At 71.1% G+C, this 98,112-nt stretch carries 81 protein-coding genes and 4 pseudogenes (1 of these 85 only partly in view); 45 read left to right on the top strand and 40 right to left on the bottom strand.

Annotated features, from left to right (window positions below):
• Positions 1-109: 109 nt before the first annotated feature.
• Both AC0T5L_RS10205 and AC0T5L_RS10200 read right to left on the bottom strand, forming a co-directional pair.
• Positions 110-1,393, bottom strand: coding sequence for an ArgE/DapE family deacylase (locus tag AC0T5L_RS10205; RefSeq protein ID WP_476165158.1), 1,284 nt, complete (start codon positions 1,391-1,393; stop codon positions 110-112).
• Positions 1,394-1,437: 44 nt separating this feature from the next.
• Entirely contained in the window at positions 1,438-2,778 is a 1,341-nt protein-coding gene (locus AC0T5L_RS10200; protein WP_476165157.1) for an MFS transporter, read from the bottom strand.
• Between the two features lie 130 nt (positions 2,779-2,908).
• Between AC0T5L_RS10200 and AC0T5L_RS10195 the strand changes: the two genes are divergently transcribed.
• The 5 genes and pseudogenes from AC0T5L_RS10195 to AC0T5L_RS10175 all read left to right on the top strand — a co-directional run bounded on the left by AC0T5L_RS10195 (position 2,909) and on the right by AC0T5L_RS10175 (position 7,345).
• Complete coding sequence (locus AC0T5L_RS10195; protein WP_476165156.1) at positions 2,909-4,039, top strand: PucR family transcriptional regulator; 1,131 nt, start codon at positions 2,909-2,911, stop codon at positions 4,037-4,039.
• A gap of 387 nt (positions 4,040-4,426) precedes the next feature.
• A complete protein-coding gene (locus AC0T5L_RS10190; RefSeq protein WP_476165155.1) occupies positions 4,427-4,780 on the top strand; it encodes an ATP-binding protein in 354 nt (117 codons plus the stop codon).
• Positions 4,773-5,413, top strand: a pseudogene (locus AC0T5L_RS10185) (response regulator). Before AC0T5L_RS10190 ends, AC0T5L_RS10185 begins: the two are co-directional and overlap by 8 nt.
• Before the next feature lie 343 nt (positions 5,414-5,756).
• Positions 5,757-6,320 (top strand): DUF3887 domain-containing protein, encoded by a 564-nt coding sequence (locus AC0T5L_RS10180; RefSeq protein ID WP_476165169.1) that lies wholly within the window; start codon positions 5,757-5,759, stop codon positions 6,318-6,320.
• Between the two features lie 53 nt (positions 6,321-6,373).
• Complete coding sequence (locus AC0T5L_RS10175) at positions 6,374-7,345, top strand: lysostaphin resistance A-like protein (RefSeq protein WP_476165154.1); 972 nt, start codon at positions 6,374-6,376, stop codon at positions 7,343-7,345.
• A 60-nt stretch (positions 7,346-7,405) separates the two neighbouring features.
• On the opposite strand, the gene AC0T5L_RS10170 is transcribed toward AC0T5L_RS10175, so the two are convergent.
• Positions 7,406-7,675 (bottom strand): hypothetical protein, encoded by a 270-nt coding sequence (locus AC0T5L_RS10170; RefSeq protein WP_476165153.1) that lies wholly within the window; start codon positions 7,673-7,675, stop codon positions 7,406-7,408.
• A 137-nt stretch (positions 7,676-7,812) separates the two neighbouring features.
• On the opposite strand from AC0T5L_RS10170, the gene AC0T5L_RS10165 reads away from it, so the two are divergent.
• Together AC0T5L_RS10165 and AC0T5L_RS10160 are read left to right on the top strand one after the other, a co-directional pair.
• Positions 7,813-8,322 (top strand): hypothetical protein, encoded by a 510-nt coding sequence (locus AC0T5L_RS10165; RefSeq protein WP_476165152.1) that lies wholly within the window; start codon positions 7,813-7,815, stop codon positions 8,320-8,322.
• A 216-nt stretch (positions 8,323-8,538) separates the two neighbouring features.
• Positions 8,539-8,979 carry a hypothetical protein gene (locus AC0T5L_RS10160; protein WP_476165151.1) on the top strand — a complete coding sequence of 147 codons (441 nt, stop codon included), beginning with the start codon at positions 8,539-8,541 and terminating at the stop codon, positions 8,977-8,979.
• Positions 8,980-9,335: 356 nt separating this feature from the next.
• Here AC0T5L_RS10160 and AC0T5L_RS10155 read toward each other — a convergent pair whose 3' ends face one another.
• The 4 genes from AC0T5L_RS10155 to AC0T5L_RS10140 all read right to left on the bottom strand — a co-directional run bounded on the left by AC0T5L_RS10155 (position 9,336) and on the right by AC0T5L_RS10140 (position 12,622).
• Positions 9,336-9,479, bottom strand: coding sequence for a hypothetical protein (locus AC0T5L_RS10155; RefSeq protein WP_476165150.1), 144 nt, complete (start codon positions 9,477-9,479; stop codon positions 9,336-9,338).
• A 143-nt stretch (positions 9,480-9,622) separates the two neighbouring features.
• Entirely contained in the window at positions 9,623-10,636 is a 1,014-nt protein-coding gene (locus AC0T5L_RS10150; protein WP_476165149.1) for an aldo/keto reductase, read from the bottom strand.
• 241 nt (positions 10,637-10,877) lie between these two features.
• Entirely contained in the window at positions 10,878-11,672 is a 795-nt protein-coding gene (locus AC0T5L_RS10145) for an SDR family NAD(P)-dependent oxidoreductase (RefSeq protein WP_476165148.1), read from the bottom strand.
• Between the two features lie 134 nt (positions 11,673-11,806).
• Positions 11,807-12,622, bottom strand: a complete 816-nt coding sequence (locus AC0T5L_RS10140) for an aldo/keto reductase (RefSeq protein WP_476165168.1) — start codon at positions 12,620-12,622, stop codon at positions 11,807-11,809.
• Here AC0T5L_RS10140 and AC0T5L_RS10135 point away from each other — a divergent pair.
• Both AC0T5L_RS10135 and AC0T5L_RS10130 read left to right on the top strand, forming a co-directional pair.
• Positions 12,603-12,884, top strand: coding sequence for a hypothetical protein (locus tag AC0T5L_RS10135; protein WP_476165170.1), 282 nt, complete (start codon positions 12,603-12,605; stop codon positions 12,882-12,884). The genes AC0T5L_RS10140 and AC0T5L_RS10135 overlap by 20 nt on opposite strands.
• Positions 12,885-12,948: 64 nt before the next feature.
• Complete coding sequence (locus AC0T5L_RS10130; protein WP_476165147.1) at positions 12,949-13,416, top strand: MarR family winged helix-turn-helix transcriptional regulator; 468 nt, start codon at positions 12,949-12,951, stop codon at positions 13,414-13,416.
• Positions 13,417-13,431: 15 nt separating this feature from the next.
• On the opposite strand, the gene AC0T5L_RS10125 is transcribed toward AC0T5L_RS10130, so the two are convergent.
• Positions 13,432-13,920 (bottom strand): VOC family protein, encoded by a 489-nt coding sequence (locus tag AC0T5L_RS10125; protein ID WP_476165146.1) that lies wholly within the window; start codon positions 13,918-13,920, stop codon positions 13,432-13,434.
• 474 nt (positions 13,921-14,394) lie between these two features.
• Between AC0T5L_RS10125 and AC0T5L_RS10120 the strand changes: the two genes are divergently transcribed.
• Positions 14,395-14,781, top strand: coding sequence for a hypothetical protein (locus AC0T5L_RS10120; RefSeq protein ID WP_476165145.1), 387 nt, complete (start codon positions 14,395-14,397; stop codon positions 14,779-14,781).
• A 246-nt stretch (positions 14,782-15,027) separates the two neighbouring features.
• Here the strand turns inward: AC0T5L_RS10120 and AC0T5L_RS10115 are convergent, their stop codons facing one another.
• From AC0T5L_RS10115 to AC0T5L_RS10080, 8 genes are all read right to left on the bottom strand, one after another.
• Positions 15,028-15,351, bottom strand: coding sequence for an STAS domain-containing protein (locus tag AC0T5L_RS10115; RefSeq protein WP_476165144.1), 324 nt, complete (start codon positions 15,349-15,351; stop codon positions 15,028-15,030).
• Positions 15,348-16,661: a PP2C family protein-serine/threonine phosphatase gene (locus tag AC0T5L_RS10110; protein ID WP_476165143.1), complete on the bottom strand. Its 1,314-nt coding sequence runs from the start codon at positions 16,659-16,661 to the stop codon at positions 15,348-15,350. The genes AC0T5L_RS10115 and AC0T5L_RS10110 overlap by 4 nt, the downstream gene beginning before the upstream one ends.
• On the bottom strand, positions 16,658-17,470 hold the full coding sequence (locus AC0T5L_RS10105; protein ID WP_476165167.1) for an alpha/beta fold hydrolase: 813 nt from the start codon (positions 17,468-17,470) through the stop codon (positions 16,658-16,660). Before AC0T5L_RS10105 ends, AC0T5L_RS10110 begins: the two co-directional genes overlap by 4 nt.
• A 441-nt stretch (positions 17,471-17,911) precedes the next feature.
• Positions 17,912-20,308, bottom strand: coding sequence for an ATP-binding protein (locus AC0T5L_RS10100; protein ID WP_476165142.1), 2,397 nt, complete (start codon positions 20,306-20,308; stop codon positions 17,912-17,914).
• Entirely contained in the window at positions 20,301-20,909 is a 609-nt protein-coding gene (locus AC0T5L_RS10095; protein ID WP_476165141.1) for a DUF6879 family protein, read from the bottom strand. The genes AC0T5L_RS10100 and AC0T5L_RS10095 overlap by 8 nt, the downstream gene beginning before the upstream one ends.
• On the bottom strand, positions 20,902-21,171 hold the full coding sequence (locus AC0T5L_RS10090; RefSeq protein ID WP_476165140.1) for a hypothetical protein: 270 nt from the start codon (positions 21,169-21,171) through the stop codon (positions 20,902-20,904). The genes AC0T5L_RS10095 and AC0T5L_RS10090 overlap by 8 nt, the downstream gene beginning before the upstream one ends.
• Positions 21,172-21,887: 716 nt before the next feature.
• The gene (locus AC0T5L_RS10085; RefSeq protein WP_476165139.1) at positions 21,888-22,070 is read right to left on the bottom strand and encodes a hypothetical protein; all 183 of its coding nucleotides are present in this window, start codon (positions 22,068-22,070) and stop codon (positions 21,888-21,890) included.
• Between the two features lie 120 nt (positions 22,071-22,190).
• Positions 22,191-23,390, bottom strand: a complete 1,200-nt coding sequence (locus AC0T5L_RS10080) for an AI-2E family transporter (RefSeq protein WP_476165166.1) — start codon at positions 23,388-23,390, stop codon at positions 22,191-22,193.
• Between the two features lie 365 nt (positions 23,391-23,755).
• On the opposite strand from AC0T5L_RS10080, the gene AC0T5L_RS10075 reads away from it, so the two are divergent.
• Positions 23,756-24,091, top strand: coding sequence for a class I SAM-dependent methyltransferase (locus tag AC0T5L_RS10075; RefSeq protein WP_476165165.1), 336 nt, complete (start codon positions 23,756-23,758; stop codon positions 24,089-24,091).
• Positions 24,075-24,368: a hypothetical protein gene (locus AC0T5L_RS10070; RefSeq protein ID WP_476165138.1), complete on the top strand. Its 294-nt coding sequence runs from the start codon at positions 24,075-24,077 to the stop codon at positions 24,366-24,368. Before AC0T5L_RS10075 ends, AC0T5L_RS10070 begins: the two co-directional genes overlap by 17 nt.
• A gap of 164 nt (positions 24,369-24,532) precedes the next feature.
• Here the strand turns inward: AC0T5L_RS10070 and AC0T5L_RS10065 are convergent, their stop codons facing one another.
• Entirely contained in the window at positions 24,533-25,462 is a 930-nt protein-coding gene (locus tag AC0T5L_RS10065; protein ID WP_476165137.1) for an isocitrate lyase/PEP mutase family protein, read from the bottom strand.
• Positions 25,463-26,319: 857 nt separating this feature from the next.
• On the opposite strand from AC0T5L_RS10065, the gene idi reads away from it, so the two are divergent.
• Both idi and AC0T5L_RS10055 read left to right on the top strand, forming a co-directional pair.
• Positions 26,320-26,919 carry an isopentenyl-diphosphate Delta-isomerase gene (gene idi, locus AC0T5L_RS10060; RefSeq protein WP_476165136.1) on the top strand — a complete coding sequence of 200 codons (600 nt, stop codon included), beginning with the start codon at positions 26,320-26,322 and terminating at the stop codon, positions 26,917-26,919.
• Positions 26,920-27,111: 192 nt separating this feature from the next.
• Positions 27,112-27,558, top strand: a complete 447-nt coding sequence (locus AC0T5L_RS10055; protein WP_476165135.1) for a carboxymuconolactone decarboxylase family protein — start codon at positions 27,112-27,114, stop codon at positions 27,556-27,558.
• A gap of 50 nt (positions 27,559-27,608) precedes the next feature.
• Here AC0T5L_RS10055 and AC0T5L_RS10050 read toward each other — a convergent pair whose 3' ends face one another.
• From AC0T5L_RS10050 to AC0T5L_RS10035, 4 genes are read right to left on the bottom strand one after another with little or no spacing between them, the layout of a single operon-like run.
• The gene (locus tag AC0T5L_RS10050; RefSeq protein WP_476165134.1) at positions 27,609-28,748 is read right to left on the bottom strand and encodes an FAD-dependent oxidoreductase; all 1,140 of its coding nucleotides are present in this window, start codon (positions 28,746-28,748) and stop codon (positions 27,609-27,611) included.
• Positions 28,745-29,245 carry a chorismate--pyruvate lyase family protein gene (locus AC0T5L_RS10045; protein ID WP_476165133.1) on the bottom strand — a complete coding sequence of 167 codons (501 nt, stop codon included), beginning with the start codon at positions 29,243-29,245 and terminating at the stop codon, positions 28,745-28,747. Before AC0T5L_RS10045 ends, AC0T5L_RS10050 begins: the two co-directional genes overlap by 4 nt.
• Complete coding sequence (locus AC0T5L_RS10040; protein WP_476165132.1) at positions 29,242-30,015, bottom strand: isocitrate lyase/PEP mutase family protein; 774 nt, start codon at positions 30,013-30,015, stop codon at positions 29,242-29,244. The genes AC0T5L_RS10045 and AC0T5L_RS10040 overlap by 4 nt, the downstream gene beginning before the upstream one ends.
• A gap of 59 nt (positions 30,016-30,074) precedes the next feature.
• Positions 30,075-31,361: a helix-turn-helix transcriptional regulator gene (locus AC0T5L_RS10035; RefSeq protein ID WP_476165131.1), complete on the bottom strand. Its 1,287-nt coding sequence runs from the start codon at positions 31,359-31,361 to the stop codon at positions 30,075-30,077.
• A 1,135-nt stretch (positions 31,362-32,496) separates the two neighbouring features.
• On the opposite strand from AC0T5L_RS10035, the gene AC0T5L_RS10030 reads away from it, so the two are divergent.
• The 11 genes from AC0T5L_RS10030 to AC0T5L_RS09980 all read left to right on the top strand — a co-directional run bounded on the left by AC0T5L_RS10030 (position 32,497) and on the right by AC0T5L_RS09980 (position 48,935).
• The gene (locus AC0T5L_RS10030) at positions 32,497-34,032 is read left to right on the top strand and encodes an FAD-binding oxidoreductase (RefSeq protein ID WP_476165130.1); all 1,536 of its coding nucleotides are present in this window, start codon (positions 32,497-32,499) and stop codon (positions 34,030-34,032) included.
• A gap of 26 nt (positions 34,033-34,058) precedes the next feature.
• The gene (locus AC0T5L_RS10025; RefSeq protein ID WP_476165129.1) at positions 34,059-35,144 is read left to right on the top strand and encodes an AMP-binding protein; all 1,086 of its coding nucleotides are present in this window, start codon (positions 34,059-34,061) and stop codon (positions 35,142-35,144) included.
• Complete coding sequence (locus AC0T5L_RS10020) at positions 35,144-36,517, top strand: aldehyde dehydrogenase family protein (RefSeq protein ID WP_476165128.1); 1,374 nt, start codon at positions 35,144-35,146, stop codon at positions 36,515-36,517. The genes AC0T5L_RS10025 and AC0T5L_RS10020 overlap by 1 nt, the downstream gene beginning before the upstream one ends.
• Before the next feature lie 110 nt (positions 36,518-36,627).
• Positions 36,628-38,031, top strand: coding sequence for a 3-deoxy-7-phosphoheptulonate synthase (locus tag AC0T5L_RS10015; protein ID WP_476165127.1), 1,404 nt, complete (start codon positions 36,628-36,630; stop codon positions 38,029-38,031).
• Positions 38,032-38,098: 67 nt separating this feature from the next.
• Positions 38,099-40,162, top strand: a complete 2,064-nt coding sequence (gene pabB, locus AC0T5L_RS10010) for an aminodeoxychorismate synthase component I (RefSeq protein ID WP_476165164.1) — start codon at positions 38,099-38,101, stop codon at positions 40,160-40,162.
• Positions 40,159-41,619 carry an AMP-binding protein gene (locus tag AC0T5L_RS10005; protein WP_476165126.1) on the top strand — a complete coding sequence of 487 codons (1,461 nt, stop codon included), beginning with the start codon at positions 40,159-40,161 and terminating at the stop codon, positions 41,617-41,619. Before pabB ends, AC0T5L_RS10005 begins: the two co-directional genes overlap by 4 nt.
• Positions 41,620-41,689: 70 nt before the next feature.
• Positions 41,690-43,279, top strand: coding sequence for a class I adenylate-forming enzyme family protein (locus AC0T5L_RS10000; RefSeq protein WP_476165125.1), 1,590 nt, complete (start codon positions 41,690-41,692; stop codon positions 43,277-43,279).
• A 79-nt stretch (positions 43,280-43,358) separates the two neighbouring features.
• Entirely contained in the window at positions 43,359-44,585 is a 1,227-nt protein-coding gene (locus AC0T5L_RS09995; protein WP_476165124.1) for an FAD-dependent monooxygenase, read from the top strand.
• A gap of 62 nt (positions 44,586-44,647) precedes the next feature.
• Complete coding sequence (locus AC0T5L_RS09990) at positions 44,648-45,406, top strand: aminotransferase class IV (RefSeq protein ID WP_476165123.1); 759 nt, start codon at positions 44,648-44,650, stop codon at positions 45,404-45,406.
• Positions 45,407-45,486: 80 nt separating this feature from the next.
• Positions 45,487-47,511 (top strand): FAD/NAD(P)-binding protein, encoded by a 2,025-nt coding sequence (locus AC0T5L_RS09985; RefSeq protein ID WP_476165122.1) that lies wholly within the window; start codon positions 45,487-45,489, stop codon positions 47,509-47,511.
• Positions 47,508-48,935 carry a nitrosuccinate lyase gene (locus tag AC0T5L_RS09980; RefSeq protein WP_476165121.1) on the top strand — a complete coding sequence of 476 codons (1,428 nt, stop codon included), beginning with the start codon at positions 47,508-47,510 and terminating at the stop codon, positions 48,933-48,935. Before AC0T5L_RS09985 ends, AC0T5L_RS09980 begins: the two co-directional genes overlap by 4 nt.
• A gap of 82 nt (positions 48,936-49,017) precedes the next feature.
• Here AC0T5L_RS09980 and AC0T5L_RS09975 read toward each other — a convergent pair whose 3' ends face one another.
• Entirely contained in the window at positions 49,018-49,326 is a 309-nt protein-coding gene (locus tag AC0T5L_RS09975) for a lactococcin 972 family bacteriocin (protein ID WP_476165120.1), read from the bottom strand.
• A 1,668-nt stretch (positions 49,327-50,994) separates the two neighbouring features.
• A complete protein-coding gene (locus AC0T5L_RS09970) occupies positions 50,995-51,813 on the bottom strand; it encodes a metallophosphoesterase family protein (RefSeq protein WP_476165119.1) in 819 nt (272 codons plus the stop codon).
• Between the two features lie 570 nt (positions 51,814-52,383).
• On the opposite strand from AC0T5L_RS09970, the gene AC0T5L_RS09965 reads away from it, so the two are divergent.
• From AC0T5L_RS09965 to AC0T5L_RS09950, 4 genes are all read left to right on the top strand, one after another.
• Complete coding sequence (locus tag AC0T5L_RS09965) at positions 52,384-53,865, top strand: sodium/glutamate symporter (RefSeq protein ID WP_476165118.1); 1,482 nt, start codon at positions 52,384-52,386, stop codon at positions 53,863-53,865.
• A gap of 374 nt (positions 53,866-54,239) precedes the next feature.
• Entirely contained in the window at positions 54,240-55,769 is a 1,530-nt protein-coding gene (locus tag AC0T5L_RS09960) for a TIGR02677 family protein (protein WP_476165117.1), read from the top strand.
• Positions 55,769-57,217 carry a DUF2398 family protein gene (locus AC0T5L_RS09955; protein ID WP_476165116.1) on the top strand — a complete coding sequence of 483 codons (1,449 nt, stop codon included), beginning with the start codon at positions 55,769-55,771 and terminating at the stop codon, positions 57,215-57,217. Before AC0T5L_RS09960 ends, AC0T5L_RS09955 begins: the two co-directional genes overlap by 1 nt.
• The gene (locus tag AC0T5L_RS09950; RefSeq protein ID WP_476165115.1) at positions 57,217-61,530 is read left to right on the top strand and encodes a TIGR02680 family protein; all 4,314 of its coding nucleotides are present in this window, start codon (positions 57,217-57,219) and stop codon (positions 61,528-61,530) included. Before AC0T5L_RS09955 ends, AC0T5L_RS09950 begins: the two co-directional genes overlap by 1 nt.
• Positions 61,531-61,549: 19 nt before the next feature.
• Here AC0T5L_RS09950 and AC0T5L_RS09945 read toward each other — a convergent pair whose 3' ends face one another.
• On the bottom strand, positions 61,550-62,623 hold the full coding sequence (locus tag AC0T5L_RS09945; protein ID WP_476165114.1) for a sensor histidine kinase: 1,074 nt from the start codon (positions 62,621-62,623) through the stop codon (positions 61,550-61,552).
• Between the two features lie 89 nt (positions 62,624-62,712).
• Entirely contained in the window at positions 62,713-63,387 is a 675-nt protein-coding gene (locus AC0T5L_RS09940) for a response regulator transcription factor (protein ID WP_476165113.1), read from the bottom strand.
• A 243-nt stretch (positions 63,388-63,630) separates the two neighbouring features.
• On the opposite strand from AC0T5L_RS09940, the gene AC0T5L_RS09935 reads away from it, so the two are divergent.
• Complete coding sequence (locus AC0T5L_RS09935; protein WP_476165112.1) at positions 63,631-64,302, top strand: M15 family metallopeptidase; 672 nt, start codon at positions 63,631-63,633, stop codon at positions 64,300-64,302.
• Positions 64,303-64,405: 103 nt separating this feature from the next.
• Here the strand turns inward: AC0T5L_RS09935 and AC0T5L_RS09930 are convergent, their stop codons facing one another.
• Both AC0T5L_RS09930 and AC0T5L_RS09925 read right to left on the bottom strand, forming a co-directional pair.
• On the bottom strand, positions 64,406-65,143 hold the full coding sequence (locus AC0T5L_RS09930) for an SDR family NAD(P)-dependent oxidoreductase (RefSeq protein ID WP_476165111.1): 738 nt from the start codon (positions 65,141-65,143) through the stop codon (positions 64,406-64,408).
• A 66-nt stretch (positions 65,144-65,209) separates the two neighbouring features.
• On the bottom strand, positions 65,210-66,442 hold the full coding sequence (locus AC0T5L_RS09925) for a hypothetical protein (RefSeq protein WP_476165110.1): 1,233 nt from the start codon (positions 66,440-66,442) through the stop codon (positions 65,210-65,212).
• Between the two features lie 155 nt (positions 66,443-66,597).
• On the opposite strand from AC0T5L_RS09925, the gene AC0T5L_RS09920 reads away from it, so the two are divergent.
• Positions 66,598-67,203, top strand: a complete 606-nt coding sequence (locus tag AC0T5L_RS09920) for a histidine phosphatase family protein (protein WP_476165109.1) — start codon at positions 66,598-66,600, stop codon at positions 67,201-67,203.
• Between the two features lie 78 nt (positions 67,204-67,281).
• Here the strand turns inward: AC0T5L_RS09920 and AC0T5L_RS09915 are convergent, their stop codons facing one another.
• Positions 67,282-68,970, bottom strand: a complete 1,689-nt coding sequence (locus tag AC0T5L_RS09915) for a PD-(D/E)XK nuclease family protein (protein ID WP_476165108.1) — start codon at positions 68,968-68,970, stop codon at positions 67,282-67,284.
• 345 nt (positions 68,971-69,315) lie between these two features.
• Here AC0T5L_RS09915 and AC0T5L_RS09910 point away from each other — a divergent pair, with 345 nt between their 5' ends.
• Positions 69,316-69,771, top strand: coding sequence for a GNAT family N-acetyltransferase (locus tag AC0T5L_RS09910; protein ID WP_476165163.1), 456 nt, complete (start codon positions 69,316-69,318; stop codon positions 69,769-69,771).
• On the opposite strand, the gene AC0T5L_RS09905 is transcribed toward AC0T5L_RS09910, so the two are convergent.
• The 3 genes and pseudogenes from AC0T5L_RS09905 to AC0T5L_RS09895 all read right to left on the bottom strand — a co-directional run.
• Complete coding sequence (locus AC0T5L_RS09905) at positions 69,747-71,156, bottom strand: hypothetical protein (RefSeq protein WP_476165107.1); 1,410 nt, start codon at positions 71,154-71,156, stop codon at positions 69,747-69,749. The two genes, AC0T5L_RS09910 and AC0T5L_RS09905, sit on opposite strands and share 25 nt — an antisense overlap.
• Before the next feature lie 107 nt (positions 71,157-71,263).
• Positions 71,264-72,330 (bottom strand): annotated as a pseudogene (locus tag AC0T5L_RS09900) (AAA family ATPase); the annotation flags it as partial.
• Between the two features lie 44 nt (positions 72,331-72,374).
• Positions 72,375-72,458 (bottom strand): annotated as a pseudogene (locus AC0T5L_RS09895) (IS5/IS1182 family transposase); the annotation flags it as partial.
• Between the two features lie 880 nt (positions 72,459-73,338).
• On the opposite strand from AC0T5L_RS09895, the gene AC0T5L_RS09890 reads away from it, so the two are divergent.
• Both AC0T5L_RS09890 and AC0T5L_RS09885 read left to right on the top strand, forming a co-directional pair.
• The gene (locus tag AC0T5L_RS09890) at positions 73,339-75,135 is read left to right on the top strand and encodes an ABC transporter ATP-binding protein (RefSeq protein ID WP_476165106.1); all 1,797 of its coding nucleotides are present in this window, start codon (positions 73,339-73,341) and stop codon (positions 75,133-75,135) included.
• Positions 75,125-76,924 carry an ABC transporter ATP-binding protein gene (locus tag AC0T5L_RS09885; protein ID WP_476165105.1) on the top strand — a complete coding sequence of 600 codons (1,800 nt, stop codon included), beginning with the start codon at positions 75,125-75,127 and terminating at the stop codon, positions 76,922-76,924. The genes AC0T5L_RS09890 and AC0T5L_RS09885 overlap by 11 nt, the downstream gene beginning before the upstream one ends.
• A gap of 346 nt (positions 76,925-77,270) precedes the next feature.
• Here the strand turns inward: AC0T5L_RS09885 and AC0T5L_RS09880 are convergent, their stop codons facing one another.
• Positions 77,271-78,116 carry a hypothetical protein gene (locus tag AC0T5L_RS09880; protein ID WP_476165104.1) on the bottom strand — a complete coding sequence of 282 codons (846 nt, stop codon included), beginning with the start codon at positions 78,114-78,116 and terminating at the stop codon, positions 77,271-77,273.
• Positions 78,117-78,139: 23 nt separating this feature from the next.
• On the opposite strand from AC0T5L_RS09880, the gene AC0T5L_RS09875 reads away from it, so the two are divergent.
• Positions 78,140-78,478: a hypothetical protein gene (locus AC0T5L_RS09875; protein WP_476165103.1), complete on the top strand. Its 339-nt coding sequence runs from the start codon at positions 78,140-78,142 to the stop codon at positions 78,476-78,478.
• Between the two features lie 309 nt (positions 78,479-78,787).
• Here the strand turns inward: AC0T5L_RS09875 and AC0T5L_RS09870 are convergent, their stop codons facing one another.
• Complete coding sequence (locus tag AC0T5L_RS09870; RefSeq protein ID WP_476165102.1) at positions 78,788-79,006, bottom strand: hypothetical protein; 219 nt, start codon at positions 79,004-79,006, stop codon at positions 78,788-78,790.
• 56 nt (positions 79,007-79,062) lie between these two features.
• On the opposite strand from AC0T5L_RS09870, the gene AC0T5L_RS09865 reads away from it, so the two are divergent.
• Positions 79,063-79,386 carry a hypothetical protein gene (locus AC0T5L_RS09865; protein ID WP_476165101.1) on the top strand — a complete coding sequence of 108 codons (324 nt, stop codon included), beginning with the start codon at positions 79,063-79,065 and terminating at the stop codon, positions 79,384-79,386.
• 174 nt (positions 79,387-79,560) lie between these two features.
• Positions 79,561-79,866: pseudogene (locus AC0T5L_RS09860) on the top strand (transposase); the annotation flags it as partial.
• Positions 79,867-79,957: 91 nt separating this feature from the next.
• On the opposite strand, the gene AC0T5L_RS09855 reads toward AC0T5L_RS09860, so the two are convergent.
• Positions 79,958-81,295 (bottom strand): DUF2786 domain-containing protein, encoded by a 1,338-nt coding sequence (locus AC0T5L_RS09855; RefSeq protein ID WP_476165100.1) that lies wholly within the window; start codon positions 81,293-81,295, stop codon positions 79,958-79,960.
• A gap of 255 nt (positions 81,296-81,550) precedes the next feature.
• Between AC0T5L_RS09855 and AC0T5L_RS09850 the strand changes: the two genes are divergently transcribed.
• Complete coding sequence (locus AC0T5L_RS09850; RefSeq protein ID WP_476165099.1) at positions 81,551-83,074, top strand: cytochrome P450 family protein; 1,524 nt, start codon at positions 81,551-81,553, stop codon at positions 83,072-83,074.
• A 22-nt stretch (positions 83,075-83,096) separates the two neighbouring features.
• Here the strand turns inward: AC0T5L_RS09850 and AC0T5L_RS09845 are convergent, their stop codons facing one another.
• From AC0T5L_RS09845 to AC0T5L_RS09825, 5 genes are all read right to left on the bottom strand, one after another.
• Positions 83,097-84,173 (bottom strand): potassium channel family protein, encoded by a 1,077-nt coding sequence (locus AC0T5L_RS09845; protein WP_476165098.1) that lies wholly within the window; start codon positions 84,171-84,173, stop codon positions 83,097-83,099.
• A gap of 159 nt (positions 84,174-84,332) precedes the next feature.
• Positions 84,333-85,541, bottom strand: a complete 1,209-nt coding sequence (locus tag AC0T5L_RS09840) for an alpha/beta hydrolase family protein (protein WP_476165097.1) — start codon at positions 85,539-85,541, stop codon at positions 84,333-84,335.
• A 151-nt stretch (positions 85,542-85,692) separates the two neighbouring features.
• The gene (locus AC0T5L_RS09835; protein ID WP_476165096.1) at positions 85,693-86,334 is read right to left on the bottom strand and encodes a LutC/YkgG family protein; all 642 of its coding nucleotides are present in this window, start codon (positions 86,332-86,334) and stop codon (positions 85,693-85,695) included.
• Positions 86,331-87,758 (bottom strand): lactate utilization protein B, encoded by a 1,428-nt coding sequence (locus tag AC0T5L_RS09830; protein WP_476165095.1) that lies wholly within the window; start codon positions 87,756-87,758, stop codon positions 86,331-86,333. The genes AC0T5L_RS09835 and AC0T5L_RS09830 overlap by 4 nt, the downstream gene beginning before the upstream one ends.
• Entirely contained in the window at positions 87,755-88,507 is a 753-nt protein-coding gene (locus tag AC0T5L_RS09825; RefSeq protein WP_476165094.1) for a (Fe-S)-binding protein, read from the bottom strand. Before AC0T5L_RS09825 ends, AC0T5L_RS09830 begins: the two co-directional genes overlap by 4 nt.
• 280 nt (positions 88,508-88,787) lie before the next feature.
• Here AC0T5L_RS09825 and AC0T5L_RS09820 point away from each other — a divergent pair, with 280 nt between their 5' ends.
• From AC0T5L_RS09820 to AC0T5L_RS09810, 3 genes are all read left to right on the top strand, one after another.
• Positions 88,788-89,498, top strand: coding sequence for a FadR/GntR family transcriptional regulator (locus tag AC0T5L_RS09820; RefSeq protein ID WP_476165093.1), 711 nt, complete (start codon positions 88,788-88,790; stop codon positions 89,496-89,498).
• Positions 89,499-89,671: 173 nt separating this feature from the next.
• Entirely contained in the window at positions 89,672-91,375 is a 1,704-nt protein-coding gene (gene pgi / locus AC0T5L_RS09815; protein WP_476165092.1) for a glucose-6-phosphate isomerase, read from the top strand.
• A gap of 318 nt (positions 91,376-91,693) precedes the next feature.
• Positions 91,694-93,379 carry an ABC-F family ATP-binding cassette domain-containing protein gene (locus AC0T5L_RS09810; RefSeq protein ID WP_476165091.1) on the top strand — a complete coding sequence of 562 codons (1,686 nt, stop codon included), beginning with the start codon at positions 91,694-91,696 and terminating at the stop codon, positions 93,377-93,379.
• A gap of 208 nt (positions 93,380-93,587) precedes the next feature.
• On the opposite strand, the gene AC0T5L_RS09805 is transcribed toward AC0T5L_RS09810, so the two are convergent.
• Complete coding sequence (locus AC0T5L_RS09805; RefSeq protein ID WP_476165090.1) at positions 93,588-93,998, bottom strand: RidA family protein; 411 nt, start codon at positions 93,996-93,998, stop codon at positions 93,588-93,590.
• A gap of 80 nt (positions 93,999-94,078) precedes the next feature.
• Between AC0T5L_RS09805 and AC0T5L_RS09800 the strand changes: the two genes are divergently transcribed.
• From AC0T5L_RS09800 to AC0T5L_RS09785, 4 genes are all read left to right on the top strand, one after another.
• Positions 94,079-94,450 carry a winged helix-turn-helix transcriptional regulator gene (locus AC0T5L_RS09800; protein WP_476165089.1) on the top strand — a complete coding sequence of 124 codons (372 nt, stop codon included), beginning with the start codon at positions 94,079-94,081 and terminating at the stop codon, positions 94,448-94,450.
• A 260-nt stretch (positions 94,451-94,710) separates the two neighbouring features.
• Positions 94,711-95,736 carry an ABC transporter permease gene (locus AC0T5L_RS09795; protein WP_476165088.1) on the top strand — a complete coding sequence of 342 codons (1,026 nt, stop codon included), beginning with the start codon at positions 94,711-94,713 and terminating at the stop codon, positions 95,734-95,736.
• A gap of 83 nt (positions 95,737-95,819) precedes the next feature.
• Complete coding sequence (locus AC0T5L_RS09790; RefSeq protein ID WP_476165087.1) at positions 95,820-97,634, top strand: ABC transporter substrate-binding protein; 1,815 nt, start codon at positions 95,820-95,822, stop codon at positions 97,632-97,634.
• 189 nt (positions 97,635-97,823) lie between these two features.
• Positions 97,824-98,112, top strand: partial view of an ABC transporter permease gene (locus tag AC0T5L_RS09785; RefSeq protein WP_476165086.1) — the 5' portion only. The gene runs 725 nt beyond the window's last position; only the first 289 of its 1,014 coding nucleotides appear in the window; it begins with the start codon at positions 97,824-97,826; its stop codon lies off the right edge, out of view.

Raw genomic sequence — 98,112 nt, 5'->3', positions numbered from 1 at the left:
GCGGTGTCGCCCGCGCACGTGCGCGGGCGACACCGCCCCTGTCCGCCTCTGCCCGCGCCTCGTGCGGGTCACGGGTGCCCGGTGTGCCGTCCCCCGGTCGGGCCCGCTGTCAGGCGGCCTCCTCCAGACCGCACCACCGCGCGATGAACAGGGCGATGGACTTGGTGATCCGCCGCACGGACTCGACGTCGACGCGCTCGTCGTACCCGTGGATGGCCTCCGAGACCGGCCCGTAGACCAGCGCGGGGATCCCCTGGTACAGGGCGTAGACGCGGCCGTCGAGGTAGCCGGGGGTGGTGAAGGTCCGCAGCTCGTCCTTGAAGACGGTCCGGTGGGCCTCGCGCAGCACGTTCTCGGCGTCCGTGCCCTCGGACAGGACATAGCCTTCGGCGTAGAAGCCGGTCCGCTCGCCCACGGCCTCGATGGGGTTGCCCGCGTCATCGGTGGTGGTGCCCCGCAGCACCTCCTGGATCTGCTCCCAGGCGTCGTCGGCGCTCACCCCCGGATAGATCGCCGCCCGGACCTGGAGCTCGCACCAGGCGGGGACGCTCGACGGCCAGTCGCCGCCGCTGATCCCGCCGAGGTTGAAGTTGATGGGGTGGTCCAGGTCCTCGAAGTGGGGGTGGCTCCCCTTCTCGTCGTTCCAGCGCTGTTCGAGGACGCGCAGCCGCCCCATCACGTGGTGCGCCGCGTCGATCGCGTTGAACCCCGACGCCATCTCCCTAGGGTGCGTGGGGTGTCCCGCGACCCGCACGGTGAACCAGATGACGCCGACGTTGGCGCGGACCAGCATGTCCTCCTCGGGCTCGGGAATCAGGACGGCGTCGGCGGTGTACCCGCGCTGGATCGTCGCCAGCGCGCCGTTGCCGGTGCACTCCTCCTCCGCCACGGACTGGAAGTGGATGCGCCCGGCGGGGGCGAACCCGGCCGTGCGCACGGCGTCGTAGGCGAACAGGTTGGCCGCCAGCCCCGCCTTCATGTCACCGCTGCCCCGGCCGTGGAGCCAGCCGTCGATGACGGGGGCGTCCCACGGGGAGCGGGGCCACTCCCCGACGGGGCCCTCGGGGACCACGTCGATGTGGCCGTTGAGGATCAGCGAGCGGCCTCTGCCCCGGGCGGGGGTGTAGGTGCCCACCACGTTCTCGACGCCCTCGTAGGAGACCGTGATCTTTCCGGCGCCGGGGTGGGCCGAGATCTCCTCCGGGTCGAGTTCCCACCGGTCCATGGCCAGCCCCCGCCGCTCCATGGCCTCGTGCATCAGGTCCTGCGCCGAGGACTCCCGGGTGCGCAGGGAGGGGCGGCGCACCAGTTCCTGGGTGAAGGCCAGCTGGGCGTCGAAGGCGTCGTCGACCGCCGCTTCGATGCGCGCGACGACGTCGGGTGCGAGGTTCATGTTGTCCTCCTGTGCTGAGGCTGTGGTCGGTGCGGGCGGGCGGTTCACGCCGTGGCCCGGGTGTCCGCGGCGGCGCGGGTGTCCGCGACCCTGATCCGCTCGCCGGCCAGGCCGCCGAGCGCGGTGACGGCGCAGATACCGATGAGGACCAGCACCGCCGGCCAGGACGCGCCGTCGTCCACGGCCAGGAGCGCGGTGGCGATGAGCGGGAGGAACCCGCTGAGGGTTCCGGCGAGGTTGTAGCCCAGGGACACGCCGCTGTAGCGCAGCCGGGGCGGGAAGAGGTCGGCCAGCAGGGCGCCGGTGACGGCGTAGGCCAGGGTGATGAGGCAGATGCCGATGGTCACCGCGGCGGTGATCGCCCACGGGTCGGCGGTGTCGATGAGCCAGAACAGGGGGAACGCGGCCGCGGCGGTGGCCAGGGCACCGATCACCGTCATCCGGCCGGGGCCGAAGCGCTCGGCCGCGCGCCCGGCGACCAGGGTCGTGGCGATCTGGAAGACGGCGGCGACGAGCGTCGCGTTCACGACCGTCTGGCGGTCGACCTCCAGGACGGTGGAGGCGTAGGAGACCACGAAGGTCGTCATCACGTAGAAGCCGCCGACCCCCAGCAGCGCCGCGGCCACCGCCACGAGCAGGCGGCCCCAGGCCTCGCGGAACAGGGCCACGGCGGGCACCTTGGCGCGGTCCTCCATCTGCACCAGCTCCTGGAAGACGGGTGACTCCTCCACCTTGAAGCGGATGTAGAGGGCGATGCCCAGCAGCGGGAACGCGGCGAGGAACGGCAGGCGCCACCCCCAGGCGTCGAAGTCGGCCGCGGGCAGCGTCAGTACCGCGGCGAAGGCGGCCGAGGAGATGAGCGTGCCGACCGGGGAACCGATCTGGACCAGGGCGGCGTACCGGGCGCGCTGGCGCTCGGGGGCGTGCTCGATGGCGATGGTGATGGCGCCGCCCCATTCGCCGCCCACGGCCAGCCCCTGCAGGAGCCGCAGGACCGCGAGCAGGATCGGCGCGGCGATCCCGATCGCCAGGTAGTCGGGGATCACGCCGATGAGCCCGGTCGTGCAGCCGATCATGACGATGGTCACCAGCAGCGCGGGGCGCCGGCCGTAGCGGTCCCCGATGGAGCCGAAGATCAGGGACCCGATGGGCCTGGCGGCGAAGCCCACGCCGAAGGTCGCCAGCGCCGCCATGAGGCCCGCGCTCGGGTCGAGGTCGGTGAAGAACAGGCGGTTGAAGACCAGCGCGGCGGCCGTGCCGAACAGGAAGTAGTCGTACCACTCCAGGGCTGTTCCGACGAAGGCGGCGAAGGCGATGCGCCTCGCGTCGGCCGCTTCGACCTTGGGTCCTCTCGCTCCGGCCGGGGCCGGGTCGGGCTGTGGCATGTGATCCTCCGGGAGATGTGCACCGGTCGGACGGGACGTGAACGACCAGGCGTGATGCCGATCATCGTCTTGGAAAAAACGCACTTCCACAAGCGCACAACCCAACGAGAACACCGCCTAGAATGTGCACATGCACAAAACAGCGCCGTCAGACGTCATCCCCCGCGCCGCGCAGGCGTGCCTGGAGGAGCTGGAGTCCATCGCCTGGACCTACGTCCGCAGGGTCCGAGAGCTGACCGGATACGCCGAGACCGTCATCGACGACGCCGAGCTGTACGGCACGGCCCGGGCCACGCTCGAACTCCTCCTGGAACTCCTGCGGGGACAGGAGCGCCACGGTGAGCTGCGCGCCCACTCGATCGGGGTCGGGCGCTCCCGCGCCCGCCGCGGCATCCCCCTGGAGTCGCTGCTGCGCGCCGTGCGCATGGACTTCCGCTTCCTCTGGGAGGCGATGCGCGCCCACGTCACCGAAGCCGATTTCCGCGACTTCTCCGAGGAGGTCATCTCGATCTGGGAGGCGGTGGAGGTGCACACCACGCACGTGCAGACCGGCTACACCGACGAGATCGCGCGGATGCGCGCGGAACTGGAGCTGGAGCACGCGTTCCTCCTCCGGCGCTTGTTGAGCGGCTCCGGCGAGGACACGCGCCTGCACGCGCAGGCGGCGCAGGCCCTGGGCCTGCGCCCCGACGGAGTCCACCTCGTCCTGGTGGCCAACGGCAACCACGCGCGCGACTTCCGGGGCTGGGTCGGCGAGGCGCTTCCCGGGGCGGTCCTGCTCCGCCTGGACGGGGTGGAGTTCGCCATCGTCCCCGTAGGGGACGCCGCGTGCGCCGCCCGGGAGGCGCTGCTGAAGGAACCCGTCGGGATCTCTCCGAGCGCCCACGGCATCGGGGAGATCGCCCCGATGTGGCGGCTCGCCCGCGAGCTGGCGGAGTGGGCGCGGCCCGGCGCGGCGGCCACGGTCGAGAACCACTGGACCCGGCTGGCGGGCGCGCGCCTGGGCCCGGCCGCCGAGGCCTTCGCCCGGGACGTCCGGGAGGCGCTCGGGGGGTTCACCGAACGCGAGGTCGACCTGCAGATCGAAACGGTCGAGACCTACTACCGGACCGGTTCGGTGACCAAGGTCGCGCAGGCGATGTTCTGCCACCGCAACACGGTGATCAACCGCCTGCGCCGCTTCGCCGAGGCCACCGGGCTCGACGTCACCAGACCGGTCGACGCGTCCGCGGCCCAGCTCGCCCTGACCACCCTCCGTTAGGCTTTCGGCCGCTCACCCTCACCCGGCGCCCCCAGGACCACCCCGGGGCCCGTCCGGCGGTCCTCGTGTCCCAGGTCTCACAGGCCGTACCCGGAACCCAACGCACACACCACCGTTCCACTGCGCTTAGGGCCTTGGGCGACGTCCGCCCACAACAGAGTTCGGGCCTGCGGCCATCGGATGAGGACTCCTAACGAAACTGTTCTTGTCGCACGGTGGGAGTAGGTGACTTACCCCTAGCGAGGGAGGTTGCTTGATGGCCAGGCGACGGCCCTGGGAGGTCGACGACGAGCTGTAGGACCTGATCGAACCCTTGCTGCCCCGGCGTGAGTCTGCCGCCGGAGCGGGGTGGCCGGCCTCACGGCCGAGTGATCCCGGCTCAACGGGGTGCGCGCCGACTTCACCGCGACCGGGCCGGTCCGTCCCCTGCACGGGGAGGGCGAGGCGGCCCTGCTCCGCACCGTCCAGGAGTCGCTGTCCAACGTGGCCAGGCACGCGAGGGCCGCCCGGGTCGGGGTGACCCTGTCGTACATGGAGGACCTCGTCGTCCTGGACGTGCGCGATGACGGTGTGGGCTTCGGGGCCGGCGAAGGCGGTACGAACGGCGGATTCGGCCTGACGTCGATGCGGCAGCGGGTGGTCCGTCTGGCGGGCACCCTGGAGATCGAGTTCGAACCCGGTGCCGGAACGGCGGTCTCCGTCACCGTTCCGGCCGTTCCGAGGGAGACCCCCGGTGAGTGAGGCCCCCGTCCGTGTTCTGATCGCCGACGACCACCCCGTCGTCCGGGAGGGCATCCGGGGCATGTTCGCCCGTGAACCGGGGTTCGAGGTCGTCGGAGAGGCCGCTGACGGCGCTCGTGCCGTCGAGCTCGCGCGGTCCCTGGAGCCCGACGTGGTCCTCATGGACCTGCGCATGCCGGGGGCGGGCGGTGTGGAGGCCATCCGTGAGCTGGCCGACTGGGACTTCCGACCCGCGTCCTGGTCCTGACCACCTACGCGACCGACAGCGACGTCGGTCCCGCCATCGAAGCCGGGGCCACCGGCTACCTCCTCAAGGACGCCCTGCCCGAGGAGCTGGCGCGCGCCGTCCGGCTGGCCGCGCGCGGTGAGACCGTGCTCTCCCCCGTGGTGGCGATCCGGCTGGTCGGCAGGGTCCGCGAGCCCGCCGTGTCCCTGAGCGCCCGGGAGCTGGAGATCCTCCGGCTCATCGCCGCCGGCTCCACCAACCGGGAGGCGGCGACCCGCCTGTTCATCAGCGAGGCCACGGTCAAGACCCACGTCCTGCACATCTACGGCAAGCTCGGTGTCAACGACCGGGCCGCCGCGGTCGCGGCGGGTTTCCGGCGCGGTCCGCTGGACCTGGGCGACGGGTGATCCCGGCGGCTCCAGTGATCCCCATGGCCTCGGCGCTCCCCGGATAATCCGGGTCCGGTCAGCGCCACCCTCACCCCCCGGCGTTCGGAAAACGTGTTCAGAAACCACAGCATCCCGTCGGCGACGGGTGTGGTGCGGCATCCGACGCGTACCGTGCCGCCGGATTCGCGCCGGAGGAGAGGGCGCGAGTCGGCGGATGAGCCCTCACGGCGGGCGGACGCACCCGGGTGGGTAGCGTCGACCACCGTTGTACGCGCCCTCCTGGCGCACAGCCCGACTGTAAAGATATGGTTTACAAGTGCAAGAGAAGTTGACAGATGCGCTGCGGGCCTTGAAGGCGCACATGGAGGTGTTCCTCGCCTCGCGCGTCCTGACGAGGGATGACGACTGGGCCGACTCGATAGGGCGCGCCGTGAGCATGCAGGCGGCCGCCGACGACGTCGTGCGTGCTGTCGTGCAGCAGGCGCGCCAGAACGGCGCCACGTGGCAGGTCATCGGTGACGCGCTCGGCGTGAGCCGGCAGGCGGCGTTTCAGCGCTATGGCAAGCCGATCGACCCCAGAACAGGAGAGCCCATGAACACCACGCCACTTCCCGGCGTCGTCGAACTGGCCGCCTCGGTGATCGAGGACCTCGCGTCCGGGCGATGGACGCGTGTCACCGAGCAGTTCGATCCGACCATGCGCGATGGCCTGTCGGAGGACGCGCTCGCGGCCGCGTGGGCGCAGATCATCGGTCTGGCGGGAGCTTTCGAGGGGCGTGGAGAGCCGGAGGCCACCCGGGCCGGCGACGTGACGATCACGAACACGCAGCTCTCGTTTGAGGCGGGCGACTACACGGCACGGATCGCGTTCCGCGACGACCGCACCATCGCCGGTCTGCACATCCTCGAAGGGCAGACGTCGTGAACATCGAATCTCCGGGCGAACCGAAGACGACCACGACCCGAGGCGGACCCCGCATGAGCAGCCGCGATCTGCGGTCCATCGGCGTGTTCACCGCCCTGGCGTTCGCACTCGCCTGGCTCGTCGCGCTCCCGCTCTGGTTCGGCGACGGGCTCGCCAGCCCCTGGTTCCCGCTCGTGGCCACCGCCATGATGATGACCCCCGCCATCGCCGCCCTCGTCGTCGTGTTCTTCGTGGAGCGGCCGCGGCAGAAGGCGTGGACGCTCGGACTGTGGCCGTTGAGACCGGTCCGGAGACTGCTCGGCTACGCGGCGCTGGGGATCATCGTGCCCATCGCGCTCGTCCTGGTGGCGCTCCCGATCGGCGCGCTGCTGGGGGTCTATCCGGCCGACTTCGCGAACTTCTCCGCGTTCCAGCAGGTCCTCGACGAGCAAGCGAGCTCCGCGGGAGCAACCGGGCTCCCGATACCGATCGGCGCGCTCATCGCCATCCAGCTCGCCACACTCCCCGTGGCAGCGTTCGTCAACCTCATCCCGGCACTGGGCGAGGAACTCGGGTGGCGAGGGTGGCTGCTCCCGAAGCTGATGCCGCTCGGTACGCTCCCGGCTCTCCTGGTCATGGGTGTCATCTGGGGGACCTGGCACGCTCCGCTCGTCCTCCTCGGGTACAACTACCCCGATGCGCCGGGCTGGCTCGGCGTAACCGCGATGGTCGGCATGTGCGTTCTGGTCGGCGCGGTCTTCGGCTGGCTGCGCCTTCGATCGGGGTCCGTGTGGCCCGCGGCCCTCGCGCACGCCGCGTTCAACGGGGCGGGCGGGACCTATCTCCTCTTCGCGAAGGCAGGCGAGCACGTCGACACCACGCAGGCGACGATCCTCGGCTGGAGCGGGTGGATCGTGCCGCTGGTGCTCGTCGTGGTCCTCATCGCCACAGGACGGTTCGCTTCCGCGAAGCTCCCCTCCACCCCACCGTCAAGGACGGGGCGTACCCCCGAACGCCCGGCGACGGGACAAGCAACCAGTGAGTAGCCACAGTGGATCCTGCGGCCTCGGTGTCCCTGATCCCGTCCGCCTGGGCCAGGTGCGCGGTCAGGCGGCGGGGGCGCGGCCGGTCCGCAGCGAGGTGGGCTGAACCACGTAGGTGGTCGGATCGGCACCGACCCGGTGGGACTGGTCGGATCGAGCAGGGCTTCCGTACGTACGAGATCCGGAGTCCGTCATGCCTGCGGCCCGCCCGTCGGAGGCCGCGGCGCGGCGCGTCTCGGGCCAGACGAGCTGTCCCAGGTAAGCCCATGCCGTGGGATCAGCGGTGACCGGGGAGGCGGCCAGCGTCCTGCCGACGGCACGGCATCGTCGCAAGGCGTGAGCCGAGGGTCCGACGGTGGTCCGTGGGCGCCCCCTCGGCCGTCGCGCAGTGGAGTACGGCATGGTGGCAGAGGCGCTGTAATCTACGGGCATGAAACTGAAAATCATTATCAGAACCGTGGGGGGTCGCCATGATCGCCGCCATGGCATGGGTGCGAGTGAATGTGCCCGCCGGCGACCTGATCGAGGGCGAAAACAACAGTGCGTACCCCAGTTACGTCGACACGCACCGGACACCTTTGCAGGTGCCTCTGTTCGTGGTCCTGGTGTGGATGATGGCGAAGTTCTCCTTCCAGTTGAAGAGTCCGCTGGCGGCGCGACTCGACCAGGACGGAACCAAGCTGTTCGCCGACACCAATTTCGGGTTGCGCATGAAGGTCGGAGCGCCGAAGGCCGAGGCTCCTTGGGACGCGATCAAGCGGGTGGTGCCGCGGCGTCGCCGTTCGAAACTGCTGAGGATCATTCCGGTTTGGAAGACCATGGTGTCCTTCGAGAGATCCAGCGGCAGGAGCTACGGCCAAAGTGCGAGTTTGTCACCTTGGTCCGTGAGGAAGGTGGCTGCCGGAATCTCGCGGTTCGCCCCGCATGTCGAAGGCGTCGACGAGCGCTGTCCAGGGAAGCGCCGCATGGCCAAGCTGTAGAGCGACCGGCGAATGGTCGAGGTTTGATTGTCCTCTTCGAGACTCATGCCGGGCTCCAGCTCCGCACTCGATAACCAAACATCAATGAGTTGTCGCCTTGTCAGCGACAGGTGAGGGGTTCACGTCCCCTCGCTGGCTCCCACATGGTCTGACCCGGGTGAATTCGTGAAGCGCGGACAGCCGCACGCGGCTGGAGAGCTTGACGAGGTATCGCCTATGGCTACCGGCCGTATTCGCCGAAGCCCGCGCAACCTGGCCGCGGGACCCCTGAGGGCCCACGTCGGCTCCTTCGTGCTCCACCTGCGCTCCGAGGGAAAGAGTGACAACACCGTCACGATGTACGCCGACGCCGTGCGCTGGTTCGCCGCCGAGCACCTGCGGACCGGCGGTCAGCCCACCGGCATCGACACCGACGCCTACGTCAACAACCAGTACCGGTGTCTACAGCAGTTCTTCACGTGGCTGGCGGACGAGGAGGACGTCCCCAACCCCATGCGCAAGACGAAGCCGCCCAAGGTCACCCCGCAACCGGTTCCCGTCTTCGAGGAGGACGAGACCGGCAGGACCCTCAAGGACCGCGGAGGGCGCGGGTTTCCTCACACACCGCGACCTGGCCCTCGTGCGGCTGCTGGCGGGCACGGGTGTGCGCCTCCATGAGCTGACGAACTTCAAGGTCGAGGACGTGGACCTGGACAGGTGCGGGGCGCGGGCCACCGGCAAGGGCGACAAGACCTGGTGGGCGCGTTTCACCAAGCGGGCCGCGATAGTGACTGAACGGGCGGGACCCGCGGCAGACGCTGCGCCACTACAACCGGTCGGCCGCGGCTTCGCGCGCGCAGCGTCACTACGACCAGGTCATGGAGCGCCGCGCCTGAGCGCAGGCGTGCGGAGGGCGTCAGCACTTGACGCAGGCGGAACAGCGAGAGGCCCGGCCGGTCAGGCGACCAGCTGGGCCTCTCGCCGCGGGGCCTGCTGCGGTGTCCGGTCCAGGCCATCGGCCATCAGGGCCTCGGTCATCGCGGTACGAGCGCCGTGGCCACGGCCTCCAGTCCGTCCCGGTAGATGCCGGTGAAGAGGGTCCCGGTCTCCTCGTCAGTCACGCCCTCGGGGGCGAAGCGTCCGCTCCACTGGATCTCGGCGGTCTCCCTGCCGGGCACGGAGAAGACGCGGAGGTCGACCGACGGGCCCGACCGCCCTGTTCGGAGACGGCCCTGGGGATGCGGGCAGCCAGTCGGGCAGGGAGTGGAAACCGCCGATCAGCTCCCAGACCTGCTCGGGGGGGAGGCCTGGGCGACGCGGGTCAGGCACCGGCCGGGAGCGGGGCCGCCGGGTCGAGCAGACCGACAGCGCGCAGGTCGTGCCAGAAGGCGGCGGGGATCTCCTCGCGCAGGGCACCAAGGTCCTCGGCTGTCCGGGAGGGGCGGGTGGCGCCGGGGATCGCGGCGGCGGTGGCCGGGTGGGCGAGCGCGAACTGGAGCGCGGCGGCCTTGATGGACACCCCGTACCGGTCGGTCAGCTCCCGGATGCGCCGGACGGTCTCCAGGATGTACGCCGGGGCCTCCTGGTACTCGAAGTGGGTGCCGCCGGCCAGGACGCCGGAGCTGTAGGGGCCGCCGACGACCATGTCGACGCCCTGCTCCTGCGCCGCGGGCAGCAGCCGCTGGAGCGCCTGCCGGTGGTCCAGCAGGGTGTAGCGGCCGGCCAGCAGGAAGCCGTCGGGGCGCGGCTCGTCCAGGGCGAGGGTGAGCTCGACGGGCTCGACCCGGTTGACACCCAGGCCCCAGGCCTTGATCACGCCCTGGTCGCGCAGCTCGTCCAGGACCCGGAAGGCACCAGTGCGGGCCGTCTCGAATTGGGCGAGCCAGCGGTCACCGTGGAAGTCCTGGGCGATGTCATGCACCCAGACGATGTCCAGTCGGTCGGTGCGCAGCCGCTTGAGGCTGTCCTCGATGGAGCGCTTGGTCGCGTCGGCGGTGTAGTCGTCGACCATCTTGTTGGGGCGACCGTGCTCGAACAGGCCGCCCTTCTCGCCGAGTTCGCGGGTGGCCGGGTCCTCTTCCTCGTCGAGGATGACGCGGCCGACCTTTGTCGAGAGGACGTAGGAGTCCCGGGGCTGCTGGGCCAGCATCTCGCCGAGCCGGATCTCGGCCAGGCCCGCGCCGTAGAACGGTGCGGTGTCGTAGTAGCGGATGCCCTGGTCCCAGGCGGCCTGGAGGGTGGCCTGCGCCTCGTCCTCGGGGATGGCGCGGAACATGTTGCCCATGGGGGCGGTACCGAAGCCCAGCGATTCGGGCAGCAGGTGGGTGAGGCTCATCAGGAGAGCTCCCTTTCGTGCGTGGTGGCGAGCCGCTTGGCGCCTTTCCCGTGGGCCCTGCGCAGCCTTGCTTGCATACAAAAATACTTGCAGGCGCTGGTAAATGCAAGCGCGCATTAAAGGCGTGTGGATGTTAGTGCCGTGTGCTGGGGAAACGGCCTGTGGCCGGGGCGTCCTCGGTGCGGTCGAAGGACACCCCGGCCACCGACGGGGAACGGGGAACCGGCGGTTGCCGGGCTACTCAGGGCAGGATCGAGTCGACGTAGCCGCCGTCGACGCGTAGGGCGCCGCCGGTGGTCGCGGACGCGTAGGGCGAGGAGAGATAGACGACCAGGTGGGCGATCTCCTCAGGCTCGATGAGGCGCTGGATCAGGGACTGCGGGCGATGCTTGGTCATGAACTCGCGCTGTGCCTCGTCCCAGGGCAGCTCGTCGCCGACCAGTTCACGGACGAAGTCCTCGACGCCGCCGGTGTGCGTCGGGCCGGCGATGACGGAGTTGACGGTCACGCCCGTGCCGGCCGCCTCCTTGGCGAAGCCGCGGCTGACGGCGAGCAGCGAGGTCTTGGTCATGCCGTAGTGGATCATCTCGGCGGGGATGACCACGGCCGAGTCGCTGGCGAGATTGAGGACGCGGCCCCAGCCCCGTTCCGCCATGCCGGGCAGATAGGCGCGGATGAGCCGGACAGCGGAGAGGACGTTCACCTCGAAGTAGCGGCGCCACTCGGCGTCGTCGATCTCCAGTGGGGCGGCGGAGCCGAAGATGCCCAGGTTGTTGACCAGGATGTCGACCGTGGGGGCGGCCTCCAGTACGGCCGCGGCGCCCTCCTCGGACGCCAGGTCGCCCACGGCGGCGATGACGTCGTCGTTGCCGGAGTCGACACGCACCTGGTCCACCGCGTCCATGACGCGCTCCGCGCCCCGGCCGTTGACGGCGACCCGGGCTCCGGCGCGGGCGAGGCCGACGGCGATGGCGTATCCGATGCCCTGGGTGGAGCCGGTGACCAGGGCGGTGCGGCCGGAAAGGTCGATCTGCACGATGGTTCCTCCTCGTCGAGGGTGTGCGGCTGTACATCGATACCGATGTAGGTCGGTGCCGGTGCACGACAGGCGCCCCGAGCGCCCGTCCCCGTGCCACGAAGGACAGGCGCTCGGGGCGTTCGGGGCGGTGGTCAGTTGATGGTGTCGGGGTTCGGGCCGGTGCGCAGCCCGCGGTCCAGTCCCGCGATGGCGGACATGTCGGCGTCGCTCAGCTCGAAGCCGAAGACGTCGAGGTTCTGCCGGATGCGCTCGGGGGTGACGGACTTGGGGATCACGATGTTGCCGCTCTGTAGGTGCCAGCGCAGCACCACCTGCGCCGGGGACACGCCGTGCGACCCGGCGATCTTCACGATCGGCTCGTCCTTGAGGACCGCACCCTGGGCCAGTGGGCTCCACGCCTCGGTGGCGATGCCGTGCTCGGCATGGAAGGCGCGCAGCTCGTCCTGCTGGAACGCGGGGTGCAGCTCGATCTGGTTGACGGCCGGGGTGACGCCGGTGTTCTCCTGGAGCCGCTGCAGGTCGGAGACGCGGAAGTTCGAGACGCCGATGGCGCGGGTGCGCTCGCTCGCCAGGATCTCCTCCAGCACCTTGTAGGTCTCCACGTACAGATCACGGGCCGGGGTGGGCCAGTGGATCAGGTAGAGGTCGACGTAGTCGAGGCCGAGCTTGTCCAGGGAGGCGTCGAACGCGGCCAGGGGCTTGTCCTTGCCCTGGTCGTCGTTCCACAGCTTGGTGGTGATGAAGAGGTCCTCGCGGGGGAGGCCGGAGGCGTTGAGGGCCTTGCCGACGCCGCGCTCGTTGCCGTAGACCGCGGCGGTGTCGATGCTGCGGTAACCGGCCTCAAGGGCGTTGGCGACGGCGGCGGTGGTCTCCTCGTCGGGGACCTGGAAGACGCCGAAGCCGAGCTGCGGCATGGCCACACCATTGTTGAGCGTCACGTTCGGGATGGCAGTCATGAAGGGCCTTTCGGTGGTGTTTTCGGTGCTTTTTGTACTGGTCAGTGCTGGTCTCGCCGGAGATGAGCACGGCGCGCTCATCGCGGCGGAGGGCCAGCAGATGTCCGCCGGCGTCGAGAACGGTGATGCTGGCGGGGACTCCCGCCTCGCCGGCGGCGCGGTGCCCCCGGGGCAGAAGATGCGTCTGCGTCTTACGGGCGCCCACAATAATTGCACACGCCGTATAATTGCAAGCGCGGATATAGTGAACTAAACGCCCGGCAGTCCCCTGTCGGCGCGGCACCACCGTTCGCAAGACCCGACCGAGGGAGCTGCTCATGACCGCCACCGACCCGGGGATGACCGCACTGGCGCACAGTTGGTCGGCCCTCTCTCTGCTGCACGGTCGCATCGAGGGCCGCGTCGAACGCGCACTCCAGGCGGGGCACAAGCTGAGTGCGCGCGAGTACTCGCTGCTGGATGTGCTCAGCCGACAGCACGACGGCGAGGGTGGTCACCTGCAGATGCGCCAGGTCGCCGACTCCGTCGTGCTCAGCCAGAGCGCCACCACACGGCTGGTGACCCGGTTGGAACAGCGCGGGCTGCTCTCGCGCTACCTGTGCCCCACCGACCGTCGCGGCATCTACACGGATGTGACCGAGGCCGGCGTGCGCCTGCTGAACGAGGCCCGTCCCACCCACAACACCGCTCTGAGCGAGGCCCTGGACGAGGCGGCCGAGGACCCCGCGCTCGCCCCCCTCGTCAAGGCCGTCCATGAGCTGCCGGGCGCCATCCAGCCGACGTGAGCTGGCGCCCGGGCGTTAGCGGGCGAATCCGCCCTGGGGTTGGATGATCTCCAGGTTCGTGCCGTCCGGGTCGTTGAAGTACGCGACCTTGGTGCCGAGCGCTTCCTCAGGGGTGACCTCGCCCGCGAGGAACGTGTAGTCATCGCCCAGGAAGTCGTACCCGGCCTCCTTCATGCGCCGGTAGACCGCGTCGAAGTCGTCGACCTGGAAGCACAGGTGCATGGAGCCGGGGCGGTTTGCCTTGCCGTTCGTGCGCTCGCCCACCGGGTCCTGGAACTGGATGAGGTCGATGCCGAGACTGTCCATGTTGATCGTGGCGTACCGCAACTTCGCGTTCGGCAGCCCTTGGGAGTTGCCGAACGCAACGCTGTTCATGGTCCCCTGCGCGGCGGGTCCCCGTCCGGTCAGGGCTTGGTAGAACGCGATCGAGGCGTCCAGATCCGAGACCGAGATCCCGACGTGGGCGGCCTGGGTGAGATTCATCGAGGTGCTGGCGACAGCCATGATCTTCCCTTTCGCTTGCGGCCTACAGCCTGCGGACGCGGGCCACTGTGCAGGCCGGGTGCTGTGTGGCCCCTGGTTCCTTTGGGGATCATGTTTCCGATTGCGCGGAGAGTAGGCGTCTGATCTTGCTTCGGTGGACAGGTGTCCGCTTTCGGAAAACGCTGGCACCTTCCGTACCCGCGGGAGTCGGTGTCGTGCGAGTTGAGGACCCCACGTGGCTGGGCCGGTCCGTGCTCGCGATCACTCCGCACCACACCACCGAACTCCGCGAGCTGGTCACCGGTGCGCTCCGCGAGGCGGCCTCCGCCAGCCGAACCTGCCGTCGGGAACCCGGGCGGTGCTCTCCGTGGACCTTCCATGGGCATGGCGGTCGGACTCGCCGCAGGGAATGCGCTTTCCCGAAGATGCTGCGCTGACCGGCGGATCGGCCCCAAAACGGTGCGACGCCCCTGCCGGAGAGGAAGCGTGGTGACCATGGGAGCAGCCGGACGGTATCGGGGACCAGGGGTGGCCGTCGGTCTGGGCCTCGTGCTCAGCGGATGCGCCCCCGGAGCACCGGGGCCCGCCCCCTGCCTCGACCCGACGGGCCGCCTCATCGCCCACGTGAACGACGACGAGTACCCCGACGCCGTCACCGGCACCGGGGGCATCGGCGACGAGCTGCGCATCGCCTTCGGGGAGGAATCCGGGTTCGGGGAACCGCGCCCCCGCGACCTGGTCGGCTTCATGCACCGGGACGAGGACCACATCCGCGCGGCGGTGGCCGACTTCGACGGCGACGACCGCCCCGACCTGGCGTTCTGCCAGTACGACGGGGCCGGGAACCACCTGGTGCAAGGGGCATCGGGGCGGGCGGGGTGAGGGGTTGTCCCCTCAGATCGAGCACTATCACTTGGACGTAGTGGGCTCAGAGCCGGAGGGCCACCTCTCACCGCCACTCGACATGGACGGCTTCTACCCGGCGTGCGGTGCGTAAGCCCCTCCGCGCCAGACACCGAGTAGGCAGCAGGGCATGGCGCACGGGGGCCGGGGCCCACCGTCGCAGGGCTGCCCCGTTCAAGCGGATCCGGTCTCCTCCCGTGACGCCCGCCGCCCGTGCCTCCCGGGTCAGGCGGTACCGGGGTAGAGGGTGAAGACCTTGTTCAGGCCGACCATGGTCATGATGCGCATGGTGTTGGCGGGGACGGAGACCAGGACCATGTCGGCTCCGGCGGCCAGGACGTGCTGACGGACGGCGAGGAGAGCGCTGATACCGCTGGAGTCACAGAACTCCAGGCCGGACAGGTCGATGACCAGGCACTGGTCCGGGCGCAGGGAGAGGATCTCGGCCTCGTGGCGCAGGGCCGCGGCGTGGCCGTAGTCCAGCGCGCCGGTCACGTCGAGGACGGGGCCGGCCGCGGTGTCTCGGCGGGTGACGTTCAGAGCGCTCATCGTGGAGGGCTCGTTCCCGGACGAAGGTGCGGAGGGGAGGCGGGGACGCCGATCGCGAGGAGGGCGGTGTCGTCGTCGAGGCCGTCGCCGAAACCCCTCAGCAGCCCGGCCAGGGCGTTGACCATGTCGCGGGGTGAGGAGGGGGCGTGCTCGGTGGCGAAGGAGCGCAGGTCGTCCTCGCCGTACATGGTGTCGCGTCCGGACCCCGTGCGGGCCTCGGTCAGGCCGTCGGTGTAGAGCACGAGGGTGTCGCCGGGGGCGAGGGTGGTCTCGGCGGTGGCGAAGTGGGCGTCGGGCAGCACGCCGACGAGCATCCCGCCCGGCGTGGGCAGGAAGTCGGCCCGTCCGCCGGAGCGCAGGACCAGGGGTGCGGGGTGGCCGCCGGAGGCGAGGCGGACACGGGTGCGGCCCCCGTCGCCGAGGGGTTCGAGGACGCCGAACACGGCGGTGCAGTAGCGGGGGTCGCCGTTGTCGGCGTGGCGCTCCAGGAGGACGGTGTTCAGCGTGGTCAGGGTATCGGCGGGCTCAGGGGAGTAGAGAGCGGCCGTGCGAAGGGTGTAACGGGCCTGGGAGGTCAGAGTCGCGGCCTCGGGGCCCTTGCCGGACACGTCGCCGAGGAAGAAGGCCCAGCGTGTGCCGTCGAGGGGGAACAGGTCGTAGAAGTCTCCGCCCAGCTGGTCGGGGGAGGCGGTGTGGTAGTAGGCGGACGCTTCCATGCCCGGCACGTCGGGCAGGATGTCGGGCAGGAGGGCCTTCTGTAGTACGTCGAACACGTCCGTCAGGCGGGTCCGGCCGAGGTCGGCCTGCTGACGCGCCCGTTCCGCCTCGGCGCGGGCCTGCTCGGCCTCCTTGCGGCGGCGCAGCAGCTCCTCCTCGTAGGCGCGGCGGTCGGCGGCGTCGAAGACGGTGGTGCGGATCAGTAGCGGCTCGCCTCCGTCGCCGTGCTTGATGACGGAGGAGACCAGTACCGGGAGGCGGCCGCCGTCGGATGCCCGCATCTCCAGGGCGATGCCGCTGATCTCGCCCCGCATACGCAGCAGAGGCGCGAAGTGCGTCTCGTGGTAGAGCCTGCCGCCCACGGTGAGCAGGTCGGTGAAACACATACGGCCCACCACGGCGTCGCGCTCCAGGCCGAGCCACTCCAGCAGCGTGGCGTTGATCCTGGCGATCGTGCCGTCCATGAGCGTCGACAGATACCCGCAGGGCGCGGACTCGTAGAGTTCCTCGGCGCTGCCCTCCAACAGCGTGGTGAGGGCCGCGTCGGTCTCGGCCCCGCCACCGGCCCCGGACGGCTCCGGTCCTTCGTTCATCCGGCACGCCCCAGGGTCTCCAGGAAGTCCAGCACCGCCGCCGCGGTGGCCTGCGGCGCGCTCAGCTGCGGACAGTGGCCGGTGGCGTCCAGGGTGACCAGCAGGGAGGAGGGGATCGCGGCGTGGACGAAGGCGCCGACCTCGCGCGGGGCGATGAGGTCCTGGGCGGACTCCAGGATCAGCGTCGGGACCTCCACGTCCTTCAGATCCGCGCGGTTGTCGGACAGGAAGGTGGTGCGGGCGAAGACCCGGGCCATGTCGGGGTCGGTGGCGCAGAAGCTGTTGGTCAGTTCCTGCTCCAGCTCGGGCCGCTCGGGGGTGCCCATGATCATTGGCGCCATGGCCGATGACCAGCCCAGGTAGTTCGACTCCAGAGAGGACAGCAGCTCGTCGATGTCCCCCGCGGTGAAGCCGCCGCGGTAGCCCTCGTCGTCGATGTAGCGGGGCGAGGGGGTCACCATCACCAGAGCCCGGATCCGCTCCGGTACCGCCCGCGAGGCCAGGGCGCCGACGATGGCGCTGACCGAGTGCCCCACGAACACCGCCCGCTCAAGGCCCAGCTCCCGGCAGACCTCCACCACGTCCTGGGCGTAGCCCTCCAGGGAGGAGTACCTCTCCTCGCTCCAGGCGGACGGGTCCGACCCTCCGGAACCGACGTAGTCGAACAGCACCACCCGGTGCCGCTCGGCCAGGGACGGGACGACCAGGCGCCACATGTTCTGGTCACAGCCGAATCCGTGGGCCAGTACGACAGTCGGCCCGTCGGCGGCCCCCGTGACCGTGACGTTGTTCCTACGCAGGACGTCCATACTGGTCATCCTTTCCCCCGCCTCAGGCTGCCCAAAAGGGCAGATGATCACATAGCACCACTTCCGGTGCCGGATCTGGTGAATCCGGAATCCGTCGGGTGGTGCGGGTCCGGGTGGCCCGGCGTCCTCGTCCGGGCCCTGGTGCGAACACACAACGGGAACACCCGGGACCAGTGGTTCGAGTGCTTCGCCGCTGGTGACGTTGGTCACGTAACGAGGCGGGAGGAGTGCGCCGCCGGGGCGCGTTTCCGCGCTCCGGCACCCTGCCCCGGAGCGTGCCCCCGCCCGAGCGCGTACCCGCCTCAGGGTCGCCCCGCTGCGGCCTCCGTCTCCTCTTCCGAGGAGGTCCTGACCGAGGGAGCCGGGGCCGAACTGGAGTTCGCGCGGTCGTGGGACCCGAACCCCTGATCGAGGTGGATCCGTCCCCCGTCCCTCCTCGTTTCAGAGCTCTGCTCTGACCGCCTCCGCCAGGGCCGTCGCGGCCGGGTCGTCGAACTCCGCCAACAGCTCCAGGACCTCGGCCCGGTGCTCCCGGGACCGCCCGTCCCCGCCCAGCTCGCCCAGGACGGCGGCCAGGCGGTGCAGGCACACCGCCAGGCGCCAGCGGTCGCCGCACCTGCGGTACCCGGCCGCGGCCTGCTGGAGGAAGCGCGCCGACTCCTCCCGCAGGCCCAGGGACCGGTACACCTCGCCCACGCCCTCGAAGGACTCGGCCTCGCGGCGCAGGTCGGCGACCCGACGGTGCAGGGCCGCGGCGTGGTGGTAGGAGGCCAGGGCCTCGTCGTGGTCGGCGAGCCCGGCCTGGACGTGGCCCAGTTGCAGCAGGGCGTAGGCCTCCTGGACGAGGTTGCCCGGGTTCCTGGCAACCTCCAGCGACTCCCGGATACTGCTCAGGGCCCGCTCCCGGTCGTCCAGCTCCCGCCAGGCCATGCCCAGGCAGGCCAGGGTGGCGAACTCGGTGATCCGGTCGTCGGTCTCACGGTGGATCGCCACCGCCCACTCGGACAGGGCGACCGCCTCCCGGGGGTCGCCCAGTCGCAGCGTCACCGCGGCCAGGTTGCCGAGGGCGATCCCCTCCCACCGGCGCTCGCCGAGCTCCCGGGTCAGACGCAGGCACTCCTCGAAGAGCTCCCGTGCCCGGTCCAGCCGGTGGGCGCGCAGGTGAACCAGCCCCAGGGCGTTCAGGGACATCGCCACGCCGAAGGTGTCGTCCAGTCCGCGGCGCAGGGCCAGGGCCCGCTCGTGGTGGTCGAGTCCCTCCTCGGTCCGGTTCGCCTGTACGTGGGCCATCCCCAGGCTCTCCAGCAGCTCCGCCTCGGCCCCCGGCCGGGCCTCGCTGCGGGCCGCGGCGAGCCCGGCCCGCCCGGTGGGCTCCCATGTGGTCATCGGGGCGTGGAAGAGGTGGAAGTGGCGCAGCACGGCGGCCAGCCGCCAGGCGGTCCCGGCCATTCCGGCGGAGGCCGCGGCCTCGACACAGGCCATGAGGTTGGCGTGTTCGCGCTCGAACCAGTGCAGCGCCCGGGCGCCGTCCCCGAAGCCCGGGGCCGTGGAGTCCGGAAGGTCCGCCGGGTCCAGCTGGCGCAGGTGTGAGCCGAAGGCCCGGGCGGCCGCGTCGGCGGTGTGCAGGTACCACCGCAGCAGCCTGTGGAGGGCCTCCTCCCGGTCCCGCTGCGCCTCCTCCTGCCGCAGCCGGGCCTGGGCGTAGGAGCGCAGCAGGTCGTGGAACCGGAACCGGTCGGAGCCGGTCTGCTCCACCAGGTGGGCCCCGACCAGCATGTCCAGGGTCTGGCGGGCCTCCCGTGTCGGGACGTCGGCCAGCACCGCCGCCGCTCCCGCGTCGAAGTCCGCTCCCGGGTGCAGGCCCAGCAGCCGGAACAGGCGCGCGGCCCGGTGGTGGAGCACCCGGTAGGACCAGGCGAAGACCGAGCGGACCGCGTGGGCCTCCTCCTCGTCGTCGGTCGCGAGGGCGTCCCAGAGCACGGACTCGTCCCGCAGGTCCTGGATGAGCTCGTGCAGGGGCATGTGCGGGCGGCTCGCGGCCCGTTCCGCGGCGATGCGCAGGGCCAGGGGCAGCCGTCCGCACAGACGGGCGAGCTCGGTGACCTCGTGCGGGGTGTCGCCGTCGCGGTGGCCGCTGGTCGCGTGCGTGAGCAGGTCCACGGCCTGCGCGGAGCTGAGGGTGCGCACCGTCAGGCGCTGGGCGCCCTGGCGCGCGACCAGCCCTGACAGGCGGTCCCGGCTGGTCACCAGGACCACCGAGTCCGAGGAGCCCGGCAGCAGGGGACGCACCTGGGCGGCGGAGGCCGCGTTGTCGAGCACGACGAGCACTCTGCGGTCGGCGAGCAGCGACCGGTACAGGGCCGCCCTGCTGTCCGTGTCGGGCGGCACCGCGTCGGCGGGTACGCCGAGGGCGCGTAGGAAGCGGTCCAGGACCTGGTCGGAGGCGACCGGCGGCCCGGAACCGTATCCCCTCAGGTCCACGTGGAGCTGACCGCCGGGGAACCGCGAGCGGACCCGGTGCGCCCAGTGCAGCGCCAGGGCGGTCTTGCCGACCCCGGCGGTGCCGGTGACGAGGTGGAGCGCGACCTCGCGGTCGCGGTCCTCGGCCCCCTCGCCGCGCAGCCGGGAGCTGAGTATCTCGAGTTCGCCCACGCGGTTGACGAAACCGTGCACGTCGGCGGGCAGCTGTCGGGGCACCGGGCCGGACGCCGGCTCCGCTCCGTGGAAGTGCACCCCGCCGTGCACCCGTCCAGCCTGGACGGCGCGTCCGGACACCTCGGTGATCCACGACGGGCGCCCGTCCCGGTCGCCGGGCCCGGGGGCGTCGTGGTCAGGCACGGGGAGCCTCCGAGGGGGCGACCTCGCGGGGGAAGTAGGACTCCAGGGGTTCGGCGCCCCGGTACAGGGCGGCGATCCGCTCGCGGCAGCGCGCCGTGACCCCCGGGTCGGTGTGGCGCACGCTCCCGGCCAGTACACCGTGCTCGTCGTAGCGGATGCGGTAGGTCACCTCCTCCCCGAGGGTCAGCACCTCGGGGAGCACTCCCCGCCCCTCCAGGTGCGCGACGGCCTCGGGGCCGACCACCCGGATGTGCTCGCCGCACTGGGCCCGGATGTGCAGCGAGTGCAGTTCCCAGTGCAGGTAGGGGGTCAGCGGCCACTCCACGACCCGCACCCTCAGAACGCGGGAACCCTTCCGCTCCAGGTCGGCGAACGCCTCCACCAGCCCGGCCCGGTCCTCCTCCAACATGCGGAGGGACTCGTGGACCCCTCCGTCCAGGTACCTCATCCAGCTGGGGTTCTCGGGCTGGTGGAAGTCCTGGAGCCGTTCCAGCTTCCAGGCGTCCGCTCCGCGCAGCGCCCCGAAGCGACGTGCGAAGTCCTCGTTGTAGGCGTCCAGGTCCAGAGGGTCGCCCTGGAGGTCGGTGAGGACGTCAAGCATCGGGGATGTCCGCCTTCGCCGAGATGAGCGCGTTGCGCGGGATGACGACGAGTCGCTCGTCGTCGTCGATGGCGGCCTCCTCGGGAAGCCGGGCGGCGTAGTGGTCGGTCAGGTCGCGGCCGATGACGGCGATGTCACCGTTCTCCAGTTCCCAGATGTCGGGGCAGCCCTGGACGTTGTTCGTGTTGCCGAGCTCCTCGGGTGACCGGCCCAGGCGGCGGGCCATCCGTGCGTCGGGGTCTGCTTCCCACGGACGTACCATTGCTGTCCTTTCCGCGCACACCGAATCGGGGGGAGGGTGTGCTGAAGTTAAAATAACATGACGGCGAATAATGTCCGGTAACTATTCTGTGTCTGTTGGAGGAGGTTGTGTGCGCGGTGGGAGGTGTGTTCATGGAGTTCAGGATTCCGCGCGAAAAGCTCCGTTGGTGCGTGTTGTGCATGGTCTGACCTGCTGTGACGTGATGGAGTGAAGTTGTCATGAATGATGTGTGCGGAATATGCGAAAGAGCGTTCCAATGCACGTGTATGTGCACATGAATAGGCGGTGCCGATTCGTGGAGCCGGCGGTTCCGAACCATGGGGGAAGCACCTTCGTCCGAGGGTCTTCGGGTCTCGGATCGCCGGTGCGGGAAAAGGGCTGGCCGGAGGGGAGGGGCCGGCCGCGGCAGGCCCCCACGGCGCCACCGTTCCCATGGCACCACCGCGCGTATCCGGGACACCGGGGCCTGGCGGCAGGAGCAGCGCCTGGACGTCCGGGGCGCGTCCCCGGGTCGGGCGGAGCGCGACTACGGACCCGTGCGCCGGCATGGACGTCAGCCGTATCCCGGACGCGGTCAGCCCAGGACGGGAGCCGTACGCGTCCGCGAGTGGGCGGGCCGGGCCGTGTGCGGGAGGTGGCGGACGAAGGCGCAGGTGAACGGTCGTGGCGGCACGGGCGGAGGATGTTGACGGGGGCGCTCACGGGCACCCCCCTCCTCAGGTGTGGCAGCTCTGGCAGCGGCGCGTGGCGATCCGCTCGGTGTCGCCGTGCGTGGCACGGGCCGGGGAGCCCTCGCCGAGACGCCGCCACAGCTGCGGGCCGGGGCCGGGAATCCAGCCCCACAGCGGTGCCTGGATCTCGGAGACGGACTGGTGCGGGCAGCCCGGGCGGTGGGCCACGCCCCTCGGTGAGATGAGGACGGTGCCGCCGGGGAAGCGCGCGTCTCCCAGGGCGGGGCCACCGCCCTGCCCGCGGGTGCTTCGGTCCTCACCCCCACGGCCGGGACGCCCTACGGCCGGTCACGGTTCCTCCCGTCCGCCCGGCTCCCGCGGACCGGGAGGGGAACCAGGCCCGGCCTCCGCTCCGGTCCCCGTCCCGGGCCCGGCCTCCTCCTCGAAACCGCCGCCGTCCCGGTCGGGGGCCGCCGCGGGTTTCTCCTCGTCCTCGGTGGCGGAGAGCAGGTGGTGCTCCTCGACCTCGTACCGCCGGATGTAGAAGCTGAGGAACGCCTGCATGCTCGCACCCATCGGTAGCGCGAGCAGCGCGCCGGGCGCGCCCAGGATCGCCACGCCCGCCAGGACCGAGCCGAACGCCACCGCGGGGTGCATGTCCAGGGTCTTGGCCGTGATGCGGGGCTGGAGCAGGTAGTTCTCGAACTGCTGGTAGACGATGACGAACACGAGCACCCACACGGCGGGCCAGGCCCCCTCCAACAGGGCCACGAGCACGGGGACGGCGCCGCCGATGTAGGTGCCGATGGTGGGGATGAACTGCGACAGCACACCCACCCACAGCGCCAGGGCGAAGGCAAAGGGAATGTCCAGCACCGCCAGCACCACGTAGTGCGCGCCCGCGGAGACCAGGGCCAGCAGCGCCCGGGAGTAGAGGTAGCCGCCCGTCTTGGCGATCGCGATCTCCCAGGCCCGCAGCACCTCGCGCTGGGTGCGCGGCGGCAGGACCGAGCAGATCACGCGGCGAAAGCGCGGGCCGTCGGCGCACAGGTAGAAGGTGAAGAGCGCGACCGTCAGCGTGTTGAAGAGCAGCATCAGGACGGTCGTCCCGGCGCCCCAGACGTTGTCGGCGATCCTGGAGGCGTACTGTTCGACCACCCCGCTGGCGCTGGAGACCTCGTCGAGCAGGGTGGTGGGGGAGTAGGAGGTCTCGAACGTGGTGTTGACCCAGTTCAGCGCGGCGCGGACCATCGCGGGCACCTCGGAGGCGAAGGCCAGGACCTGACCGATCAGCATGGACCCGAGCATGCTGAAGAACACCACGGCCAGGGCCAGGACCAGGAGCATCACCGTTCCGGTGGCGGGTCCGCGCGGCCAGCGGCGCCGGTGGAGCCAGTTGACCGCGGGTTCCAGCGCCAGCGCGAGGAACAGCGAGATCAGCAGCAGCATGATGAGGCTCTGTAGCTGGAGGAACAGCCACAGGGCGACGCCGAACGCCGTGACGATCCACAGGGCCAGCATCATGGCGCGGGGGAGCCAGGGCGGCATGCCGCCTCCGCGGTCGGGGCGCTGGACCCCGGGCGGTGTGGTGCTCGTGCGCAATCCGGTTCTTCCTCACTGTGTGCGGCGCGCGACGGGACTCTCGCCGCTCGCCGGGACTGTTCGCCGCCCACCGGACGATAGCCCCTCCCCGAGGCCGGGGGCCGGAAGACGGGTTTTCGGCGGTCACGCGGGCCCCACGTCCGTGGGGAGACCAGCCCGCCGGCGCCGGCGCCCTCCTCCGTAACGTCTCTGACATGGGACGGACACGGTAGGACGGTCGGCGCGGACGTCCCCCACGGCGGAGGCCGTGCGGATCACTCCGGAGAGGGGCGACAGCCGCCGCCGGAAGGGAGAGAGCATGTCGACCACGACTGACAACGGCATCGACGTCGGTCCCCTCGCTCATCGAGGCCGCCCGCCGTCGTGCCGAGGCGGAGGGCGTTCCCGTGGACTTCCGGGAGGCCGACGCCGAGAGGCTGCCGTTCGCCGACGGCACCTTCGACTACGTGCTGTCCGCGCTCGGCGTGATGTTCACCGCCGGCCGCCAGCGCGCGGCCGACGAACTGGTACGGGTCTGCGTCCCCGGAGGACGGATCGGCCTCGTGAACTGGACGCCGGCCGGTTTCGTCGGCGAACTGCTCAGGACCCTCAGCCGGCACGCCGCGCCTTCCGCCCGGCGCCCGGTCGCCGATGCGCTGGGGCGTTGAGGACACGCTCCGGGAGCTGTTCGGGGAGGGGAGCTCGGATCTGGAGTGCGGCACGCGCACGATCACCGAGCGCTTCGTCTCGCCGGAGCAGTTCACCGACTTCTTCGTCACCCACTACGGGCCCACGTACAAGGTGGTGCAGCGACTGGACGACGCGGGCGGGCAGGCCTTCCACCATGACCTGGCCACCTTCGCGGCGTCGGCGAGCCGTGCGGATGACGGCACGGTGGTGTGCGACTGGGAGTACCTCGTCGCCGTAGCCGCCAAGGCGGGCTGAGGCGAAGGACACCGCGGATGTGGTCGGTGGGCACGGATCCTCCTGAAGCCGGGAACCCACAGTGTTCTCCGCCCGGCGCTCGCGTGCCACCTGTTCTCCGGCTTCGAACGCGAACGCACACGCGCCGAACGGGGCTGACGCGGCGGGCGCAGGAGTCCGGGCACCTACGCGCCGGCTTCGCCCGGACCGGCCTGACCCTTGCCCTGATGGCCGAACCGCTCCGCGAGGGCTTGGGCCTCGTCGTAGCTCGGCACCCCTTCGGGGAGGGGGCGGCCCGACGCCACCGCCTCGGCCGCCGCGAGAACCCCGTGCAGCGCGGCGCGAAAGAGCAGCGAACCGCAGCTCACGCGGCGCACACCCAGCTCGGCGAGTACGCGCAGGGGCGGGCCCGCGGGGGAGTGGAGGATGTTGAGCGGAACGCGCAGGGCACCGGCCAGGGCGGCGATCTCCTCCTCGCCGTGCAGACCGGGCACGAACACCCCGTCGGCCCCGGCGTCCTCGTAGGCGGCGGCCCGGTCGGCCGTCTGCTCGACGTGCCCGGGCAGCCACCAGGTGTCGGTGCGGGCGTTGAGGAACAGCGACGGAGCCTCCTCCTTCACCGCGCGGATGACCGCCCGCTGCCGCTCGGCGTCGGCCAGCCCGCCGTCCGGAAGGCCGTCCTCCAGGTTGATCCCCGCGATCCCCGTCCGCTCCAACCCGGCGGCCAGCGCGGCGACCTGCGCGGGCGACGCGCCGAAGCCGCCCTCGACGTCCACGCTGACCGGTACCTCCAGCCGGGACAGGCCGCGGGCCAGCCGCAGCGTCTCCTCACGTGCGTCCCCCCGGGCGTCGGGCAGCCCGGCCGCCGCGGCCACGCCCAGGCTGGTGGTCCCCACGGCGCGGAACCCCGCCGCGGCCAGCGCGGCCGCCGAGGCGTGGTCCCAGGCGTTGGGGAGCAACAGGGGCTCGTCTTCCAGGTGCAGGGCACGGAAACGCTCACCAGGGCTCACCGCCTCCGTGGAGGCGTCGGAGCGACCTAGCCGGAAGCGGTCGGGGCCGCCTGGGGCGGCACGGACGTCGGTGTGCCCGGTGGCGGACACTGCTCGTGAGGTCATGGGGTGACGTTAGGGCCTCGTCGTTTCGGCCTCCGCCGAAGTGAGGCGGCCCGTCGCGGTCGACCGGCGCGCTCGCCCGGTCCCGCCGGTACGGGGCGGGCGGAATCCTGCTTGGCATCGGTCGACCGTAATTACTTCCCTGTGTGACCGTGAAACGGTTTCCCGGGGCGTCTCTCATGAATAATTCACATTACGATATGTCCCGATTTAATGAATTTTTTATGTAGTGTATTTCTGGGTCCGGTGTGACCGCTGTAAGCGGTTTATGAGCAAGTTTTCGCTGTTCATGGTCCTTGTTGTGGCCGGAGGGGCTCCTGGGTCGGCGGGGCGCGTGCGTTCCGGTGTTCGATGAGGACCGGCGTGGGTATGGGACATATTTTTCCCTGCGAGTACCGAGAGGGACCATGATTGCCTTGCGTAACTCGAATGGACAATCCTAGGGTTATCAGCGGTTTACGGAACGCTGCCCCGTGCCTCAACGGCCCCCGGTCAGCACACGTATCCGAGTAGACGCGACCCCTTTCCCTCCAGACCCGCTCCGCGGGGCCCAGGTCCCGCGGAGCGAGCGCACGACGACACAGGAGAGACACGGCGGATGTCGATCGATTCAGTACCCGAGGTACGGACCGAGAAGCAACAGAGCCCGGGGGCCGCCGCGCGCAGCCTGGCGACCACATCCCCCGCGAACTCGGCGAGCCGGCCCTGCTGCGCGGCTTCGACGTCCTGGACGTGCTGACGACCCTGGCCGACCGCTACCCGCCCATCGCGGCCGACCGCGTCTGACCCCCGCGCGGCGGCGCGGACCCCGCGCCGCCGCGCCCCCGCATCCGCCGCCGACCCGAACGCGAAGGACTTCCATGCCCGCCGGTTCAGCCACCGACCACCGCTCCACCGCACCCCCGGCCGACCCCGACGCCGCACCGGTCATGCTCGAACTGGTCGACGAGGACGGGACGACGACCGGTACCGCGGAGAAGGTCTCCGCTCACCTGCCTCCCGGGCGACTGCACCGGGCCTTCTCGGTCTTCCTCCTCGACGACCGGGGCCGCCTGCTGCTCCAGCGCCGCGCCCTGGGCAAGTACCACTCTCCCGGGGTGTGGTCCAACACCTGCTGCGGCCACCCCCACCCGGGGGAGCCGCCCTTCGTGGCCGCCGCCCGGCGCACCTGCGAGGAGCTGGGCACGGCCCCCGCGCTCATGCGCGAGGCCGGGACGGTGCGCTACAACCATCCGGACCCCGCCTCCGGGCTGGTGGAGCAGGAGTACAACCACCTGTTCGTGGGACTGGTGCGCGACCGGCTCCGCGCCGATCCGGACGAGGTCGCCGAGACCGCGTTCGCCGACTCCGCGGAACTGGAGCGCATGCGCGGGAGCCTGCCGTTCTCGGCGTGGTTCCCCACGGTGTTCGACGCCGTGCTGCCCGCGGTACGCGAACTGGCCGCGAACCCCCGCTGGTGACCCCGTCCGTACGGGTGGCGCGACCCGTACGGGGGAGCTGCCGGCCCCGGCCGCCGTCTCCTCGGATGCGGCAAGAAATTGCCATGGCCCGGCGTTCGTGTGGCCGCTAGCCTCACGTTCGGACCATCCGTGCTCGTATGTGGACGAGCGGTGACGGAATGGACATCGTGAGAACCGAAAGGACCGTATTCCATGGGCAGCAACCGGGTGCAGGCCGCCAAGCAGCTTCCTGACGCCTACGCCAGTCTCGCCGCGATCGGTGAGACCGTGAACTCGGTCATCGATCCCCGGCTGCACGAGCTGGTGAAGCTTCGCGCCTCCTTTCTCAACGGGTGCGCCTTCTGCGTGGACATGCACTCCAATGAGGCCCTCAAGGCCGGGGAGTCCCAGCAGCGGCTCCTTCTCGTCAGCGCGTGGCGGGAGTCGGGCTCTCTGTTCACCGGTGCCGAGCGTGCCGCCCTGGCGCTCGTCGACGAGGTCACCAGGCTCGGAGAGCACGGAGTCTCCGATGAGGTGTACGGGGCCGTCGCCGAGCACTTCTCCGAGAAGGAGATCGCCGGTCTGCTCATGGCGATCGGCCTGATCAACTTCTACAACCGGTTGGGTGTCTCCACCGAGATGAAGCCGCCCAAGCGCTGACTCCGACGGGGACGGCCCGGATGGCCCCCGAACGACCGTCCGGGCCGCGCTCAGTAGCGCACCCGCGCCAGGGGAGGACCGAAGGGGGCCGAGTCCAGCCAGCGGCCGGCGCGCCGGGACACCGGTGCCGCCAGTGCCGCGCTCCGCTGTAGGAAGCGGTCGCTCCATGCACGGGCGGTGAGGTGTCCGCACGCCGCAGCGGCCGCCTCGCGGTTGGCCAGCGCGGCCCGACGGCGCGTTCGGGCGTATCCGGGAACGTCCCCCGCCGCGACCGCTCCGACCGCCGCCACCGCGTCGGCGATCCCGGAGTTCATGCCCCTGGCGCCGAAGGGAGGGAACAGGTGCGCGGCCTCTCCTGCGAGGAGCACCCTGCCGTGCTCGTCCGCGAACTCCTCCGCGACCCGCTGCTGGAAGCGGTACCGGGACACCCAGGTGACCTCGTGCCCCTCCAACACCGAACCCACCCACGACCCGGTGTCGGCGGTGAACCGCTCGGACTCCTCCCCGGTGCGGCACTGGAGGTCGATCCTCCAGCCGCCGCGGAAGGGGACCAACAGCACGTTGCGCCCGCCCACGCCCGGGTGACGGTAGTGGAACACACGCTCGGGCTCGGGGGAACGGTCGTCGCCGGCCACGTCCACCACCACGAAGTCGCCGCCTGAGGACGTCCCGTCGAGCCGGATCCCCAACTCCGCCCGCACCGTCGACCTCGGACCGTCCGCCGCGATCACGCGGTCGGCGGGCATCGGCGTGCCCCGCGTGTCCACGACCACGGCTCCGGCGGGCGAGGTCTCGACCCCGGCTACGCGGGTGCCCCACTCGATGTGGACGTTCGCCGCCTGACAGGCACGGAACAGGTGCTCCTCGACCAGGCTCTGAGGCAGGCTGGAGAACGGTGGGAGCCCGGTGCCCTGGACCTCGTAGGTGCGCTGGTAGACCGTGCGTCCGGCCCACAGCGTCCTCTTCGCGGGCCAGACGAGCCCGTCCGCGGCCAGAGCCGAGCCCAGACCCGGGCTTATCCGCTCGAACGCCTCCAGGGACGCCCGGTGGACGAAGACGGCCCGGCTCCCCGGACGGACGCGTCCCGGGTTCCCGGCCTCCAGCACGGTCACGTCCATGTTCCTGCGCGCGGCCTCCAGCGCGGCCGTCAACCCCACCGGTCCCGCACCGACGACGAGGACCCGGGTCATGGTGCGCCGACCAGATCCGGGTTGAAGCGTTCGGCCACGTAGATGTCGGGAGCTCCGGACAGACGGATCAGGTATTCGCGCCAGGGCGCTCTTCCGCTGTCCGCGTCCCCGTCATCCCAGGGGGCACGGCCGAAGGAGACGATCCTGCGCTGGCCCTCCCCGGCGACCGCCAGGGCATGGCCCAGCGGCGTGCCGGGGTCCGACAGGGCCCCCACCACGTGCGGGGGAGCGCAGGCGTCGCTGACGACGAGGTTGCGTGAGACCGGCGTACCGTCCGGGGCCAGCAGTTCGGACCCGCGCACGATGGCCAGCGCACTGCCGGCCAACTCCAGCAGGCGCGCCACACGGACCTGGAGCCGGGACGCCGCGTAGGTGTTCCGTTCCAGCAGCCTGACCCCCAAGGGGCCGCCCACGGCCTCCTCCAGGAGGAGCGTGGTGGACCCGGAGTGCAGCAGCAGCTCCTCAGGGTCCAGTCTGCGTACGGGCGGACTGCTCACCACCGGGGCTCCCCTCCCTCGCGGACCGACGCCAGGAAGTTGCCGAGCCGTTCCTCGACGCCGGCGAGCAACAAGTCCCCGAAGGACACACGTGCCGCTCCGGCCTCGGCCAGCGCGGCGGGTGAGGGGCCGCCGGGCAGCCACAGCAGGTTCACCGGACCGGGAATCAGCTGGAGGAGACGGTGTACGGCCTCCTCCGGGCCGGCGAGGATGGGGAACACGCAGTCGGCGCCCGCCGCCAGGTAGGCGCGGGCCCTGCGGACCGTCTCCTCCACGAGCTCCTCCCAGGGGGCGTGCGCGCCCTCGATCCGGTCCCGCAGGAAGACGTCCACGCGGGCGTTGACCACGAGCGGGACGGGGCCGGCCGCGGCCCTGATCCGGGAGATGAGGTCGCTCTGGGCCGAGGTGCCGGCCAGCACCCCCTCGTCGTGCAGGCTGTCCTCGACGTTGCACCCCGCCGCGCCGGTCTCGACCAGCCAGCGGGAGATGTCCTCGGGAGCCATTCCGTAGCCGCGTTCGAGGTCGACCGTGACGGGTACGGACACCGAACGGACCAGTCGGGAGGCGGCGGAGAGCATCTCCTCGCGCGGCGCGGTCTCCCTGCCGCGGTACCCCATGGTCCGGGCGACCCCGTCGCTCGTCGTCCCCAGGGCGGGGAAACCGGACGCCTCGATGGCACGGGCGCTCAACGGGTCCCAGGCGTTCGGCAGGATCAGCGTGGGCGATCCGGGTTCGTGCAGCTCCGAGAAGATCCGCGCGTTGGTGTGCATGGCTGTGCCGGTCCTCCTAGACGGGAAGTGGTGGGAGACGGTGGAAGGACGCGTCGGGGTCATGTGGAACCGAGGGATGAGGCCGCCAGGGGAGCGGAGGCGACGGTGAGCTGGTCCTGATCGCCCGACAGGTTGGCCACGGCCCACTTGGCGACGTGGACGCGCGAGGAGCACCCCAGTCTTCGCATGACCTCGCGGACGTGGTTGATGGCGGTCCACTCGGAGATGACGAGGTGCTTGGAGATCTCCCGGTTGGTCAGGCCGCCCGCTATCAGCCGTGCGACCTCGCTCTGACGGGGGGTCAGGGGGGAAGCCTCCTTCCACACCCCGACGCCCTTCTCGCCGGGCAGGGGGGACACCCTCCGGACGCCCTCCTCCTCCGCGACTTCCCGGGCGAACATGCGGGTGGTGTTGAACAGTGTGAATCGGGGGCCTGCGCAGCACTCCTGCTCCACCTGGACGAGGTTCCTCTCGACGAGCAGCCGTAGTGAGTGCTCCGAGGGCGGGGCCGCCCCCGGGGCGTCCACAGGCCGCTTCCCGAAGTCGCCCTCCTCGTCGCTCAGCCTGAGGAGTAGTTCACGCGCCTTCCCGGGAAGGGTGTCATAGGTCTTGCGGATCGCGTCGGACATACTGTCGTGGCGCATGGAGACGGAGCCGTCGTGTGCGCTGAGAATGCCGATTCCGGACCGGAGCCTGCTCCGGAGCGCGTGGAGGCCGAGGATCCTCAGCCACGGCGCGGCGAACTCGATGGCCAGCGGAAGGCCGTCGAGGGCTCGGGACACCTCGATGAGCGTCGCGTGGTCGGTGCGTTCGAGGGAGAACGTCGGCTCTCGGCTCCCCGCCCTGTCGACCAGGAGCCGGACGGAGGGTGATTCCAGCACGTCCTCCGCCCGCGCCCCCTGCGGCAGGGGCAACGGGCACAGCAGGAAGAGCCGTTCGCCGTAGAACCCCATGGCCTGTCGTCCGGTCGCGAGCACGTTGAGTCGCGGGCGTCGTGAGAGAAGGTCTCGCAGGTCGCTCTGAAGGCACGCCCGTGCCGAGTCGTAGTTGTCGATGATCAGCAGTTCGGGACCGGAGTCGTCGAGGTCCGGGGGGAGAGCCGACATGAGGCCCTCCCGGCGTCGGTCCGCGGGGCCGGTACAGACCGGGCATGAGGCGCAGTCCATGATGTGCACGCCCTTGGCGAACTCCTGGCACCACGTCTTGGCGAATTCGATGGCGAGCCGGCTCTTACCCGCGCCGGCAGGTCCGGAAAGGGCGATGAGGCGATGTCCCGCGGCGAGCAGACCTGAAAGTTCCTCCAGCTCGCCGGTACGGCCGAACAACGGCGGGAGGGAGTTGGCCATGGCGAGTAGTTCATCAGCCCGGAGTCGTTTAGTACAGGAATGTTCAGACATGCTCTATTGACACTCCAAATCGATTTCTGTCGACTCGCAGACAGCGGCCCCCCGACAAGGTGTCCTTCGGGGGACCGCGTTCGAAAAGGTGGGAGGGCCCTCTTTGGTTCCCGGGAAGCATACACGGTTTCGCTCGCCATAGATGTTCATGGAATATGTGGGCGCTCGAGGTTCGTATACGTCTGTCACATTCAGTGGCGCTGACGCTGGTTTCTCTCTCCTGTGGTGAAACAAGGATGTCTGTATGTGTGCATATGCGAACTTTGTCTGTTTGCGATGTTGGCCGGATTCGGTCGCCCGGGTTTGGTTCGCGCGAAATGTGGAACGCGGGCGGGCCCGCCGCCCAGGGGTGCTCGGGCCCCGGCGGATCCGGCCGTGCGGCGCTGGGCCCGACCTGGTTCCGTGCGTCCGTGGCCATGCGGACCGCTGTATGCCATAGGTCCCGAAACGCCTATGGGGGAGGGAGTGTCGAGCGTCGCCAAGGTCACTCCCCCCGTGGCCGCTGAGGGCGTGGGCCGACTCCGGGGTGATCCAGTCGCTTCCTTGTGCGCGGGAGCCCCCCGAATCGAACTATCGCCCTGAGTGATTATCTTACTTCTCAGAGTGCTAGTTTTTAGCGCTCCTCGGTCGTGGCGTACGGAGCTCCGGCTCGTGTGCGTCCCGCTGGCGCGTACCCGTGCGGAGGGCGGGGCCCATGAGGGTGTGCGGTGAAAAGCGCTTGGCGCCCCGGGCGACGTTTCCTGTTCACGAGTGCGTGCACTGCTGTTTTCGTTCCTTCGGTGCCCGATTGCCATCCCGGTGTCGGCCCCGCTCTCCGCGGCCTCAGAATTGAATCATTCCATTTGGCATCCAGTGCCAGGTTCGTGCCCGAAGCTCCCGTCGGTACTGTATGGCAAATTCTTGCCATGTCCAGATTGGCAAGAATTGGCCATATGATTGTTATTTGTCTCAAGATGCCCCGTGGTTAGTATTTTTCTGGCCGAAGTGCATTGTTCGGATGTGCGGCTTGCGGGTGCCCCGAGTGAAATTCGGAGAACCCCGCGTTCCGTGCAAGGTTAAAATTCCTTATCTGAAAAGGATCTTTGTGACTGTTGACAGAAGGGGATTTCTTCGTGCGGGGGTCGTCGCGGCGACGGCCGCCGCCGTGTCCTCGACCATGGCGGCGTCCGCTTCCATGGCCGGGTCGACGGGAGGGGTCGCGAGCAGAGACTGGGGTTCGCTGCGCCGCGGTTTCCAGGGCGACGTGGTCCTTCCCGGGGACTCCGGCTACGGCCGGGCCATCCAGTTGCAGGTCGCCGAGTACGACAAGGTGAGGCCGGCGGCGGTCCTGTACTGCGAGAGCGAACAGGACGTGAGCACCGGCCTGCTCTTCGCCCAGGACCACGATCTGCGACTCGTGCCCAGAAGCGGCGGCCACAACAACGCGGGATACTCCACCTGTGAAGGGCTCGTCCTCGACGTCTCCCGGATGAACGGCGTCTCCGTCGGTGCCACGGCCACCCAGATCGGAGCCGGCCTGCAAGCCGTGGACGCGCTCCCCGCCCTCGCCCCCCACGGTGTGGCCCTGCCCAACGGCACCTGCCCCACCGTCTCCGTGGCGGGGTTCGTCACCGGAGGCGGTACGGGCCCCTTCACCCGCCAGTACGGCGTGGCTCCCGACAACCTCCGGTCGGCCCGTGTGGTCCTCGCCGACGGAAGGACGGTGACCTGCGGCCCCGACCAGCACCCCGAACTGTTCTGGGCCGTCCGCGGCGGAGGCGGCGGCAACTTCGGGGTCATCACCGAGTACACCCTGGACCACGTTCCCGTGTCGAGGATGGGGCGGTTCCGCCTGGTCTGGCCGTGGGACGCCGCCGTCGACGTGGCCCTCGGACTCCAGGAGTGGATTCCGGACCTTCCCCGCGAGATCGCGGCGGACCTGCTGGCCGTCCTGCCCGACGCGGCCCCCGGGACCCCACCGCTCCTGCAACTCGCCGGAACCTCCCTCGGGTCCCCCGAGGCGCTCGGCGCCGAGCTCGACCGCCTCGTCGCCCTGGTGGGCACGCCGCCCTCGGAGAGGACCGCTGTCGACCTCCCCTACGGGGAAGCGATGATGAGCGTCTGGGGCTGCGCGGACAAGACCACCGAGCAGTGCCACCGAGTCGGCTCCGCTCCCGGGGGACAACTGCCGCGCGACGCGTTCCGCATCGCCCGTGGAAGGCTCGTCGACGGCCCGATCGGGGAGTCCGGTGTCACCGACCTCGTCGAGGCGTTCGAGGCCGACCGCGCCCCGGGCCAGGTCCGGATCATGTCGTGGCGGATCATGGGCGGCCGGGTCAACGAGACCAGCCCCACCAGCACGGCCTTCTACCACCGCACCGCCGCCTTCAACGTCTCCTTCGTCTTCGGCCTGACCGGGGCCGAGTACGAGCAGGAGGAGAAGGACGTGGTGCTGGCGTCCCTGCACGACGCCTTCGAGGTCCTGAACCCCCACTCCAACGGGCACTCGCTCCAGAACTTCACCGACCCCTACCTCTCCGACTGGCGCTACGCGTACTACGGCCGTAACCAGGCCCGCCTCGTCAGGGCCAAGAGGACCTACGACCGACACCGCTTCTTCCGCTTCGAACAGGCGATCTAGTCGGGTATCCGATCAGGGAGACGAACGTGAACACCCCGTTGAACGAGACGACCGCGGCCGGGACCGCCGCGGACCCCGAGACCCACCTGCGCGAGGTGCTCGAATGGCACTTCTCCCCCGAGACCGGCTCCCCCTTCTGGCTGGAGAGGGCCTCACGGCTGGACTTCGACCCGCTGCGTGACGTCAAGGGGCTGGCCGACCTCGACCTCTTCCCCGACTTCAGCGAGGACCTGCGCACGGTCCCCGTGGAGAGCCTGATTCCGACCGGATCCGCGGAAGCCCGATTCGAGGTGTTCGAGTCGGGCGGCACCACCGGAGCCCCCAAACGCGTGGTCGACGCGGTCTCGCGCGGCCGCAACGTGGAATGGGTGAGCGGTGTGCTCCGGGACCACGGCTTTCCCGAGCGGGGCCACTGGCTGCACGTGGGCCCGAGCGGACCGCACGTGGTCGGCCGGACGGTCCGGCACCTGGCGGCCGAGCGGGGCGCCCTGTGCTTCACCCTCGACCTCGACCCGCGCTGGGTCAAGCGGCTCATCGCCGATGGACGCACCGATCTCGCGAACGAGTACCGCGAGTACCTGCTCGACCAGATCGAGCTGATCGTGCAGTCCCAGGACATCAGGGCCATGTTCGTCACGCCCCCGGTCCTGGAGGCACTGTGCGCTCGGGAAAGCCTCTACGAGACCGTCTCGCGGAAGGTGCGCGGACTCCTGTGGGCCGGCACCAGCATCAGCCCGGAGACCCTGTCGCAGATCGAGAACACCTTCTTCCCGGACGCCGCGGTGGCGGCCATCTACGGCAACACCCTGATGGGCATCGCCCCCCAGCGTCCCAGGGCGGAGGGCGATCCGTCCCCGTGTGTGTTCACCCCCTACTTCCCGCAGTCCGTGGTGCGGGTCGTGGACGCCGATACGCGGACCACGGTCGAGTACGGCGAGCGCGGCCGAGTGCTCATCCACCTGCTGAGCGAGGACATGTTCCTGCCCAACGTCCTGGAACGAGACACCGCCCTGCGCGTAATGCCCGCCTCCGGCAGTGAACTGGACGGACTCGCCGATATCAGGCCCTTCCAGGACCCCAGGGAAAACAGGCTCATCGAGGGGGTCTACTGATGTCTCGCACCGTGACACCCGTCGGGATCGGACCGGTCATCTGCGGGGAGGACGCCTCCAGCCTGGACAAGGCAGACCTGAACGCCCTGGACGGGACCCCCCTGGCCAGGGTCGCCACCGCGCCCAGGCTGCTGGCCCTGGGCGCTGTCAAGATGATGCGCTCGGCGGATCCGGGGCCGGTGCCCGGCGCCGAGGTCTTCGCGGAGGCGGGGCGCCTCTTCGCCGAGGCGGAGCTGGAGGGCGACTCCCCCCGCGAGTACCGGTACCGGGTCAGCGCCGCCACCGGGACCCCGATCGGGGCCGTGGAGCGCGCCGGCGACGGTATCCGCGCCAGCCTGGAGCGGATCGAGTTGCTGAACCGTTCCGAACTCCCCGCCCCCTTCTCCGAGGACGGCTTCCAGACGCGCTGGGTCCCGCGCGGGACCCTGCTCGCCGCCATCGTGCCCAACAACCATCCCGAACCCAACGTCTCATGGGTCCGGGCGCTCTCCCTCGGATACGGGGTGCTGGTCCGCCCCGGCAGCCGAGATCCGTTCACTCCCCGCAGGCTCGTCGCCGCACTGGTCGCGGCCGGCCTGCCCGGACACAGGATCAGCTTCCTCCCCGGCGACCACGACCTGGGCGAATACCTGTTGCAACTGGCCGACCTGGGGCTGGTCTACGGAGGGCCCGCCGCGGTGGAGCGCTGGCGCACACGGAGCGACGTCCTCGTACGCGGCCCGGGAGGGAGCAAGGCCCTGGTCGACGTTCCCGTCACCGGCGAACTCCTGGACGACCTGGTCACCTGGATCGCCGACGACGGCGGCGTACGCTGTAACAACGTCTCGGCCGTCCTGGTGCGCGGCGACCACGCCGCGCTCGCCGAGCGCCTCGCCGAGCGCCTGGCGGCCCTTCCCGTGCTGCCCACCGTCGACCCGGCCGCCACGCTCCCCGCCATCGCGGCGGAGAGCGCCGAGCCCATGCGCGACTACCTGCGGGAGGTGGGGGAGAAAGCCGTCGACCACTCCAGCCACCGCTATCCGGAGGGTCCCGTGACGGCGACGGACGACGGGGTCCTCATGCGCCCCCTGGTGGTCTCCACGACGGACCCCTCCGACCCCCTCGTGGGTACCGAGCTGGGTTTTCCCTTCGTGGTCGTGGCGCCGTGGGACGACGTCCACGGGACCGCCCCGCTGCGGGAGTCGCTGGTGGTGAGCGTCCTGGGGGACCGGGAGGACCTGGTCGAGCGCCTGCTGCGCGAGCCCACCGTACGCAAGGTCGTGGCCGGAAGGGCACTTCCGTGGGAGTCCCGCCCCCAGCTGCCGCACGACGGCAGCCTCGCGGGGTTCCTCATGGAACCGAAGGCGTTCGTGAGCGGCCACGGCCACCCGTGAGGCGACGGTGTCGCGTGAGCATGCCGGGCACGCTCCCACCGCTCGCGCCTCCCACATCCGTGGTCCGGAAAAGCCCGGCGGATCCCCTCTCCCGATGAGGAGTAACAGCGATGAACACCGCGACGAACACCGCGACACATCCACGAGACGGGGGCCTTCGTTCCCTCGAACGGGTCGGCCCCGGAGCCTGGCGGTACGACGGCTGGCGCGGGCTTCCCATCAGACAGCAGCCCACCTGGCCGGACCTCGGCGCGCTCCGCTCCGTCCAGGAACGCCTGGCGGCCCTTCCCCCGCTGACGACCGCCTCCGACATCCGACGGCTGGAGGCGGCGATGGCCAGGGTCGCGGCGGGGCAGGCCTTCCTGGTCCAGGCCGGGGACTGCGCCGAGCCCATGGGGGCCGCGGCCGTCACGGCCCTGCGTGGCAAGCACCGGCTCATCGGAGGACTGGCCGAGAGCGTGAGCGAGGGGGCCGGTCTGCCCACGGTCACCCTCGGCCGTGTCGCCGGGCAGTTCGCCAAGCCCCGTTCCCGACCCACCGAGACGGTCGACGGCGTCGAGATGCAGGCCTTCCGCGGCGAGGCGGTCAACGCCTCCGCGGCCGATCCGGACCTGCGCGTACCGGACCCGCGTCGGCTGACGGGCGCCTACCGCACCTCTCGGGCCGTGCTCAACGAGATGTACATCCTCGCGAGGGAGGCGGTCTCCCCTCCGTGGGACGGGGGACTCTCCGGGCACGCGGACGACGAGGGGGCCCCGACCGGTCAGGACAGGACCTGGGACGGTTCCCTGCGCTCGATCGTGGAGGGCTACGGCCAGACGAGGCGCCGCGGTGACGGCGGCTGGTCCCACACGGGGTTGTGGGCCAGCCACGAGAGCCTCCTCCTGGACTACGAGGAACCGTTCGTCCGGCGGGACCCGCTGACCGGCGAGTGGTTCCTGACGTCCACCCATCTGCCGTGGATCGGAGAGCGCACCAACCGGGTGGACGAGGCACACGTGTCCTTCCACGCCCGGATAGCGAACCCGGTCGGCTGCAAGGTGGGCCCCTCCACCAGCCCCGACGACCTCGTTCGGCTGTGCCGGGCCCTGGACCCGAACCGGCGGCCGGGCAGGCTCACCCTGATCTGCCGGATGGGGGCCGGCAAGGTGCGGGAGTTCCTTCCCGCGCTCGTGCGGGCCGTCCGCGGAGCGGGCCATCACGTCGTGTGGGTGTGCGATCCCATGCACGGCAACACCGAGCAGCTGCCGGGCGGGCGCAAGACCCGCCGGACCGAGCTGGTCGCCTCCGAGATCGAGGGCTTCTTCGACGTACTGCGCCGTCAGGGCGCCTGGCCGGGCGGAGTGCACCTGGAGGCCACCGACGGCGAGGTCACCGAGTGCATCGGCGAGGGCGGGCCGCTGAACGAGGCCGGTCTCGAGGAACGCTACCTGACCCTGTGCGATCCCCGGCTGAACGAGAAGCAGACCCTCGCGCTCGCCGATGTCGTGAGCCGGCTGGTCGCCCGGGGATGAGCCGGGACGGGCGAGACCGGACGCGGGAGACGGCACGGACCCAGCATCGGAAGAAGAGAGCCGGATGATGAGAACGCTCCTGATAGACAACCACGACTCCTACACCTACAACCTCTTCCAGCTGATCGCCGAGGTCAACGGAGCCGAACCCGTGGTCGTCACCAACGACGCCCCCGGGGCCGACCGGCTGGACCTCACGGGGTTCGACAACATCGTCATCTCTCCGGGACCGGGACATCCGGCCCGGCCCAGGGACTTCGGGGCCTCGGCACGTGTCCTGGACAACGCGTCGGTCCCCGTGCTGGGGGTGTGCCTGGGGCACCAGGGGATCGCGCTGGGGGAAGGGGCGCAGGTGGTTCCCGCCAAGTCCGCCCGCCACGGTTACCTGGAATCGGTGCGGCACGACGGGCGGGACCTCTTCGAGGGGGTGCCCCAGGGCTTCACGGCCGTGCGGTACCACTCCCTCGCCGTTCCCGAACCGCTTCCCGAGTCCCTGGAGGCCGCGGCCTGGGCCGATGACGGGACGCTCATGGCGCTGCGCCACCGGACCAGGCCCCTGTGGGGCGTGCAGTTCCATCCGGAGTCGATCGAGACGAGCCACGGCCGTCTCCTGCTGGCCAACTTCCGCGACCTCACCGCCGCTCCGAGGCGTCCGGTGGTCCGGGGGGCCGCCTCTGCCGGCTCCGGTACGCGCAACCGGCTGCACCTGAGGGTGATCGAGGCGGCGGCGGACGGACAGGAGGTCTTCGACCGCCTCTACGCCGACTCCGGTGCCTCCGCGTTCTGGCTGGACAGCGCGCGTGTCGAGGCGGGACTCTCCCGGTTCTCCTTCCTCGGCGACGCCTCGGGGCCGCTCTCGGAGACGGTCCGCTACCGGGTCGACGAGGACGGGGTGCGCGTACGGCGCACCGGCGGAGAGCCCTTCAGCGTGCCCGGGAGCGTCTTCGACTACCTCAAGCACCGCCTGGCCGAGCGCCGTGTCGACCTGCCCGACCTTCCCTTCGACTTCACCTGCGGCTACGTGGGCTACTTCGGCTACGAGATGAAGGCCGACTGCGGTTCCCCCAACAAGCACCGGTCGCCCACCGATGACGCCGGCTGGCTCTTCGCGGACCGCTTCGTGGCGATCGACCACCTGGAGGACACCACCTACCTGGTCGCCATGAGCGATGGTTCCCCCGACCTGGTGGCGGGCGCCTCCGCGTGGCTGGACGAGACCGCGGCCGCCGTCCAGTCCATGGCGGGACACGTGCCCGGCCACGGGCCCGCCGACACCGCGGAACAGGTGGACATCGCCGAGCACCTGACGGTCGGCGGACCGGAGTACACGGCCGACGTCCGGGCGTGCCAGGACAAGCTCCTGGAGGGGGAGAGCTACGAGATCTGCCTGACCAACTCGGTGTGGCTCCCGGTGACCGAGGAGGGGCACCGCTTCTACTCGCGTCTGCGCGCCGTCAACCCCGCGCCCTACGGGGCCTACCTGCGTCTGGGGGAGGACACCGAGGTGGCGTGCTCCTCACCGGAGCGCTTCTTGACCATCACCCGTGACGGCGGGGTGGAGAGCAAACCCATCAAGGGCACCGTTCGCCGGGGCACCACCCCGGAGGAGGACGTCCAGCTCCGTGACTCGCTCGCGGCCAGCCCCAAGACCCGTGCCGAGAACCTCATGATCGTCGACCTGCTCCGCAACGACCTGGGCCGGGTGTGCCAGGTGGGAAGCGTCCACGTGCCCCGGCTGATGACCGCGGAATCCTACGCCACCGTGCACCAGCTGGTCTCCACCATCCGCGGGGACCTCAAACCGGGCACCGACGCCGTCGACGTGGTCCGGGCCTGCTTTCCCGGCGGTTCGATGACGGGCGCCCCCAAACTCCGGACGATGGAGATCATCGACGAGCTGGAGACCGAGGCCCGCGGTGTCTACTCCGGTTCGGTGGGCTACCTGTCCTGCAACGGTGCGGCCAACCTCAACATCGTCATCCGCACGGCGGTCAGGTCCGGTGACCACTGGAGGATCGGTGCCGGCGGGGCCATCGTCCTCGACTCCGACCCGGAGGAGGAGTTCGAGGAGATGGTGCTCAAGGCCGCCGCGCCCCTGGGTGCCTACCGCGTCCCCGAGGGGGTCCGGTGAACATAGCGTCCGACCTGTCGGACCGGTCCCGCGAGTGGTCCGCGCGGCCCGCCCTGTACGAGGGCGACACCGTCTGGAGCCACGGGCGGCTGCACGAGGCCGCGGCCCGTGCGGCCTCCGTCCTGGCCCTGCACGGGGTCCGCCCCGGCACCCGTGTGCTGATCGCCCTTCCCGACGGCGTCGCCTGGGTGACGGCCTTCCTCGCGGCCGCCCGTCTGGGTGCCGTCGCGGTGCTCACCAACCCGGCGCTGCCGAGCCGGGACCACGAGTTCGTCGTGGCGGACGCGGACGTGGGCCTCGTCGTCTGCGGGGACGAGCTCGCTGACCGGTTCCGCGGTATCGGCACCCTGAACGGTGACAGGATGCTCAAGGAGGCGGAGGAGAGCGCTCCGGCGTCGGCGGCGGACGTGTCCGGGGACGCCCCCCTGTACGTCCAGTACACGTCGGGGACCACGGGAAGGCCCAAGGGCGTGGTGCACCGCCACGGAGCCCCCCAGCACTACCATGCCTCCTTCGGCGCGGCACGGTTGCGCCTCGGGCCCCGTGACGTCACCTTCTCCGTCTCGCGGCTCTTCTTCGCCTACGGGTTCGGCAACAGCCTGGTCCTTCCCCTGTACTCGGGAGGGGCGGCCGTCCTGACACCCGGGCGTCCGGGGCCGGAGCAGGTGGCCGAGACCGTGGAGCGGTATCGGGCCAGTGTCCTGTACGCGGTGCCCTCGGTCTACGCCAACCTGGTCGGCGGCACCGACTCCTCGGCCTTCACGAGCCTCAGAGCGGCGGTGTCGGCGGGGGAGAGGCTCATCCCGGCCCACGGCGAACGGTATTCGCGCTTCCTCGGCGTCCCCCTGCTGAACCAACTCGGTTCCACCGAGGCCGGGCACGCCATGTGCGCCAACGGTGTGGACGACAACACGCCCGGGACGGTCGGCGCGCCTGTGCCGGGGTTCGAGTTCCAGGTCCGCACCAGGTCCGGGACGGAGGTCCGTGACGGCGGAGAGGGCGAGCTGTGGGTGCGCGGGCCGAGCGTGATGGCACGCTACCTCAACCGGCCCGAGGACACGGCGGCCACGCTCGTGGACGGGTGGCTGGCCACCCGGGACCGAGTCAGGCGCAACCCGGACGGCACCTACACCCATCTCGGCCGCACCGACGACATGGAGATGGTCGGCGGGATCACCGTCTCGCCCCTGGAGGTCGAGCAACTCCTGGGAGAGCACTCCGGTGTCCGGGACGTGGCGGTCGCGTGCGTCCTCGACGAAGCGGGGGCCAGCAGGCTCCGCGCGTTCGTCGTGCCCTCCGCGCAGGCCCCCGAACGGCTCACCGACGAACTGGAGGCCCTGGCGCGCGAGCGCCTGGCGGCCTTCAAGGTCCCGCGCAGTATCCAGACGGTCCCCTCGCTGCCGCGTACCCAGACCGGAAAACTCCAGCGCTTCCTGGTCCGGCAGGGCGCCTGGTGACCGGCCCCTCCCGCAGGCCGCGACGAAACCACTCCCGCAGGACGGGACGAACCCACATACGAGGACTGACATGCTGAAGAGGATTCTCCCCGAGCAGGCCTTCTACCTCGGCCTGTTGTTCGAGAAGGCGGCGGCCAAGCACGGGGGCGCACCCGTGACCCTGGACCAACCCCTCGACACCTTCCCCGAGCACGGCCTGGACCTGGACTACACCCAGCTCGCGGACGTGGTGGACGACCTGGCGGCGCGGCTCTGGGCGTGCGGAGTGCGCCCCACGGAACGGGTCGCCGTCTACAAGTCGCACAACTTCGACATCGCCCTCATCGCCTGTGCCGCCGCCCGGATCGGCGCGGTTCCCGTCACCCTGTCGCCCGCGCTGCACGGCGGGATCATCTCCGAGCTTCTGCGTCGCCTCGACAACCCCTGGCTGGTCAGCGACGCCGCCAAACTCGACGGTGACCTGGCGGAGCTGGACCTGTCCGCCATGACCCGGTCGGTGCTGGTGGCCGGAGTCCGGGAGCACGGGGCCGGCCGCTCCCTGACGGACCTGGCCGGCGCCCCCCGGCGAGAACCGGTCCGGTTGCACCCGACCCAGCCCGCCCTGATCACCCACACCTCGGGTACGACCGGGGTGTCGAAGCTGATGGTGCACACGGCGGGTGCCCTCTTCCACCGTCTCCTGTCCCAGCAGATCATCGCCTGGCCCGTCCGGGGCCGGGAGCGGATCGCCCTGTGCATGTCGTTCGTCCACTCCCGGTTCTTCCACTCCCTCGGCGTGTTCCTCAACTACGGCAACCCGCTCAGCGTGCTGGTCGACCCCGACCCGGAGGTGATCGGTCCGCTCTTCACCCGCCTGCGTCCCGGACTGGTCGAGACCCATCCGAACAACTTCATCCAGTGGGAGTCCCTGGCCGACGCGCCCGGCTCCCCCCTGGCCAGCGTGCGCTACTACAGCACGACCTTCGACGCCATCCACCCCCGCACCATCCAGAGACTGCTCGGGGCCTCCCAGAGAACCCGCCCCCTGATGGTGCAGCTGTACGGCCAGAGCGAGACCGGGCCGATCTCGGGCTGGTGGTACACGCCCAAGAGCGCCGAGAGCACCGACGGCCGCTGCGTCGGACTCCCGCTCCCGGGGTTCATCAAGGTCCGCGTGGTCGGCGAGGACGGCAAACCCGTGGGAAGGGGAAAGCACGGCCAGCTGGAGGTCCGCAGCCGCGGCCGGGTCCTGACCTATCTGGGCGAGGACGACCGCTACCGCCGACAGCTGGACGGCTCCTGGTGGCGGCTGGGGGACATGGGTTATCTGAACCGGCTCGGGCTGCTCTTCCTCATCGACCGGGACATCGACCAGATCGACAGCATCGACAGCAACCTCGAACTGGAGGACATCCTCATGTCCCGGCTCGAGGAGCTGCTGGAGGTCGTCATCGTCGCGGGTCGGGACGACAGCCCCGTGCCCCTCGTGTGCACCCGGAGGGACGAGCCCCTGGACAGCCGGCGCTGGAAGGAGGCGGTCAAGGACCTGCCCGCCCTCCCCGACCCCCTGCACGTGCCCTTCGCGGACCTGCCCCGCACCTCCACCTGGAAGGTCCAGCGTGTGCAGGTCCGCCGGATGCTCAGCGAGGGGAACCTCCGCACCGTCGCCCCGGTCGGATGACGTCCACGGAACGCGCGGGGCGGAAGGCCCCGCGCCACACCAGAACGTGTCCGCCGGCTACGAGAGGAAGGCCGAGAAGATGAGTAACGGGTCGGATGGCCTCCGCCACCCGGTACTGGTGGTCGGGGCCGGCCCCGTCGGGCTCACCGCGGCGCTGGCCCTGCGCAGCGAGCAGATCCCCGTCACCGTCCTGGAAGCCGAGTCCGAGGGGCGGATCCGCCCCGGCAGCAGGGCTCTGTTCCTGCACCGGGAGTCACTCGCCCTCCTGGAGCGGATCGCCCCCGGAATGCGTGGAACCCTCACCGGCCACGGCACGGTCTGGTCCACGAAGCGAACCCTGTACCGAGGACGCGAGGTCTTCAGCAAGACCTATCCGAACGGGGCCGTGGGCGAGTCGGCGCCCTTCACCAGCCTGCGCCAGGTGGAGACCGAGCACCACCTGATGCGTGCCTGCGTGGACGCGGGCGTGACGTTCGAGTGGGACGCCGAGATCGTCGGTGCCGACACCGGACCGGAGGACGTCGGTGTGCGCGGCCGGGACGGGAGGCGGTGGAGAGCGGAGTACGTGGTGGCCGCTGACGGCGCCCGCTCCGGAGTGCGCAGGGCCCTGGACATCCCGTTGGAGGGCGACCGCTCCGACGCCTTCCACGTGGTGGTCGACATCGAGGAGGACCCCGCGGCCCCCATGCCCCTGGAACGTGTCTTCCACTACGAGCACCCCGCCCTGGAGGGCCGCAGCGTCATGCGGGTCCCCTTCGCCGGAGGCTTCCAGCTCGACTTGCAGTGCAGGGACGGCGACGACCCGGACGAGTACGCGACCGAGGACGCGGCCAGGAAGTGGGTGGCGCGAGTCGTCCCCGACAAGTACGCGGACCGGCTGCTGTGGGTGTCTCGCTACCGGTTCCTGCGGGTCGTCGCCCGCGACTTCACCGACACCCACCGCAGGGTTCTGCTGGTGGGCGAGTCCTCCCACCTGTTCCCTCCCTTCGGGGCGCGCGGGCTCAACAGCGGAATCGCGGACTCGGTCGCGGCGGCCACCGCGATCGCCCGGGCACGCAGTGAACCGGGCACACGTGTCCAGGCGGTCGAACTGTTCGCCGGCCTGCGCCGGGACGCGGCGCTGTACAACAGCCAGGCCGCCGGAACGGCCCTCGCCCACCTGCGTCCGAGCACACGGCTGCTACGGCTGCGGCAGCGTTTCGCGGCCGGCCTCTCACCGTTGGTCCCCGCGTTCGGGGCCTGGCTGGAGAACGCGCCCTACGGTCCTCGTGAGGGCGCGGTCCCCGACTCGGGCGGGCGGTACTGACCATGTCGGTACGGACAGCGGACGCGTCCGTGCTCCCGTTCCGGCTCCGATGGGACGGGGGTATGAGGGAGGAGGCCACACCACCGGGCCGACTCCTGGTCGCGGACTCCTGGCTCGTGGAGGAGGGCTCCGTGCGCGGCGCGGGCCGCCACTTCGAAAGGTTCGCCCGCGCCTGCTCCCGGTCAGCCGGTGTCCGGGAGCACGCCGTCGCTGAGTTCTGGTCGCGTGCCCTGCGAGAGATCCCGGCCACGGGAGCCTGGTTCCCCAGGGTCGAACTGCGTCGTGCCGGGGGACCGGTGTTCTGTCTGCTCGTGCGTCCCGCACCCGAGCGGGGGGACCGCATGTCGGTCCTGCCCTGGGAGGGCGCGGACCCCCGGCGGCGTCCCCGGACCAAGGGCCCGGACCTGGAGCGGTTGGCGCGGCTCAGGGAGCGAGCCAACGATGAGGGTGCGGACGACGCCCTGATCCTCACCTCCTCGGGGCTGGTCGTCGAGTCCACCACCAGCGCGTTGCTGTGGTGGGAGGGGCGGCGTCTGTGCCTTCCCTCACCACGGCTCAGGGCGATGCCCAGCGTCACCTCGTCGCTGGTCGTGGACCTCGCCCGTCAGGAGGGTACGGAGGTCCGTCACCGTCGTGCCCGCCTCGAGGACCTCCACGGACGCGAGGCGTGGTTGGTCAACGCCCTCCACGGAATCCGGGTGGTGCGGTCCTGGACGGGCTCGCCCGTCACCGCGGGGCCGGGTGACCGTGCCGCGGCCTGGCGTACCCGTCTGGACGGTCTGCGGCGGCCGCTGGACACCACCGGGCTCCCCCGCCCCTGAGGCCCGCCCCGTCCCGTCCCACAAGATGCCGTCAGCCGCCTCCGTCCTGGTGCGCGGCCGGTTGACATGGAGATCCGACGTTGCCCACAGTCAACGACACACCCAAAGCAAACCTCGACATCGCGATCGTCGGAGCGGGCCCCCGGGGCCTTTCCGTGCTTGAGCGCATCATGGCCAACGAACGGGGGTCCGCCTACAGGGACCTGGTGACCGTCCACCTCGTGGACCCCTACGCGCCTGGACCCGGGCGCGTCTGGCGCACGGACCAGTCCCCCCGACTGCTGATGAACACCGTCACCTCCCAGGTGACCGCCTACACCGACCCCACCGTGGAGATGGAGGGCCCCGTGGAACCGGGGCCGAGCCTGTGGGACTGGATCCGGCGGCTACAGGGGATGAGCCGGCGGGAGGTCGTGGACTCCGGGTACGGGGACCTCCTGGAGGAGGTGCGCGGCCTCGGACCCGACTCCTACCCGTCCAGGGCGCTCTACGGACGCTACCTGGAGTACGTGTTCGTCCGGCTGGTCTCCGGCGCGCCCCCGCACGTACGGGTCCGGGTGCACCGCTCGCTCGCGGTCTCCCTGGACGACGAGTACGGAAACCCTCGCGGCGCGCAGACACTCCTGCTCGACACCGGTGAGAGGATCAAGCGGCTGGACGCCGTGGTGCTCTGCCTGGGGCACGTGGGGTCCGAGCCCACGGAGGCCGAGGCCCGGCTGAGGAGGCAGGCGCGTGAGCACGGTCTGCTCCTGGTGCCCCCGGGCAACCCCGCCGACCGCGACCTGTCCGGCATCGAGCCCGGGCGGGTTCTGCTGTTGCGAGGGCTGGGCCTGAACTTCTTCGACTACATGGCCCTTCTGACAGTCGGGCGCGGAGGGGTCTTCGAACGTCACGGGAAACGCCTGTCCTACGTTCCCTCCGGTCGTGAACCGCTCATGGTCGCCGGATCGCGCAGGGGCGTCCCCCACCACGGGAGGGGTGAGAACGAGAAGGGGCCCTATCTCCGCCACACGCCCCGGGCACTGACACCGGACACGATCGGGGCGTTGCGCCGACGCATCCGAGAGGGGGACTGGGTCAGGTTCTCCGGGGAGCTGTGGCCCCTGATCGCCAGGGAGGTGGAGAGCACCTACTACGCGGCGCTCCTGACACAGCGGGGACGGGGGGAAGAGTCCGCGGAACTGGTCGCGGACTACCTGGCCGCGCCCACCCCGGAGGCTGTGGCCCTCCTGCTGGACAGGACGGGGATCGCCCCCCGCGACCGGTGGGACTGGACGCGGATCGCCGCCCCGCAGGGGGACAGGACCTTCACCGACCAGGACGGGTACCGGTCCTGGCTCCTCGGCCACCTGCGCGAGGACCTGCGGCGTTCCCGGGCGGGAAACGTCACGGACCCCGTCAAGGCCGCCCTGGACGTCCTTCGTGACCTGCGCAACGAGGTGCGCCTCGCGGTGGACCACAGGGGTCTGGAGGGCAACTCCCACCGCGACGAGCTCCAGGGCTGGTACACACCGCTGAACGCCTTCCTGTCCATCGGCCCGCCCGCTTCCCGCGTGGAGGAGATGATCGCCCTCATCGAGGCCGGAGTCCTGGACGTCCTGGGGCCGGGTATGTCGGTCGGCGTGGACACCTCCCGAGGAGTGTTCACGGCGGCCTCGCGGAGCGTGGGCTCCGCTCCTGTGACGGCCACCGCCCTGATCGAGGCGCGCCTGCCGGAACCGAACCTGGAGAGGACCACCGATCCCCTTCTGCGCCACCTGCGGTCCACAGGCCAGTGCGCCGCCTACGTCATCCCGGGAGAGTGCGGTACCGAGTATGAGAGTGGCGGTCTCGCCGTCACCGAGCGGCCCTACCATTTGCTGGACGGATGGGGGCGGGCACATCCCAGGCGCTTCGCCTACGGTGTCCCTACCGAGTCGGTCCACTGGGTGACCGCTGCCGGTATCCGGCCGGGAGTCAGCTCGGTGATCCTCACGGACTCCGACGCCATCGCGCGCACGGCCCTGTCCCTGGGACCGGTGCTTGGGGAACCCGGGGCCGAGGAGGCCCGGCCCGTGCCGGTGGGCTCGGCCGGGGGGAGAGACAGTGAGAGGGAGACCGCGTGAACCGACAGGACCTGTCCGACACCGACACCGACACCGACACCGACAGCGGACTCCTCTCGCCCGTCCGCGCGGGGGTACCCGTCGAGGCCCGGGTGAGCGACACCGCCTGGCTCCAGGCGATGCTCGACGCCGAGGCCGCCCTGGCGCGGGCCCAGGCCCGGCTGGGCACCCTTCCCGGCCACGCGGCTGAGGCGATCACCAGGGCCGCACGTGCTGAGCGAATGGATCTGCGGGGGCTTGCGGTGGCGTCCCGGGAGACCGCCAACCCCGTCGTCGGACTGGTCAGGGAGCTCACCGCCGTGGTGGCGCGGGAGGCTCCTGAGGCCGCCGAATACGTGCACCGGGGATCCACCAGCCAGGACATCTTCGATACGGGGGCGATGCTGGTCTGCCGAAGCGCCCTCGGGGTGATCCTGGCGGACCTGAACCGGATCGGCGAGGCGCTGGCCTCCCTGGCCGCGGACCACCGGGACACGGTCGCCGCCTCCCGCACGCTCACACTGCACGCGGTACCCACCACCTTCGGCCTCAGGGCCGCCGGCTGGCGGCGGCTGGTCCTGGACGCCGCCCAGCGGATCCGCCGTGTCCTGGAGGAGGGGCTGCCGGTCGCCCTGGGAGGAGCCGCGGGGACCCTGGCCGGATACCTCGAGTACGCGCGCGGGAACCGGGACTGGACCGAGGAGGAGGCGAGGGCCTACCCCGACCGGCTGGTGGAGGCCTTCGCGGAGGAGACGGGGCTGACGGGGGCCGTGTTGCCCTGGCACGCGCTGCGTACCCCGGTCGCCGACACCGCCTCGGCCCTCTCCTTCGCGTCGGTGGCCCTCGGGAAGATGGCGGCGGACGTACAGGTCCTCACGCGCACGGAGGTCGGCGAGGTCGCCGAGCCGGAGGTCAGCGGGCGGGGCGGCTCCTCAGCCATGCCGCACAAGCGCAATCCGGTGCTGGCGACGCTGATCCGCAGCGCGGCCCAGCAGGTGCCGCTCTTCGCGACGGTACTCGTCCAGGCGGTCACGAGCGAGGACGAGCGCTCGGCGGGCGGATGGCACGCCGAGTGGATGCCCCTCCGGGAGTGCCTGCGCCTGGTCGGAGGCGCTTCCCACACGGCTGTGGAGCTCTCGGAGGGGCTCGTCGTCCGCCCCGGGACGATGCTCCGCAACCTGGGGCTGACCGGGGGACAGGTGGTGACGGAGCGGCTGGCAGCGGTACTGGCCCCGCTCATGGGCAGGTCCGAGGCCAAGCAGCTGCTCAACAGGCTCTCCTTGGAGGCCGACACGGAGGGGCTTTCGCTGCACGAGGTCATCGCGCGAACGCCCGAACTACTCGAAAGGCTCAGCGTCGAGGAGGTCGACCTCCTTCTCGACCCGGCCGGCTACACCGGTGCCGCCGGGTGCCTGGTCGATCGGGCCGTGGGCGAGGACCGCTGAGGGAATGCCCGGCCCGCCGGCCTCCCCGGCGGGCCGGGCCGGCCTCTCCGGCGGTGGAGGTCAGCGGGCCTGTGGGGCGCTGCTATCCGCAGTGCCTCCAGTAGGTCTCGTTGTTGCTGTAGGCACGGGGAGCGCTCGCCTCGGACGTGTAGCCAGGCAGCATCGACGCGGACTTGATGGTGTAGATGCCGACCGCGGTCGATCCGTGGCAGCGCGTGGAGTGGAAGTAGTCGGAGTACACGAACCCGGATCCGGGGACGCCCGTGAGCCCGTGGTACCACGTGCCGCCGCCGACATAGCTGATGGCGGCAGCGGCGACACCGGCGGTTCCGAGGGTGATCCCGGCGGCGACCAGCAGAGTCGCCACCGCCCGCTTCAGAGCGTTGGTCATGGGTTTTCCCTTCGCGGTCTCTGGTGTGTTCTTCGGATAAGGCCGCACATCCGGTGCCGGCATGACGTGTGCTTTGTTTCAGGAGTCGGTTCCTGGGGTTTCCGGATGTGCTTGGTGTGGGGTAGGGGAATTTCGTGGGAGGGTTCTGTGGCTGGGAAATGCGTGGGGTCGTCTGTTTTTCTGCTGTCCTGGCGCGTGGCCCGGAGGTAAATTACAGTATTTATTTCCAGAATGGAATGCTGGGGCCGATTCCGGACAGGGGGCCGGATTCGCGCGGCTTCCACCTGGCCCGTTTTCGCTGGGGCCGGGCACCGGGCCGGGGGCTGTGGAAACGGCGACGCACGGCCCTTGTGCCTTGGGGGCCGTTCATGTAGCCGCGGCGTTATGGCCGGCGGAAGAACAGGAGGCAGCAGAACCGGGCGGGCCTTCCGGATGCGGGGGAGGCCGCCTTCCGTGCGGCTCCGTCGCCCGGGAGGCGCGCGGAGCCGCACGGGCCCGGGCCCGTGCACGGGGAAGCGGGGCTCTCAGGAGGCCGCGTGGAGGGGGCGGGCGCGCACGGTCGGCGAAGGCGCGGCCCGGGCGCGGTGTGGCGCCGTCCTTTGGTATGCCGCGGGAAGCATAGAGGATATGCTGGCGGGAAACAGGGTTCTCTTTGTGCGCCCTTGTCGGTCCTTCGCGCCAGGGACGAAAGGGCGAACGGGATTTCCTTGGCGGGTTCCTGGAGCGCGGAACGGTTCTGACCGCCATGGGCCGGTCGTGGCGCCACGGGCGGGGCCCGAGAAATCTGGGACCGTCGCTGGATCCCGTGGGGCGAAAGCTCCATGGCCAGGCGACCGGCGGTGATCTCCCGCCCTCGGGGATCGACGGGTACGTTCTCCCTCTGGTCGCGCCCGTCGCCACGGCCGCCCCGTTCCACGACCAGAACCGCATGCGGTATGCGGAGGTGACCGCATGCGATACGCGGAGGCGGCTGTGCCACTGGCGGGACGAGGGCCCACGCCTGAGCCGGGTAGGCGGTTCCGAGTGCTGGGTCCACCGAGTCCACCGGCCTCGCGGGCCATCCGGGCCACGGAGCCGGTCCGGCGTCCCGCCCGACGGAGCGGCCGTGTCCGATCAGGTAGTCGGTGGCCGCGGTGCGCTTACATCGGTCATCCGGAAACTCCCCGACTCCGCCCCCAGGCCTTGCTGCCCAAGCCATTTTCCCCAGGGAATGCACATCACAACATGTCCTGACTTAATGAGGATCGCCGTGGTGGGCGCTCGGAGTCCCGCGGGGGTTCCTGGTGCGGGTTCTTACTGGTCAAAGCCTTATGCGGGCGTTTGGGGGCCGGCGGGGGATTGTATGCGCCGTTGCCGCCTTGGATAGGTCCCTGGGTAGGTATTGGGCATCCTTTTCTCGCTTCGTGTGGGAAAAATTCTGGAATCTCTTGCACCTTTCGAATGTTCGACACTAAGGTGGTTATTAGTTTACGAAGAGGCACCCGCCACCAGCGGGATCGCTCGATTCGTGCGGGCAATCCCCTCCCCCTCCCCGGTCCGCCCCGTGAGGTCCCCTCAACCTTGCGGGGCGGACACACGAACGGGGCGGGGACGTACCCGGCCGGTGTCGGCCGACGCGGCTCCCGACCGACGGAGCGGCGGGCGGCGGAGCCTGGACCCGGTTCGTCCCTACGGCAGGACGCGGCGCGGTCCCTCGGGCGGAAACGGGCGCGCTTCCCACTCCCGGGGGTAGCCGAGGGAGACCTCGATGTGGGGAACGTCGTCGACCACGATCGTGCGGGGGATGTGCAGGTGCCCGTAGACCACCGCGCGGGCCCGGTAGCGCGTGTGCCAGTCGGCGGTGGCCTCGGTGCCGCACCACTGGGCGAACTCGGGATAGCGCAGGATCCGGGTGGGTTCACGCACCAGCGGGAAGTGGTTGACCAGCACGGTGGGCAGGTCGGGGTCCAGCGACTCCAACCGTGCGCGCGTGTACTCCAGCCGGGCACGGCACCAGGCGTCGCGCCCGGGATGGGGATCCGGGTGGAGCAGGTACTCGTCGGTGCACACCACTCCCGCCTCGTAGGCGACGGCCAGCGCCTCCTCCTTGGTGCGGGCGCCGGCCGGGCGGAAGGTGTGGTCGTAGAGCACGAACAGCGGGGCGATGACGACCGGGCCGTCGGGGCCGGGCCAGACCGGGTAGGGGTCCTCGGGGGTGTGCACGCCCAGGCCGCGCAGAGCCTCGACCAGGTACGCATAGCGCTCCTGCCCGCGCAGCTGGACGGGGTCGGAGGGCACGGTCCACAGGTCGTGGTTGCCGGGGACCCAGACCACGGTATCGAACCGTTCGGCCAGCAGTTCCATCGCCCAGAGGACGTCATCGGTGGTCTCGGCGACGTCCCCGGCCACCAGGAGCCAGTCATCGTCGGAGTCAGGCCGAAGAGCCTCGGTGAAGGCTCGGTTGCCGCCGTGCCGGACGTGCAGGTCGCTAATGGCCAGAAGGCTCATCCCACCGTCTTCCCGTGTTGGCTCCGGTCCGCGGCCACCCTACACAGGCCCCAAGCGGGCGGATACGGGCGGCCTGGATCCCCCGGCACGCACGCCCCGACCCCGTCGGGTCGGCCACCGCGCGCGGGGAAGCCCCCGGCACGCACAGGATCCGGGAACAGGCCCGCGCGTGATCCTTCCCATCCCGGCGCCGGAGGGCCGGGGCGCCCGGCTCGGGTAGGGGCCGCCCGTGCACGGATGCGCACGTTTCGCCCCGTGAACCTCCGACAAGACGTCCGCACCGCCGCAGGGAGGGCCTTTTTCCTGGTGGCGGTAATCGCACCCGGGGCCGGAGCGGCTCGTGCACCGTGTCGGGACCCGGTGCACGCCGCCCGTGGCCGTCACCCTCTGTCTGTGTTCGGCACCACTACGGCGTATGTAGGATGCCGCAGGTGATCGTCGCGCCACGGTCACCTGCGGCCCGTGGTGTCCTACCTCCCCGCCACGGTCCGAGCTGAGGCGGCACCCCGTCCGACGCTCCCGCGTCCGGATGTGCGCGTCTCCTCCACCGGATGACCACGAGAGGTAGAGATGACACCTGAGACCGTCGGCCTCGCACTCCTGCTGCTGGGGGTGCTGCTGCTGATATCGAAGCTGGTACGGGTCAAGTGGAAGCTGACCCAGAAGCTGTACCTGCCCGGTTCGATCATCGGCGGAGGTATCGCGCTGCTTCTGGGCCCCGACGTCTTCGGGCGCCTCATGGGCTGGCTGGCCGACCGGGGCCTCGGCGGGGGCTTCACCGAGCGCGCGGCCGAGGGCGGGCTCTTCGGAGTCGACGTGATGTCGGTCTGGTCCGCGTTGCCCGGCCTGCTCATCTCGGTGGTCTTCGCCAGCCTCTTCCTGGGCAAGCCCCTGCCCCGGTTCCGCGAGGCCGCGAGCCTGGCGGGCCCCAACCTCGCCTTCGGGATCACCATGGCCAGCGGCCAGTACGTGATCGGCCTGGTCCTCGCGCTGCTGGTGCTCGTCCCCCTGTTCAACGTGCCCGTCTTCTCCGGTGCGCTGATCGAGATCGGTTTCCTGGGCGGGCACGGTACCGCGGCCGGCCTGGGAAGCACCTTCGAGCAGGCGGGCTGGGCCCAGGGCCAGGACCTGGCCCTGGGTATGGCCACCGTGGGACTGCTGTCCGGGATCGTCGTCGGCATCATCCTCATCAACTGGGGCGTGCGCCGCGGCAAGTCGAACGTGATCAGATCCGACGCCAGGGGCAGCGACAACGAGCAGGCCGGACTGGTCGAGCGTGACAAGCGCCCGTCGGGCGCGATCATGACCGTCCACCCCTCCTCCATGGACCCGCTGACACTGCACTTCGGCCTGGTCGCCCTCGCCGTGCTGTTCGGGCAGCTCATCCTCATGGGGCTCCAGTGGCTGGAGCGGGCGCTGTGGGCCGACACCATCGAGATCATGGCCTATGTGCCGCTGTTCCCGCTGGCCATGATCGGCGGCATCGTCCTACAGGTGTTCATCGACCGTTTCGACCGCAACGACATCGTGGACCAGAAGACGGTCGAGCGGGTCCAGGGCCTGTCGCTGGACGTGCTGATCATCGCCGCGATGGCCACCCTGTCGTTGCAGGCCATCGCCGACAACTTCGCCGCCTTCGCGACCCTGGCCGTCGCGGGCGTCCTGTGGTCGTTGTGCGCCTTCCTGTTCCTGGCGCCCCGGATGATGCCCAGCCACTGGTTCGAGCGGGGCATCGGTGAGTTCGGCCAGTCGCTCGGCGTCACCGCCACCGGCCTGGTGCTGATGCGCGTCGTGGACCCGGAGATGAAGTCGCCCGCCTACCCGGCGTTCGGCTACAAGCAGCTGCTCTTCGAGCCGTTCTTCGGCGGCGGCCTGGTCACCGCGGCCGCCATCCCGCTGATCATCAGCCCCCAGGTGGGTCCGGTGGCCTTCCTGGCGATCATGGCCGTCGTGCTGGCGGGCAGCCTTTCCATGGGCCTGTTCGTGCTCGGGCGCAGGCGCCGGCGCACGGACGGCGCCGTTCCCGAACCGGAGGCGGAGAAGGTCTCCTGACCAGGCCTGGGCGGGCACCCGGACGCGACATGCGCCCGGGTGCCCGCCCTGTGCGTTGACAGGGTGGCCGTACCGCCGGGCGACCGTGTGCACACGTGTCCGGCCCCGCCGCGCCGGCCGGCCGGCGCGAGGCCGCCTGTGACGGAGGCCAGAAGGCCGGGCGCGGGGTCTTCGACGGGTCCCGAGCACCGTGGCGGAGCCGACGCCCCTTCCGGAGACGTTCCGTCCAACGTGGTGGTCTCCACGTGTTCTTCGGTGAATCGGCCCTGTGGAAAACGGGTGTACCGTCTCTTCGGTCACGTAGCGTCATTGATGTGAGGGGTGTCAGCGGGACGCCCGAGCAAGCACACGCACACCAGCCGAAGGGGTGGCCCATGGTCGAACGCAGAGCCCTCGACATGGACTCCCTGGCGGTCAGCGACCGGTTCCGCCTGTTCAACTTCACCCGGCGCGACGACCACGTCACCTACCTGTGGATCCTGCGGGCCATGGACCGCCTGCGCGAGGTCCACCAAGTCCAGGTGGCCCCCGACGACGTCGCCGCCGCCCTGCGCGAACTCGCCGCGTCCCACGGCCAGGTGCCCGTCGCCGACCGGAGCCTGCGCGACCGCCTGGACGAACTCCACGCCGACCGTGTCGTGCACCGCTTCGACGACGCCTCCCGCGCCGGAAACCTCGCGCGCTACCGCAACCGCCAGTCGGTCTACCAGTTCAGCGAACTCGGCTACTGGGCCTACCAGGCGGTCGAGAACCTGCTGGGCGCACGCATCGAGGACGTCAACCTGTCCCGGCTGGTCTTCTCCGAGGTCCTGGAGGACCTGCGCTCCCTGTCCGAGGCCAACCGCACCGGACGGGGCGAACAGGTCTACCGCAGGCTCTCGCGCCTGGACTCGGTCATGGAGGACATGGGGCGCCGCTCCGCCCAGTTCCACGTCACCCTCGGTGAGATCCTGCGCTCCACCGACGCCTCCCCGGACATGTTCCTGCGGCACAAGAACGCCCTGCTGGTGCACATGAGCGACTTCATGACCGAACTCGACCGCTACCTGCCCCGCCTGGACCAGGCCGTGCGCGAGGTGGAGGAGACCGGGCTGGCCACGTTGTTGTCCCGCGCCGCCGAGCGCGACGAGCGCCTGTTCATGGAGCGCGACGAACGCCTGGCGGACTGGCGGCGCCGCTGGCAGGCCCTGCGCGCCTGGTTCGCCTCCGACGACGCCATCCCCGCGCGCGCCGCCGAACTGCACTCGGCCACCCGTTCGGCGGTCTCGGGCGTCATCGCCCTGCTGCGCCAGATCACCGAGGCACAGCGCGGCGGCGTCAACCGCTCCACCCAGCTGCGGCACCTGGCCGAGTGGGTGTTCAACACCCCCGACGACGGTGCCGCGCACGCCCTGATGGGCGCTGCCTTCAACGCCCGCTCCGCCCGCCACCTGGGCGCGGCCCACGATGACGACGAACAGATCTCACCCAACCTGACCTGGTGGGACGCACCCGGGGTGGAGGTGTCGGTGACCCTGTTCCGCAGCGGTACCGCGCCCACCACGGGCGTGCCCAAGCCGGTACGGCGCAACCCCGGCGCGCAGGCGCGCCTGCGCGGACAGCAGGCCGCGGACCGGGCCGCCGAACGCGGGGCCGCCGCCCACCTGATCGAGCAGGGCGCCCACGACCGCGTCCTGGGCGAAACCGACACCCGCGTCCTGCTGCGCCTGGTCACCCGGGCCCTGGAAGGGCGCACGGTCGTGGCCGGACGCCTGTCATCGGCCACCGGTACGGGCGACGGCACCATGGTCCGCCTGGCCCCCGACCCGGTGGGCAGCACGGTCCGCACCGGCCAGGGCCGACTCCACCTGCCGGGCCTGCGCCTGGAGGTCACCAGCCACCGGATCCGAACGAAGAACGTGTAATGCCCCGACTCTTCGCCCGCACGGTCGCCCCCGCCGACCTGGGCTCCTATCAGCAGGCCATGCGCCGTGTCCTGACATGCGACCTCATCACCGCGGCGCGTCCGCGCCCCGGAGTCCTGGACCAGGTACTGCGCTGGGCCGACGAACTGGCCGCCGACCTGGAGCGGCTCTTCGGCTACACCCTGGTCGCCACCACCGGCCACGTGCGCCTGGTCCGCGAGCTCGACTCCCTGGACCCCACCCAGCGCCAGACGTTCTCCCGTAAGGGCAAGCCCTTCGACCGGCGCAGGCTCGCCTACCTGTGCCTGCTGCTGGCCGCCTTCCAGCGCTCGCAGATCGAGATCAGCCTCGCCGACCTGGTCAGCCGTCTGACCCCCACCGCCAACGCCGTCGAGGGGCTGGGCTACGACCCCACCGACGGCGCGCACAAGGCCGCGCTGGTCGACGTCGCCCACTGGCTGGTGGACCGGGGCGCCCTGCACCTGTCCGACGGGTCCTTGGAGGCGTGGGCGGCGGGCGGCGAGCAGGGTGACGCCCTCTTCGACATCGACCACGAGGTGTGCGAAGTGCTGTTCCGTCCGGCGCGCCCGGTCCAGCACCTGCACAGCGCCGCCGGCCTGCTCGCCGAACCGCTCACCGACAGCTCGCCTCGCGAACACGCGGCCCGCCGGGCCCGACGGCTGCTGATGGAGCAGCCGGTCGTGTACTACGCCGACGTCGAACCCGCGGTCGCCGCCGTCCTGCGTGGCCGGGGCGTGGCCGAGGACCTGGCCCGCGCCACCGGGCTCAGGGTCGAGCGCCGGACCGAGGGCGTCCTGCTGGCCGACCCCGCGGGCACCTTCACCGACCGGCCCTTCCCCGGCAGGGGCGGGGCGGTCAACCGCACCGCCGGACTGCTGCTGGCCAAGGTGGCCGACCTGTTGGAGACCTCCCTGGCCGCGCTGGTCCGGTTGCCCGTGCCCCCGCACGCCGCCGACCAGGCCGAGCTCGTCCGGCTCGTGGACGCGGGTCTGCCCCGCGACGGCGTCGTGGACGAACTCGCCTGGACCGTGGACCCCTCCTCGGAGGCACAGGAGGAGGAGGCGGCCGCACGGCTGGAGGTGCCCCTGGTCGAGCGCGGTCGGTGGGAGAGCATGATCCACGAGCTCTTCGCGGAGTTCGGCGCCTCCTCCTTCGGCGGTGCCTGGCAGCAGGACCCCTACGGTCTGCTGGACGCAGCCCTGGCCCTGCTCGCCGAGCTCTCCCTGGTCCGGCCGGTCCCCGGCGGCGCCCTGGTGCTCCCGGCGGCCTCCCGCTACCGCAACCTCCAGGGCGCGCTGCCCGAGCGCGCCGACGAGGGGCAGCTGCCCCTGGGCCTGTCCGATCCCCGGACCGACACCGCGACGCAGCCCTCCGCCGGGCCGTCGACCGACCCCGCCCCCGAGCACATCTCCGCGGAAGGAAACTGATGTCCCCCAGGAGCGACCGATTCCGGCCCAGCCGCGCCGGTGTGATCAACGTCTGGGACTACGTCGACGAGGAGTTCGTGTTCGCCGACGGGCGCCTCATCCTGCGCGGACACAACGGCTCGGGCAAGACCAAGGCATTGGAGGTGCTCTTCCCGTTCATCCTGGACGGGTACACCGACGCCCGCCGCCTCGACCCGTTCAGCGGCCAGAACCGCACCATGAAGTCCAACCTGCTCTACCGCGGCCAGGACGCCGAGTACGGGTACGTGTGGATGGAGTTCGCCCGCCCGTCCCCCGCGCCCGCCCCGGGTCCGGGGGACGCGGGCGCCGAGACGGTCACCCTGGTCATCGGGCTGCGCGCGCACAGGCACCGCGACGGCGTCATCCCCTCCTTCTTCGTCACCGACCAGCGCCTGGGGGCGGACTTCGGCCTGCTCGCCTCCGACGGGCGCCCGCTCACCGAGAAGCAGCTCAAAGCGGCCCTGGGCGAGACCGCCTTCCAGTCCACCGCCGCCGACTACCGCAGGGCCGTGGACGCCCGTCTGTTCGGTCTCGGTGAGCGCTACATCCAGCTGCTGGACCTGCTCCTGGCGCTGCGCCGGCCCCTGCTGGCCAAGGACCTGGACCCCGAGAAGGTCTCCGAGACCCTCACCAGCGGGCTGAGCCCCCTGGAGGAGGAGCTCGTCGACCAGGCCGCCCGCGACTTCACCAACCTGGCCGCGGTGCAGCGCCGCTTCGACCAGGCCACCACCGCGCACGCCGCGACCACCGCCTTCGTGCAGGAGTACGCCTCCTACCTCACCACCCACGCCCGCCACCGTCTGGCCCGTGTGCGCACCGCCACCGCGCAGACCGCCGAGCAGGCCCGCGCCATCACCGAGGCCCGCGACACCCGCGAGCAGGCCACCCTCGCGCACGCGACCGCCACCAAACTGGCCGAGGAGCACGACGCCGACATCCGCCGGTTCGCGGCGCGCAGGAGCGGACTGGAGGCGCACGAGGCGTTCCGCAGCCACGCCGCGCTGGAGATCGAGCGCACGCACAGCGCCGAGACCGCCCGCGACCTGGAGGAACAACGGGGCGGGTTGGCGGACCAGGCCGGTGAGGTCGCCGCCCTACAGCGGGAGGCCGACCAGGTCGCCAGCAGCCTCGAACACGGACGGGCCCGCACCCGTGAACTGGCCGCGGAGCTGGCTGAGACCGCCGCGCGGGCCGGACTCACCCACGACGGCGAGGGCCCCGTCGACGCCGGCGACGACCTGCCCGACACCGCCCAGGCGCGCGCGACCGCCCGCCGCGCCGACGTGGCGGCGGTACGCGAGCGCCTCAGCGGCCTCGCCCGGGCCGAGGACGCGCGCACCGCCGCCGAGCGGGCCGGCGCCCAGGCCGACGACAGGCTCCGCCGACGCGAGGAGGAGTGCGAGCGGGCGACCGGGGAGCTGACCGAGAACCGCCGCGCCACCGCCGAGGCGCTCGCCGCGTGGACACAACACTGGGCCGGCGGGCCGTCCCCGCTCACCGACGACGCCTGCGTGGCGGCCCTGACCGAGGCGCTGGAGGACTTCGGTGAGCCCGGGACCCCCACCCTGGCGGAGGTCTACGGAGAGCACACCGACCAGCAGCGCCTGGACGCCGCCGCGCACGTGCGCACCCTGGAGACACGCCGCGACCAGATCGACGCCGAGACCGACCGCCTCGCCCGCGAACGCGAGGACATCGCCGCCGAACGCGACGACGCCCCGCCAGCCGACGACCTGCGCACCGCCCCGCGAGAGGGCCGCCCCGGCGCCCCGCTGTGGCAGCTGGTCCGCTTCGCGGACGGTGTCGCCGACAACGACGCCGCCGCGATCGAGGGCGCCCTCTACGGCGCGGGACTGCTCACCGCATGGGTGCACCCCGACGCCGGCGCCACCCGCGCCGCCCTCGCCGAGGGCGGGGCCGACGCCTACCTGGTTCCCGGCGCCGCCGTGCGCGAGGGCCCCACCCTGGCCGACGTGCTGGTGCCCGAAGAGCAGGACCTGGTTCCCGGGCACGTCATCGCCCGCGTCCTGGAGTCGGTACGCCTCACCGACACCGACCTCACCGGCCCCGACGGTTCGGCCGCCTCCGCCGGTGGCGGCGACCGGGCCGCGGAGACCGTCGGACCCGCCGGTGCCGGGGCGAGTGCCGCGCACACGGTCAGCACCCGGGCGCGGTTCGCCCAGGGCGTCCTCGTGGGCGCGCGTCCCAAGACCGCCCCCGAGTTCATCGGATCCACCAACCGCGCCCACCGCCGCCGCGAGCGCCTGGCCGACTGCGACGCGCGCATCGCCGGGCTCGCGGAACGGCGCGCGCGGACCACCGACCAGCTCGACCGGGCGGGTGACCTGCTCGGGGCCTTCGCCCGGGCGCGCACGGCCCTGCCCGACACCGCCTCCATCGACCGGTGTGTGCGCAGGCTCGCGGAGCAGTCCGCCCTCCTGGCCTCGGCACGCGCCGAGAGCGGGGAACGACGACGCGAACTCGACGCCGCGGTCGCCGAGGTGGACGCCCACCGCCACCAGGTGCGCGCGGTGGCCGCCGAACGCGCCATGCCCGTCCACCCCGAGTCCGTGGACGCCGTCGCCCGGGCGGTGGACGACTTCCTGGAGACCGCCCGTGTCCTGCACGCGGCACGTACCGAGGTCGCCCGGCACACCGCCGACCTGGACGGCCGCAGGGAGACCGTCACCCGGCTGCGGGGACGGCTGGAGCAGGACCGCGAGCGCCACGAGGAGCGGGTGCGCGAGCACGAGCGCGCCGTCGCCGAGCTGGCCGCGAAACAGGACAGCATCAGCGCCCCCGTCCAGGAACTCATGGCCGAGCTGGATCAGGTCAAGGAGAGCCTGCGCAGGGCCCGCGAGGCCCACCAGCACGCGGCCAGGGAGGCCGCGGCCTCCCATGAGGCGATGATCCGGGCCGACGAGAAGCTGGAGGGCGGACAGAGGTCCCTCACCGAGGCGCTCGCCGCCCTGTTCGAGCAGGCCGACGCCTTCGCCGCCCTCACCCACCCCGATCTGCGCGCCACCCTGGGCGTGCACACCGCCCCCGCCTGGCCTGACCGGGACTTCTGGCCCACCGCCGAGCGGGCCGCCGAACAGATCCTGGAGTCGGTGTCCGCCGCCCCCGAGGCGGTCGTGCGCGCCGTGCTGCCCGGCCAGGCCGCGGAGCTGCTCGACGCGTTCGACGCCGCCGTCAGCTCCGGGCCGGCCGTCACCGACGGCGAACTCAAGACCGCCTCCACCCGGGTCTCCAACGCCCTGCGCGTCTTCCAGGACACCCTGGGCGGCGACGCCGAGGGCTACCGGGTCGACCACGACCTCGGTGCCAGCGGCGTCATCACGGTGTTCGTCAACGACGAGACCGGCCGCAACCCCGTCTCCGCCTTCGCCCGCGTCATCGCCGAACGCGTCGAGGAGCAGGGCGCGCTGCTGCGCGACGAGGAACGCGGCGTCCTGGAGGACGAGCTGCTCACCGGGATCGCCCAGCAGATCCACGAGCGGGTGCGCGTCGCCCGCGACCTGGTCGCCAGTATGGACCGTGACACCAGGTCGCGCCGCATGTCCTCGGGAACCCAGATCGGAATCCGCTGGAGCCGCTCGGACCGCGTCACCGAGCACCAGGCCACCGCCGCGCGCCTGGTCAGGCGCGACGCCACCGGACTGGGCGCCTCGGGGCTGACCCAGCTGCGCGAGGTCCTGCGGGAGATGATCAGCGAACACCACGCCGCCCACCCGCGCGCAACGTACAAGCAGGTCCTGTCGGCGGTGCTGGACTACCGCACCTGGTACCGGTTCGAGTTGCGCATGGCCGTTCCCGGGCAGGAGGAGGTCAAGCTCACCAAGAACAAGCACGAGCAGATGTCGGGCGGTGAGAAGTCCGCCGCGATCCACCTGCCGCTGTTCGCCGCCGCCAACGCCCTGTACACCTCCGCCTCGGCCACCTGTCCCCGGATGGTGGCCCTGGACGAGGCCTTCGCCGGGATCGACGACCGCTACAAGCCCGAGCTCATGGGACTGACGGTCACCTTCGACCTGGACATGTTCATGACCGGGCACGATCTGTGGGTGCACTACGACACCGTGCCCATGGCCGCCCACTACGACATGCACCATGACAAGGGCGCGCACACCGTCTCGGCGATGCTCATGCTCTGGGACGGCACGCAGACCATCGACGCCGACGCCGGGTTCTCCGGCAACGAGGAGCTGGCCGCCGAGCTGTTGGGCATCACCCCCAGCCGGTTCGCCCCGCTGTCATCGGCCGGAACACTGCTGGAGGAGACCGGTGAGTGAGGCTGTCGGCCTCCGTGGGTCACCCGCGAGCCGGAAGCCGGACTCGTGCGGTGAGCCCTCCCCCGGAGTTGGCGCTCAGGTCCAGCTCACCCCCGTGGGCCTCGGCGATGCTCGCGACGATGGGCAGGCCCAGGCCGTGCCCCGCGCGCGCGGACGCGCGGCCGGCCACCCGGCCGCCGCCACGGAGGAAGGGCTCGGTGAGGTTGCGGACCGGTTCTGTCAGGTGCGGCCCGGTGTTGCTGACGGTCAGCACCGCGCGGTCGCGGCCCCGGGGGTCGGACGTGGTGGCCACCACCACGGTGCCGTCGGCGGGCAGGTTGTGCCGCAGGGCGTTCTGTAGGAGGTTGACCGCGAGCTGGCGCAACATCACCCCGTCGCCGCTGACCGGTGCCGGCCGGCACCGGACCGAGACCGTGACGCCGAGGTCGGCGGCCTCGGCCCCGGTGATCTCGACGGCCTCGCGGGCCGTGTCCGCCAGATCGACCGGCGCCATGTCGGGCGGGGTGTGCCCGAGCGAGGAGAGCTGCAACATGGCGTCGACGATCTCTATGCCGCGCTGGTTGGTCTCGTGCAGACGGGAGATGAGGCGGGGATGGTCCTGGCCGTGGGGGTCGGCTCTGGCCACGTCCAGCATGGTCCGGTTGATGGCCAGCGGAGTACGCAGCTCGTGGGAGGCGTTGGCGGCGAAGCGCTGCTGGGCCTCGAAGGAGCGCTGGAGGCGGTCGAGCATGTGGTCGAAGGTGTCGGACAGGTCGGTGAACTCGTCCCGTCGGCCACGCAGCCCGATCCGGTGCTCCAGGGAACCGTCGGCGGCCCGCCTGGCGGCCCGGGTGACCTCCTGCAACGGCCGCAGCACACGGCCCGCGACCACCCAGCCTCCCCACAGGCCGATGACCGCCAGAAGCAGGAGCGCGAGCCCCGAGGCGCCCAGCAGGGCCTCCAGGATCTCCTGGCGGGAGGCGACGTGCGACACCGACGGGTCCGTCGTGTGTAGCGGGTAGCTGGGTACGTAGCGCATCGCCAGGTACACGACCGCCATCGTGGCGGCCCCGGCGACGTTGAGGAAGAGCGCGTAGCTCAGGGTCAGTCGCATCCGCGCGGTCAACCGGTACGGGCGCCGCGCCAGTGCCGGGGCGCGCCCGGTCGGCGCCGCCGTCCCACCGTGGGCCGCCGCTTCGCCGCTCACCGGTCCCCGCCGCTCTCTTCGAGGCGGTAGCCGACCCCGGGCACCGTGCGTATGGCCGACGGTTCACCGAGCCGCTTGCGCAGTGTGGAGATGGTGATCCGCACGGCGTTGGTGAAGGGGTCGGCGTTCTCGTCCCAGGCCCGTTCCAGCAGCGTCTCCGCGCTGACGACCCCGCCCCTGGCGGCCATGAGCACCTCCAGGACGGCGAACTGCTTTCGGGTCAGGTGTACGTGGGCCCCCGAGCAGTGGACCTCGCGCCGGAACGGGTCGAGCCGGATCCCCGCGTACTCCAGGACCGGGGGCGCGCCCCGGCTCGGGCGGCGGGCCAGGGACCGCAGGCGCACCACGAGCTCCTCCAGGGCGAACGGCTTGGTCAGGTAGTCGTCGGCCCCCAGCCCGAAACCGGCGACCTTCTCCCGGAGGCGGCTCGCGGCCGTGAGCATGAGCACACGGCACCCGAGCCGCCGTTCGACGATGCTCTGGCACACGTCGTCGCCGTGGGTGCCGGGGATGTCCCGGTCGAGGACGACCACGTCGTAGTCGTTCACGTCCAGCCGTTCCAGGGCCGAGTCGCCGTCCTGCGCGATGTCGGAGGCGATCGCCTCAAGCCGTAGCCCCGCCTGCACGGCCTCGGCGAGGTAGAGCTCGTCCTCGACGATCAGAACACGCATCCGGCCGTCCCCCTTTCGTTGCCCGGTGGGCACCGCGCCGGACGCCGTCGTCGCGGGCCGCGGTCGGCGGGCCCGAGTGGGCGGTCCGCTCCCGTGGCGGTGCCTGGTACCGCGCCCCATTGAACACGACGGCGTGTATCGGAAACGTATGGAAAAACCGATACGCCCGTGCAACACCGCTCGTACTTCACTTGTGGCGCCGAGAGACCGACGCATCGCACACGCAGTGCACGAAAGGCGAAGATGAGTGAGGCAGCGAAGAAGGAAGCGGTGTGGCACACCCCCGCCGGAGGGCCGGGGCGGCGCCTCGGCGGGGCCGTCGGCCACGGGTGGCGGCCCTGGTGCTGGCTGGTCGCGGCACTGTGCGTCACGGCGGTCATCGTGCTGATGGCCCGGTCGATGATCGTGTCGGCGTCGGAGGCGGTGACGCACGGTTCCTCCGCCAACGAGCTCTTCGCGCGGGGGGACTCGGCCGTTTCCAGCGAGGACGGCAGGATCCCGGACGACCAGCCGATCACCCCCTTCGACACCGAGCATCCGGCGCTCGACCGTCTGGACGAGACACTGCTGGAGGCAGTGCAGGAGGCGGCCCGTGACGCGGAGGGGGAGGGGACCGCACTCCGCGTCACGTCGGGCTGGCGCAGCGAGGCCTACCAGCGGCAGCTGATCGAGGAGGGCATCGCCAGGTACGGCTCCCCGGAGGAGGCCCGAAGGTTCGTCAGCACTCCGGAGGAGTCAAAGCACGTGACGGGGGAGGCGATCGACATCGGCCCGACCGACGCCGCCGACTGGCTCATCCGCCGCGGCTCGGCCTACGGGTTGTGCCAGGTGTACGCCAACGAGATGTGGCACTTCGAGCTCCTCACCGAGCCGGGCGGCGACTGCCCGGCCCCTCTGTCCGACGCCGCGAACTAGGCATTTGCCCGACTCCGTCGTCGGCGGCACGTCCGGCGCCTTTGTCGGCCCCGCCGACGCCCGGACGGCGCCTCCCCGCGGCTGGGCGGACACCGCTCGGAGATCAGCGCAGATGGGAGGCCCCGTTGACGTCCAGGACGGCGCCGGAGGACCAGACCGCCTCGGGTGAGGCCAGGTAGCACACGGCCGCGGCCACATCCCCGGGTGAGGCCACCCTGCCGAAGGGGCTCTGCGCGCGGACCTCGTCGGTGAGCCGGTCGGACACGCGCTCGGTCTCCACGAACCCCGGCGCCACCGAGGCGACCGTGATGCCGTGCGGGGCCAGCGCGACCGCCAGTGACTGGCCCAGGGAGTGCAGGGCGGCCTTGCTCGCACCGTAGGCGGGATGGTCGGGCTCGCCCTTGAAAGCGCCTCGGGAGCCGACGTTGACGATGTGCCCCCGGGTGCCCCGGTCGATCATGTGCCGGGCCGCGAGGTAGCTGACGTCGGCGGCGCCGAACACGTTCACGTCGAGGGTGTCGCGCCAGGCCCGCCGCCACTGTTCGAGAGAGGTCTGCGCGAGCGGATGGGCGATGTTGACCGCGGCGTTGTTGACCACCACGTCGATCCCGCCCAGGCGCTCGACCGCGTCCGCCACCAGGCCGGTCACGGCGTCGGGATCACTCAGATCGGCCTGTAGCAGGACGTGTCCTTCGCCCGGCAGCCGTTCGAGGGTCCGCCGCGCCTCCTGCGGGCGGGACCCGCAGTGGACGGCGACCCGGTCGCCCCGCTCGGCGAAGGCCGTGGCCACCGCCCTGCCGATACCCCGGGACGCGCCCGTGACCAGTACGTTCCTGCTCATGGGCACGTCCTTCCAGCGAGGGCCGGGGCGGCGGTGGTCGTCCGACGATCTGACATGCGCGGCATCCTAGTGCGTCCGGACCCGTGCCCGCGCCCCGTCAGGCCGTGCCCGGGGCCCCTTCCCCGAGCGCAGGCCGAAGGGCAAGCCGAAACCGGTCAGCCAGCCGCCCTCGGCCAGGAGGTGGAACACTTCGTGGGTGACCTCGTGGTCCGGTGCCTGGCGCGGCGGCCAGGCGAATGCCTCGGCGACCGCCGACCAGCTGGGGCCGTGCCCGTGTGCGGTGCGGTAGTCGTCCACCCAGCGTGCCACCCGCTCCTCCCTGCCCTCGACCAGGTCTCGGGCACGGCCGGTCACGGGCACGTCCAGCGGGGTGGAGGCCGGTGCGGTGCGCGGCGGGGTCGCCGGTGGGAGGGGCTGGTAGGCCAGGGGCAGGGTGACCTCGGTGAGGGTGGCGTCCATGACGCCGTCATCAGCGGTCAGGCCCTCGATCCAGGAGATCTCCGTCAGCCAGGTGAGCAGCTCCGCCAGTTCTCCGGGGCCGGACAGCGCGCAGGCGTCCACGGCCTCCTCGGCCCGAACGCGGATCCGGCCCCCGGGCTCGGTGTGCAGGACCAGGTAGGCGGCCACGAGCCGGAGCCGGTTGGGCTTCTTGCGCATCTTCTTGTGCGCGAGGGTGCGCGTGAACCACCCCGAGGCCCGCGACCGGACTCCGTTGCCGATCTTCCAGGGGCTGCCGGCCAGGCTGGGCAGGTCGCACAGGGCCGGGTTGGTGGCGTCGGCCTCGACCACCGCCTCCGGTGTGGTGTCCAGCCATCCTGGTGAGACCAGGTCGCTCAGCGCCGCGTGGGCGTCCTCCAGGCGCAGCATGCGCAGGTCCTGGCCGGTGAAGTTCGCCTGCCCCCGCAGTGCGCCCCGCAGAGCGAAGGTGAGTGCGAGCAGGCGGCTGTCCGGGAAGGTACCCGCCCTCTCCGAGGCCAGGCGTGCCCACAGGCCGCGGAAGAACTCCGCGTGGTGCGGGCCCATCCGCGGCACGCGCTTGCGGTCGACCGGAACCTTCACCTGGGGCTTGGCCCGTGCCTCGGCCTGGGCGCGCTTCTTCTCCTTCTTGGCCCTCTTGGCCTCGGCGTTGGTCAGCCTCCTGGGCGCGCCGCCCGGCGGGACGCTGATGCCCTGCTCCTTGCAGCGCACACACTCCATGGCCGCGGCCAGGTCCTCGTTGGGCCGGTGGAAGCGGGGCTGGGAGGTCTCGGAGGGGAGGAGGGGATCCCCCACGTCGCTGGTTGCGGTGTGCTGCGTCATGGTGAGGAGGGTAGCGACGAAAACGCTCCGGTGTCCGGCATCCGACGGATTCTCGTCTTCTCGTCCGGGCCGAGGACGCCCTGGCACCGCCGGTGCGACCGGTGCCCGGCCGGGTGGGGGAGTCCGCAGCCGGCTCTCGGGGCAGGAACAGTGCCATGGGCGAACTGGTACTGATCAGGCACGGGCAGACCGAGTGGAGCCGGACGCGGCGGCACACGGGGTGGACCGATCTACCCCTGACCGAGGAGGGAGAGCGCCAGGCCGGGGCGCTGCGTCCCCTGCTGGCCGCGCGCGACGTCGGGCGGGCGGTGGTCAGCCCGCTGCTGCGGGCCGTGCGTACCGCCGAGCTGGCCGGACTGGACGCGGCCGTGACCGACCCGGACCTGGTCGAGTGGGACTACGGCGGTTACGAGGGGATCACCACCGCCGACATCCAGCGCCAGCGCCCAGGGTGGTACCTGTGGCGGGACGGGATCGTCCCGGGCGGGCCCGAGCACCCGGGGGAGAGCGTGGAACGGGTCGGGGAGCGGGCCGACCGGGTCCTGGAACGGCTGGTGCCCCTGCTCGGGGAGGCCGAGCCCGACGTGGTGCTGGTGGCGCACAACCACGTCCTACGGGTGCTCACCGCGCGCTGGCTGGGCCTGCCGCCCGACGCGGGGGCGCTGTTCCCCCTGGGTACGGCCACACTGAGCACGCTGGGCCGCGAGCACGGGCAGCCCGCTCTCACCTCTTGGAACGTGCCCTCTTCCTCTGCGCCCTGACCCGTGGCCGCACGGCCCCGCTCCGGGGGCTCCGGCCACCGGGCGCGCACGGGCCGCCGTCCACCGGGGCGGAGGGCTTCACCCCACGGCCGGGCACCAGCGATGGTAGGGGCAGTCATGGCAGGCCTCACCGGGGTTTGGCGGATGGGACGGGTCGCGGTGCCAGGGCTCGGCGAGCGCGTGGACCACCCGCCGGGCCTCGGCTCGGACCAGGTCCGAAGCCGGATCGAGTGAGAGCACCCGAGCGCTGTCGGGGGAGAGGAGCTCCAACTCGACCGCGGAGTCCGCTCCCGGGGGCAGGGCTCCGCAGGAGAAGAGCAGCACGGCCAGGGCCAGCCGGGGGTCCCGGGCCAGCAGGCGGGGTACGTCCGTACGGGGCGCACCGGTGCCGACGGCCCGGTAGATCCAGGACCCGCCCCGGTGGTGGAGCAGGTCGGCCCTGGCCAGGACCAGGACGTTGGCCCGGGTGTCGTCGGCGGCCAGCGTGTGGTTGGTCCGGACGTGGCTTCCCGAGGGCAGGCCGTGCAGCGGGCAGACCCCGGTGTGGGCGGCGATCATCGCCGCGCCCCGGCGGGCCTGGCCGCCCTCCAGCCGCTGCCCTCCGGCGGACCAGGACCCGTGGTCCGCCGGCAGGTCCTCGGGCGTGCAGGGGCGCCGGGGCAGGCGAGTGTGCAGCCGCTCCAGCCACGCACGCACGGCGCGGTCGAGCCGGAGCCCGGCCGGTTCGCGGTCGCCGTCGGCAGGAAGGCGCAGGGAGTGGAAGTGCGCCTTGGCGGGGCAGGCCCGGTGGCGTCGCCCGAGGGCGGTGGTCCAGGACCGCCGGGGCCGCGAACGGTCGTGGACACCAAGGAGCCCGGGTGCCCGGGGCAGTCGTCCACACCCCGGCCGTACCCCGCAGGACAGGCAGTCCTCGCCGGGGGAGCGGGCACCACCCACCAGAGCCGATCGCAGCCCCTCCCGGCCCGTGGAAGCGAAGGACTCCTCCGCCTCGGCGGCGGAGCCGTCGTAGAGCACGGCGGTGGAGGAGTCGAGGCAGGACACCTGGACCACCCGCACCCGGTCCGGCGGCCCGGACGCGTCGTCGCGGCGGGCCCGCATGGGATAGGGGGCGCCGCCCAGGTAGCGCCAGGGCCTGGCCGCGTAGGCGTCCCGGTCGACCCGTGTGCCGGTGGCGAGTACGTAGGCGGCGACCGCCACCTCCGCCCCGGGGCGCTCTCGGCCTCGCGCCGTGTCCATGACCGGGATGCGCAGCTCTCGCACCCGGGCCGAGCCCGCCAGGTAGGCGTATCCGCGGCCCCGGGCACATACCTCGTAGGGGCGGGAGTTGGGGGTTCCGTGGTCGGGCATGTACTGGCGGACCCAGAAGTCGAAGACCGGATCGCGCCGGAGGCCGTCGCGCTCGCGGTCCCGGGCCAGGGCGCCCAGGTAGGACCGCGCGGCGTGCCAGATCCAGGCCAGCAGGCCCGCGTGCGGGGGAGCGATCCGCTCCCCCAGGACGTCGCGGCCCCGCTCGCCGGGTACGGGCAGGTGCGCGCAAGCGTCCCCGACCGACCAGCCCTTGTGCTCCACCAGGTCCAGGACGGCGCCGAGGGCGGTGAAGGGAGTGTCACGCGGCGACGGGTGCTCGCCGGGGCCGCTCCCGCCGCTGGAGCGGCCGGCTCTGACCCGGCGGTACTCCGGACAGCCTCCCCGGACAGGGGCCGCCGCATCGCTGAAGAGGCGGACGGCGGGTACGGGTTCGTGGTCGTCGGTCGTATGGTCGAACACGTGGCCTCCCCTGAAAGAAGGGTGGCACGATCGGGGATCCGGCGCGCAGGGCCTGTGGACAACCTCCTTGGACACGGAACCGGCCGGATCCGCCGCTACCGTTCCGGGAGCGGGACCGGAGGAGGTACATGAGGGGCAGCGCCCGGCTGGGACACGTGCTCCGGACGGGCGCGCGGCACCCGTCGTCCACGCCGCCAAGACGAAGTGGCGAGGGGATAAACCTCCGTAAAAAGTCACTCACGGTGATGTTTTCGACCCTTTGGGTGGTGCGGCGATCTGACGCTAGGCACCCCCTCATCATGTTGAATGACGTGCATGATCGTGCGTCGAGTACTTCCCGATGAGATGAACGCCGTCAGCGAACTGCGCGTGATGGCCTACACGGCCGACGGCCTGTTGGATGCACACCCGGCCTACGTCGAGCCACTGCGGCTTCTGGGAGCGGACGGTCGCGGTGAGGTCCTGGTCGCTGCCGACGAGGGCCGCCTTCTGGGGACGATCATGTTCGAACCCTGGTCGACGGAGAGCGAGATCGCCCGCAACGCCGACGAGGCCGAGGTCCGCGCCTTCGCCGTCTCCCCCGAGGCCCGGGGGCGCGGTGTGGGCCGGGACCTGGTCAACGCCCTCGTCGAACGGGCCCGTGAGGAGGGGGTCACCAGGCTCTTGTTGTCCACACTGCCCGAGATGGTCTCGGCCCAGTACGTCTACCGTGCCCGCGGCTTCGTGCGGGTGCCCGAGCGCGACTGGACCCCGATGCCCGACGTCACCCTCCTGGTCTACGAAATGGTGGTCAAGGACTGATCCGGGAGGCCGTTCTTCCCACCCCGGGCCGGGGTGGGGGAGGGGTCCTCGGGAGGCAACCCGGGCGGGGCGCACGTGCCTTGCAGCCATCGCGCCCAATCGCCCAGGACGGGATGGTGCACGTACGGCCGCAGGGCCGTGCCCAGGTGCTCGTCCAGGGTGACGAGCACCCGGACCACCCGCCGCCGGCGGCGCCGGGCCCCGGGGGCGTCGGCGGCCTCGAACAGCCCGTGCACCGCGCTCTCGGTGCCGCGGGCGGCCACCCACCGCTCCAACAGGCCCTCGGTGTCCACCGGGCGGCCCTCCTCCAGCAGGTCGAGCACCCGTGCGGCGTCCATCTCGGCCACGGGCGGAACAACCGTGAGGTCGGCCCCCGACCGGCGCAGCTTCCGCACCATGAAGTGGTCGCCTAGCCGGGTGATGAGGAAGCGGCCGTCGGCGAGCCGGTCGACCGCGCCGAGGTCGGTCAGTGCCTCCAGCACCCGGCGGACGTGCTCGCCGGGTTTGCCGTCTCCGAGGGCGATCCAGGACTCGTACACCTTCAAGAGTTGGTCGGGCGTTCGTGCCCGACCGTGCACGAACAGGTCTGTGAGCAGTAGGAACGCCGTCACCCCGCGCGGCTCGATCATGGTCAGCAGGGCGTCGGCCCAGGCGTCGGCGGCCGCACCCGGGTTCCCGTCCAGCCATGCCCGTGCCGCCCGGCCGGGCAGTACACGGGTGTAGGTGGTGCGCAGCAGACCGGAGTCGCGGGCCACGGCGAACAGCGCGGGCACCTGCCCGGGGAGGAGGCCCAGGGCGGCGGCCGCGTCAGCGGTGTCGTCCTCCAGGAACATGTCGGTCCCGGTGCCGCCGGAGTCCAGGGGCCTGCCCGCGCCCGCCCACTCCGCCAGCCGTGCGGCGTCGGCCAGGGGGCGGCACCGGCGCGCCGCCGCGTCCAGTTTCACCGGGTCGGCCGGGACGACCGGGGGAACAGCCCCCGGCTTGCCGTCCTCTCCGACGCCGAGCCGGTCCAGGACCGGCAGCGCGGCCCCCTCCGCCCGCTCCTCGGGTGGTGGAGGCCCTCCGGGGGTGAGGTCCACCGCAGCGATGGCGGCGCGCAGTCCGCGCGGGCTCTCCGAGGACAGCAGCCGCCCCTGGCTGACCAGGAAGTCGCACCAGGTCAGCCAGGTGTCCCGGAGCCCCCCGGGTATCCGGTCCCAGGAACGCACGGTGCGGGCGATGCCGTGGACGTCCGCGGCGGACCAGTCCCCGGGGCCGGACGCGCCGGCGTCCATGTGGGCGGTCAGCAGGAAGAGCAGGCTGTCGGGGTCGAGGACGGGCCGGGGTTCGAGCGTCCGGGCCCAGCCCAGACACGTGTGCACGGCAGAGTAAATACCCTCAGTCATTGACCTATCACCGACCGTGTTCTAGTCACCAAAACGGCATCAGGCTAACCGCGTCGCGCACGCCCGCGCGGGAAAACACCGAAACTCGCTCCCACCAGTTCCGATGACTAGACGGTGACCCGCCGGGTCAGCAGGTGCGCCTCGGTCGGGTCCGGGCACTCCCAGCGCCGGACCAGGCGTTCCACGGCTGACGCCGGGACCGGCGACCGCCGTCGGTCCAGGCGGGCCCGCAGCACCCGGGGAGGGGCCTCGACGGAGACGGTCTCCACGCGTGCCCGGTAGGCGGCCGCCAGACCCACGCACTGGTCGCGCAGCGACCGCGAGACGTTGGCGGCGTTCCACACGAACGACCGTCCCGCGCGCAGGTGTTCGCGGGCGCGCTCGTGGGCGGCCTCCGCCACCGGTCGCTGGCCGGCGGTCGGACGCACCCCCAGCTCGGTGCGCAGCGCGTCCAGGTCCACCACCGGCATGTCCGGGCGGTTGCGCTCGATCCAGGTGTTCTTGCCCGCTCCAGGCAGCCCCGACATGACGGTCACCGTCAGCCGGGTGTCGTCGTGGGCGGCGTAGTCCGGATCCCGGTCCGTCTTGCGGAAGAACCAGAACCGGGCGTGGTCGGAGGGGGAGCCACGGGGCCGATCCAGGCACCGCTGCTCGGCGCAGCACTCGCCGTACAGCCCGATGTTGTCCAGTACCTCGGAGGTGTCGCCGCAGCGGCGGCCGAGGATGTCGGCGGTGGCCAGGAGTACCAGGTCGTCGTTGCGTGCCAGCAGGCTCACCCGAAACGCGATCCGGCGCAGGTCGGGCCGCTCCAGCGCCCAGAAGGGCACCTGGTGGTGGCGGACCAGCGCCGTCACGTGCTCACGCCACTCCACCGCGGCCAGGGAGGACTCCTCCGGCCGGGGACCGGCCGTATCGGACGACTCCCAGAGCAGGCGCCGCGCCACCAGGTCGCCCCGCCGCGAATGGCCGTACGCTGTGACCCGCCCGCGTCCCGGCGGGTGCACAACGGTTTGGCGACGTCGTGCAGCAGCACGGCGGCGAACAACCTCACCCGCTCGGCGACCGGTCGGGCGCGCCAGTCGGGCAGCCCGGTCAGCGCCTCACACGCCATCCGGGTGTGCGTCTCCACGTCCCCCTCGGCGTGGTGCACCGGGTCCTGCTCCACACCGGCCAGCCAGGTCACATGGTGCGCTCAGCCTGCCACTGGTGCCGTCCCAAGTTCAGCTTGGCCCAGACCCGGGCGCGGGTCTGCTCGGTGAAGCGGCGGTGCGCGGTGGGCCCGGAAGGGCCGAACACCGCTGGAATGCCTCTCTCCGTCGATCCTGCTCCGTGCCCGCTGTCCAAAGGGGATGGGTGATAACTTCCAAGCCGACCCGAAGGGGAGCCACCTCCTGGTCGCTTCATAAGACGGGTGGAATTTCCAACGCAGGACGTCGTCGCCATCCGAAACCCCCGAGGGGCGCCTTCTCGGAAATTACAAGTACGCGGGCGGGCGCTCGATCAACACCACTGCGAGCCGCAGCGGAAGAAAGTGTTCAATGCCTATGAATGGATGCCAAGCCTTGAAGAACCCTTCACCGCCAAGACGGCGCCGCCACAGCCTCAGGCGCGGGACCGCGTAGCAGCCGGAACTCCGACATCCCACAGTCCTTCTTCGAACGGAAAGCCCCAGTTCACAGACGGAAATAGTGAGCGAACGATTCACGCCGGACGACAAGGACCCACATGTCCAGGCCGCACGAGTCGACCTCTGGCCATGTCCAGAGTCGGCCCACAGGCTTACCGACGATGGACACGGGGAACACGTACTCGATACCCCTGGTTGCCGCGCTGGGCAAGGGAGGGTGGCCACGTTCGGCTCGGTCGGCGGGGCCGAGAGCCGCCTACGCCAGTCGTACTACTCGTGCGCAGGGTTGTGAAAAAGTGTTAAAAACGTTTAAGTGCCTGATGGTGGTGCTCCTGGTGTTGTCTGTCCTGACAATACAACTTGACGTCCCAGTAGCCTCAGGGTAGGTTCCACTTCGCCAATTATTCGGCGCGAAGGTTCTCCGCAACTGTTCCCTTGGCACCCGCGCTCGTGCGGAGTCATGAATTCGCGGCCAGGCTCTCACGCAAAGAAAGGCTGGTGTGCAGGGTGTCCACGCCTGTCCCCGAAGAAGTGACACGTCCTCACAAGGGTGGATTGCTGTCACCGGTCACGTCGCGGAGGGAATGGATTTTCTTCGCCACCCTGTGGAAGTCCCATCCGGGGCTGACCGCGGTGTGGTGGGCGCTGATCCTGTTCCGGGGAATCCTTCCCGCCGGTTTCGTCGTGGCGGTCGGCATGGTCGTCGGTGCCGTCGCCGACGGCACCCCGCTGCGGACACCGCTGATCCTCATCGGGGCGATCTTCGTCCTCATGCAGGTCCTCACACCGCTGCAGAACCAGATCGGTTCCCTCCTGGGCGAGTACGTCTCCGACCGTCTGCACGATCGCCTGCTGGCCGCCGCCAACGCCCCCGAAGGTGTCGCGCACCTGGAAAACCGCGAACACATGGACGGACTCACCGCCGCCCGGGACTTCGACCTCGGCATGACCGGCCCGCCGCTGCACCTGTCCATGGGCATCATCGCGGGTGGCCTGGTGGAGGCGGTCGCGGGCCTGGCGCAGGCCGTGGTCCTGGCCGCCTACGCGTGGTGGGCACCGCTCCTGGTGGGGGGCGCCTGGCTCTCTACCCACTGGCTGCTGCGCGAGAGCACCCAGTGGGACCGCAACACCGGCGAGGTCATGGACGCCCAGCGCCGCGCCGAGTATTCCTACCGGCTGGCGGTGGACTCCCCCGCCGCCAAGGAGATCCGCCTCTTCGGCCTCGCGAGCTGGATGACCGACCGCTTCGCCTCGGACCGGCGCTCCCTCATCGACCTGCGGTGGCACGCCACCCGGCTGCGGCAGAAGCCGATGCGCTGGGCAGTGGCGGTCCTGATGGTCTCGGGAGGGCTGTTCTTCTGGTCCCTGGGACGCGACGCCGCCTCGGGCGCCATCGGTCTGGGCCAGGTGAGCACCTTCGCCTACGCGGCCGTCGGCGCCAGCGCCCTGGCCTTCGGCGGCCTGAACTGGGCCCTGTCCCTGGCCGCCGACGGCGTGATGTCGGTACTGCGCGTGGAGAAGACGATGTCCTCCAGTGCCGCGGCCCGCGCCGTGGTCTCCGGACGGACACCGGCGGAGGGGATGCCCGCGGCGCAGATCAGGTTCCGCGGCGTGACCTTCTCCTACCCGGGCATGTCCGCACCGGTCCTGGACGGTCTCGACCTCACCGTTCCGGCCGGCGGTTCGCTGGCCGTGGTCGGTGTCAACGGGACGGGCAAGTCGACCCTGGTGAAGCTGCTGTGCCGCCTCTACGATCCGGTCTCGGGAACGATCGAGGTCGACGGCACGGACCTGAAGGACCTGGACGTGGAATCCTGGCGTAGCCGGATCAGCGCGATCTTCCAGGACTTCATCCGCTACGAGCTTCCGCTCAGGGACAACGTCGCCCCCCTGGGCGCCACCCCCGATGAGGTCCTCCACGCCCTGGACACCGCCGGCGCCACGGATCTGCGCGACCCGGACACGGTGCTCTCCCCGGGGTACGAGAACGGCACCGACCTGTCCGGAGGGCAATGGCAGCGGGTCGCCCTCGCCCGGGTCCTGTGCGCCGTGCGCCAGGGTGCGGGCGTGGTCATCCTGGACGAACCCACGGCCCAATTGGACGTGCGCGGCGAGGCCGAGGTCTTCGACCGCGTACTGGAGGCCACACGAGGCCGCACGACCATCCTGATCTCCCACCGCTTCTCCACGGTCCGGCGCGCCGACCGGATCTGCGTCGTGGACCAGGGCCGGGTCATCGAGACAGGCAGCCACGACGAACTCATGGCCCTCGGGGGCACCTACGCGCGGCTCTTCGATCTCCAGGCCGCGCGGTTCAACGAAGAACAGGACGGAGCCGACGGTGCCGAGTGAGGACCACCCCCTGCCCTCGTCCTGGCGAGCGCTGGCCCGCACGTTGCGGTTGGGCTGGGCGGCGTCACCGGGACTCATCGCCGTCGCGTTCGCCACCACGGTGGGCGCCGCCCTGCCCGACGTCCTGATCGCCGCCGTCCTGGCGATGCTCGCCGAGGCGGTGGTCTCCGGCGGCCAGGCCGACATGATCACCGCTTCCGTGCTCCTGGGGGCGCTGGCCGCCCTGAGCTGGCTGTTGCGCGTGGTGAGTGAAAGGGCCAACCGCCGTTTCGCCGACCGTGCCGCGGTGTTCATGGAAGCGTACGTGGTCCGGCTCCAGAGCGGCATCCCCTCCCTGGAGCACCACGAACGCCCCGCCTACGTCAACCGCGTCCAGCTGCTGCGCGACCACGCGGACACGCTCAGCGAGGTGTACCAGTACCTGTTCCAGGCGATCGGCGCCCTCCTGCGCCTGGGCCTGACCATGGCACTGCTGATGACGATCCACCCCCTGCTGGGCCTGCTGTGCCTGTTCGCGGTGCCCACCGCCCTGGTCTCCCACTGGCGGGGCGGGGTGGAGCACGCGCTGGAGGAGGGGGTCGGACACCACGAGCGCCTGGCGCGGCACTTCTTCCTGCTGGGCACGAACGCCTCACTCGGACGTGAACTCCGCGTCACCCGTACCAGGGAGCGAGTCCGTCAAGGGCGCCACCAGGCGTGGGCCGTGCGCCACCGGGCCATGTCCCGGGCCCGGTGGGCAACCACGGTGTGGCAGGCGGTGGCGCTCACGGTCTTCAGCTGCGCGTTCACGGGCTCGGTCGTCTGGGTGGCGCTGGGCACCGGTTCGGCGGCCCAGGTCGTCCTCCTGCTCACCGCCGGGAGCCGTCTGGCCCAGTACATCGGCCAGACGCTCAGCCAGGTCCACTTCCTGCGCATGATCTGGTTGGAGGGAGGGCGCCGCCTGCTGTGGCTGGAGGAGCTGTCCTCCGCCTCCGCCGAGAGAAGCGTCGCGGCCGCTCCGGAGCGGATGCGCTCCGGCATCACCCTGGAAGGGGTCTCGTTCAGCTACCCCGGGACGGACCGGCGGATCCTGGACGAGGTCACGCTCCACCTGCCGGCGGGGGCGGTGGTGGCCGTCGTCGGCGAGAACGGGGCGGGAAAATCCACGCTGGTCAAGCTCCTGACGAAGATGTACGAACCCGACTCCGGGAGGATCCTCGTCGACGACGTCGCCCTGGCCGACATGCCGGCCGACGCGTGGCGCACACGGCTCTCGGGCGCCTTCCAGGACTTCGCGCGCTTCGAGTACCCGCTGCGCCTGTCCATCGGCCTCGGTGACCTGCCCAGGGCCAGGGACGAGGAGGCCGTCGAACAGGCCGTCGAGCGAGCGGACGCGCGTGCCATCGTCGAACGGCTCGACCGGGGGCTGGACACCCAGCTCGGCAACACCTGGGCCGAGGGAGCCGAACTGTCCGAGGGGCAGTGGCAGAAGGTCGCGCTCGCTCGCGGTTACATGCGGGATCACCCTCTGCTCCTGCTTCTGGACGAGCCCGCCTCCGCCCTGGACGCCGAGACGGAGCACCTGCTGTTCGAGCAGTACGCCGAGCGTGCCCGAGACCTCAGGAATCAAGACCACATCACACTCCTGGTCTCGCACCGCTACTCCACCGTGCGCATGGCCGATCTCATCGTCGTCATGGACGGGGCGAGGGTGATCGAGCAGGGCACCCACGCAGAGCTCATCGCGCTCGGCGGGCGCTACGCCGAACTGTACGGAATCCAGGCCCGCGCCTACCGCGTCGAGAGGTGACCACCGTGACCCCCCAGTACCCCCTGCGGGAACTCCTAGGACGGCCGAGCGGCTCCGGGGCTCCCGAACGCACGGCCGCACACGCCCAGGGGACCCGCGTCCCCTTCACCGACGGCCGGTGGCGCCTTCGCGCGACCAGCGAACCGTGGAACGCCAACCTGAGCCACGGGAGCCGGCGCATCGCTGAACGGCTGAGATGTTCGGAGTGCCGAACAGCCGGAGGGCGGTCTTCATGGACCGTGCCCACAGGCTCCAGGCCATCCCGGCGGCCTCGGCTTGGCGGCGGGTGACCGGAGCCCCGTGGCCGGATCCGCGCTCCGGCCACGGGTGGGGAGGAGAGCGCCTGTCAGGGGAGGTTCGTCAGCCTGTGCACTCCCCGGCCCCGGGAGGTGACGAGACCTCCCAGCCCTGTGATGAGGACGAGCACGCCGATGCTCCAGGCCGCGGCGTCGTCCGGAGCGGCCAGCAGCCACGGGCCGGACTCAGGGAAGGTCTGGACGTCCCACAGAGCGATGTCGGCCGTCAGCAGCGCGAGAGGAGCCAGTGCTGAGAGATCCGTCCGCATGACCAGCCTGGCCACCAGATATCCTCCCAGACCGGTCACGGTGGCACGCGCCATGACCGGGCCCTCGGGGTTCCCCGCGAGACCGGCGGTGAGCCCCACCCCGATCGAGACCAGGGCGGCCACCGCCACCCAGGCGGCGTCCCACCTCCATACGGGGCGGGTGGCGGTGGACTCCACCGGCGTGCGGGAGCGGTCCAGGCCGTGGTTGAGCAGGAGCAGTCCCACTGTCACCGCCAGGAGTGAGACGGGCACGAGTACGCGGGTCCCGAACACGGTTGGGAACGGGAAGAACCGTTCCTCGGACGCCAGTCCCACGGCCCACGCCACGGCCAGGAGCGCGAGGCCGGGCAGGACCAGTCGTGCTCGCATCCACCACCTCACGGTGGCCCCGGCGTCGAGGTTGCGGGGGTCGAGAGGGTCCGGGGCGGCAGAGCAGGTCTCCATGACCGGCCGGTTGGCCAGGTGCCACTCTCCCTGGGGCCGCGGCGGGAGTTCGAGTACCTCGTCCAGGTAACGGGCCGATTCCGCCGGGATCGACGTGCGGTACTCCTCGTGGTCGTCGGTCTCGGCCACGGTACGCAACCAGGCGAGGACGGTCACCACGGTGTTCTCAGGGGAACTCCTCACAGGAGTCGGGAAGAGCGGCGGGCATGAACGCCTCCACGAAACCGGTGGCCACACTCGAACATGGCCCGGCCGGGGCGATCGCGGCGCAGGCCGAGGTAGCCGTCGTCGAGCAGGACCTCCACGTTCGGGAAGTGCTGGAAACAGGCACCGATGCCCTCGAGGCGCACTGCGGTGGCATCGTGCCTCCGCTCAGGCCGCAGGGAATCGGTCCACAGCGTGCGCCCGTGGTGGCCGTCGACGCAGGCGGCAACAGGCTGCTCTCACGCAAGGTGCACAACGACGAAGCCGAGATCCTCACCGGCAGCAGGTCGATCACCCGGCGGTCGGGACCGCGGAGCTTGACCATGAAGGCGTCGTCGTAGATGGCCCCGGTCAGCAACGATCTGGAAGGACAGCTGGTATCGGTTGAGCTTTCCTACGCGGGAGCGGGGCCCGCAGCAGCCTCGTGAGCGGGTGGTCCTTGAGGCGGGCCCGCTCGGTGTCGGACCGGCGTTCGTAGGCATGCAGGGCCAGGAAGCTGACGACGGTCTGGATCTCTGGACCTGCGGTTGGGTCTCGAAGATCTGCCCGTACTCGACACAGGTGTTGCCGAGCGGGAGCGCGGGCGGCAGCGTGTACCCGCCGTGGTCGCGGACCTGTTCGAGCTGGCCGCCGAAGACGATCGTGGCCATCTACGGCACCTGCCAGAGCAGGATCGCGGAGTGTTCGAGGATGACCGCGCTGTCGCACGGGGCCGGGTTGTGGCCGGGCTCCAGGCGTTCGGCGTTGCGCAGCTCCACGAGCTGTCCGGCCTTGCGGTAGAGAACCTCACGGAAACCGGTGCCGTCGTGAAGGTCGACGATGACCTCGCGGCGAGGGAGCAGTCGGAACCAGGCGAATATGCAGGCCACCTCCTTTCTTGCTTGAAGAGGGTGCGTTCACGCCAGTGATACGCCAGACTTTGAGCATGGGTGAATGGATGTATCAAAATGGTTTGGTATTCGCAGGTGTACTCTTCGCAGTCCTTGCGATCCCTAATTCTGTCTTTGCTTTGCGCATGCGGGGAAACCGGAGGGGGAAGATGGTAACCAGCGCGAAACACGTACCCCTGAACCCCATAAAATTCTCGGGAAAACTGTCGCCGCAAGAGACATTTCGTAAACACGAAAAAGTGAATCCGAATCTGCTGGATCTAGAAGTTTCTGATGCTGGCCCAGCGGGCGTCGCCAGTGGGCAGTTCGATTCCGAAACTCCAGCCCAGGTTAGAGTCGCAAGCGAATTGTTGGCTTGATTGGAACAATTAATTTTCACTCACCAACAACCAAGGGGAACCTTGCAGACGAGGATGGTCCTACAATCGGACTTCCGCCAAGGCCAATGAAGCCCGCGGTCCTCGTAAGAGCGTGTTTGAGAAGGGGTAACGGTCCGGGCACTTCGCCCGTACCATGCTCGCCAGGCCGTGAGCATGGCCACCATGGCGCGACGTCCGACCTACCCCTGTGACCTGACCGATGACCAGTGGGCCCTGATCGAGCCCCTGCTCCCACCGACCAACACCGGCGGCCGACCGGAGAAACACCCCCGCCGCGACGTGGTCGACGCGGTCCTCTACGTCGTGCGCACCGGCTGCTCCTGGCGGCACCTGCCCGTGGACTTCCCGCCCTGGCAGACCGTGTACTGCTACTTCTCCCGCTGGGAGGAAGCCAAGGTCACCGAGCAGGTCATGGCCGTGTTGCGCCGCCGGGTGCGCACCGCTCACGGGCCTGGGAGCGAGCCCTCGGCGGGGATCATCGACTCGCAGAGCGTCAAGGGCGCCGACACCGTCGGTCAGGGCACCCGAGGCTAGGACGCGGGCAAGAAGGTCAACGGCCGTGGACGGGAGGGCGCGGCCCCAGGGACGCGGTGTCGGCCGCCGCACGGCCCTCGTACCAGCCGTCCGCGCTGGAGGGCCCGCGCACCCGTGAGTAGGTCAGCTCCCCGAACGCCTCGGCCACGGCCTCCTCCACCTCGCGCTCGCGCGCGGCGAACACCGGCACCAGGTCCGTCCCGGTCTCGGCCGCGGCGGCCTGCTCCGCGGCGCGGGCCGACTCCACCAGGCGCTCACCCACACGTACCGCGAACGCGGACATGAACGACGCGCGAAAGGCCCGGCTCGCCGCTCTGCCGGACCGGTCCCGCACCGACCCCCTGGCACGCATCGCCGTCTCGGCCTGGACCAGCAGGGAGGTGAACATCAGGTCCACCGCGTCCACGTCCCCCGGGAAACCCATCACCGTGCACAGTCCCAGCTCCTGGTGCCATACGGCCCGGCAGTGGTTGGCCTCGGCGACCTCGTGCAGCAGTACCGCCTTGTGCTCGTCGTAGGGCGCGTCCACCGGGAGACGCCGCCCCGCCGTGGCCTCCGACGCCTGCCCGGGCTCCTCGGCCAGCAGCGCCCGGTCGATGCTGTGCCGGGCCATCAGCTCCTGCGCGCGTGCGCTCAGCGCCTCCGCCTCCCGGGGGAACTCCGTGGACTCGGCCTTGGCCAGCAGCGCGCGCACCCGGGCCAGCTTGGACTGGTCCACTGACTCCCGCGCCTCGCGCGGCACGCCCTCCCGGCCCGGGCGGAACGTTCCCGGCGGCGGACACAGGTGGCGCATCGGCGGCAGTACGCGCAGTGCTGCCAGCAGTCGCAGCGCCGTCTCCACCGCTTCGAACCTCAGCAGTCCGTGCTCGCCACCCACATGCGCCAGATACCCCTCAACCCCGCTCCAGGAGGCCGCAACACCCATCTCGCGCACCTGAGAGGCCCACCGGGGATCCACCGTGTCAGGGGAGTGGCGGGCCAGGTCGGCCGTCACCGCGTCCGCGCACACCGCCGCCGCCACCGGTCCGAGCGCCCGGCCCGCCTGGCGTACGGTCTCCGCGGGCTGCCATCCGCGCGTCCACGCCGAGGCGACCGCGTTAAGCAGGGCGTCGAAGACCGCGCGGCCCGCGGCGTCGGCCCACACGGGGTCCTCGGCGTCGGCCAACCGGGCCGCGGCCAGGTCCACGCCGACGCCGTCCCGGTCGAGTACCAGCGCGTCGACGGCCCCGGACACGACCTCGGCGGGGGAGTCCCCGGGCGCCGGGCCGGCCCAGGCCTCCGCGTCCCTGCCGGAGGCCCCCGCGGCCGCCCGGCCACCGTCCCGCCGCTGTCGGCCGCGACCCTTCCTGCCCACAGTGGCCCTCCTCGATCGAGTGGTGATGGAGCCAGCGGGCCATCCTATCGGCCGGTGCGCCGCCGCCACGCGGCGCGCGAAACGTCACCGGTGCGGTGACAACGCCGCTACCGGGCGCCGTGACGGGTAAACCCGCATCGCCCCCTCATGGCATCCGGTGCCTGGTACGGAAAGACGCAGCTTTCCTCCTCGAAGCAACACGGAAACACGCGGCACGTACCGTCGCCTCGCACCCGCAGCCACTGAGGAGTCTCCATGCGCCAGGGAATCGGGGCCGACGGCCGAGACGGCACCCCGCCCGCCGATGCGGACGCCGCCCGCTGCCCCTACGGCGGGAGCTCGGCCCTCGCCCTCCACGGAACCACCGGCGTCGACATGCCCTGGTCCCAGCTGCGCGATCGCCACGGCGGCCTGGTCGCGGTCGAGATCAGCCCGGGCGTGCCCGGCTGGCTCCTGCTCGGCTACAAGGAGAACCTCCAGGTGCTGCGTGACCAGACCCATTTCTCCGCCGACCCTCGCCCGTGGAGCCCGAGTGGTACCGCTCCCGCCCGCAGCGCAGCCCTGACCCGTGACGGCGAGGAACACCAGCGGCTGCGCGCGGCCATCGCCGACACCCTGGCCAGGGTGGGCACACCCCAGCTGGTCCCGGTCGTCGAGCGCGTCGCCCTGCATCTGCTCGACCGGGTCGCCGCGAAGGGCTTCGCCGACCTCATCGGCCAGTTCGCCGCCCCGCTGCCCGCCCTCGTCCTCAACGAGCTCTTCGGCCTGCCCGACGCCTACGGCCGCCTGCTGGCCGACCTCACCCTGCGGCTGTGGAGCGGCGAACCGGACCGTGCCGAGCCCGCGGCCCTGGCGATCCGCTCGTACTTCGAGGGCCTGGTGGCCCGCAAGCGCGCCGCCCCCGGCGAGGACGTCACCAGCTGGCTGCTGGCCCACCCGAACGGGCTCACCGACGGCGAGGCCGTGGAGGCGCTGTCGCTGTTGTGGGAGACCGGGCACGAACCCACCACCCACCTCATCGGCAACGCCCTGTTCAGGCTCCTGGACGACCCGAAAGTGTGGACCGCCTATCTGGGCGGCACCCTCACCCCGGAGGACTTCGTCGACTACCTCATGTGGACCGACCCTCCGGTCCGGGTGCTCGCCGGGCGCTACTCCACCATGGACATCAGCTTCGCCGGGGCCCGTATCCGCAGGGGCGAGCCGCTGTTGTTCGGGTTCGCCTCAGCGCACGCCGATCCTTCCGTGTCCCGCGGCGGAGAAGACACGATGGCTCTGGCGGGCAACCGCTCCCACCTGTCATGGGGCGCGGGTGCCCACCGCTGTCCCGCCACCGGTTTCGCCCGGGAGCTGGTGCGCACCGCCATCGACACCGCGGTGGACCGGCTGCGCGGCATGGTCCTGGCCGTCGAACCCGACGACCTGCGCTGGCGTACGTCGCTGACCGTGCACGGGCTGGTGGAGCTGCCGGTGTGGTTCACCGCCACCGGGGAGCAGGCCGAGCCGGCCGAGCAGCAGGAACGCGCCGAGGCGCCGGTGCGCCGCTGGATCCGCAGGAAGCGCAAGCCCGCACCGCGCGGGGCCCGCTACCAGGCGCCGCTGGCCCGAGGCGGGGGCGGGGAGGAGAGGGGCGCCGCCGAGCCCGTGCCCGCGCCGGCCGCTTCGCCCCGCCGCGCGCCGCGGGGTGCCGGCGCCCGTTACCAGGCACCGTTCGCGCGGGAGGAGGCCGGCCCCGACCCTCTGGAGGAGCTGCTGTCCACCTGGAGCCCGCTGAGGTGACCCGCCGGAGGGCGGTACCGGTTCAACGGTCCTGCCACCACTCCTGGGGCGGCGCCTCGGTGTGCGCCCACTCGTGCAGCTCCTCCAGGAAGACACGGGATCGGCAGACCGCCTCGACCGCCCTGTCGTGCTCCTCTCCGCGACCGTGGTCAACCACCGGGTCGTCGAGGCGGGCCGTGAGCATACGGTCGACCGTGCGCACCGCCTGCCGGTCGTCATCGGTGGGCCGCGGGCCGGCGAGCCTGCGGTAGATGTTCCTTCCGAGGTAGGTGTCGGCGATCGTCCTCTGTAGGCGGGTCAGCGCCATGTACAGTGCCTCGGCCGACGCGCGCAGGGAGGGTTCGCGTCCGCTCGCCACGAGCGCGGCCACCGTCGCCTCGGCGACACGGCGCAGCGCGGGCTCGGGGTCGTACTCGTCGCGGCTCGACCGGTAGGTGAACGCCACCAGTGGGTACCGGTGCACCGTCTCCTCGACCTCGCGCAGGCTCTCCGCCCAGCTCTGGCAGTGCGAGCGGGCCTCGTCGACGCCGTCGTGGGCCAGGTACTCGGCGAACATGGTGACGCCGCCCCGGCCGCGCGCGTCGTCGTGGACCGAGAGCGTGAACCGGTTGCGTTTGGACACACCGCTGGTGACCTGGATGGTGTAGGTGGCCATCCCGGTGAACAGGGAGAAGCCGACCGCCGCGCCGAACAGCGAGACCAGCTGGCCCCCGGTCGACAGCGGGGCGATGTCACCGTAGCCCAGGACCGGGACGGTGCCGCCCGCGAAGTAGAGGGCGTCCAGGAAGCCGACGGGGCCGAGGCCGGGCTGGGCGCTGAAGTCGTCCTCCAGCATCGGCCACACGACCAGTGCCAGCCCGAGGGTGAACAGTACGATCCAGACGACGAACGTCACTATGAGGATCGCCGGTCCGGCCAGGCTGAGCACCCGTCTCTCGACACGGGGCAGGCGTGTGCCCGTCAGCACCGCCGAGCGCCACACCGCCTTGCGGGTCCGTCCGGCCAACAGCCCCTCCGAATCCGGATGGAGCACGGTGGTGACGGCGTCGCAGACGACCAGCACGGCGAGCAGCAGTCCGAGCACCGATACGAGGGTCATGCCGCACGCCTACCCTGTCGCCGGGAACCGATACTCCGTGTAGCCGGTGTTTCCCGGGGAGGCCGGGACCAGCGGCGGTGCCGGGGTGTCCGTGCCGCGCGACGGGACCCGCTCGGCCGTGCGCGCGGGCGCACGGCCGGGCGGACGGGGCCGCGAGACCTACCCCTGGTCGGGGTCCACCACGACCAGTTCGGGGTGGAAGCTCTCGGGGTCATCCAGCAGGGGCTGGTCGCCGCCGCGCAGGTGGTGGTCGAAGAACGCCACGCTGTAGGTGCGCACCAGGCCGAGGCCGTGCTCCGCGGGCAGGTCGCCGAACTGGGCCCGCCACTGCTCGGGGGTGAGCAGGTCGGTCAGACCGAACTGCTCCATCAGCACACCCCGGTCGATGCCGTTGGAGTGCCCGGAACCCTCGAGCCTGATCCACTGCCGCCATCCCTCCAGGCGCGGCCACACCTCCTCGACACCGTGCCAGGTGTGTCCCTGGTCGTTCTCGATCAGTGCCAGCGGCTTGTCCACGCCCTCCTCCAGCACGGGCGGGTAGTAGGGGCCGTCCAGGTTGATTCCGGCGTCCACACGCTCCTCGGCGCGCAGCGTCTCGGCGGTGGCCGTACCTCCCCAGGAGTGCCCGGCCATCCCGACCCGGGAGGCGTCGATCACGTGTGACCACCGCCAGGCCGGGACCGGTCCGGTGAGCCGGTCCAGGAGGAAGGAGACGTCCTCGGCCCGGTTGACCGAGCCCAGCGCCCAGTCCTCGGTCAGGCACCCGGCGCACTCGGTGACCAGCCCGCCGGGGAACTCCACCGGGGCGGCCTCGTGGGCGTGGTCCACACCCGCCACCACGAAGCCGTGGCTGGCCAGGTCCTCCGCGAGCGAGGACAGCTCGGTCCGGTTCAGGCCCGCGCCGGGGGAGAGCACGACCAGCGGGAAGCCCTCACCGGTGCGCGCGGGCGGCATGTTCAGACGGGAGTTCGTGCGCACCCCGTCGTGCAGGACGTCGTCGGGCAGGTCCAGCCCGAGTTCGGCGACCATGGCCGCGGACTCGGCCTCGGTCATGTACGGCGCGGGCCGTCCCGCGTCCACGCGCGCCGGGTACCACAGGGTCACCATCAGCTCGCGGGGTCCGCCCACCCACACGTCCTCGCGGCCTTGGTCCACCAGGTGCAGGTCGGTGGTGCCGACAGGATGGTCGCCGGTGGGTGCGGGCAGGAAAGCCCGGGGCGCGTCGGCCGGGGCCGTCTCGGCCGACGCCGCGGCGGGCGCCGCCAGGGAGGCGGGCAGGGCCAGGGCCGCGGCCGCCGCGAACGTGGTGGCGGCCCGGACAGGGCGGACGCGGGCGGTGCGGCGATCGCTTCGTCGTACGTTGGGCATGTGCTTCCCGTCGCTCGGTGCCGTGCGGTCACCGACAACGCTAGGAAGCCCGGTGCGGCGGCGCCATCGGGACGGCCCCCCCTCCTCCTCGGGGGCGTACCGGAGGTCCGGGGTGGGGACAGCACCACCCCGGACCTGCCGACCTGCGCGTTCAGCCGCCGGACTCCACCAGCAGCACCTCCAGGGTGCGGGGGCCGTGCACGCCCTCCACCCGGTCCAGCTCGATGTCGCTGGTCGCCGAGGGCCCGCTGATCCAGGTCAGCGGTCGCGACGGGTCCAGTAGGCGCACCGCCTGGGGTACCCCGTCCACCACCTGGTCGGCGCGCACCACGCACAGGTGGTAGTCGGGTACCAGGGTGATCGCGCGGCGCCCCTGGTCGGGACTGCCGTCCAGGATGATCGTGCCGGTCTCGGCCACGGTCACCGCGCAGCCGGTGACCACACCGTCCACCCCGTCGAGGCCGCTGACCGACAGCGGCTCCTCCCGCGAGTCGTGCACCAGCTCGGCGGAGGACTCGGCGAACCACTCCTGTGGAATCCCCGAGGGGACCGCCAGTCGGGCGGCGCCCCGGCGGTCCAGGGCGGCGGCCACCTCGGCGGCCAGCCGGTCGGCGCCCACCCGGCGCACCAGCGCCCGGTAGTCGCGCAGCCGGTCCTCCAGTACCTCCAGGGTGGGCCCCACCCCGTGGCTGTCGGCGAAGCCCTGCCCGGGTGCCCGCTCCACGGGCTCGTCTGCGGGCACGTCGGCCAGCGCCTTGCGGACCCGGGCCAGGATCTGCTCACGGCTGCTCATCCGTGCTCCTTCCCTCGCTTGTTCCACCACTGCCGGAAGGACTCGGCGGGCACGTCGGGCACGTCGCGGGTGTCGGTCCACGCCCCGGCCGTCCCGGGCAGGTGGCGCGGGACCGCGCCCCGGCCCAGCTCCGCCGCGCGCTGCACCGCGTCCAGGGCGCGCGAGGAGGACAGCGCCGCCTCGGCCCCCGCCATCAGCGCCTTCTCGCCCAGGTGTCCGGGGGAGTCCGCGACCTCCTCGCGCAGGTGCACCAGTACCTCGGGGATGTCGATGGCCACCGGGCACACCTCGTAGCAGGCCCCGCACAGCGACGACGCGTACGGCAGGGCCTCGTCCACCTCCGAGGACATCCCGCGCAGCTGGGGGGTGAGGATCGCGCCGATCGGGCCCGGGTAGACCGAGCCGTAGGCGTGCCCGCCGGTGCGTTCGTAGACCGGGCAGGTGTTCAGGCACGCCGAGCAGCGGATGCAGCGCAGCGCCTGGCGTCCCACGGTGTCGGCCAGCACGTCGGTGCGGCCGTTGTCCAGCAGTACCAGGTGGAACTCCTGGGGGCCGTCGCCCGGTGTCACACCGGTCCAGGTGGAGGTGTAGGGGTTCATCCGCTCGCCGGTGGAGGAGCGCGGCAGCAGCTGCATGAACACCTCCAGGTCCGACCAGGTCGGCACGATCTTCTCGATGCCGACCACGGAGATCAGGGTCTGGGGCAGGGTCAGGCACATGCGGCCGTTGCCCTCCGACTCCAGCACCACCATCGTGCCGGAGTCGGCCACCGCGAAGTTGGCGCCCGAGATCGCCGTGCGGGTGCGCAGGAAGCGCTCGCGCAGGTGCACGCGGGCCGCCTCGGCCAGTGCCTTGGGGTCGTCGGTCAGCTCCGGGGGCGCGGGCACGCCCCACTCGGCCATCTGCTCCAGGAAGATCTCCCGGATCTGGGCGCGCCCCAGGTGGATGGCGGGGACCAGGATGTGCGAGGGCAGGTCATCGCCCAGCTGCACGATCAGCTCGGCCAGGTCGGTCTCGTACGCGGTGATCCCGGCCTCGGCGAGAGCCTCGTTGAGCTCGATCTCCTGGGTGGCCATCGACTTGACCTTGACCACGTCGGTCTCGCCGGTGGCCTTCACCAGGCCGGTGACGATCTCGTTGGCCTCGGCGGCGTCGGCCGCCCAGTGCACCTGTCCGCCGGCCCGGCGGACGGACTCCTCCAGCTGCTCCAGGTAGTGGTCCATGTGGCGAAGTGTGTGTTCCTTGACCGCCGCGCCCTCGGTGCGCAGGCGCTGCCAGTCGTCGTGCAGTTCGTCGACGACGGCGGAGCGCTTGTCCCGGATGGTGTGGGTGGCCTCGCGCAGGTTGTGCCGCAGCTGGGAGTCGTTGACGGCCTTCGCCGCGGCCTCGGGAAAGGGCGGAATGCCCAGGAACGTAGCGCTCATCGGGCAGCGCCCTCCTTCTCTGTCTCCTTCTCGGTACTGGCCAGGATCTCGGCCAGGTGCACCACCCGCATGCCCGACCGCTGCCGGGACAGGGTGCCGCCGACGTGCATCAGGCAGGAGTTGTCGACCGCGCACAGCACCTCGGCGCCGGTCTCCACGGCGTGGCGGGCCTTGTCCGCGCCCATGGCAGAGGACACGTCGCCGTTCTTGACCGCGAACGTGCCGCCGAACCCGCAGCACTCGGTGGCTCCGGGCAGGTCCAGCAGCTCCAGGCCGCGCACTGCGCGCAGCAGCTGGTAGGGGCGGTCGCCCAGGCCGAGCATGCGCAGCCCGTGGCAGGTGGGGTGGTAGGCGACCTTGTGCGGGTAGTAGGCGCCCACGTCGGTCACGTCGAGCACGTCCACCAGGAGTTCGGTGAGGTCGTACACGCGCGGGGCGAGCTCGGCCACCTTGCGGGACAGGCGGCTGCCGCTGGCGCCCAGGCGCGGGTAGTTGTCGCGGACCATGGCCGCGCAGGAGGCTGAGGGGACCACGACGGCGTCGGCGCCCTCGAAGGTCTTGACGAAGCGCACGGCCATACGGCTGGCCGGGCGGCGGTAACCGGTGTTGTAGTGCATCTGCCCGCAGCAGGTCTGGCCCTCGGGGAAGACCACCTCGTGGCCCAGCCGCTCCAGGAGACGCACCACCGCCTGTCCGGTGTCGGGGAAGAGTGTGTCGTTGACACAGGTGATGAACAGTGCGATCCGCATGTGCCTCCTTCGTGCCCCGCCGGCCGGTGTGCTCGGGGAGTCCGGTCCGGCGCCGGGGCAGCCGCCCTCCCGCGTGCTGCCACGGTGGAGTCGTCCGCCACGAGCGTGTAGTGGTCGGACCACTTTTGCATGTCGGGAGGCTTCTGGGCAAGAAGAGCGAAGAACGGGAGCGTTTTGGAGGGTGCGGGCTTCGGATTGGTATGATCTCTTTTGACTGAGGGCGGCTGGAGCGGAACCGCGGAGGGCGTCCCTGCCCGACAAGAGCGAGCTGGAGAGACACATGAGCGATCCCGACGGTGAGCGCACCCCCGTCACCCGGCGTGCCGTCGACCGGATCAAGGAGATGATCGCCAGCGGGCAGGTCGGCCCCGGGGAGCGCCTGCCCACCGAACGTGACCTGTCCACCCAGCTCGGGCTCTCCCGCAGCTCCATGCGCGAGGCCATCCGCACCCTGACCACGCTCGGCGTCCTGGAGTCCCGCCACGGCGCGGGCGTCTACGTCACCGCGCTGCGTCCGGCCGACCTGCTGGAGACCTTCTCCGTGCTGGCCGAGGTCTCCCAGGGTCGGACCCTGCTGGAGGTCCTCCAGGTGCGCCGCATGCTCGAACCCGCAGCCACCGCCCTGGCCGCCGCGCGTGCCAGTGCCCAGGACCTCGACCGCATCGGGGCGCTGCTGGAACGGATGGAGGACGGTCCTCCCTGCGTCGACACCGTCACCGCCGACCTCGGCTTCCACCAGGCCATCGTGGCCAGCACCGGCAACGCGACCCTGGCCGCGATCCACGACGGACTGTCCTCGCACACCTTCAACGCCCGTGTGTGGGCGGGCCACCGGGAGGCCGGACTCACCACCAAGCTCCGAGAGGACCACCAGCGCATCCACGAGGCCCTCGTGGCGCGTGACCCGGACGCCGCCCGCTCCGCCGCGGCCGTGCACGTCCTGCGTGTGGAGCGCTGGCTCAGCGCCGACCTGGCCGACGCCGGGTCCTGAGCGCCGGTCCCGCCGTCTCGTCCCCGGGAGCGCGGCCGCACGGAAAAGTCCGCGGACCGGCCTGTGGAAACCGCGTGGCGGGCCGCTTTCGTGGCAGGCTTGGGGCAGGCCGCAGGGGTCGGTTGCGCCCGCGGGCCACACACGGACCACCACGAACGACGAGGAGCCGCCGGATGTCTGCCAGTACTCCCCTCCCCCGCACTGAGGACACCGGAGAGGGGGCCCACTCGGCCATCCCCCTGGACCAGCGAAGCGAGTGGGCCGCGCTGCGCGAACACCGTGAGCGCTTGGGATCCACCCACCTGCGCGAGCTGTTCGACGACGACCCCGGACGGGCCCGGCGGTACACGCTCGACGTCGGTGACCTCCACGTCGACTACTCCAAGAACCTCGTCACCGACCAGACCCTGCGCTTGCTCGGCGACCTGGCCGCGGCCACCCGCGTCGCCGAGCTGCGCGACGCCATGCTCGGCGGTGAACACGTCAACGTCACCGAGGACCGGGCCGTGCTGCACACCGCCCTGCGCGCGCCGCGGGGCGAGGTCGTTCGCGCCAACGGACACGACGTCGTCCCCGAGGTGCAGCGGGTCCTGGACCGGATGGCCGACTTCGCCGAACGGGTCCGCGCCCGCCAGTGGCTCGGCCACACCGGACGGCCGGTGCGCAGGATCGTCAACATCGGCATCGGCGGCTCCGATCTGGGGCCCGCCATGGCGTACGAGGCGCTGCGGCCCCACACCGACCGCGGACTGGAGTTTCGCTTCGTCTCCAACGTGGACGGCGCGGACCTGCACGAGGCGCTCGTCGACGCCGACCCGGCCACGACACTGTTCGTGGTCGCCTCCAAGACCTTCACCACCGTCGAGACCATCACCAACGCGACCGCCGCCCGCTCCTGGCTGCTGGACGGCCTGGGCGTGCGGGACGGTGACGACGGCGCCATCGCCAAGCACTTCGTCGCGGTCTCCACCAACGGCGATGAAGTCGCCGGGTTCGGGATCGACACCCAGAACATGTTCGAGTTCTGGGACTGGGTGGGAGGACGCTACTCCTACGACTCGGCCATCGGACTGTCCCTGATGGTGGCGGTGGGCCCCGAGCGGTTCCGGGAGATGCTCGCCGGGTTCCACCTGATGGACACCCACTTCGCGACGGCCCCCGTCGAGCGCAACCTGCCGTTCCTGCTGGGGCTGCTCGGTGTCTGGTACGGCAACTTCATGGACGCCGAGAGCCATGCGGTGCTGCCCTACAGCCACCACATGTCGAAGTTCACCGCCTATTTGCAGCAGCTCGACATGGAGTCCAACGGCAAGTCGGTCCAGCGCGACGGGCGGCCCGTGGGCTGGCAGACCGGGCCGGTGGTGTGGGGGACGCCGGGAACCAACGGCCAGCACGCCTACTTCCAGCTGCTGCACCAGGGCACCCGGTTCGTGCCCGCCGACCTCATCGGCTTCGCCAACCCGGCCCCCGACCTGCCGGAGGGACTGGCGCCCCAGCACGACCTGCTCATGGCCAACCTGTTCGCCCAGGGGCAGGCCCTGGCCTTCGGCAGGACCTCCGAGGAGGTCGTCGCCGAGGGCGTGGCGGCCGGCCTGGTCCCGCACCGCACCTTCGAGGGCAACCGTCCCACGACCACCATCCTCGCCGACCAGCTCAGCCCGTCGGTGCTCGGCCAGCTGGTCGCCCTCTACGAGCACAAGGTGTTCGTGCAGGGCGCGGTGTGGAACGTCAACTCCTTCGACCAGTGGGGTGTGCAGCTGGGAAAGGTCCTGGCCAAGCGGGTCGAGCCCGCCCTCACCGAGGGCGAGGACGTGCCCGGCCTGGACGCCTCCACCGCGTCGCTGGTGGAGCGGTACCGGTCCCTGCGCGGCAGGTAGGCAAAACGGGGGAGGGGCGCCCGCGCGGCGCTCCCTCCCGCCACCCGTGTCAGTGCCTTTGCCCGGGGCGGTCCGGTCCGGCTAGCCTGGGCACGACATGCGTAACTGACATCGAGACCGACGATCCGCCGAGCGCGCGGGGCTCGCCCACCACCGGGCTGGAGCCGTATCCCCGTTCGGCGTGTACCCGAGTTCCCGAACCCGTGGTGCGGTCTCGATGTCGACGACTCCTCCGTCGTCTCCGGGACCGTGCCGTGAACGGCGATCGGCCCCAGCGCATCGAGGCCCACCTTCGAAGACGAAGGGTGGTCCCACTCCATGACCCCGGAAAACATGACCGGAACCGCGGAGCCGGCGGCTCCGACAGGTCCGCCGTTGCTGCGCGCCCGCGACCTGGCCAAGGCCTACGGGGCGCACGTGGTGCTCGACGGGGTCGGCGTGGACGTCGGCCCCGGCCAGCGGCTCGGACTGGTGGGGGAGAACGGCGCCGGCAAGACCACCCTCCTGCGGCTGCTCGCAGGGCAGGAGGAGCCCGACGCGGGGCGGGTGGAACGCCCGGACGACACCGGCTTCCTCTACCAGGAACTGCCGCACTCCCCGGAGACGACCCTGGCCCGGGTGGTCGCCGAGGCGCTCGAACCGGCCCGTGAGGTGGAGCGGCGCCTGACCGCGAGCGCGGTGGCGCTGGACGGCTCGCCCGAGGACGAACAGGCCATGCGTGAGTACTCCGGGGCACTGGCCGAGGCCGAGCTACGGGAGGTGTGGGACGCCGAGCGCCGGGCCGAGATGGTGGTGGCGGGCCTGGGGCTGGACGGGATCGAACCGGACAGGCCGGTGGGGCGGATGTCGGGCGGCCAGCGCGGCCGCCTGGGTCTGGCCGCCCTGCTGATCCGCAGGCCGCGCGCCCTGCTGTTGGACGAGCCCACCAACCACCTGGACGAGCAGGCGCTGGAGTTCCTGGAGGGGTATCTGCGGGGCCTTCCGGGCCTGGTGGTGCTGGCCAGCCACGACCGGGTGTTCCTGGACGCGGTGTGCACCGGTCTGGTCGATCTGGACCCGGCCGTGGACGGGCCCGTGTACTACGGCGGTGCCTACTCCTTCTACCTGCGGGAGAAGCGGGTGGAGCGGGAACGGTGGGAGCAGCGCTACCTCCGCGAGCAGGACACCATCAGGGCTCTGCGCGAGTCGGTGCGCGGCACCGCCCGACAGGTCGCACACAACGCCCCGCGCAAGGACAACGAGAAGATGGGGTACGACTACTCCGGAGGGCGCGTCGACAAACAGGTCTCGCGCCGGGTGCGCAACGCCCGGGGCAGGCTGGAGGAGCTGGAGCGCGACCAGGTGCGCAAGCCGTCCAGGCGGCTGGAGTTCACCGCCTCGCTCACCCGGGACCCGGGCCCGGCCGGCGGTAACGCCGTCACGCTGCGGGACCTGGTGGTGCCGGGCCGGTTGCGTCTGGACCACCTGGACGTGCCCTCGGACGGGCGTCTGCTGGTCACCGGGCCCAACGGAGCGGGTAAGTCCACGCTGTTGTACGCCCTGGGACACCGGTTGCGGCCGGAGTCGGGCCAGGTGTCGTGGCGGCGCGGGGCGTCGGTGGCCCTGCTGGAGCAGGACGTGGTCTTCACCGATCCCGAGCGCACCCCGCGCATGCTCTACGAGGCGCTCAACGGCGCTCGGTCAGACGCACCGCGCCTGACCGACCTGGGCCTGGTCGCCCCGCGCGACCTGGACCGGTCGGTGGGTGCGCTGAGCGTGGGGCAGCGACGCCGACTGGCGCTGGCGATGCTGGTGGGGCACGCTCCGGACGTGCTTTTGCTGGACGAGCCGACCAACCACCTGTCCCTGACACTGGCCGAGGAACTGGAGGAGGCGCTGGGCAGGGCGCCGGGCGCGGTGGTGGTGGCCTCGCACGACCGGTGGCTGCGCCGCAACTGGACCTGGTCGGAGCTGCGGCTGGCCGAAGGTGCGGTCGTCGAGCGCAGGGACCCCTCGCCCTCGTAGAGGACCGGGCCGCCCGGGCCGTCCGCGAACGGTCCGGGCGGTTTTCGTGTGACCGAACTGCGATCTACGTCTTAAAAGGGTGATTTGTTCTCATCCCCTCCAAGGCGATAACCGAGGGCGCCGCTCATCCACGCGAGAGGGCACCGTCGCTCAGCCGGCGCCGACGGCCCCGCGCTTCGGCCAACGCGGGGGCCGCGTCGCGTCCCAGTCAGTCGAGGACGGCGAACGCCTCGACCTCGACGAGCACGTCGGGTTCGAACAGGTAGTCGACGCCGATGAGCGACACGGGCGGCAGCGGCTGTGGCACCCCGAGCTCGTCGGCGACACGCTCGACGCCCGCCATGAAGTCGTCCATCTTCTCCGGGCTCCAGCGCGTGACGAAGAACCTGAGGCGCACGACGTCGGAAAAGCTCGCTCCGGCGCCGGTCAGCCCGAGCGCGGTGTTGCGCAGAGCCTGCGCGACCTGGCCGGTGAGGTCACCCGCCGCGACGGGGTTCGCCTCGGCGTCACGCGCGATCTGGCCGGCCACGTGCACATGGCGTGTACCCGTGCCGATCGAGACATGGTGGTAGGGCACGGGCTGCATCATGCCCTCGGGGTTCAGTAGCTGCACGGTCATGGGGCGCCTCTCACTTGCCGGTTGGTAGGTATCCAATGTCTACTTGGTACACAAAGGGAACTTCAACGAGACCAGGTATCATGGCGGAAACCACCCACCCCGCGTCCGACGGCCAGATCGCCGCGCCGCACCGCGAGCTGCTCGACCAGGTGCTCGACAAGTGGTCGTTGCAGGTGCTCGACAAGTTGTGCGAGCGGCCCTCGCGTTTCAACGAGCTGCGCCGCGCGATCCCCGTCGTGACACAGAAGTCGCTCACGGCGGCGCTGCGGCGCCTCGAACGCAACGGGATGGTCGAACGTGTCATCGTGAGCTCACGGCCCATCGCCGTCGAGTACCGCATCACGCCGCTGGGAACGACACTCCAGGAACTGGTCGACGCACTCCTGAAGTGGACCACCACCAACATGCCCAGCGTCGAGCGCGCACGCGCGCGGTTCGATGACGGGATATGACGTGGCGCGCGCCCTCGTCCGTGCCGCCAGAGCACCCGTCAACGGCGGCCGGTGAGGGGCCGCCCCCTGGGCGGCCCCCGAGAGCGGGCGTGGCCGAAGCCCCGTTCCACGCACCCATGTCTCCTCCCACGAGCACACTCCTGCCCCGGCGGGGAGTACTTCCCGCGGTGACCGGCGCGGACGCTGGAAACCCCGGCACCGCACGTGCAAACTCCCAGTAGTTGTTCTGCTTCGTGAGGTGATGGTGGGGTGGGGCGTACATGACCGCGCCGATGGACGCGCCCGAGTCGTCCCAGCACGCTGACCCCGAGGCGGCGGCCGCCGGGGGAGCGGGCGCGGCGAGCCGGTCCCTACGCCAGATCGCCTGGCAGCGGTTCCGGAGGGACCGGGTCGGTATGGCCGGGGGGATCATCGTCCTCCTGCTCATCCTGGTCGCGCTCTTCGCCCCGGTACTCGCCTCCTGGTTCGGCTACCCGCCCAACCAGTTCCACCAGAGCCTGATCGACCCGCTCACCGGCGGTGTCCTGCGCGATCCCGACGACCCCTCCCAGGGCATCGACCCCTGGGGCGGGATCAGCACCCAGCACCTGCTCGGCGTGGAGCCCGTCAACGGACGCGACCTGTTCAGCCGCGTCGTCTACGGCGCCCGTACCTCGCTGCTGGTCGCCACGGTCGCCACCCTGGTGTGCGTCGTCATCGGCACCGTCCTGGGGATCGTCGCCGGGTACTTCGGCGGCTGGGTCGACGTGGTCATCAGCAGGTCCATGGACATCTTCCTGGCCTTTCCGCTGCTGCTGTTCGCGATCGCCCTGGTGGGCGTCATCCCCGACGGGGCCTTCGGCCTGACCGGCAACAACCTGCGCATCGGCGTGCTGGTCTTCATCATCGGTTTCTTCAACTGGCCCTACATCGGCCGCATCGTGCGCGGGCAGACCCTCACGCTCAAGGAACGCGAGTTCGTGGAGGCCGCCCGCAGCCTCGGCGCGGGCAGCTCCCACATCGTCTTCCGCGAGATCCTGCCCAACCTCGTCACCCCGGTGCTGGTCTACTCCACCCTGCTCATCCCCACGAACATCCTGTTCGAGGCGGCCCTGAGCTTCCTGGGGGTGGGCATCAACCCGCCCATGGCCACCTGGGGCGGCATGTTGGACAACGCCCTGCGCTTCTACACCACCTCTCCGCACTTCGTCATGATCCCGGGCCTGGCCATCTTCGCCACCGTTCTGGCCTTCAACCTCTTCGGTGACGGGCTGCGCGACGCCTTCGACCCCCGCTCCTCCGACTGACGGTCCCGGGCGTGCCCGGGCGCTCCCCGTGTCCCAGGCCGTGCGCCGTACGGCCCCAGCAGCGAATCCGACCAGGAGGCAGAGTGAGCACCCATCACTTCACACACGCGGCGTCCTCCCGGCGTCGCCGCGGACACGGCCGGGTGGTCGCGCCTTTGGCCGTGGGAGCGGTCGCGACCCTGCTGCTGGCCGCCTGCGGCGGCGCGGGCGGCGGCGGTGGCGGCGGCGGAGAGACCGACGCCGAGTTCAACGACGGTGAGAACGCGATCGTCAATCCCTCCGACGAGACCGGCGGCACCCTGCGCTACGCCATCTCCTCCGACTTCGACTCGCCCGACCCCGGCAACACCTACTACGCGTTCAGCTGGAACTTCAGCCGTTACTACGCGCGCACCCTGCTCACCTACACCGAGGCTCCGGGGGAGGAGGGCACCGAACTCCAGCCCGATCTGGCCGAGGCCATGCCCGAGGCCAACGAGGACTCCACCGAGTGGACGGTGCGCATCAAGCAGGGCCTCAGGTACGAGGACGGGTCGGAGATCACCGCGCAGGACATCAAGTACGCCATCGCTCGCAGCAACTTCGGTGCCCAGGCGCTGCCCAACGGACCCAAGTACTTTCAGGACATGCTGGCCGACAGCGAGGACTACGAGGGCCCCTACGCGGGTGAGGGCGACCCGCTGGCCGGGTTCGACGGGATCGAGACCCCGGACGACCACACCCTGGTCTTCCACCTCGACCAGAGCTTCGCCGAGTTCCCCTACATACTCATCCAGCCGCAGACCGCGCCGGTCCCGCCCGACGCCGACCGCGGGGAGCAGTACCAGAACCGCGTCGTCTCCTCCGGGCCCTACAAGTTCGACGGCGAGTACCAGCCCGGCGTGTCCCTGAACCTGGTGCGCAACGACCAGTGGGACGCCTCCACCGACCCCGTCCGCAGAGCGCTGCCGGACCGGGTCGAGGTGCAGTTGGGGGTGGAGCAGAACGAGATCGACCAGCGCCTGGTCAACGGAGGACTGGACGTCGACCTGGCCGGGGCCGGGGTGGGCCCCGCGATGAGGGGCACCCTGGTCACCGAGGAGGCCGAGAGGGACAGTGTCGACAACCCGCAGACCAGCACTCTGCGCTATGTCAACATCAACACCGTCGTGGAGCCGTTGGACGATCTGGCCTGCCGCCAGGCGATCATGTACGCGGCTGACCGCGACGCGTTGCAGCGGGCGTGGGGCGGCGAGACGGGCGGTGACATCGCCACCCAGATCATGCCCGGTGTGCTGCCGGGTGCCGATCCGAACATCAACCCCTACCCGTCACAGGACAACCAGGGCGATCTGGACATGGCCCGGCAGAAGCTGGAGGAGTGCGGTGAGCCCGACGGGTTCTCCACATCCATCGGGGCCCGCGCGGACCGGCCCTCGGACGTGAGCACGGCCGAGGCGCTACAGCAGGCCCTGGCGCGGGTGGGGATCGAGACGCGGATCCGGCAGTACCCGTCGGACACCTACACCAACACCCAGGCCGGGTCGCCGGACTTCGTACACGAGAACGGCCTGGGCCTGACCGTGTACGGGTGGGCGCCGGACTGGGCCAGTGGCTACGGTTTCATGAGCAAGATCCTGGACGGCGACGCCATCCAGGACGCGGGCAACGCCAACGTCTCCGAGTTGGACGACGACCAGATCAACGCATGGTTCGACGAGGTGGTCACGGTGGAGGATCCTGAGGAGCGCGCCTCGATCTACACACAGATCGACGAGCGGGCCATGGAGCAGGCGGCGATCCTTCCGGCGGTGTTCGAGCGGACGGTGCTGTACCGGCCCGCGCACCTGACCAACGTGTACTACCACGCCGGTTACTCGATGTACGACTACATGGCGTTGGGGACCACCAGGGAGTAGGCGTCAGCGGTCGGAACGCGTCCTGCCTGCCCGTGCGTCTTCCGGCGGGCGCGCCGGAGCAGGAGCGTGATCGCTCCTTTACTGTGGGTTAACGTGTGTCCCGGGCGGTGCGAGGATCCTGCGCAGACCGCCCGGGCCCGTCGGTGCCGACGCGGCCGACCGTGTGCCCTACGACAGAAAGCACGCGCGTTGTTGTTCTACATCCTGCGCCGCCTGGGCGCCGGACTCCTGTTGTTGGCCGTGGTCACCATGGTCACCTTCGCCATCTTCTACGTGGTGCCCCGGTGGGCGGGGCGGACCACCGAGCAGTTGGCGACCATGTACGTGGGCCGGGCCCCCACGCCGGAGGCGATCCAGGCCACCATCGATCGGCTGGGGCTGGACAAGCCCGTCATCGTGCAGTTCGGGGAGTTCGTCCGGGGGATCTTCCTGGGCGCCGAGTACCGTTTCGGCCGCGACACCATCGAATGCGCGGCGC

This window comes from Nocardiopsis sp. TRM 82005 (assembly GCF_056312425.1).
This window is presented reverse-complemented; position numbering and strand designations above follow the sequence as displayed.

Bases quoted from the DNA above. Each gene is read 5' to 3' on its own strand.
- AC0T5L_RS10205 (WP_476165158.1), bottom strand. From the start codon at position 1,393: ATGAACCTCGCACCCGACGTCGTCGCGCGCATCGAAGCGGCGGTCGAC.
- AC0T5L_RS10200 (WP_476165157.1), bottom strand. From the start codon at position 2,778: ATGCCACAGCCCGACCCGGCCCCGGCCGGAGCGAGAGGACCCAAGGTC.
- AC0T5L_RS10195 (WP_476165156.1), top strand. From the start codon at position 2,909: ATGCACAAAACAGCGCCGTCAGACGTCATCCCCCGCGCCGCGCAGGCG.
- AC0T5L_RS10180 (WP_476165169.1), top strand. From the start codon at position 5,757: ATGGAGGTGTTCCTCGCCTCGCGCGTCCTGACGAGGGATGACGACTGG.
- AC0T5L_RS10175 (WP_476165154.1), top strand. From the start codon at position 6,374: ATGAGCAGCCGCGATCTGCGGTCCATCGGCGTGTTCACCGCCCTGGCG.
- AC0T5L_RS10165 (WP_476165152.1), top strand. From the start codon at position 7,813: ATGATCGCCGCCATGGCATGGGTGCGAGTGAATGTGCCCGCCGGCGAC.
- AC0T5L_RS10160 (WP_476165151.1), top strand. From the start codon at position 8,539: ATGGCTACCGGCCGTATTCGCCGAAGCCCGCGCAACCTGGCCGCGGGA.
- AC0T5L_RS10150 (WP_476165149.1), bottom strand. From the start codon at position 10,636: ATGAGCCTCACCCACCTGCTGCCCGAATCGCTGGGCTTCGGTACCGCC.
- AC0T5L_RS10130 (WP_476165147.1), top strand. From the start codon at position 12,949: ATGACCGCCACCGACCCGGGGATGACCGCACTGGCGCACAGTTGGTCG.
- AC0T5L_RS10125 (WP_476165146.1), bottom strand. From the start codon at position 13,920: ATGGCTGTCGCCAGCACCTCGATGAATCTCACCCAGGCCGCCCACGTC.
- AC0T5L_RS10120 (WP_476165145.1), top strand. From the start codon at position 14,395: ATGGGAGCAGCCGGACGGTATCGGGGACCAGGGGTGGCCGTCGGTCTG.
- AC0T5L_RS10115 (WP_476165144.1), bottom strand. From the start codon at position 15,351: ATGAGCGCTCTGAACGTCACCCGCCGAGACACCGCGGCCGGCCCCGTC.
- AC0T5L_RS10110 (WP_476165143.1), bottom strand. From the start codon at position 16,661: ATGAACGAAGGACCGGAGCCGTCCGGGGCCGGTGGCGGGGCCGAGACC.
- AC0T5L_RS10105 (WP_476165167.1), bottom strand. From the start codon at position 17,470: ATGGACGTCCTGCGTAGGAACAACGTCACGGTCACGGGGGCCGCCGAC.
- AC0T5L_RS10095 (WP_476165141.1), bottom strand. From the start codon at position 20,909: ATGCTTGACGTCCTCACCGACCTCCAGGGCGACCCTCTGGACCTGGAC.
- AC0T5L_RS10090 (WP_476165140.1), bottom strand. From the start codon at position 21,171: ATGGTACGTCCGTGGGAAGCAGACCCCGACGCACGGATGGCCCGCCGC.
- AC0T5L_RS10080 (WP_476165166.1), bottom strand. From the start codon at position 23,390: ATGCCGCCCTGGCTCCCCCGCGCCATGATGCTGGCCCTGTGGATCGTC.
- AC0T5L_RS10070 (WP_476165138.1), top strand. From the start codon at position 24,075: ATGCGCTGGGGCGTTGAGGACACGCTCCGGGAGCTGTTCGGGGAGGGG.
- AC0T5L_RS10065 (WP_476165137.1), bottom strand. From the start codon at position 25,462: ATGACCTCACGAGCAGTGTCCGCCACCGGGCACACCGACGTCCGTGCC.
- idi (WP_476165136.1), top strand. From the start codon at position 26,320: ATGCCCGCCGGTTCAGCCACCGACCACCGCTCCACCGCACCCCCGGCC.
- AC0T5L_RS10055 (WP_476165135.1), top strand. From the start codon at position 27,112: ATGGGCAGCAACCGGGTGCAGGCCGCCAAGCAGCTTCCTGACGCCTAC.
- AC0T5L_RS10050 (WP_476165134.1), bottom strand. From the start codon at position 28,748: ATGACCCGGGTCCTCGTCGTCGGTGCGGGACCGGTGGGGTTGACGGCC.
- AC0T5L_RS10040 (WP_476165132.1), bottom strand. From the start codon at position 30,015: ATGCACACCAACGCGCGGATCTTCTCGGAGCTGCACGAACCCGGATCG.
- AC0T5L_RS10035 (WP_476165131.1), bottom strand. From the start codon at position 31,361: ATGGCCAACTCCCTCCCGCCGTTGTTCGGCCGTACCGGCGAGCTGGAG.
- AC0T5L_RS10020 (WP_476165128.1), top strand. From the start codon at position 35,144: ATGTCTCGCACCGTGACACCCGTCGGGATCGGACCGGTCATCTGCGGG.
- AC0T5L_RS10015 (WP_476165127.1), top strand. From the start codon at position 36,628: ATGAACACCGCGACGAACACCGCGACACATCCACGAGACGGGGGCCTT.
- pabB (WP_476165164.1), top strand. From the start codon at position 38,099: ATGAGAACGCTCCTGATAGACAACCACGACTCCTACACCTACAACCTC.
- AC0T5L_RS10000 (WP_476165125.1), top strand. From the start codon at position 41,690: ATGCTGAAGAGGATTCTCCCCGAGCAGGCCTTCTACCTCGGCCTGTTG.
- AC0T5L_RS09995 (WP_476165124.1), top strand. From the start codon at position 43,359: ATGAGTAACGGGTCGGATGGCCTCCGCCACCCGGTACTGGTGGTCGGG.
- AC0T5L_RS09990 (WP_476165123.1), top strand. From the start codon at position 44,648: ATGAGGGAGGAGGCCACACCACCGGGCCGACTCCTGGTCGCGGACTCC.
- AC0T5L_RS09975 (WP_476165120.1), bottom strand. From the start codon at position 49,326: ATGACCAACGCTCTGAAGCGGGCGGTGGCGACTCTGCTGGTCGCCGCC.
- AC0T5L_RS09970 (WP_476165119.1), bottom strand. From the start codon at position 51,813: ATGAGCCTTCTGGCCATTAGCGACCTGCACGTCCGGCACGGCGGCAAC.
- AC0T5L_RS09965 (WP_476165118.1), top strand. From the start codon at position 52,384: ATGACACCTGAGACCGTCGGCCTCGCACTCCTGCTGCTGGGGGTGCTG.
- AC0T5L_RS09960 (WP_476165117.1), top strand. From the start codon at position 54,240: ATGGTCGAACGCAGAGCCCTCGACATGGACTCCCTGGCGGTCAGCGAC.
- AC0T5L_RS09955 (WP_476165116.1), top strand. From the start codon at position 55,769: ATGCCCCGACTCTTCGCCCGCACGGTCGCCCCCGCCGACCTGGGCTCC.
- AC0T5L_RS09950 (WP_476165115.1), top strand. From the start codon at position 57,217: ATGTCCCCCAGGAGCGACCGATTCCGGCCCAGCCGCGCCGGTGTGATC.
- AC0T5L_RS09945 (WP_476165114.1), bottom strand. From the start codon at position 62,623: ATGCGACTGACCCTGAGCTACGCGCTCTTCCTCAACGTCGCCGGGGCC.
- AC0T5L_RS09940 (WP_476165113.1), bottom strand. From the start codon at position 63,387: ATGCGTGTTCTGATCGTCGAGGACGAGCTCTACCTCGCCGAGGCCGTG.
- AC0T5L_RS09935 (WP_476165112.1), top strand. From the start codon at position 63,631: ATGAGTGAGGCAGCGAAGAAGGAAGCGGTGTGGCACACCCCCGCCGGA.
- AC0T5L_RS09930 (WP_476165111.1), bottom strand. From the start codon at position 65,143: ATGAGCAGGAACGTACTGGTCACGGGCGCGTCCCGGGGTATCGGCAGG.
- AC0T5L_RS09925 (WP_476165110.1), bottom strand. From the start codon at position 66,442: ATGACGCAGCACACCGCAACCAGCGACGTGGGGGATCCCCTCCTCCCC.
- AC0T5L_RS09920 (WP_476165109.1), top strand. From the start codon at position 66,598: ATGGGCGAACTGGTACTGATCAGGCACGGGCAGACCGAGTGGAGCCGG.
- AC0T5L_RS09910 (WP_476165163.1), top strand. From the start codon at position 69,316: ATGAACGCCGTCAGCGAACTGCGCGTGATGGCCTACACGGCCGACGGC.
- AC0T5L_RS09905 (WP_476165107.1), bottom strand. From the start codon at position 71,156: ATGACTGAGGGTATTTACTCTGCCGTGCACACGTGTCTGGGCTGGGCC.
- AC0T5L_RS09875 (WP_476165103.1), top strand. From the start codon at position 78,140: ATGAACGCCTCCACGAAACCGGTGGCCACACTCGAACATGGCCCGGCC.
- AC0T5L_RS09865 (WP_476165101.1), top strand. From the start codon at position 79,063: ATGGGTGAATGGATGTATCAAAATGGTTTGGTATTCGCAGGTGTACTC.
- AC0T5L_RS09850 (WP_476165099.1), top strand. From the start codon at position 81,551: ATGCGCCAGGGAATCGGGGCCGACGGCCGAGACGGCACCCCGCCCGCC.
- AC0T5L_RS09845 (WP_476165098.1), bottom strand. From the start codon at position 84,173: ATGACCCTCGTATCGGTGCTCGGACTGCTGCTCGCCGTGCTGGTCGTC.
- AC0T5L_RS09840 (WP_476165097.1), bottom strand. From the start codon at position 85,541: ATGCCCAACGTACGACGAAGCGATCGCCGCACCGCCCGCGTCCGCCCT.
- AC0T5L_RS09835 (WP_476165096.1), bottom strand. From the start codon at position 86,334: ATGAGCAGCCGTGAGCAGATCCTGGCCCGGGTCCGCAAGGCGCTGGCC.
- AC0T5L_RS09830 (WP_476165095.1), bottom strand. From the start codon at position 87,758: ATGAGCGCTACGTTCCTGGGCATTCCGCCCTTTCCCGAGGCCGCGGCG.
- AC0T5L_RS09825 (WP_476165094.1), bottom strand. From the start codon at position 88,507: ATGCGGATCGCACTGTTCATCACCTGTGTCAACGACACACTCTTCCCC.
- AC0T5L_RS09820 (WP_476165093.1), top strand. From the start codon at position 88,788: ATGAGCGATCCCGACGGTGAGCGCACCCCCGTCACCCGGCGTGCCGTC.
- pgi (WP_476165092.1), top strand. From the start codon at position 89,672: ATGTCTGCCAGTACTCCCCTCCCCCGCACTGAGGACACCGGAGAGGGG.
- AC0T5L_RS09810 (WP_476165091.1), top strand. From the start codon at position 91,694: ATGACCCCGGAAAACATGACCGGAACCGCGGAGCCGGCGGCTCCGACA.
- AC0T5L_RS09805 (WP_476165090.1), bottom strand. From the start codon at position 93,998: ATGACCGTGCAGCTACTGAACCCCGAGGGCATGATGCAGCCCGTGCCC.
- AC0T5L_RS09800 (WP_476165089.1), top strand. From the start codon at position 94,079: ATGGCGGAAACCACCCACCCCGCGTCCGACGGCCAGATCGCCGCGCCG.
- AC0T5L_RS09795 (WP_476165088.1), top strand. From the start codon at position 94,711: ATGACCGCGCCGATGGACGCGCCCGAGTCGTCCCAGCACGCTGACCCC.